112 protein-coding genes, 1 tRNA gene, 3 pseudogenes and 1 riboswitch (2 of these 117 only partly in view) are annotated in these 111,830 nt (G+C 70.5%); of the genes and pseudogenes, 52 read left to right on the top strand and 64 right to left on the bottom strand.

Annotated features, from left to right (window positions below):
- On the bottom strand, positions 1-747 hold the start of the coding sequence (locus OG331_RS27685; RefSeq protein ID WP_406200943.1) for a recombinase family protein. 861 nt of this gene lie to the left of the window's left edge; the window shows 747 of its 1,608 coding nt (coding positions 1-747); its start codon is at positions 745-747; its stop codon lies off the left edge, out of view.
- 60 nt (positions 748-807) lie between these two features.
- On the opposite strand from OG331_RS27685, the gene OG331_RS27680 reads away from it, so the two are divergent.
- Entirely contained in the window at positions 808-2,448 is a 1,641-nt protein-coding gene (locus OG331_RS27680) for a DNA repair helicase XPB (RefSeq protein WP_406200941.1), read from the top strand.
- 284 nt (positions 2,449-2,732) lie between these two features.
- On the opposite strand, the pseudogene OG331_RS27675 reads toward OG331_RS27680, so the two are convergent.
- Together OG331_RS27675 and OG331_RS27670 are read right to left on the bottom strand one after the other, a co-directional pair.
- Positions 2,733-3,455: pseudogene (locus OG331_RS27675) on the bottom strand (glycosyltransferase 87 family protein); the annotation flags it as partial.
- A 109-nt stretch (positions 3,456-3,564) separates the two neighbouring features.
- Positions 3,565-3,744, bottom strand: coding sequence for a hypothetical protein (locus OG331_RS27670; RefSeq protein ID WP_328426899.1), 180 nt, complete (start codon positions 3,742-3,744; stop codon positions 3,565-3,567).
- Positions 3,745-4,065: 321 nt separating this feature from the next.
- Between OG331_RS27670 and OG331_RS27665 the strand changes: the two genes are divergently transcribed.
- Positions 4,066-6,114 (top strand): HelD family protein, encoded by a 2,049-nt coding sequence (locus OG331_RS27665; protein WP_406200938.1) that lies wholly within the window; start codon positions 4,066-4,068, stop codon positions 6,112-6,114.
- Positions 6,115-6,298: 184 nt separating this feature from the next.
- On the opposite strand, the gene OG331_RS27660 is transcribed toward OG331_RS27665, so the two are convergent.
- Complete coding sequence (locus tag OG331_RS27660; protein WP_406200936.1) at positions 6,299-6,994, bottom strand: copper homeostasis protein CutC; 696 nt, start codon at positions 6,992-6,994, stop codon at positions 6,299-6,301.
- Between the two features lie 538 nt (positions 6,995-7,532).
- On the opposite strand from OG331_RS27660, the gene OG331_RS27655 reads away from it, so the two are divergent.
- From OG331_RS27655 to OG331_RS27640, 4 genes are all read left to right on the top strand, one after another.
- Positions 7,533-8,195 carry an HD domain-containing protein gene (locus OG331_RS27655; protein ID WP_406200934.1) on the top strand — a complete coding sequence of 221 codons (663 nt, stop codon included), beginning with the start codon at positions 7,533-7,535 and terminating at the stop codon, positions 8,193-8,195.
- 27 nt (positions 8,196-8,222) lie between these two features.
- Positions 8,223-9,341 (top strand): GNAT family N-acetyltransferase, encoded by a 1,119-nt coding sequence (locus OG331_RS27650; protein WP_406200932.1) that lies wholly within the window; start codon positions 8,223-8,225, stop codon positions 9,339-9,341.
- A 40-nt stretch (positions 9,342-9,381) separates the two neighbouring features.
- Positions 9,382-9,813: a PPOX class F420-dependent oxidoreductase gene (locus tag OG331_RS27645; protein WP_391405699.1), complete on the top strand. Its 432-nt coding sequence runs from the start codon at positions 9,382-9,384 to the stop codon at positions 9,811-9,813.
- Positions 9,814-9,906: 93 nt separating this feature from the next.
- Entirely contained in the window at positions 9,907-10,380 is a 474-nt protein-coding gene (locus OG331_RS27640; protein WP_406200929.1) for a carboxymuconolactone decarboxylase family protein, read from the top strand.
- A gap of 73 nt (positions 10,381-10,453) precedes the next feature.
- On the opposite strand, the gene OG331_RS27635 is transcribed toward OG331_RS27640, so the two are convergent.
- Positions 10,454-10,723 carry a DUF4031 domain-containing protein gene (locus OG331_RS27635; protein WP_328880862.1) on the bottom strand — a complete coding sequence of 90 codons (270 nt, stop codon included), beginning with the start codon at positions 10,721-10,723 and terminating at the stop codon, positions 10,454-10,456.
- Between the two features lie 4 nt (positions 10,724-10,727).
- A complete protein-coding gene (locus OG331_RS27630) occupies positions 10,728-11,126 on the bottom strand; it encodes a hypothetical protein (RefSeq protein ID WP_406210314.1) in 399 nt (132 codons plus the stop codon).
- A 63-nt stretch (positions 11,127-11,189) separates the two neighbouring features.
- Here OG331_RS27630 and OG331_RS27625 point away from each other — a divergent pair, with 63 nt between their 5' ends.
- From OG331_RS27625 to OG331_RS27615, 3 genes are all read left to right on the top strand, one after another.
- Positions 11,190-12,110, top strand: coding sequence for a MurR/RpiR family transcriptional regulator (locus OG331_RS27625; protein WP_406200925.1), 921 nt, complete (start codon positions 11,190-11,192; stop codon positions 12,108-12,110).
- Positions 12,111-12,210: 100 nt separating this feature from the next.
- Positions 12,211-13,158 carry an N-acetylmuramic acid 6-phosphate etherase gene (gene murQ, locus OG331_RS27620; protein WP_406200922.1) on the top strand — a complete coding sequence of 316 codons (948 nt, stop codon included), beginning with the start codon at positions 12,211-12,213 and terminating at the stop codon, positions 13,156-13,158.
- 43 nt (positions 13,159-13,201) lie between these two features.
- Positions 13,202-14,044 carry an aldo/keto reductase gene (locus OG331_RS27615; RefSeq protein WP_406200920.1) on the top strand — a complete coding sequence of 281 codons (843 nt, stop codon included), beginning with the start codon at positions 13,202-13,204 and terminating at the stop codon, positions 14,042-14,044.
- Here OG331_RS27615 and OG331_RS27610 read toward each other — a convergent pair.
- Positions 14,041-14,304 (bottom strand): hypothetical protein, encoded by a 264-nt coding sequence (locus OG331_RS27610; protein ID WP_406200918.1) that lies wholly within the window; start codon positions 14,302-14,304, stop codon positions 14,041-14,043. The two genes, OG331_RS27615 and OG331_RS27610, sit on opposite strands and share 4 nt — an antisense overlap.
- A gap of 115 nt (positions 14,305-14,419) precedes the next feature.
- On the opposite strand from OG331_RS27610, the gene OG331_RS27605 reads away from it, so the two are divergent.
- From OG331_RS27605 to OG331_RS27590, 4 genes are read left to right on the top strand one after another with little or no spacing between them, the layout of a single operon-like run.
- Entirely contained in the window at positions 14,420-15,259 is an 840-nt protein-coding gene (locus tag OG331_RS27605) for a Scr1 family TA system antitoxin-like transcriptional regulator (protein WP_406200915.1), read from the top strand.
- Positions 15,243-15,446, top strand: a complete 204-nt coding sequence (locus OG331_RS27600; protein WP_406200913.1) for a DUF397 domain-containing protein — start codon at positions 15,243-15,245, stop codon at positions 15,444-15,446. Before OG331_RS27605 ends, OG331_RS27600 begins: the two co-directional genes overlap by 17 nt.
- Before the next feature lie 26 nt (positions 15,447-15,472).
- Positions 15,473-16,024 carry a DinB family protein gene (locus tag OG331_RS27595; protein ID WP_406200910.1) on the top strand — a complete coding sequence of 184 codons (552 nt, stop codon included), beginning with the start codon at positions 15,473-15,475 and terminating at the stop codon, positions 16,022-16,024.
- A gap of 49 nt (positions 16,025-16,073) precedes the next feature.
- Complete coding sequence (locus OG331_RS27590; protein WP_406200908.1) at positions 16,074-16,646, top strand: hypothetical protein; 573 nt, start codon at positions 16,074-16,076, stop codon at positions 16,644-16,646.
- Here OG331_RS27590 and OG331_RS27585 read toward each other — a convergent pair whose 3' ends face one another.
- From OG331_RS27585 to OG331_RS27575, 3 genes are all read right to left on the bottom strand, one after another.
- Positions 16,647-18,128 (bottom strand): MFS transporter, encoded by a 1,482-nt coding sequence (locus tag OG331_RS27585; protein WP_406200906.1) that lies wholly within the window; start codon positions 18,126-18,128, stop codon positions 16,647-16,649.
- Between the two features lie 149 nt (positions 18,129-18,277).
- Positions 18,278-19,138 (bottom strand): metallophosphoesterase family protein, encoded by an 861-nt coding sequence (locus OG331_RS27580; protein WP_406200904.1) that lies wholly within the window; start codon positions 19,136-19,138, stop codon positions 18,278-18,280.
- Between the two features lie 28 nt (positions 19,139-19,166).
- On the bottom strand, positions 19,167-20,294 hold the full coding sequence (locus OG331_RS27575; protein ID WP_406200901.1) for an NADH:flavin oxidoreductase: 1,128 nt from the start codon (positions 20,292-20,294) through the stop codon (positions 19,167-19,169).
- Positions 20,295-20,527: 233 nt separating this feature from the next.
- On the opposite strand from OG331_RS27575, the gene OG331_RS27570 reads away from it, so the two are divergent.
- Positions 20,528-20,941 (top strand): cupin domain-containing protein, encoded by a 414-nt coding sequence (locus tag OG331_RS27570; protein WP_406200899.1) that lies wholly within the window; start codon positions 20,528-20,530, stop codon positions 20,939-20,941.
- Between the two features lie 106 nt (positions 20,942-21,047).
- On the opposite strand, the gene groL is transcribed toward OG331_RS27570, so the two are convergent.
- From groL to thrC, 4 genes are all read right to left on the bottom strand, one after another.
- The gene (groL, locus tag OG331_RS27565; protein WP_406200897.1) at positions 21,048-22,670 is read right to left on the bottom strand and encodes a chaperonin GroEL; all 1,623 of its coding nucleotides are present in this window, start codon (positions 22,668-22,670) and stop codon (positions 21,048-21,050) included.
- Positions 22,671-23,041: 371 nt separating this feature from the next.
- A complete protein-coding gene (locus OG331_RS27560; RefSeq protein ID WP_007493268.1) occupies positions 23,042-23,248 on the bottom strand; it encodes a cold-shock protein in 207 nt (68 codons plus the stop codon).
- A gap of 450 nt (positions 23,249-23,698) precedes the next feature.
- Complete coding sequence (locus OG331_RS27555; protein ID WP_148000006.1) at positions 23,699-23,974, bottom strand: MoaD/ThiS family protein; 276 nt, start codon at positions 23,972-23,974, stop codon at positions 23,699-23,701.
- A gap of 47 nt (positions 23,975-24,021) precedes the next feature.
- Positions 24,022-25,308: a threonine synthase gene (gene thrC / locus OG331_RS27550; RefSeq protein ID WP_406200894.1), complete on the bottom strand. Its 1,287-nt coding sequence runs from the start codon at positions 25,306-25,308 to the stop codon at positions 24,022-24,024.
- 18 nt (positions 25,309-25,326) lie between these two features.
- A riboswitch (SAM riboswitch) is annotated at positions 25,327-25,484 on the bottom strand.
- 159 nt (positions 25,485-25,643) lie between these two features.
- On the opposite strand from thrC, the gene OG331_RS27545 reads away from it, so the two are divergent.
- Both OG331_RS27545 and OG331_RS27540 read left to right on the top strand, forming a co-directional pair.
- Positions 25,644-26,588, top strand: a complete 945-nt coding sequence (locus OG331_RS27545; RefSeq protein WP_406200892.1) for a glucosyl-3-phosphoglycerate synthase — start codon at positions 25,644-25,646, stop codon at positions 26,586-26,588.
- 108 nt (positions 26,589-26,696) lie between these two features.
- On the top strand, positions 26,697-28,190 hold the full coding sequence (locus OG331_RS27540; RefSeq protein WP_406200890.1) for a trehalose-6-phosphate synthase: 1,494 nt from the start codon (positions 26,697-26,699) through the stop codon (positions 28,188-28,190).
- 374 nt (positions 28,191-28,564) lie between these two features.
- On the opposite strand, the gene otsB is transcribed toward OG331_RS27540, so the two are convergent.
- The 3 genes from otsB to OG331_RS27525 all read right to left on the bottom strand — a co-directional run bounded on the left by otsB (position 28,565) and on the right by OG331_RS27525 (position 31,196).
- On the bottom strand, positions 28,565-29,404 hold the full coding sequence (gene otsB / locus OG331_RS27535) for a trehalose-phosphatase (RefSeq protein ID WP_406200887.1): 840 nt from the start codon (positions 29,402-29,404) through the stop codon (positions 28,565-28,567).
- A 194-nt stretch (positions 29,405-29,598) separates the two neighbouring features.
- Entirely contained in the window at positions 29,599-29,859 is a 261-nt protein-coding gene (locus tag OG331_RS27530) for a DUF3263 domain-containing protein (RefSeq protein WP_406200884.1), read from the bottom strand.
- Between the two features lie 44 nt (positions 29,860-29,903).
- Positions 29,904-31,196, bottom strand: a complete 1,293-nt coding sequence (locus tag OG331_RS27525; protein ID WP_406200881.1) for an ABC transporter substrate-binding protein — start codon at positions 31,194-31,196, stop codon at positions 29,904-29,906.
- Positions 31,197-31,294: 98 nt separating this feature from the next.
- Here OG331_RS27525 and OG331_RS27520 point away from each other — a divergent pair, with 98 nt between their 5' ends.
- The 4 genes from OG331_RS27520 to OG331_RS27505 all read left to right on the top strand — a co-directional run bounded on the left by OG331_RS27520 (position 31,295) and on the right by OG331_RS27505 (position 35,041).
- Positions 31,295-32,239 carry an ROK family protein gene (locus OG331_RS27520; protein ID WP_406200879.1) on the top strand — a complete coding sequence of 315 codons (945 nt, stop codon included), beginning with the start codon at positions 31,295-31,297 and terminating at the stop codon, positions 32,237-32,239.
- 128 nt (positions 32,240-32,367) lie between these two features.
- Complete coding sequence (gene nagA, locus OG331_RS27515) at positions 32,368-33,474, top strand: N-acetylglucosamine-6-phosphate deacetylase (protein ID WP_406210312.1); 1,107 nt, start codon at positions 32,368-32,370, stop codon at positions 33,472-33,474.
- A 144-nt stretch (positions 33,475-33,618) separates the two neighbouring features.
- Complete coding sequence (locus OG331_RS27510; RefSeq protein WP_406200877.1) at positions 33,619-34,548, top strand: 1-phosphofructokinase family hexose kinase; 930 nt, start codon at positions 33,619-33,621, stop codon at positions 34,546-34,548.
- Positions 34,549-34,642: 94 nt separating this feature from the next.
- The gene (locus OG331_RS27505; RefSeq protein ID WP_362388301.1) at positions 34,643-35,041 is read left to right on the top strand and encodes a hypothetical protein; all 399 of its coding nucleotides are present in this window, start codon (positions 34,643-34,645) and stop codon (positions 35,039-35,041) included.
- A gap of 74 nt (positions 35,042-35,115) precedes the next feature.
- Here the strand turns inward: OG331_RS27505 and OG331_RS27500 are convergent, their stop codons facing one another.
- A complete protein-coding gene (locus tag OG331_RS27500; RefSeq protein WP_406200875.1) occupies positions 35,116-36,069 on the bottom strand; it encodes a CBM35 domain-containing protein in 954 nt (317 codons plus the stop codon).
- A 120-nt stretch (positions 36,070-36,189) separates the two neighbouring features.
- Positions 36,190-37,848 carry a diguanylate cyclase CdgB gene (cdgB, locus tag OG331_RS27495; RefSeq protein WP_406200873.1) on the bottom strand — a complete coding sequence of 553 codons (1,659 nt, stop codon included), beginning with the start codon at positions 37,846-37,848 and terminating at the stop codon, positions 36,190-36,192.
- 351 nt (positions 37,849-38,199) lie between these two features.
- On the opposite strand from cdgB, the gene OG331_RS27490 reads away from it, so the two are divergent.
- Positions 38,200-38,799 carry a flavin reductase family protein gene (locus OG331_RS27490; protein WP_406200871.1) on the top strand — a complete coding sequence of 200 codons (600 nt, stop codon included), beginning with the start codon at positions 38,200-38,202 and terminating at the stop codon, positions 38,797-38,799.
- Positions 38,800-38,863: 64 nt separating this feature from the next.
- A complete protein-coding gene (locus OG331_RS27485) occupies positions 38,864-39,370 on the top strand; it encodes a GNAT family N-acetyltransferase (protein WP_406200869.1) in 507 nt (168 codons plus the stop codon).
- Here OG331_RS27485 and OG331_RS27480 read toward each other — a convergent pair.
- The 3 genes and pseudogenes from OG331_RS27480 to arfB all read right to left on the bottom strand — a co-directional run.
- Positions 39,369-40,265, bottom strand: a pseudogene (locus tag OG331_RS27480) (sigma-70 family RNA polymerase sigma factor); the annotation flags it as partial. The gene OG331_RS27485 and the pseudogene OG331_RS27480 sit on opposite strands and share 2 nt — an antisense overlap.
- Before the next feature lie 55 nt (positions 40,266-40,320).
- Positions 40,321-40,524, bottom strand: coding sequence for a hypothetical protein (locus OG331_RS27475; protein ID WP_406200867.1), 204 nt, complete (start codon positions 40,522-40,524; stop codon positions 40,321-40,323).
- Between the two features lie 80 nt (positions 40,525-40,604).
- Positions 40,605-41,042, bottom strand: coding sequence for an alternative ribosome rescue aminoacyl-tRNA hydrolase ArfB (gene arfB / locus OG331_RS27470; RefSeq protein WP_328426811.1), 438 nt, complete (start codon positions 41,040-41,042; stop codon positions 40,605-40,607).
- Positions 41,043-41,201: 159 nt separating this feature from the next.
- Between arfB and OG331_RS27465 the strand changes: the two genes are divergently transcribed.
- The 3 genes from OG331_RS27465 (at position 41,202) to OG331_RS27455 (ending at position 43,428) form a co-directional block, all read left to right on the top strand.
- Positions 41,202-41,777: a TerD family protein gene (locus OG331_RS27465; RefSeq protein ID WP_107906089.1), complete on the top strand. Its 576-nt coding sequence runs from the start codon at positions 41,202-41,204 to the stop codon at positions 41,775-41,777.
- A gap of 192 nt (positions 41,778-41,969) precedes the next feature.
- Positions 41,970-42,947 (top strand): GNAT family N-acetyltransferase, encoded by a 978-nt coding sequence (locus OG331_RS27460; protein ID WP_406200864.1) that lies wholly within the window; start codon positions 41,970-41,972, stop codon positions 42,945-42,947.
- Between the two features lie 139 nt (positions 42,948-43,086).
- Positions 43,087-43,428 (top strand): hypothetical protein, encoded by a 342-nt coding sequence (locus tag OG331_RS27455; protein ID WP_406200862.1) that lies wholly within the window; start codon positions 43,087-43,089, stop codon positions 43,426-43,428.
- Positions 43,429-43,467: 39 nt separating this feature from the next.
- Here OG331_RS27455 and OG331_RS27450 read toward each other — a convergent pair whose 3' ends face one another.
- Entirely contained in the window at positions 43,468-44,874 is a 1,407-nt protein-coding gene (locus OG331_RS27450; RefSeq protein WP_406200859.1) for a M1 family metallopeptidase, read from the bottom strand.
- A 178-nt stretch (positions 44,875-45,052) separates the two neighbouring features.
- Here OG331_RS27450 and OG331_RS27445 point away from each other — a divergent pair, with 178 nt between their 5' ends.
- Positions 45,053-45,553: a hypothetical protein gene (locus OG331_RS27445; RefSeq protein WP_406200857.1), complete on the top strand. Its 501-nt coding sequence runs from the start codon at positions 45,053-45,055 to the stop codon at positions 45,551-45,553.
- A gap of 259 nt (positions 45,554-45,812) precedes the next feature.
- On the opposite strand, the gene OG331_RS27440 is transcribed toward OG331_RS27445, so the two are convergent.
- Positions 45,813-46,466: a pentapeptide repeat-containing protein gene (locus OG331_RS27440; protein WP_406210310.1), complete on the bottom strand. Its 654-nt coding sequence runs from the start codon at positions 46,464-46,466 to the stop codon at positions 45,813-45,815.
- Between the two features lie 244 nt (positions 46,467-46,710).
- Here OG331_RS27440 and OG331_RS27435 point away from each other — a divergent pair, with 244 nt between their 5' ends.
- The 3 genes and pseudogenes from OG331_RS27435 to OG331_RS27425 all read left to right on the top strand — a co-directional run bounded on the left by OG331_RS27435 (position 46,711) and on the right by OG331_RS27425 (position 50,519).
- On the top strand, positions 46,711-47,880 hold the full coding sequence (locus OG331_RS27435) for an NAD(P)-binding protein (protein ID WP_406200854.1): 1,170 nt from the start codon (positions 46,711-46,713) through the stop codon (positions 47,878-47,880).
- 73 nt (positions 47,881-47,953) lie between these two features.
- On the top strand, positions 47,954-48,934 hold the full coding sequence (locus tag OG331_RS27430) for a zinc-binding dehydrogenase (protein ID WP_406200852.1): 981 nt from the start codon (positions 47,954-47,956) through the stop codon (positions 48,932-48,934).
- 119 nt (positions 48,935-49,053) lie between these two features.
- Positions 49,054-50,519: pseudogene (locus OG331_RS27425) on the top strand (MFS transporter).
- A gap of 92 nt (positions 50,520-50,611) precedes the next feature.
- Here the strand turns inward: OG331_RS27425 and OG331_RS27420 are convergent.
- Positions 50,612-52,018 (bottom strand): NAD(P)/FAD-dependent oxidoreductase, encoded by a 1,407-nt coding sequence (locus OG331_RS27420; protein WP_406200850.1) that lies wholly within the window; start codon positions 52,016-52,018, stop codon positions 50,612-50,614.
- 18 nt (positions 52,019-52,036) lie between these two features.
- On the opposite strand from OG331_RS27420, the gene OG331_RS27415 reads away from it, so the two are divergent.
- Positions 52,037-52,960 carry an aminoglycoside phosphotransferase family protein gene (locus tag OG331_RS27415; protein ID WP_406200848.1) on the top strand — a complete coding sequence of 308 codons (924 nt, stop codon included), beginning with the start codon at positions 52,037-52,039 and terminating at the stop codon, positions 52,958-52,960.
- A 13-nt stretch (positions 52,961-52,973) separates the two neighbouring features.
- On the opposite strand, the gene OG331_RS27410 is transcribed toward OG331_RS27415, so the two are convergent.
- From OG331_RS27410 to OG331_RS27385, 6 genes are all read right to left on the bottom strand, one after another.
- On the bottom strand, positions 52,974-54,218 hold the full coding sequence (locus OG331_RS27410) for a wax ester/triacylglycerol synthase domain-containing protein (protein ID WP_406200845.1): 1,245 nt from the start codon (positions 54,216-54,218) through the stop codon (positions 52,974-52,976).
- Between the two features lie 27 nt (positions 54,219-54,245).
- A complete protein-coding gene (locus OG331_RS27405) occupies positions 54,246-55,454 on the bottom strand; it encodes a beta-ketoacyl-[acyl-carrier-protein] synthase family protein (RefSeq protein WP_406200842.1) in 1,209 nt (402 codons plus the stop codon).
- A complete protein-coding gene (locus OG331_RS27400) occupies positions 55,451-55,744 on the bottom strand; it encodes an acyl carrier protein (RefSeq protein WP_362388271.1) in 294 nt (97 codons plus the stop codon). The genes OG331_RS27405 and OG331_RS27400 overlap by 4 nt, the downstream gene beginning before the upstream one ends.
- A gap of 26 nt (positions 55,745-55,770) precedes the next feature.
- Complete coding sequence (locus OG331_RS27395) at positions 55,771-57,051, bottom strand: WS/DGAT domain-containing protein (protein ID WP_406200840.1); 1,281 nt, start codon at positions 57,049-57,051, stop codon at positions 55,771-55,773.
- 74 nt (positions 57,052-57,125) lie between these two features.
- On the bottom strand, positions 57,126-57,407 hold the full coding sequence (locus OG331_RS27390; RefSeq protein ID WP_406200838.1) for a hypothetical protein: 282 nt from the start codon (positions 57,405-57,407) through the stop codon (positions 57,126-57,128).
- Between the two features lie 74 nt (positions 57,408-57,481).
- A complete protein-coding gene (locus OG331_RS27385) occupies positions 57,482-58,270 on the bottom strand; it encodes a hypothetical protein (RefSeq protein ID WP_365058413.1) in 789 nt (262 codons plus the stop codon).
- A 435-nt stretch (positions 58,271-58,705) separates the two neighbouring features.
- On the opposite strand from OG331_RS27385, the gene OG331_RS27380 reads away from it, so the two are divergent.
- The 3 genes from OG331_RS27380 to OG331_RS27370 all read left to right on the top strand — a co-directional run bounded on the left by OG331_RS27380 (position 58,706) and on the right by OG331_RS27370 (position 60,287).
- The gene (locus OG331_RS27380; RefSeq protein ID WP_406200835.1) at positions 58,706-59,191 is read left to right on the top strand and encodes a hypothetical protein; all 486 of its coding nucleotides are present in this window, start codon (positions 58,706-58,708) and stop codon (positions 59,189-59,191) included.
- A 211-nt stretch (positions 59,192-59,402) separates the two neighbouring features.
- Positions 59,403-59,687, top strand: a complete 285-nt coding sequence (locus OG331_RS27375; RefSeq protein ID WP_328426779.1) for a hypothetical protein — start codon at positions 59,403-59,405, stop codon at positions 59,685-59,687.
- A gap of 294 nt (positions 59,688-59,981) precedes the next feature.
- Entirely contained in the window at positions 59,982-60,287 is a 306-nt protein-coding gene (locus tag OG331_RS27370) for a hypothetical protein (RefSeq protein ID WP_328880821.1), read from the top strand.
- Positions 60,288-60,433: 146 nt separating this feature from the next.
- Here OG331_RS27370 and OG331_RS27365 read toward each other — a convergent pair whose 3' ends face one another.
- The 5 genes from OG331_RS27365 to OG331_RS27345 all read right to left on the bottom strand — a co-directional run bounded on the left by OG331_RS27365 (position 60,434) and on the right by OG331_RS27345 (position 62,848).
- Positions 60,434-60,784, bottom strand: coding sequence for a hypothetical protein (locus OG331_RS27365; RefSeq protein WP_406200832.1), 351 nt, complete (start codon positions 60,782-60,784; stop codon positions 60,434-60,436).
- Between the two features lie 336 nt (positions 60,785-61,120).
- Entirely contained in the window at positions 61,121-61,432 is a 312-nt protein-coding gene (locus OG331_RS27360) for a hypothetical protein (protein WP_406200829.1), read from the bottom strand.
- A 173-nt stretch (positions 61,433-61,605) separates the two neighbouring features.
- Positions 61,606-61,968: a hypothetical protein gene (locus tag OG331_RS27355; protein ID WP_406200827.1), complete on the bottom strand. Its 363-nt coding sequence runs from the start codon at positions 61,966-61,968 to the stop codon at positions 61,606-61,608.
- A gap of 335 nt (positions 61,969-62,303) precedes the next feature.
- Positions 62,304-62,540 (bottom strand): hypothetical protein, encoded by a 237-nt coding sequence (locus OG331_RS27350; RefSeq protein WP_328426772.1) that lies wholly within the window; start codon positions 62,538-62,540, stop codon positions 62,304-62,306.
- Between the two features lie 233 nt (positions 62,541-62,773).
- Positions 62,774-62,848: transfer RNA gene (locus OG331_RS27345), tRNA-Thr, on the bottom strand.
- Between the two features lie 216 nt (positions 62,849-63,064).
- On the opposite strand from OG331_RS27345, the gene OG331_RS27340 reads away from it, so the two are divergent.
- The 3 genes from OG331_RS27340 (at position 63,065) to OG331_RS27330 (ending at position 65,682) form a co-directional block, all read left to right on the top strand.
- The gene (locus OG331_RS27340) at positions 63,065-64,156 is read left to right on the top strand and encodes a sn-glycerol-3-phosphate ABC transporter ATP-binding protein UgpC (RefSeq protein ID WP_328880817.1); all 1,092 of its coding nucleotides are present in this window, start codon (positions 63,065-63,067) and stop codon (positions 64,154-64,156) included.
- A gap of 234 nt (positions 64,157-64,390) precedes the next feature.
- Complete coding sequence (locus tag OG331_RS27335; RefSeq protein WP_406200824.1) at positions 64,391-64,849, top strand: hypothetical protein; 459 nt, start codon at positions 64,391-64,393, stop codon at positions 64,847-64,849.
- A 101-nt stretch (positions 64,850-64,950) separates the two neighbouring features.
- Entirely contained in the window at positions 64,951-65,682 is a 732-nt protein-coding gene (locus tag OG331_RS27330) for an NDP-sugar synthase (protein WP_406200822.1), read from the top strand.
- A 322-nt stretch (positions 65,683-66,004) separates the two neighbouring features.
- Here OG331_RS27330 and OG331_RS27325 read toward each other — a convergent pair whose 3' ends face one another.
- From OG331_RS27325 to OG331_RS27300, 6 genes are all read right to left on the bottom strand, one after another.
- A complete protein-coding gene (locus OG331_RS27325) occupies positions 66,005-67,666 on the bottom strand; it encodes a DoxX family membrane protein (RefSeq protein WP_406210307.1) in 1,662 nt (553 codons plus the stop codon).
- Positions 67,667-67,800: 134 nt separating this feature from the next.
- The gene (gene rlmB, locus OG331_RS27320) at positions 67,801-68,742 is read right to left on the bottom strand and encodes a 23S rRNA (guanosine(2251)-2'-O)-methyltransferase RlmB (protein ID WP_406200820.1); all 942 of its coding nucleotides are present in this window, start codon (positions 68,740-68,742) and stop codon (positions 67,801-67,803) included.
- A 99-nt stretch (positions 68,743-68,841) separates the two neighbouring features.
- A complete protein-coding gene (gene cysS, locus OG331_RS27315) occupies positions 68,842-70,242 on the bottom strand; it encodes a cysteine--tRNA ligase (RefSeq protein ID WP_328880813.1) in 1,401 nt (466 codons plus the stop codon).
- A 121-nt stretch (positions 70,243-70,363) separates the two neighbouring features.
- A complete protein-coding gene (gene ispF, locus OG331_RS27310) occupies positions 70,364-70,861 on the bottom strand; it encodes a 2-C-methyl-D-erythritol 2,4-cyclodiphosphate synthase (RefSeq protein WP_328880812.1) in 498 nt (165 codons plus the stop codon).
- Positions 70,851-71,627, bottom strand: coding sequence for a 2-C-methyl-D-erythritol 4-phosphate cytidylyltransferase (gene ispD / locus OG331_RS27305; protein ID WP_406200817.1), 777 nt, complete (start codon positions 71,625-71,627; stop codon positions 70,851-70,853). The genes ispF and ispD overlap by 11 nt, the downstream gene beginning before the upstream one ends.
- Before the next feature lie 286 nt (positions 71,628-71,913).
- Positions 71,914-72,396 carry a CarD family transcriptional regulator gene (locus tag OG331_RS27300; protein ID WP_003953493.1) on the bottom strand — a complete coding sequence of 161 codons (483 nt, stop codon included), beginning with the start codon at positions 72,394-72,396 and terminating at the stop codon, positions 71,914-71,916.
- Between the two features lie 622 nt (positions 72,397-73,018).
- Here OG331_RS27300 and OG331_RS27295 point away from each other — a divergent pair.
- A complete protein-coding gene (locus OG331_RS27295) occupies positions 73,019-73,714 on the top strand; it encodes a DUF461 domain-containing protein (protein WP_406200815.1) in 696 nt (231 codons plus the stop codon).
- Positions 73,715-73,859: 145 nt separating this feature from the next.
- On the opposite strand, the gene OG331_RS27290 is transcribed toward OG331_RS27295, so the two are convergent.
- Together OG331_RS27290 and OG331_RS27285 are read right to left on the bottom strand one after the other, a co-directional pair.
- Positions 73,860-74,540 (bottom strand): response regulator transcription factor, encoded by a 681-nt coding sequence (locus tag OG331_RS27290; protein WP_015659563.1) that lies wholly within the window; start codon positions 74,538-74,540, stop codon positions 73,860-73,862.
- The gene (locus OG331_RS27285) at positions 74,537-75,880 is read right to left on the bottom strand and encodes a sensor histidine kinase (RefSeq protein ID WP_406200813.1); all 1,344 of its coding nucleotides are present in this window, start codon (positions 75,878-75,880) and stop codon (positions 74,537-74,539) included. Before OG331_RS27285 ends, OG331_RS27290 begins: the two co-directional genes overlap by 4 nt.
- A 356-nt stretch (positions 75,881-76,236) precedes the next feature.
- On the opposite strand from OG331_RS27285, the gene phoU reads away from it, so the two are divergent.
- The 3 genes from phoU to OG331_RS27270 all read left to right on the top strand — a co-directional run bounded on the left by phoU (position 76,237) and on the right by OG331_RS27270 (position 79,291).
- Positions 76,237-76,938 carry a phosphate signaling complex protein PhoU gene (gene phoU / locus OG331_RS27280; protein WP_362388672.1) on the top strand — a complete coding sequence of 234 codons (702 nt, stop codon included), beginning with the start codon at positions 76,237-76,239 and terminating at the stop codon, positions 76,936-76,938.
- 613 nt (positions 76,939-77,551) lie between these two features.
- Complete coding sequence (locus OG331_RS27275) at positions 77,552-78,526, top strand: alpha/beta hydrolase (RefSeq protein WP_406200811.1); 975 nt, start codon at positions 77,552-77,554, stop codon at positions 78,524-78,526.
- Positions 78,527-78,580: 54 nt separating this feature from the next.
- Positions 78,581-79,291 carry a DUF899 domain-containing protein gene (locus OG331_RS27270; RefSeq protein ID WP_406200809.1) on the top strand — a complete coding sequence of 237 codons (711 nt, stop codon included), beginning with the start codon at positions 78,581-78,583 and terminating at the stop codon, positions 79,289-79,291.
- Between the two features lie 105 nt (positions 79,292-79,396).
- Here OG331_RS27270 and OG331_RS27265 read toward each other — a convergent pair whose 3' ends face one another.
- Positions 79,397-80,158 carry a phosphoglyceromutase gene (locus tag OG331_RS27265; RefSeq protein ID WP_391405525.1) on the bottom strand — a complete coding sequence of 254 codons (762 nt, stop codon included), beginning with the start codon at positions 80,156-80,158 and terminating at the stop codon, positions 79,397-79,399.
- Positions 80,159-80,332: 174 nt separating this feature from the next.
- On the opposite strand from OG331_RS27265, the gene OG331_RS27260 reads away from it, so the two are divergent.
- Positions 80,333-81,595: an MDR family MFS transporter gene (locus tag OG331_RS27260; RefSeq protein ID WP_406200806.1), complete on the top strand. Its 1,263-nt coding sequence runs from the start codon at positions 80,333-80,335 to the stop codon at positions 81,593-81,595.
- Positions 81,596-81,673: 78 nt separating this feature from the next.
- On the opposite strand, the gene OG331_RS27255 is transcribed toward OG331_RS27260, so the two are convergent.
- On the bottom strand, positions 81,674-82,117 hold the full coding sequence (locus tag OG331_RS27255) for a DUF2000 family protein (RefSeq protein WP_406200804.1): 444 nt from the start codon (positions 82,115-82,117) through the stop codon (positions 81,674-81,676).
- A gap of 49 nt (positions 82,118-82,166) precedes the next feature.
- Between OG331_RS27255 and OG331_RS27250 the strand changes: the two genes are divergently transcribed.
- Entirely contained in the window at positions 82,167-82,973 is an 807-nt protein-coding gene (locus OG331_RS27250; RefSeq protein WP_383238039.1) for an AraC family transcriptional regulator, read from the top strand.
- On the opposite strand, the gene OG331_RS27245 is transcribed toward OG331_RS27250, so the two are convergent.
- The 3 genes from OG331_RS27245 to mshA form a co-directional block, all read right to left on the bottom strand.
- Positions 82,952-84,535, bottom strand: coding sequence for a glycosyl hydrolase family 28-related protein (locus OG331_RS27245; RefSeq protein WP_406210304.1), 1,584 nt, complete (start codon positions 84,533-84,535; stop codon positions 82,952-82,954). The genes OG331_RS27250 and OG331_RS27245 overlap by 22 nt on opposite strands.
- A 297-nt stretch (positions 84,536-84,832) precedes the next feature.
- Positions 84,833-85,333, bottom strand: a complete 501-nt coding sequence (locus OG331_RS27240) for a YbjN domain-containing protein (protein WP_406200802.1) — start codon at positions 85,331-85,333, stop codon at positions 84,833-84,835.
- Positions 85,326-86,663, bottom strand: a complete 1,338-nt coding sequence (gene mshA / locus OG331_RS27235) for a D-inositol-3-phosphate glycosyltransferase (protein WP_406210302.1) — start codon at positions 86,661-86,663, stop codon at positions 85,326-85,328. The genes OG331_RS27240 and mshA overlap by 8 nt, the downstream gene beginning before the upstream one ends.
- Positions 86,664-87,089: 426 nt before the next feature.
- On the opposite strand from mshA, the gene OG331_RS27230 reads away from it, so the two are divergent.
- The 3 genes from OG331_RS27230 (at position 87,090) to OG331_RS27220 (ending at position 91,471) form a co-directional block, all read left to right on the top strand.
- Positions 87,090-87,926 (top strand): class I SAM-dependent methyltransferase, encoded by an 837-nt coding sequence (locus tag OG331_RS27230; protein ID WP_406200800.1) that lies wholly within the window; start codon positions 87,090-87,092, stop codon positions 87,924-87,926.
- A gap of 805 nt (positions 87,927-88,731) precedes the next feature.
- Positions 88,732-89,814 carry an NlpC/P60 family protein gene (locus OG331_RS27225; protein ID WP_406200797.1) on the top strand — a complete coding sequence of 361 codons (1,083 nt, stop codon included), beginning with the start codon at positions 88,732-88,734 and terminating at the stop codon, positions 89,812-89,814.
- Between the two features lie 355 nt (positions 89,815-90,169).
- Positions 90,170-91,471 (top strand): PP2C family protein-serine/threonine phosphatase, encoded by a 1,302-nt coding sequence (locus OG331_RS27220; protein WP_406200795.1) that lies wholly within the window; start codon positions 90,170-90,172, stop codon positions 91,469-91,471.
- A gap of 158 nt (positions 91,472-91,629) precedes the next feature.
- Here the strand turns inward: OG331_RS27220 and OG331_RS27215 are convergent, their stop codons facing one another.
- The 4 genes from OG331_RS27215 to OG331_RS27200 all read right to left on the bottom strand — a co-directional run bounded on the left by OG331_RS27215 (position 91,630) and on the right by OG331_RS27200 (position 94,172).
- The gene (locus tag OG331_RS27215; RefSeq protein ID WP_383238020.1) at positions 91,630-91,965 is read right to left on the bottom strand and encodes a DUF2516 family protein; all 336 of its coding nucleotides are present in this window, start codon (positions 91,963-91,965) and stop codon (positions 91,630-91,632) included.
- A 141-nt stretch (positions 91,966-92,106) separates the two neighbouring features.
- Positions 92,107-92,799, bottom strand: a complete 693-nt coding sequence (locus tag OG331_RS27210) for a hypothetical protein (RefSeq protein ID WP_406200793.1) — start codon at positions 92,797-92,799, stop codon at positions 92,107-92,109.
- 73 nt (positions 92,800-92,872) lie between these two features.
- On the bottom strand, positions 92,873-93,577 hold the full coding sequence (locus tag OG331_RS27205; RefSeq protein WP_406200790.1) for a helix-turn-helix domain-containing protein: 705 nt from the start codon (positions 93,575-93,577) through the stop codon (positions 92,873-92,875).
- A gap of 220 nt (positions 93,578-93,797) precedes the next feature.
- Positions 93,798-94,172 carry a VOC family protein gene (locus OG331_RS27200; RefSeq protein ID WP_406200788.1) on the bottom strand — a complete coding sequence of 125 codons (375 nt, stop codon included), beginning with the start codon at positions 94,170-94,172 and terminating at the stop codon, positions 93,798-93,800.
- Between the two features lie 129 nt (positions 94,173-94,301).
- Between OG331_RS27200 and OG331_RS27195 the strand changes: the two genes are divergently transcribed.
- Entirely contained in the window at positions 94,302-95,162 is an 861-nt protein-coding gene (locus tag OG331_RS27195; protein ID WP_406200786.1) for a GNAT family N-acetyltransferase, read from the top strand.
- On the opposite strand, the gene OG331_RS27190 is transcribed toward OG331_RS27195, so the two are convergent.
- A complete protein-coding gene (locus tag OG331_RS27190) occupies positions 95,157-96,374 on the bottom strand; it encodes an MFS transporter (protein ID WP_406200783.1) in 1,218 nt (405 codons plus the stop codon). The genes OG331_RS27195 and OG331_RS27190 overlap by 6 nt on opposite strands.
- Positions 96,375-96,526: 152 nt before the next feature.
- Between OG331_RS27190 and OG331_RS27185 the strand changes: the two genes are divergently transcribed.
- Both OG331_RS27185 and OG331_RS27180 read left to right on the top strand, forming a co-directional pair.
- Positions 96,527-97,462 carry an NAD-dependent epimerase/dehydratase family protein gene (locus OG331_RS27185; protein ID WP_406200781.1) on the top strand — a complete coding sequence of 312 codons (936 nt, stop codon included), beginning with the start codon at positions 96,527-96,529 and terminating at the stop codon, positions 97,460-97,462.
- Between the two features lie 125 nt (positions 97,463-97,587).
- Positions 97,588-98,478, top strand: coding sequence for an NAD(P)-dependent oxidoreductase (locus tag OG331_RS27180; protein ID WP_406200778.1), 891 nt, complete (start codon positions 97,588-97,590; stop codon positions 98,476-98,478).
- On the opposite strand, the gene OG331_RS27175 is transcribed toward OG331_RS27180, so the two are convergent.
- Positions 98,432-99,007, bottom strand: coding sequence for an HAD domain-containing protein (locus tag OG331_RS27175; RefSeq protein WP_406200776.1), 576 nt, complete (start codon positions 99,005-99,007; stop codon positions 98,432-98,434). The genes OG331_RS27180 and OG331_RS27175 overlap by 47 nt on opposite strands.
- Before the next feature lie 204 nt (positions 99,008-99,211).
- Between OG331_RS27175 and OG331_RS27170 the strand changes: the two genes are divergently transcribed.
- The gene (locus OG331_RS27170; RefSeq protein ID WP_406200774.1) at positions 99,212-100,051 is read left to right on the top strand and encodes a nitroreductase/quinone reductase family protein; all 840 of its coding nucleotides are present in this window, start codon (positions 99,212-99,214) and stop codon (positions 100,049-100,051) included.
- A 70-nt stretch (positions 100,052-100,121) separates the two neighbouring features.
- Here OG331_RS27170 and OG331_RS27165 read toward each other — a convergent pair whose 3' ends face one another.
- The 5 genes from OG331_RS27165 to OG331_RS27145 form a co-directional block, all read right to left on the bottom strand.
- Positions 100,122-102,125, bottom strand: a complete 2,004-nt coding sequence (locus OG331_RS27165) for a HelD family protein (RefSeq protein ID WP_406200771.1) — start codon at positions 102,123-102,125, stop codon at positions 100,122-100,124.
- A gap of 51 nt (positions 102,126-102,176) precedes the next feature.
- Positions 102,177-102,800, bottom strand: a complete 624-nt coding sequence (locus OG331_RS27160; RefSeq protein ID WP_406200769.1) for a TetR/AcrR family transcriptional regulator — start codon at positions 102,798-102,800, stop codon at positions 102,177-102,179.
- 44 nt (positions 102,801-102,844) lie between these two features.
- Complete coding sequence (locus OG331_RS27155) at positions 102,845-103,732, bottom strand: hypothetical protein (RefSeq protein WP_406200766.1); 888 nt, start codon at positions 103,730-103,732, stop codon at positions 102,845-102,847.
- A gap of 85 nt (positions 103,733-103,817) precedes the next feature.
- Positions 103,818-105,974, bottom strand: coding sequence for a phosphotransferase (locus OG331_RS27150; protein WP_406200764.1), 2,157 nt, complete (start codon positions 105,972-105,974; stop codon positions 103,818-103,820).
- Positions 105,975-106,299: 325 nt separating this feature from the next.
- Positions 106,300-107,172 carry a GntR family transcriptional regulator gene (locus OG331_RS27145; protein ID WP_406200762.1) on the bottom strand — a complete coding sequence of 291 codons (873 nt, stop codon included), beginning with the start codon at positions 107,170-107,172 and terminating at the stop codon, positions 106,300-106,302.
- A gap of 173 nt (positions 107,173-107,345) precedes the next feature.
- On the opposite strand from OG331_RS27145, the gene OG331_RS27140 reads away from it, so the two are divergent.
- Positions 107,346-107,528, top strand: coding sequence for a hypothetical protein (locus tag OG331_RS27140; RefSeq protein ID WP_406200760.1), 183 nt, complete (start codon positions 107,346-107,348; stop codon positions 107,526-107,528).
- Here the strand turns inward: OG331_RS27140 and OG331_RS27135 are convergent.
- Positions 107,519-108,238: an HAD family hydrolase gene (locus tag OG331_RS27135; RefSeq protein ID WP_406200758.1), complete on the bottom strand. Its 720-nt coding sequence runs from the start codon at positions 108,236-108,238 to the stop codon at positions 107,519-107,521. The two genes, OG331_RS27140 and OG331_RS27135, sit on opposite strands and share 10 nt — an antisense overlap.
- Before the next feature lie 29 nt (positions 108,239-108,267).
- On the bottom strand, positions 108,268-109,146 hold the full coding sequence (locus OG331_RS27130; protein WP_406200755.1) for a winged helix-turn-helix domain-containing protein: 879 nt from the start codon (positions 109,144-109,146) through the stop codon (positions 108,268-108,270).
- Positions 109,147-109,299: 153 nt separating this feature from the next.
- Between OG331_RS27130 and OG331_RS27125 the strand changes: the two genes are divergently transcribed.
- Positions 109,300-109,488, top strand: coding sequence for a hypothetical protein (locus tag OG331_RS27125; RefSeq protein WP_328426642.1), 189 nt, complete (start codon positions 109,300-109,302; stop codon positions 109,486-109,488).
- A gap of 38 nt (positions 109,489-109,526) precedes the next feature.
- Here the strand turns inward: OG331_RS27125 and OG331_RS27120 are convergent, their stop codons facing one another.
- Entirely contained in the window at positions 109,527-110,441 is a 915-nt protein-coding gene (locus OG331_RS27120) for a winged helix-turn-helix domain-containing protein (protein ID WP_406200753.1), read from the bottom strand.
- Positions 110,442-110,616: 175 nt separating this feature from the next.
- Between OG331_RS27120 and OG331_RS27115 the strand changes: the two genes are divergently transcribed.
- Positions 110,617-110,796, top strand: a complete 180-nt coding sequence (locus OG331_RS27115) for a hypothetical protein (protein WP_406200751.1) — start codon at positions 110,617-110,619, stop codon at positions 110,794-110,796.
- 181 nt (positions 110,797-110,977) lie between these two features.
- On the opposite strand, the gene OG331_RS27110 is transcribed toward OG331_RS27115, so the two are convergent.
- Positions 110,978-111,830 carry the 3' portion of a GNAT family N-acetyltransferase gene (locus OG331_RS27110; protein WP_406200749.1) on the bottom strand. 413 nt of this gene lie beyond the right edge of the window, so the window shows 853 of its 1,266 coding nt (coding positions 414-1,266); its start codon lies off the right edge, out of view — the gene reads right to left on this strand; it ends in the stop codon at positions 110,978-110,980.

The following is a 111,830-nucleotide window of genomic DNA, read 5'->3' as shown; positions in this document are numbered from 1 at the left end:
ACTCCGCAGCGTCGTCGTGTACCACTGCTTGGAGGCGCTGCGGTTGCCCGTGGTCTGGCGTGAGGAGTGGCCGGGCGACGGGACGCCCGCCTTGTTGAGGTCGTTGATGATCTGCATAAGCGAGTCCTTGGTCAGGACCCGCTCCACGATCCGCTTGATCGTCTTGGCCTCGTCCTCGTTGACCGCAAGGACTTTGCCTGCCCCGTTGGGGTTGGGGACGACCATGTACCCGTACGGAACCCGCCCACCGGTGTAGCGGCCCTCACGGCGCAGGTGCTCGTGCGCGCTGGACACCCGCATCCCGATGGTGTCGGACTCCAGCTCAGCGAAGACCGCGATCACCTTCGCCATGGCCCGACCCATGGACGACGTGAGGTCGAGCGGCTCCGTCGCCGACGCGAGCGCAACGCTCTGGTGCTCGGCGAGTCGCATGATCTCCGCGAAGTCGACCGTCGAGCGCGCAAGCCGGTCGATCTTGAAGAACACGATCACGTCCAGCTCGGCGAGCCTGGTCAGGATGCGTTGCAGTCCCGGTCGGTCGAGCCCGCGCGAGAAGCCCGAGACATCGATGTCTTCCTCGGCGGCTACGACCTCCCAGCCGCGTGCCTCGCACAGCGCTTCACAAGCCGCGCGCTGGCGGTCCGGCGAAGTCGTCTCGTCGGTCTCGCGCGATAGGCGAACATAGATAGCGGCGCGCATCCCCGGCGCGCTGGCCGGGACGCCCTTCCGGCGTCGGGCACGGGGCATAGCCCGTGCTGTGACAGGCGTTGTTTCTGTCATGAGACGACCTTATCTCCGGAGGTATGTGTGTCCTGCCTAATCGTCCAGTCGGACAAGACCCTGCTCCTGGAAGTCGATCACGAGCGGGCCGATGAGTGCCGTCGGGCGATCGCCGCGTTCGCGGAGCTGGAGCGGGCACCCGAGCACATCCACACCTACCGGGTGACACCGCTCGGCCTGTGGAACGCCCGCGCGGCCGGACACGACGCCGAGCAGGTCGTGGACGCGCTGGTCACGTACAGCCGCTACCCCGTGCCGCACGCGCTGCTCGTCGACATCGCCGACACGATGGACCGCTACGGCCGTCTGACGCTCTCCAAGCACCCGACGCACGGCCTCGTCCTCACCACCACCGACCGCCCGGTCCTGGAGGAGGTGCTGCGCTCGAAGCGGGTCGCGCCGCTCGTCGGCACCCGCATCGACCCGGACACCGTCGCCGTGCACCCTTCCGAGCGCGGCCAGATCAAGCAGACGCTGCTGAAGCTGGGCTGGCCGGCCGAGGACCTCGCCGGGTACGTCGACGGCGAGGCACACCCGATCGAGCTGAACGAGGACGGGTGGGCGCTCAGGCCCTACCAGAAGCAGGCCGTGGAGAACTTCTGGCACGGCGGCAGCGGGGTCGTGGTGCTGCCGTGCGGTGCCGGCAAGACCCTCGTCGGCGCCGGTTCCATGGCCCAGGCGAAGTCGACGACCCTCATCCTCGTCACGAACACCGTCTCGGCCCGGCAGTGGAAGCACGAGCTGGTGAAGCGGACGTCGCTCACCGAGGAGGAGATCGGCGAGTACAGCGGTACGAAGAAGGAGATCCGCCCGGTCACCATCGCCACGTACCAGGTGCTGACGACGAAGCGGAAGGGTGTCTATCCGCACCTGGAGCTCTTCGACTCCCGGGACTGGGGCCTGATCCTCTACGACGAGGTGCACCTGCTGCCGGCGCCGGTCTTCAAGTTCACCGCGGACCTCCAGGCCCGCCGCCGCCTGGGCCTGACCGCGACCCTGGTGCGTGAGGACGGCCGCGAGTCGGACGTCTTCTCCCTGATCGGCCCGAAGCGGTTCGACGCGCCCTGGAAGGAGATCGAGGCGCAGGGCTACATCGCGCCCGCCGACTGCGTCGAGGTCCGCGTCAATCTCACCGACGCCGAGCGGCTCGCGTACGCCACCGCCGAGCAGGAGGAGAAGTACCGCTTCTGCGCGACGACCGACACCAAGCGGAAGGTCACGGAGGCCATCGTCCGCCGGTTCGCCGGGCAGCAGATCCTGGTCATCGGCCAGTACATCGACCAGCTCGACGAACTGGGCGAGCATCTGAACGCCCCGGTCATCAAGGGCGAGACCTCCAACGCCCAGCGCGAGAAGCTCTTCGACGCCTTCCGGGAGGGCGAGATCAGCGTCCTCGTCGTCTCCAAGGTCGCGAACTTCTCCATCGACCTGCCGGAGGCCACGGTCGCCATCCAGGTCTCGGGCACCTTCGGTTCCCGCCAGGAGGAGGCCCAGCGCCTCGGCCGCGTCCTGCGCCCGAAGGCCGACGGCCACAAGGCCCACTTCTACTCAGTCGTCGCCCGCGACACGATCGACCAGGACTTCGCCGCCCACCGCCAGCGCTTCCTGGCGGAGCAGGGGTACGCGTACCGGATCGTGGACGCGGACGAGATCCTGGCGGAGGGGTAGCCGAGCAGGAGGGCGAGGCCGAGCAGCGCGCAGAGCGCGTACGGCGACGCCCATGGCTGCTGCCACCAGGGCAGTCGGAGGTCCCGGGCGCCCTCGTGGGGGAGCAGCCATATCGTGCGGGTCGTGAACAGGAGGGCCGTTGCCGCCGCGAGGCGGGGGCGGCCCTCCGTCAGCAGTACGGCGGCCAGCGGGACGCACCACACCCAGTGGTGGGACCAGCTGATCGGCGAGACGAGCAGGGCGGTGAAGGCCGTCAGGAGGATCGCGTGGCTCTCCTCGGCGGCCCGCGCCGCCAGCCACAGGCCGGTGACCGTGACCGCGGCGGCCGGGAGAGCCCAGACGAGGCCCGGCGCCGGGTCGCCCAGGGCCCGGGCGACCATCCCGTGCAGGGACTGGTTGTCGACGATCCAGACCTTGCCCACGCGGTCCGTCTCGTAGAGGCGGCGGGTCCAGTAGTCGAGGCTCGCGGAGGGAAGGGCGAGGGCGCCCAGCGCGACCGTCCCCGCGAGGGCCGCTGCGGCCGTGCCTGCCTCCCGGCGCCGCCCGCGCAGCAGCAGATACGCGATGAAGATCGCCGGAGTCAGTTTGATGCCGGCGGCGATGCCGACCGCGGCGCCCTTCCAGCGGGCGCCCGTCGGACGGGTGAGATCCCACAGCACCAGGCAGACCAGGGCGAGGTTGATCTGGCCGAAGAGGATCGTCTGGAGGACCGGCTCCAGCCAGAGGGCCGCTGCGGTGCCGGCGCACAGGGCGGGCAGGCGGAGCTTCGCGGGGCCGCCCGCCAGCCGGGCGGAGAGGTGGACCAGCACGGCGAGCATGAGCGCGTTGCCCGCCAGGAAGGTCGCCTTGAGGGCGGCGAGGGGGATCAGCGCCGCCGGGACGAAGAGGAGCGCCGCGAAGGGCGGATAAGTGGCGGGGAGCTGCCACTGCGTGACGGTGAAGCCATAGAGATCCTCGCCGCGGAGGACGGCTTCGCCTTCCGCCCGGTAGACCAGCGCGTCGGCCATCGGGAGGGGCTGGTGGGTGCAGAGTGCCGTGAGAGCGAGGAGGGAAACCGCCAGAAGGCAGTAGGCAGTTGCGGAATGTGATCGGCGGGTCACTCGGTGACCCTAGGCGTCACTTGCGGCGGACGCCCGCCTCCTCGCCGTACTCACCGAGGACGATCACGTCGAAGGCCGCACCTGCGAACACCTTGACGGCACGCAGGGCTTCACCGAGGCGATGATGGTGGTGCCCCTGAAGCGCTGTGGCTCCGCGGGGGCCCACGGGTGCTGGTTGGATGGTTGCTGCGCTCATGTCTCCATGATGGATCCGCAGACATAAAGACGGCATCGGCCTGCGGACCGAAGCGGCGTGCTGACGCCGTACACCTCCGGGCGGATGCCCTCCCCCCAGGGAAGAGGCCGCGTCCCCTAGGGGGCGGACGGGGGCCGGGGCGGGGGAGGAACGAGTGCCGGATGGGGCCGGATGGGGGCCGGAATATTCGTTGGCGATTGCCTTTCCCCTTCGCCTAAAATCTCCGCTCTTGCCCGCCTCCCCCGCGGAGTGCCGCCGCCCGGACGGAAACCGGTCGGCTCTCTCGATCACCTACCTGTAGGTCCCTCCGGAGGCACCCCCTTGTCCACGCGCGCCGACGACCCGCTCGACCCGCTCTCGCGAGAGCGCTCCCACCTGGCCGTGTCCCGTTCCGCCCTGCGTGCCATGCGCGAGGACGTCGAGTCCCTCGACATCAGCGACGTCACCGCGAACTGGGTCAACGCCGAGGTTCTCGCCCGCCAGATCGACGACCGCATCAAGGCGCTGGCCGACCTCAGCGACACCCCGCTGTTCTTCGGCCGGCTCGACTACCTGCACGCCCCCGGCGCCGCGGAGGCCGAGGGCGCGGAGGGCGAGCGCTTCTACATCGGGCGCCGGCATGTGCACGACGCCGAGGGCGACCCGATGGTCATCGACTGGCGGGCGCCGGTGTCCCAGCCGTTCTACCGGGCGTCGAAGAAGGACCCGATGGACATCGCGCTGCGCCGCCGCTTCGGCTACACGGGCGGTGACCTCACCGCGTACGAGGACGAGCACCTCTCCGACCCGGCGGAGGCCGCCCGCACCAGCAAGCTGCTCCAGCAGGAGATCGAGCGCCCGCGCGTGGGCCCGATGCGGGACATCGTGGCGACGATCCAGCCGGAGCAGGACGAGATCGTACGGTCCGGGCTCGGCGGCACGGTGTGCGTGCAGGGCGGTCCGGGCACGGGGAAGACGGCGGTGGGCCTGCACCGGGTGGCCTATCTGCTCTACGCCCACCGCGAGCGGCTCGCCCGCACCGGCACGCTCGTCATCGGGCCGAACAGGTCCTTCCTGCACTACATCGAGCAAGTCCTCCCGGCGCTGGGCGAGTTGAGCGTCCGGCAGGCGACGGTGGACGACCTCGTGGCGCACGTCGAGGTGCGCGGGACGGACGACGCGGCGGCGGCCGTCATCAAGGGCGACGCGAGGATGGCGGAGGTGCTGCGGCGCGCTGTGTACGCGCACGTCACCATGCCGACGGAGCCGGTGGTCGTCGTACGCGGATCCCGTCGCTGGCGCGTCCCGGCGTACGAACTCGAAGAGACCGTCCGTGAGTTGCTCGCCCGCGACATCCGCTACGGCGCCGCCCGCGAGGCCCTCCCGCAGCGCATCGCGCACGCCGTGCTGGTGCAGATGGAGCGCTCGGGGGAGGCGCCGGACGACCGGGTGCAGGACGCGGTGGCCCGCAACAGCGCGGTGAAGGCCGCCGTCAAGGCGATCTGGCCGCCGGTCGATCCGGCGAAGCTGGTGCTGCGGCTGCTCGCCGACGCGGACTTCCTGGCCGAGCATGCGGCCGGGGTCCTCGACGCGGACGAGCAGAAGACGATCCTGTGGGCGAAGCCGGCGCGGTCGGTGAAGGCCGCCAAGTGGTCCGCGGCGGATGCGGTGCTGATCGACGAGGCGAACGACATCGTGGCGCGTACGTCGTCCCTCGGGCATGTCGTGCTCGACGAGGCGCAGGATCTCTCGCCGATGCAGTACCGGGCGGTGGGCCGGCGTTGCACGACGGGTTCGGCGACGGTGCTGGGGGATCTGGCGCAGGGTACGACCCCCTGGGCGACGCGGAGCTGGGACGAGGCGTTGGCCCACCTCGGCAAGTCGGAGGGGGTCATCGAGGAGCTGACGGCCGGTTTCCGCGTCCCGACGGACGTCATCGCCTACGCCTCCCGCCTCCTCCCCCACATCGCGCCCGGCCTGACGCCGGTGGCGTCGATCCGTGAGAACGCGGGGTTCTTCGAGGTCCGTGAGGTGTCGGAGGCGTCGGAAGTCATCGCCGCGTGCGGGGAGTTGCTGCGCCGGGAGGGGTCGATCGGGCTGATCGCCGCGGATGCGCGGGTTGCGGTGCTGGCGGAGGGGCTCGCTGCGGCGGGGATCACGTATCTGGCACCCGGCGAGGAGACGACCCAGCAGACCCGGTTGACGCTGGTGCCTGCGTCGCTCGCGAAGGGTCTGGAGTACGACTACGTCGTTCTGGACGAGCCCCAGGCGGTGGTGGACGGGGAGCCGGATGAGCGGACGGGGTTGCGGCGGCTGTATGTCGCCCTGACGCGGGCGGTGTCGGGGTTGGTGGTGGTGCACGGGGGGTCGCTGCCGGGGCAGTTGGGGTGACGGGTCCCTCCGGGGGTTGGCCGGGAACGGGGGGTCGGGGGTGGTGGCGGTCTGTGTCGGGATGCGGGTGCGTGGGGGCTGGTCGCGCAGTTCCCCGCGCCCCTGAGGGGGTGGCAGGTGCCGTCGCCGACGAGGAACCCCCGTCAGCGCCGGGCCGCGACCCACCCCCGCCAGGGCTCCCCGCCTAGGAAACCCCGTCCAGCACAGCCCGCCACTCGGCCACCGCACCCACCGACACCGGCCCCTCCCAGCCGTCCGGACGGGCGGCGCCGCCGATGTGGAAGGCGTCGATGCCGGCGGTCAGCAGGGTCGGCACGTGGTCGAGGCGCAGCCCGCCGCCCACGAGGACCCGCTGCTCGTACCCGGGCTCCCCGACCCTGGCCGCCTCGGCGAGCAGGACGGCGAGGCCGTCGTCGACGCCGGTCGGCGAGCCGGCCGTGAGGTAGGTGTCCAGGCCCGGCATGCCGTCCAGCTGCTTGCGCAGCGCGTCCCGGTCGGCGGCCCGGTCGATGGCCCGGTGGAAGGTCCACCGGCACCCGTCCAGCTCACTCACCACCCGCTCGACGGCTTCGAGGTCCACCCCGCCGTCGGCGTCGAGGAACCCGAGCACGAACTCGTCCGCCCCGGCGTCCCGCAGCTCGCGCGCCACCCGCACCAGCCGCGCCACGTCCCCGGCGGCGAACCCGTCCGCCAGCCTCAGCATCACGCGCAGGTCGATGTCGACGGCGGCACGGATCCCGGCGAAGGTCCCGACCGGCGGGGTGAGCCCGTCGGCGGCCATCTCGGTGACCAGTTCGAGCCGGTCCGCACCCCCGGCCTGGGCGGCGACCGCGTCCTCGACGCCGAGGGCGATCACCTCCAGGACTGCACGCTTGCTCATGGGACCCCATTCCTCGGCATTCGACGACGGCTACAGGTCTAGTCCAATCCAAGGGTACGGGGTGGAGGCTCGCCCGAGGATGCGCAGGGTCACCCGAAGATTTTCAGCTCCCCCGCCTCGGCCCCCGCCGGCGTACGACGCCGCCTGCGCCGGCCGCCCCGCATACAGCCGTACGAGGGTGGCGGCGCCCCCGATGTACCGCGCCGGGGGACTGGGCCGTCGGGTCGCCCGGGCGCCACCCCCTTCGGCCACGCCGGCTGCAACCCCTCAGGGGCGCGGGGAACTGCGCGACCAACCCCCACCCACCCGCACCCCGACACAAACGGTCACCACCCCCGAGCCTCCCGCGCTACACCCCGCCGCCCAGAGACTGCTCCCCTCCCCCACACCAGCTGCAACCCCTCAGGGGCGCGGGGAACTGCGCGACCAACCCCCACCCACCCGCACCCCGGCACCAACCGCCACCCCCCCCACCCCTCTTCCCTCGAAACCCCCCCACCCCCCAGGCAATCCCCGCCACCCCCGCGACAATGACCCCATGGCCGACCTCCACACCCCCGCCGCCCTCAACACCCTCCGCACCCGCTTCACCCAAGCCCTCGACGCAACCCGCTCCCCCTCCACCACCCCCGACCCCACCCCCTACGCGGACAACCTCCTCACCCGCTGGCAGGAACCGCAGCGGCACTACCACACGCTCACCCACCTCACCGCGGTCCTGGACCGCATCGACGAGTTGGCGGAGCACGCCGACGACCCCGACGTCGTGCGGCTCGCCGCCTGGTTCCACGACGCGGTGTACTTCCCCGACCGCTCGGAGAACGAGGAGCGCTCGGCCCGCCTCGCCGAACGCGCCCTCACGGAAGCCGGCGTCCCCGCGGAGCGGACCGCCGAGGTGGCCCGTCTGGTCCGGCTCACCGTCACGCACGACCCGGCACCGGACGACCCCGACGGCCAGGTCCTGTGCGACGCCGACCTCGCGATCCTCGCGGCGCCGCCGTCCGCGTACGCCGCGTACACGGCAGCCGTCCGCGAGGAGTACCACTTCGTCCCGAACGACGCCTTCCGCGAGGGCCGCGCCGCGATCCTGCGCCAACTCCTGGACCTGCCACGCCTGTTCAGCACGCCGTACGGGAAGGAGAAGTGGGAGGCAACCGCCCGCTACAACCTCGCCGCCGAGCTGGAAATGCTGTCGCTCTGACAAGGCCGCCGCCGTAGCCTGCACGGCATGCGAGACATGGGCGGGGAACGCGTACAGGAGGCCGTGGCGAGCAGCGTGGCGCTGCTGCGGACCGCGGTGGACCGGGACTGGGCCGGGGTGAAGGCCGGCCGGCTGGAGTGGAGCTGCGGCAACGCGGCGTTCCACATCGCCGAGGACCTCATCGCGTACGCCGCCAACCTGGCCGGCCGCGCCCGGGACGACTACGTCCCCTTCGAGATCACCCTCGACGAGGGCACCGGCAACGAAGGGCTGATCCACGTCATCGAGACGACCGGCGCCCTCCTCACCGCAGCCGTCCGCACCACCCCGCGCGAGGTCCGCGCCTTCCACCCGTACCCCTTCCGCAGCGCGAACCGCGAGGGCTTCGCCGCGATGGGCGTCGCCGAAGTGCTGCTGCACACGCATGACATCGCCGAAGGGCTCGGGGTGGCGTACGAACCGCCCGCCGAGCTGGCCGGGTTCGTCCTCACGACGATCTTTCCGCACGTCCGGCCCGGCCCCGACCCCTGGCGCACCCTGCTCTGGGCCACCGGCCGCGGCGACCTGCCAGGCCGCGCCCCGGTCACCGAGTGGCGCTGGCGCAACAACCTCGTCCTGCCCACCGACCGCCTCACCCTCCAGGGCGTCACCCCCGCGTCCGCCGCCGACCTGAGCGCGGGCGGCGACGGCGGGTTCACGTGGGTCGTGGGCGGCCCCTTCGAGGGGACGCGGGAGGCCGCCGGGATGATGTCGAAGGCGTACGAGGAGGGGGTGCACCGCCCCGAGTTCGGCCTGTTCGTCCTCGTACGGCGGGAGGACGACCTCGCGGTCGGCGGCATCGGCTTTCACGGCGCCCCCGACGAGGAGGGCGCGGCCGAGGTCGGCTACGACCTCGTGGAGGGCGTTCGCGGACGCGGCTACGCGAGCGAGGCGCTGAGCACGCTGTCGGAGTGGGCCCTGGCCCGGGACGACGTGCGCCTCCTGTGTGCGGCGATCCACGCCGAGAACGCCCCCTCACAACGCGTCGTCGCCCGCGCCGGATACGTACGCACGACCGTCGAGGAGGAGCGGGCGGCACAGGTGCAGCACGACATGGACGACTCCCTGCGGCTCTACGTCCGCCGCGGGCACCCCACGGCGGCCTAGCCTGGGGCGGAGCCGACCCGCACCGCCGCAGGGAGCCGCCATGTCGTTCACCGCCGAGGAGATCGCCTACCTCACCACGAACCCTCTCGCCCGTCTGGCCAGCCTCTGCGCGGACGAGCAGCCCGACGTGGTCCCGGTGGCCCTGGAGTTCGACGGCACCCACTTCTGGGTGGGCGGACCCCGCGAGGAGGTCCTCGGCACGCGCAAGTTCCGCAATGTCGCCCGTGGCCGCGAGAAGGTGGCGTTCGTCGTGGACGACATGGTCTCCGTCGAGCCGTTCATCGCCCGCGGCATCCGGGTGTACGGCGTCGCGGACGGCCCCGTGGAGCGGGTCGGCATGGTGGGGCCGGGCCACTACCTGCGCATCACGCCGACGCTCTCATGGAGCTGGAACCTGTCGGACCCGCCCCGGCCCGCCGGGGAGTCCTGGTACCCCATGCGTCGAGCCGAGCACTCCACCCCGAACCCGTAGGCCGTGACTCAGGTCACATCCACTCATGTCACATCGCTCCGAGCCGGTCCGTCATAGCTGTGTAACCACCGACGAACGGCAAGGGAGTTGGCCATGAGCGCCCGACTGAACATCTTCGCAATCCCCAGCGCCGGCAAGGTCATCAAGCACATCACCTCGGCCAGCAAGGTGGTGCACGACTCGACGCTGCCCGTCACCACCCAGCACCTGGTGACGCTCCGCGCCAGCCAGATCAACGGCTGCGGCTTCTGCACCGACATGCACAGCAAGGACGCCGTCGCCGCAGGAGAGGACTGGCTGCGTCTCAATATGGTCGCGGCCTGGCGCGAGGCCACCTGCTTCACCGAGGCCGAGCGCGCCGCCCTTGAGCTGGCGGAGGAGGGCACGCGCATCGCCGACGCGGCCGGCGGGGTCTCGGACGAGGTCTGGGAGAAGGCCGCCAAGCACTACGACGAGGAGCAGCTCGCCTCCCTGGTGTTCCTGATCGGCCTCATCAACGCCTTCAACCGGATGAACGTCCTCATCCAGCAGCCGGCCGGCGACTACCAGCCCGGCCAGTTCGCCTAGCCGGGAGCGCGTCCGGGGCCGAGGGGGCGTCAGGGAGCGGCGTCCGGAGCCGAGGGGGCTTCAGGGAGCGGCGTCAGCCCGCCTCCCGCCCCTTCGGCCTGCGCAACCCCGCCCCCTGCAACAGCCGCACCACCTCACGGCTGCTGACCTCGACGGCACCCGCCCGCACCGCATCGGCGTAGCGGTGGGACGGGACGTCGTAGTGGTCCCGCTCGAAGGCCCGCCGCGGTACGCCCAACCCGTCGGCGAACGTGTGCAGTTCGTCGTACGACACGTCGCTCACGAGGTGCGACCACATCCGCCCGTGTCCCGGCCAGGTCGGCGGGTCGATGTAGATCGTCACGGCGTCACGCGCTCTCTCCCGACGACTGCGTCCCGCCCGTGCCGGCCGCCCCCAGCGACCCCACCGCCGCGACCCTCACGCCCGCCTTGTGGCACACCCAGTACGGATCGGGGCCCAGCTCCGGCTCGACCTCCAGCGCGTGCGGGTCGCCGGCGCCGCACACCGGGCACAGCGGCCAGCGCCCGAACCGGTCCAGCAGCGCGTCCTGCACGTCCTGGGCGACCAGTCCGGCCACGAATTCCACGCCGTCCGGCCACTGCTCGACCCACCAGCGCCGCTGTACGACCGACTCCTCGACCAGCGACACGACGTCCGCCTCGGCGACCTCGCCCGCGACCAGGTCGGCGAGCACGAGGGCGCGGGCCGTGTGCAGCGCCTGTTCCAGCGGGCTGAGCGGACTGATGGGTTCCATGGTCCTATTGTGCGCACTCTTGACCACGGCACGGGGTGGAAATATTTTTCAAAGGTGACCAATAACGTGAAGGAAACTTTCGGCCGTGCGGGGCCGACCGGTCCGGCCCCGGCACCCGCCGCCCTCGCTGCCAAGGTGCGCACGCTCGCCCCGTCGATGACCCGCTCCATGCAGCGCGTCGCCGAAGCGGTCGCGAGCGACCCGGCGGGCTGCGCGGCCCTCACGGTCACCGGCCTCGCCGAACTCACCGGCACCAGCGAGGCCACCGTCGTGCGCACCGCCCGTCTCCTCGGCTACCCCGGCTACCGCGATCTGCGCCTCGCCCTCGCCGGCCTCGCCGCCCAGCAGCAGTCGGGCCGCGCACCCGCCATAACGACCGACATCGCGGTGGACGACCCGATCGCCGACGTGGTGGCGAAGCTCGCCTACGACGAGCAGCAGACCCTCGCCGACACGGCCGCCGGCCTCGACACCGCCCAGCTGGGAGCGGCCGTATCGGCTGCCGCCGTCGCCCGCCGGATCGACGTGTACGGCGTCGGGGCGTCCGGGCTGGTCGCCCAGGACCTCGTCCAGAAGCTGCTGCGGATAGGGCTCATAGCCCACGCGCACAGCGACCCGCATCTCGCCGTGACGAACGCGGTGCAGTTGCGCGCGGGTGACGTGGCGATAGCCATCACCCACTCCGGGTCGACCGGGGACGTCATCGAGCCGCTGCGGGTGGCGTTCGAGCACGGGGCGACGACCGTCGCGATCACCGGGCGTCCGGACGGGGCCGTCACCCAGTACGCCGATCACATCCTCACGACGTCCACGGCGCGGGAGAGCGAGCTGCGGCCGGCGGCGATGTCGTCCCGGACCAGTCAGCTGCTTGTCGTGGACTGTCTGTTCGTGGGGGTGGCGCAGCGGACGTACGACACGGCTGCGCCTGCGCTGGCCGCGTCGTACGAGGCGCTGGCGCATCGGCACCGCAGATAGACCGCAGGCCCGACGGCCGGTCAGGCCCGACGGTCGGCCCCCCGCCCCATTTCCTCCGGGTCGGACAGCACACCGGAAACTGGAAAGAGCCGCCTCCGCCATGACCTCTCCATCCAACCCCCGTGATCTCCGCGCCGAGTTGGAGACCCTGACGACCGAGGCGTTCCGCCCCGAGCTCGCCGAGATCGACCGTCTCGCCACCCTCGACATCGCCCGGCTCATGAACGGCGAGGACGCGGCCGTACCCACCGCCGTCGCGCAGCGCCTCCCCCAGATCGCCGCCGCCATCGACGCCATCGCGGAACGGATGGCCCGGGGCGGCCGCCTCATCTACGCGGGCGCGGGCACCGCCGGCCGCCTCGGCGTGCTCGACGCCTCCGAGTGCCCGCCCACCTTCAACACCGACCCCTCCCGGGTCGTCGGCCTCATCGCGGGCGGCCCGGAGGCGATGGTCGTCTCCGTCGAGGGCGCCGAGGACTCCAAGGACCTCGCCCGCACCGACCTCGACGGCCTCGCGCTCACCCCCACCGACACGGTGGTCGGCATCTCCGCCTCCGGGCGCACGCCGTACGCGATCGGCGCGGTCGAACACGCGCGCAAGCAGGGCGCATTGACGATCGGCCTGTCCTGCAACCCGGACAGCTCCCTGGCGGCGGCCGCCGAGCACGGCATCGAGATCGTCGTGGGCCCGGAACTCCTCACCGGCTCGACGCGCCTGAAGGCCGGCACGGCCCAGAAGCTGGTCCTCAACATGCTCTCGACGATCACGATGATCCGCCTGGGCAAGACCTACGGAAACCTGATGGTCGACGTCCGCGCTTCCAACGACAAGCTACGGGCCCGCTCCCGCCGCATCGTCGCCCTGGCCACGGGCGCCGACGACGCCGACATCGAGCGTGCCCTGACCGAGGCGGGCGGCGAGGTGAAAACGGCGATCCTGATCCTCCTGGCGGACGTGGACGGCCCTACGGCGAACGGGCTGCTCGACGCGGCGGACGGTCATCTGCGGGCGGCGATGAGTGCGGGCGGGCGCACGGACGGGCGGTGACCGGACCCGTCCGTCGTATCAACTCCCCTGTTAGCGTGGCCACATGACGGCACCGAAGACCTTCCGCATCGGCGGCGATCTGGAAGTACGACGGCTCGGGTTCGGGGCCATGCATCTGCGGCCGGAGACCGACGAGGCCCGGGCCGCCCACCTCGCGGTCGCCCGGCGGGCCGTCGAACTGGGCGTCACGCTGATCGACACGGCGCACCTGTACGGCTGGGGAGCGAACGAGGATCTCCTCGCCGAGGCCCTGCACCCGTACCCGGCCGACCTCGTGATCGCCACGAAGGTCGGTATCCGCCGGACCACCTCGGGCGAGGGCTGGCGGCACGCGGGCGAGCCCGCCGACCTGCGCGACCAGGTCGAGGAGGCCCTGCGCCGCCTCCGCCTCGACCGCATCGAGCTGCTCCAGCTCCACCGGCTCGACCCCGGCGTACCGCTCCCCGACCAGCTCGGCGCGCTGCGCGACCTGCGCGCCGAGGGCAAGGTGAGCCGGATCGGCCTGTCCGAGGTCACGGCCGCCGAGCTGGCCGAGGCGCGGACCGTCGTCGACATCGCGAGCGTCCAGAACCGCTACAACCTCCTCGACCGCGAGCACGAGCCCGTACTCAAGGCCTGCGAGGAGGCGGGCATCGCCTTCCTGCCGTGGCGGCCGGTGGCCGCCGGGCAGTCGGGTGCGCAGGCCGAAATCGCCGCGGTGGCAAAGGAACTGGACGCCACCCCGACGCAGGTCGTCCTCGCCTGGCTCCTCGCCCACTCCCCGGTGATCGTCCCCATCCCGGGGACGACGAGCCTCGCCCACCTGGAGGAGAACCTCGGCGCGGACGCCGTCCACCTCACCCAGGCCCGGTACGACCGCCTCAGCCACGCCGCCGAGTCCGCCTAACGCGGCAGCCTCCCCTCCCGGTTGACCTGCCGCACCCGCGCCAACAGCTCCGCCTTCGTCGGCGCGGGCTCCACCGGCTCACCCCGCAACACCGCCGCCAGCCGCTCCGCGGTCCGCATATTGCAACGCCCCAACTGGACGAGCGCGAACGGCTCGTCGCCGGCGCCGGTCACCGGGTCCACAGACAGGGACGGCAGTACGACACCGACGCCCCTGAGAGCCTCCCGCAGGGACAGCACGACTTCCTCGGTCGACCGCACGTTTGCCTCACCTCTCCACGCAGAGTTTGCGATTCACAACACAGCGTGTCGGTGGCGGCTCTAGCCTGGCCAGACGGGGGACACCAACAGCTGCGATGTTCGACCGGGAGCTGCCATGCCGGGACCCAAAGACCTCGACCCTTTCTCGTCGCCGCGCGCGCTGCTGGGGGCGGAATTACGTCACGCACGCGAGAAGAAGGGTCTCAGCCAGGAGGCGTTGGGCCAGAAGCTGTTCGTCAGCGGCACGTTCGTGGGCCAACTGGAGGCGGGTACGCGGCGCCTGCGGCCGGACGTGGCGCCGCTGGTGGACGAGGTGCTGGGCACGAACGGGTTCTTCGAGCGGAACTGCGAGGCGGCCAACAAGTCCAGGTATCCGGAGCACTTCGCGGAGGCGGCGGAGGCCGAGGCACAAGCGACGGCGATCAGGCAGTACGCGCCGTTGCTGATCCCGGGGCTGTTGCAGACTCCGGCGTACGCACACGCCGTGAACCGCGCGTATGACCCGACGGCGCCCGAAGAGACCATCGACGAGTGGGTGGCGGGCCGGATGGAACGGACGCGTCTGCTCGACCACCCAACAACGCCACTGTTGTGGATGGTGCTTGACGAGGCCGCCCTTCGCCGAAAGACCGGAGGGCAGGAGGTGATGGCGGAAGCCCTGCGCCATGTCGCCGGCCTGGCCCGCCGGAGCCGGGTCATCGTGCAGGTGCTGCCGTTCAGTGCGGGAGCACACAAGGCAATGGATGGCTCGCTAAAGCTGATGGATTTCCAGGACGCCCCTCCGCTGGTCTACTTCGAGGGACCCGGCACCGGACGGCTGGAGGACGACCCGGCCACGGTCGCCCAACTGAGGTTCACCTTCGAACTCCTAACGGCCTCATCGCTCTCGCCCGAGAAGTCCCTAGCCTTGATCGAGACGTTGGCGCAGGATTACACCCATGAGGAGCATCCCTGATTACGACCTGAGCGCGGCCACCTGGCACAAGTCCAGCTACAGCGGCGGTGGCGGCAACGACTGCCTCGAAGTCACCCACGACCTCCCCACCCTCGTCCCCGTCCGAGACTCCAAGCACCCCCACGGCCCGAAACTCATGTTCGGCACATCCGCCTGGGCCGCCTTTGTGAATGCGGTCAGAATCTGACCTAGTCGGCTCATAGCGTGTCTCTCATGACTGAGACCACGCACAACACCGTCCCAGGCACCGTCACCGTCACCGACGAGCGCGCCGACCTGCTGGAGACGCTGGCCAAGCACCGGGAGTTCCTGCGCTTCACCGCCCGCGACCTCTCCGACGAGCAGGCCGGGCAGCGGACCACCGCCAGCGAGCTGTGCATCGGCGGCCTGATCAAGCACGTCACGTCGGTGGAACGGAGCTGGGCCGCCTTCATCCAGCGCGGCCCGTCGGCGATGCCCGACTTCACCGCCATGACCGAGGCCGACTTCGCCAAGCGGGCCGACAACTTCCGGATGCTGCCCGGCGAGACGCTGGCCGGCGTGCTGGCCGAGTACGAGAAAGTCGCCCACCGCACCGACGACTTGGTCGCCGCCCTGCCCGACCTGGGCACTTCCCACGCGCTCCCCAAGGCCCCGTGGTTCGAGCCAGGCGTTCGCTGGTCGGCCCGCAGGACGCTGCTGCACATCATCGCGGAGACCGCCCAGCACGCCGGGCACGCCGACATCCTGCGTGAGTCCCTGGACGGGGCGAAGACCATGGGCTGACGTCGGGGTCGTTGGCGAAGAGCCGAGGACTTCGCCCACACTGGCACCCATGAACCACGCCCAGCTGACCGCCCTGGGCCGCGCCCTCCGCCTCCTCGGCGAGCACGGCGAGGCCCTCACTGCCACCACCCCGGATGCCAAGCTGCACGAGGTCAAGGCGGACCTGCGGCGCGCTCTCGACCTTCTGGACGAGAGCGTGTCCGGTGCCGCCCCGACCACCCGCTGCCCGGAGCACCCGGGCGGCCCGGTCGACGCGGCGGCACCCGACCTCTGTCTGCTCTGCGAGACCCGCCGCCGGGCGGCCCGCCGCTCCGAGTACAACGGCACCGGCCCGGCGGCCCCCCGCTCCCCCGACACCGCCCCCTCCCGCTACGGCGTCCGCGGCGACCGCCCACAGCCCCAGCAGCGCTGGCTGCCGGAGCTGTGGAACGGGCAGGAGTGGCAGCTGTGCGGCACGCCGCGCCGCGACCGCCGGGAGGCCGAGCTGTACATCGCCGCCCAGCGTCGCGGGCCGCGCCCCGCCATGGCCTACCGGCTCGTGCACGAGTTCACCGACTACGAGGTGCTGCGCGTGTGGGGCACGCCGGTGAAGGTCGACATCGAGCCGCTGGGCAACCTGTGACTACGACTTCGCCGCCGCCCCCACCTGCTCGGCGACGCCCTCCGCCACCGGCTTCCCGGCGCCGGCCGGCGCCTGCCGCGGGATGAACGACGCCACCACGAACGCCAGCAGCGCCGCCCCGGCGCCCACAGCCAGGACCACCTTGAAGCCGTTCTCGGACGGGAGGGCGTAACCGCCGAGGTCCGTCGTCATCTGGGCGAGGATCACTCCCGCGACGGCGCTCGCGGTGGACGTACCGAGGGAACGCATCAGCGTGTTGAGGCTGTTCGCGGCGGCCGTCTCCGACGCGGGCACGGCGCTCATGATGAGGGCGGGCATCGAGCCGTAGCCGAAACCGACGCCGGCGCCGATGATGCAGGCCACCAGGACGAAATGCCAGACCTCGGACATCAGGACGATGTTGAGGCCATAACCGACGGCGACGATGAGCACACCGATCATCAGCGTGACCTTCGGGCCCTTGGCCCGCGAGATGGCCGCCGACACCGGGGCCGTCGCCATCATGACCAGGCCCGACGGAGCCATGCACAGGCCCGCGACCAGCATCGACTTGCCGAGGCCGTAGCCGGTCTGCGCAGGAAGCTGGAGGAGCTGCGGGATGACGAGGCTCATGGCGAACATCGCGAAGCCCACGGCGATCGAGGCCAGGTTGGTGACCAGCACCTGACGCCGGGCGGTCGTCCGCAGATCGACCAGCGGCTGCCCGGTACGCAGCTCCCACCAGCCCCAGGCGAGCAGGACGACCACGGCCGCCACGAACAGACCGAGCGTCGTACCACTGCCCCAGCCCCAGTCGGCACCCTTGGAGACGGCCAGGAGCAGGCAGACCAGTCCCGCCGCCATCCCCGTGCCGCCCACCAGGTCGAAGCGCCCGCCCGTGCGCACCTTCGACTCGGGCACGAACAGCACCACGCACACCAGCGCCACGACCCCCATGCCGGCCGACGTCCAGAACAACATGTGCCAGTCGAAGTTGTCCGCGATGAGCGCGGCGGCGGGCAGCCCGAGCGCGCCGCCGATGCCGAGGGAGGCGCTCATCAGGGCGGTCGCGGAGCCGAGGCGTTCGGCGGGGAGTTCGTCGCGCATGATGCTGATGCCGAGCGGGATCACCCCGGAGGCCAGGCCCTGGAGCACCCGTCCGACGATCATCGGGACCAGCGCGTCACTCAGGGCACAGACCACGGAGCCGCCCACCAGCAGCACGACGCTGACCAGCAGCATCCGCCTCTTGCCGTACATGTCGCCGAGCCGCCCCATCACCGGCGTGGCGACGGCGGCGGCGAGCAGGGTCGCCGTGACCGCCCAGGCGGTGTCCGACGCCGGGGCGTCGAGCAGCCGGGGCAGCTCGGGGACGATCGGGATGACCAGGGTCTGCATCAGCGAGACGACGATCCCGGCGAAGGCCAGCACCGCCACCACGGTGTTCGACCTCGGCGGGGCGCCGCCCCCGGCCTCGGCGGCAGGGGCAGGGGCGTGGGACATGGTGGGGCCTCCGTCGGCGTACGAACGTGAAGGTACGTAATTGACCAAGGCAACCTTAAGTCAGTTGATTGACTTACTCAAGGGATGCAGGTCACGCCTCGGACCGCCCGAGATCGCCTCGGATCACCCAGGTCAGGCGGGCACCCGGCTCAGGCCCCCCGCTCCACGAACGCCCGCGTCCGCTCCTCGTCCAACTCGTACACCGTCTCGTGCGCCCGGGGATCGCGGGCATGGAAGGTGTGGAACAGCGGCCCGTCCGCCCCGCCCAGCTCCACCAGCGAGGCCGAGGCCCCGCGCACCACGCGTTCCGTGCCGGGCGCCGCCGTGAGGTCGATGCGGTTCACGACACCGGGGGTGACCCAGACCGGCACCGCGGCCAGGAAGCCGAGGAGCTGGAGGTGGTAGTGCCCGGTCAGGACGACCTGTACGTCACTGCCCCGGATCGCCGTCGCGAGCTCGCCCGGGTCGCGCAGGCCGAAGTGCGGCTGGGTCGCCGAGATGTCGAGGGCGATCGGTGGGTGGTGGAGGGCGAGGACGGTGCCCTGCTCGGCCGGGGTGCTCAACACAGCCTTCAGCCAGTCCAGTTGAGCCGTGCTCAGGCTGCCGTACACCTTCCCCGGCACCAGCGAGTCCAGCGTGATGAACCGCAGGCCGCCGACGGTGCTCACGGCCGCCCGCTCCCCCGCCTCGGACTCCAGGACCGCCTCAGGTTCCGGGTGGCCGCTGCCCAACACCTTCCCGAAGGCGCCGCGCTCGTCATGGTTGCCGGTGGTGTAGAACACGGGCGCGCCCATGCCGCGCGCGAACTCGCCCACGAGCTCCTTCACGGCCGTATACGCTTCCACCGCACCGTCGTCCGCGATGTCCCCCGTGACGACGATCGCGTCGACGCCCCGCACATGCCTCAGCTCGGCGAGCATCAGGCGGAGCGAGTCGGTGGCATTGACGCCGTATGCGTTGGGGGCGTCGGCCCGTTCGATGTGGGTGTCGGAGAGATGAAGGATCCTCATCTCTCCGACAGTAGCGGCTGGTTGGGCCTCAGCTCAGGGTCTTCAGCGACGCCGCGTCATACGGCGCCAGCTCCTCGAAGCGGCCGCCCAGCACCTTCGCCGCCCACTCCGGGTCCTGGAGCAGCGCCCGGCCGACGGCGACGAAGTCGAACTCCTCCGCCTCCAGACGGTCCAGCAGGTCGTCGATGCCCTTGACCCCGGAGCCCTGGCCGGCGAACGCGCCCAGGAACTCGCCGTCCAGGCCGACCGAGCCGACGCTGATGGTGGGCCTGCCGGTCAGCTTCTTCGTCCAGCCGGCGAGGTTGAGGTCGGAGCCGTCGAACTCCGGGACCCAGTAGCGGCGGGTGGAGGCGTGGAAGGCGTCGACGCCGGCCGCGGCGAGCGGGGCGAGGATGGCCTCCAGCTCCTCGGGGGTCTCGGCGAGCCGGGCGTCGTAGGCCTCCTGCTTCCACTGCGAGTAGCGGAAGATGACCGGGAAGTCCGCGGAGACCTTCTCGCGCACGGCGGCCACGATCTCCGCCGCGAACTTCGTACGGGCGACCGGGTCGCCGCCGTACGCGTCGGTGCGGCGGTTGGTGCCGCCCCACAGGAACTGGTCGACGAGGTAGCCGTGGGCGCCGTGGATCTCCACGCCGTCGAAGCCGATGCGCTCGGCGTCCGCGGCGGCCTGGGCGAACGCGCCGATGACGTCGTCGAGGTCGCCCTGGGTCATCGCCCTTCCGGTGGGCGCATCGGCGCCGATGCGCAGGCCGGAGGGGCCGACGGCGGGAGCCTCGGCGTAGGGCGGCTGGCCCTGCTCACGCACCATGCCGATGTGCCACAGCTGCGGCACGATCGTGCCGCCCGCCGCGTGCACGGCATCGGCGACCTTCGCCCACCCCGCCAGCTGCTCCTCACCGTGGAACCGCGGCACCCTGTTGCTCTGCCCGGCCGAGTCGTGCCCGACGTACGTGCCCTCGGTGACGATCAGACCGACGCCGGCGGCGGCGCGGCGCGAGTAGTACGACACGACGTCCTCACCGGGCACGCCGCCCGGGGAGAACATCCGCGTCATCGGCGCCATCGCGATGCGGTTCGGAACGGTCAGACCGTTGATCACGGTCGGCCGGGACAGGATCTGGGCCGCACGGGAGGCGGTGGGCTCGGTGACGGTCACGTGGGGGTCTCCTCGGTAGGCATTGACCAGCGGGTATGTGCACGCGCATTGTTGCACTCCCTTAAGCAACTGCTCGCCGGAGGCCGCCTATTCCGCACCCCGCCCCATCCGGCCGTGACCCCGGCCACACACAGCGCGGCACGGCCGGGCTCGGCCGCGTACAGGGAGCGGGCTGTCACAAACGGGGACCCAGTCCGGTCCTTCCTGCGGACACTCCCTGTTTGGAGGAATACATGAGCGCTGAGCACGCACACCTGCCCCCGGGCGTCGAGGTGATCGACACCCTGCCGGAGGCGGCGGCCCGGATTCCGGCGGGCGCCGAGGCCAGGACCATCCGGGTCACCCTGGCGCCGGGGGACCCGGGTGCGCCGCCGCACCGGCACCCGGGGCCGCTCTTCGGCTATGTGACCCAGGGCGAGATCCTCTTTGAGCTGGAGGGGCAGCCGCCCCGGGTGCTCAAGGCAGGTGACGCCCTGTTCGAGCCCGGGGGTGACGTGATCCACTACCAGGGCGCCAACAACCTTCCGGACGCGCAGTCGCAGCTGGTGGTGACCATGTTCGCGCCGCCCGGCTCCCCGGTTCTGACCGTGGTCGGCGCGGAGGAACTGGCCGAACGCCGGCACCTCCGGGCTGCCCAGCCGGGATGACGATCGCCGAGTGAGGAAACGCCCGAGGGCGGCACCCCCTGTCGTAACAGGAGGTGCCGCCCTCGGTAAGGACGTTGATCAACCGGAGTCGAAACCCCGAGGTCGATCAGAAGTCCATGTCACCGCCCGGCATGCCGCCACCGGCAGGCGCAGCGGACTTCTCCGGCTTGTCGGCGATGACGGCCTCGGTGGTGAGGAACAGCGCGGCGATCGACGCGGCGTTCTGCAGCGCGGAACGCGTCACCTTCGCCGGGTCGATGATGCCCTCGGCGATCATGTCGACGTACTCGCCGGTCGCGGCGTTCAGACCGTGGCCGACCTGAAGGTTGCGCACCTTCTCGACGACGACGCCACCCTCGAGACCACCGTTGACGGCGATCTGCTTGAGCGGGGCCTCGAGCGCGAGCTTCACGGCGTTGGCGCCGGTCGCCTCGTCACCTTCGAGCTCCAGCTTCTCGAACACCTGGGAGGCCTGCAGCAGGGCCACGCCACCACCGGCGACGATGCCCTCCTCGACGGCCGCCTTGGCGTTGCGCACGGCGTCCTCGATGCGGTGCTTGCGCTCCTTGAGCTCCACCTCGGTGGCGGCACCGGCCTTGATGACCGCGACACCGCCGGCGAGCTTCGCCAGGCGCTCCTGCAGCTTCTCGCGGTCGTAGTCCGAGTCGCTGTTCTCGATCTCGGCGCGGATCTGGTTCACCCGGCCGGCGACCTGCTCGGAGGAGCCGGCACCGTCGACGATGGTGGTCTCGTCCTTGGTGATGACGACCTTGCGGGCCTTGCCCAGGAGGTCCAGGGAGGTGTTCTCGAGCTTGAGACCGACCTCCTCGGAGATGACCTCGCCACCGGTGAGGATGGCGATGTCGTTCAGCATCGCCTTGCGGCGGTCACCGAAGCCCGGGGCCTTGACGGCGACGGACTTGAAGGTGCCGCGGATCTTGTTGACGACCAGGGTCGACAGGGCCTCGCCCTCGACGTCCTCGGCGATGATCAGCAGCGGCTTGCCCGACTGCATGACCTTCTCCAGGAGCGGGAGCAGGTCCTTGACGGAGCCGATCTTGGAGTTGGCGATCAGGATGTACGGGTCGTCGAGCGACGCCTCCATCCGCTCCATGTCGGTGGCGAAGTACGCCGAGATGTAGCCCTTGTCGAAGCGCATACCCTCGGTGAGCTCCAGCTCCAGACCGAAGGTCTGGGACTCCTCGACGGTGATGACGCCTTCCTTGCCGACCTTGTCCATCGCCTCGGCGATGAGCTCGCCGATCTGGGTGTCGGCGGCGGAGATGGAGGCCGTGGAGGCGATCTGCTCCTTGGTCTCGACATCCTTCGCCTGCTCAAGCAGGGCGGCGGAGACGGCCTCGACGGCGCGCTCGATACCGCGCTTGAGGGCCATCGGGTTGGCGCCGGCGGCTACGTTGCGAAGGCCTTCCTTGACGAGGGCCTGGGCGAGAACGGTCGCCGTGGTCGTACCGTCACCGGCGACGTCGTCCGTCTTCTTGGCGACTTCCTTGACCAGCTCGGCGCCGATCTTCTCGTACGGGTCCTCGAGCTCGATCTCCTTGGCGATGGAGACACCATCGTTGGTGATCGTGGGGGCGCCCCACTTCTTCTCGAGGACGACGTTGCGGCCCTTGGGGCCGAGCGTCACCTTGACGGCGTCCGCGAGCTGGTTCATGCCGCGCTCGAGGCCGCGCCGCGCCTCCTCGTCGAACGCGATGATCTTGGCCATGTGAAGTGGTCCCTCCAGGACTGGGGGTGATTCCTTCGGACCGCGCCCGCGCCCGCGACGGACGGCTCACATGCCTCGTGGTTCCTTGCCCCACCCGGCCTGCGGGCCTCACCGACCCGGTCCTTCTTTGTCACTCTCACCTTCAGAGTGCTAACGCCAATGATTAGCACTCGGGGTAGGCGAGTGCAAGCGCCTCTCGGGTATCGGGCGGCACGCCCTGCGGTGCGCGAGCAGGGACGGGCGGGGTCGGGGCGGACCCGGGCGGGCCCCGGACAGGAGCCGCGCGGACCCCGGACATGGCGAAGGGCTCGCACCCCAGGAGGTGCGAGCCCTTCGAAGAAGAACGTCGCTGCTTTAAGTCGACGCGTGCTTCAGCCGGTGGCCAGACGGACCATGTCCGCCTGCGGCCCCTTCTGGCCCTGCGAGATCTCGAAATCGACCCGCTGGCCTTCCTCCAGGGTGCGGTAACCGTCCATCTGGATCGCGCTGTAGTGGACGAAAACATCCGCACCACCGTCGACCGCGATGAAGCCGTACCCCTTCTCCGCGTTGAACCACTTGACGGTGCCCTGAGCCATGCCTAACTCCCCTATTACTGGCCCTTGCACAGATCCACACTTCGCGGATCCGGGTCAGACCTCACCCCCCATCGGTCGGGGGCGTGCGCCGGAACGCGTCGACCGCGGCTGAATGTATCTGCCCAACTGCCGTCTGCAACAGGTCAATCGGACGAGAATTCCGGGCACGACCGGTCGGGAATGTGGGGACAATTCCGCTGACTTCAGGTCAAGTCGGACCCGGCATAGCGAACAAAAGCCGCAAAAAACCCGCACACTTTGGCTACTTCTTGTCGGGCTTGCGGCAGAAATCAAGGGCGGCCGACCAGTGGAACGGCGGCACGTTCCCCAACTGTACCTCGCTCAACCACACAGAATTGCCCCCTCCGCTTCTCTCACGGAGGGGGCAATTCGATGAACTCTTGGTTACCGGTGTTACCGAAGGTAATGATCGGTCATTCGGTCAGCCTGTCAGCCACCGGCGACGGCCGGAATGATGGAGACGCCGGCACCGTCGGGAGTCGCGGTCTCCAGACCCTGCTCGAAACGGACGTCGTCGTCATTGACGTACACGTTGACGAACCGACGCAGCTTGCCCTGGTCGTCGAGAACTCGGGCGGCGATCCCGGTGTGGTTCTTCTCCAGGTCGGCGATGACCTCGCCGAGGTTGGCACCTTCGGCGGCGACCTCGGCCTGGCCACCCGTGTAGGTGCGCAGGATGGTGGGGATGCGGACGTTGACGCTCACGTAATGACCTCCGGTCAGGTAAACGGGCCTAAAGGGGCGGGGCTGAGCTATACGAGGCCGGCCTCGCGGAACGAATCCAGGTTGGGACGAATCGTCGCAGTCAGCCCGGTACCGGCCACCGCATCCAACGTCTTCAGCCCGTCGCCGGTGTTGAGCACCACGGTCGTGAGGCTCGGGTCCAGCACACCGCTCTCGATCAGCTTCTTCGTGACACCCACGGTCACTCCGCCGGCGGTCTCCGCGAAGATGCCCTCGGTCCGGGCGAGGATCTTGATCGCGTCGACGACCTGCTCGTCGGTCACGTCCTCCACGAAACCACCCGTGCGGCGGGCGATGTCCAGGACGTACGGACCGTCGGCCGGGTTGCCGATCGCCAGCGACTTGGCGATGGTGTTCGGCTTCTGCGGCCGGACCACGTCGTGGCCCGCCTTGAACGCCGTCGACACCGGCGAGCAGCCCTCGGCCTGCGCGCCGAAGATCTTGTACGGCTTGTCCTCGACGAGCCCGAGCTTGATCAGCTCCTGCAGACCCTTGTCGATCTTCGTGAGCTGCGAGCCGGAGGCGATCGGCACGACCAGCTGGTCCGGCAGCTGCCAGCCGAGCTGCTCGCAGATCTCGTACGCCAGGGTCTTGGAACCCTCGGCGTAGTACGGCCGCAGATTGACGTTGACGAAGCCCCAGCCCTCGCCGGCGGGGTCGCCGATCAGCTCGGAGCAGAAACGGTTCACGTCGTCGTAGTTGCCCTCGATGCCGACGAGCTCGCCGCCGTAGACCGCGGCCATGACGACCTTGCCCTGCTCCAGGTCGTGCGGGATGAACACGCAGGACCTGAAGCCCGCGCGGGCGGCGGCGGCACCCACCGCACCGGCGAGGTTGCCGGTGGAGGAGCAGGAGAGGGTGGTGAAGTTGAAGGCGCGCGCGGCCTCGATGGCCTGGGCGACGACGCGGTCCTTGAAGGAGTGCGTCGGGTTGCCGGAGTCGTCCTTGACGAACAGCTTGCCGGCGTCGACGCCGAGCTCGTTCGCGAGGTTGTCGGCCTGGACGAGCTTGGTCCAGCCGGGGTTGATGTTCGGCTTGGTGGCCACGTCCGCGGGGACGGGCAGCAGGGGGGCGTAACGCCAGATGTTCGCGGGGCCCGCTTCGATCCGCTTGCGGAGCTCCTCGGTGTCGTAGGCCGAGAAGTCGTAAGCGATCTCCAGCGGGCCGAAACACTCCTCGCACGCGAAGACCGGTCCGAGGGGTACCCGGTGACCGCACTCGCGGCAGGACAGCGCCGCGGCGGGACCAAGGTCTACGGTGGATTCGGTGGTGCTTGCAGCAGTCTGCACAGCCATGTGAGGCGAGGCCCTTTCTCCTCATCTTCCTCACGACGCATCTCGCCGTGAGACGGATTTGGCACCTTCCCTAGCCGGGAGCCTCGCGGAGACGATCGACAGTGATCGCCACGAGACCGGCTGGAGGGTTGCCGGGGCTTCATCGGGCCGTTTCCCTCTGCCCCTCTGGATGAGCTGTATTCGGTTGTCAACTATGGGCGACCCCGGACATGCGATGGTCACCCGCGTTGTTCAAGACTGTAACCGAAGGCCAGGACAGTTGAGATAGTCGTCCGAACCGCGAGATGGATCACACGATTACCTGCTGTGATCACGACAGTGAGGAGTCGCCGACTGTGCTGGAAGAAGTCGAGCGCTGGCTGAGCACCCGCTCCTGGTCCGCGACCGATCGCCCGCTCCACCACATACTCGCCGCCAAGCAGCGTTCGGGCCAGTCGGTCTCCGTCGTGCTGCCCGCGCTGAACGAGGAGGAGACGGTCGGCGACATCGTCGCGATCATCCGTCACGACCTCATGCAGCAGGTCCCGCTGGTCGACGAGATCGTCGTCGTCGACTCCGGGTCCACGGACCGCACCTCCCAGGTGGCCGCCGCGGCGGGCGCCACCGTGGTGCACCGGGACGCGATACTCCCGCGCATGCCGGCCGTGCCCGGCAAGGGCGAGGTCCTGTGGCGCTCCCTGCTCGTCACGACCGGGGACATCGTCTGCTTCATCGACGCGGACCTGAAGGAGTTCTCCTCCGACTTCGTCTCCGGAATCGTCGGCCCGCTGCTCACCGACCCCGGGGTCGACCTGGTCAAGGGCATGTACGACCGTCCCCTCGGCGGGGCCGCCGGACAGGGCGGCCGGGTGACCGAGCTGATGGCGCGCCCGCTGCTGAACATGCACTGGCCGCAGCTGGCCGGTTTCGTGCAGCCGCTCGGCGGCGAGTACGCGGCCCGCCGCTCCCTGCTGGAACAGCTCCCGTTCCCCGTCGGGTACGGCGTGGAGCTGGGCATGCTGGTCGACGCCCTGCATCTGGTGGGCCTCGACGCGCTGGCCCAGGTGGACGTGGGCGTCCGCAAGCACCGCCACCAGGACGGACAGGCCCTGGGCCGGATGTCCGCCGCGATCTACCGCACGGCCCAGCTGCGGCTGGCGCGCGGCCACCTCGTCCGGCCGGCGTTGACTCAGTTCGAGCGGGGCGAGGACGGATTCGAGCCGCGCACGTACTCCGTGGACACCGAGGAACGGCCGCCGATGGTGGAGATCGCCGAGTACGCGAAACGGAAGGTCGCATAAGGCCCCGTACCGGGTCATACGCCGGACAGGGCCGCTGATCGTATACGGACCGGCCACTGAGTGGAACCGCACGTTTGAGCGTTTCCGGGCCGGGCTAGGTTGAGGCTTATGGCTTCCACGCAGGGTGCTGCCAAGGTGCTGGTCGCGTCGAATCGCGGCCCGGTCTCGTACGCGGTGCGCGAGGACGGCTCGCTGCACTCCAAGAGGGGCGGTGGCGGACTCGTCTCCGGGCTGTCGGCGATCGGGCCGGACGCCGACGCGCTGTGGGTGTGCTCGGCGCTGTCCGACGGGGACCGGGAGGCGGTGCGGCGCGGCGTCGGCGAGGACGGCGTGCTGATGCTGGACATCCCGGCCGACGTGCACGCGGACGCGTACAACGGCATCGCCAACTCGGTCCTCTGGTTCGTCCACCACATGCTCTACCAGACCCCGCTGGAGCCGGTCTTCGACGCGGAGTTCCGCCGTCAGTGGGAGTCGTACGAGACGTACAACCGCGCCTTCGCGCAGGCGCTGGCGGACCGGGCCGCGCCCGGGGCGGCCGTGCTGGTGCAGGACTACCACCTGTGCCTGGTCCCGGGGATGCTCCGGGAGCTGCGACCCGACATCAAAATCGGGCACTTCTCGCACACGCCGTGGGCGCCGCCGGAGTACTTCTCCATGCTTCCGGACGACATCCGCTCGCGGCTCGTGTGGGGGATGCTGGGCGCCGACCGGCTGGGCTTCCTCACCTGGCGTTGGGCGGCGGCGTTCATGGCCTGCGCCGAGGCCGTGGACCGCGAACGGATCTTCCCGAAGTGGCCGAGCGGCGCCCCGGCCTCCGTCCGGCACACGGCGACCGGGCGTCCCCCGCTGCGGACCACGTGGATCGGCGTGCACGGCCTGGGCGCCGACGCGGAGTTCCTGCGCGCTCGCTCCCACGAGGCCGATGTCGAGGAGCGGCTGGCCGCGCTGCGGGCGGAGATCGGCACAGCGCCGGACGGGACCGCCCGCCGGACCGTCGTCCGCGTCGACCGGACCGAGCTGTCCAAGAACATCGTGCGCGGCCTGCTCGCATACCGGCAGCTGCTCGACGACCACCCCGAGTGGCGCGAGCGGGTGGTCCACGTGGCGTTCGCGTACCCCTCCCGCCAGGACCTGGCGGTGTACCGGGACTACACCGCCGAGGTCCAGCGACTGGCGGACGAAATCAACTCCGCTTACGGCACCCCGACCTGGACCCCGATCGTCCTCCACGTCAAGGACGACTTCGCCCGCTCCCTCGCCGCGTACCGACTGGCGGACGTCGCCCTGGTCAACCCCATCCGCGACGGCATGAACCTCGTCGCCAAGGAGGTGCCGGTCGTCTCCGACGAGGGCTGCGTCCTCGTGCTGTCCCGCGAGGCGGGCGCCTTCGCGGAACTGGGCGAGGACGCGATCCCCGTCAACCCGTACGACGTGATCGGCACGGCACGGGCCCTGCACGAGGCGCTGTCCATGGGGCCGGAGGAGCGCGCGGAACGCTCGAAACGGCTGGCGGCGGGGGGTACGGCGTTGCCGCCGGCTCAGTGGTTCTTGGAGCAGTTGGGTGCGTTGGAGGAGGGGGCCGGCGAGCGGGGCGAGTGAGCGGCGATCGCCGGGGCGGCCTTGCAGGGCGTTTGCCTGGCTCAGGTTGCCGGAGTGGCGGGCGACGACCGTGGGCATCAGCTCGCCTGACGGCGTCCGCTCGAACCAGCCCGCCTCACGGCGACTGTCTGGACCGCACTGCCCGGCGACCACCGGCGACCGCTCGCCAGACGGCGACCGCCTCAACCGCACTGCCCGGCGACCACCGGCGACCGCTCGCCAGACGGCGACCGCCTCAACCGCACTGCCCGGCGACCGCCGGCGACAGCCCGCCGGACGGCGACCGCCTCGACCATCGCGCCTCACGGCGACCGGCTGCTGCAACCCGCCTCACCCCGACCGGCTGCGGCAGCTTGCCTCGGCGGCCCTCTGGATCAGGTCGCCTGCGTGGCGATCGCGTGGAGGAGTCGTACGACGCCCTCCGGGCCGTCGACCACGACGTCCGCCCTCTCCGAGAGTTCGGTGACCTCCTCGCTGCCGCTGCAGACCAGGAGGCCGGGGGTGCCGTCGGAGCGGAGTTTGTCGACGGCTGCGTAGGCGGGGAGGTCGCCCAGGTCGTCGCCGCTGTAGAGGACGGACTCGGCGCCGAGTTCGCGGATGTACTTGCTCAGCGCGACGCCCTTGTCCATGCCGGGCGGGCGGAGTTCGAGGACCATGCGACCCGGTTCGACGATGAGGCCGTTGCGGGTGGCGAGGTCGGTGAGGGGGGCTCGGAGGGCGTCGAAGGCGCCCTGGGGGTCGGGTGCGCGGCGCGTGTGCACGGCCACGGCGTGTCCCTTGTCCTCGATCCAGGTGCCCTGCGCGGTGGATTCGAGGAGACCCGGCAGGGCGGCGCGGACTGCTGCGACGCCGGGGTGGGGGTCGGGGGCGGTGACCTCGCCGCTCACTGCGTCCCAGCGTTCGGCACCGTAGTGGCCCAGCACGACGAGGTGCTCCAGGCCGGGGGTGTCGGCGAAACCGCCGTACTTCACTGCGACCTCGGCCGGGCGGCCGGTGATCACCGCGACTGCGGCCACCTTCGGCGCGAGTGCGGCCAGGGCCGGGATGGCGTCGGGGTGGGCTCGGGCCTTTTCGGGGTCCGGGACGATGGGGGCGAGGGTGCCGTCGAAGTCCAGCGCGATGAGTGAGCGCGCGGGGTGGGTGAGGATGGCGGCCAGGCCGTCGCGGCCGGGCTGGGTGGTGGGGGTCGGGAGGGGATCCTTGTGACTGCCCATGGGGCGACCTTATCGGGGGACGGGTGCTGCACCATCCCGACGGGGTTTCCGGACGCCGGTCCGGGCAAAGCCAGCCCGTCCGGCGTTTGAGGACGGGGCCGTTCAGGCCGAAGCGGGGGTCTGGGGGCGGCAGCCCCCAGGGACGGGGCGGGTAGTTGCGGCGGGGGCGAAAACCCCCACCGCACCGCCGCGCGTCACCGCTCCCCCCGCCGCCCCTCCCGAACCCGCCGCAACCGATTCACCGTCACCGGATCATGAGCCGGCGCCCGCGGATCGTCCAACAGCGCGTTCAGCAGCTGGTAGTAGCGCACCGGCGCCAGCCCCAGCTCCTCACGTATCGCCCGCTCCTTGGCCCCGGCCCCCGAGAACCCCCGCCGCTCCAGCGCAAGGATCGCCCGCTCGCGCTCGGCGAGAACGGCGGCCTCGGGCTGGTCCCGGTCCTGCTCCTGGTCCATGAGCCGCACCGTAGCCCACCCCACTGACAGGAAGCCCCCGCGACCTACTCCGCGCTCTCCGCCCGAGCAGCCCCCGACTGCAGCTGCCCCAGGATCGCCGACGGGCTCCCCCCGGACGCCACCGTCCTGCCGATGCTCTTCTTCACGTCCGCACTCACCGCGGCCCACGACGTCCGCCCCACCGGATAGAGCTCGGAGAGCGGGAGCTGATCGAGGAAGGGCTTGAGGGCGGCGTCCTGGTCGGCCCCGGTCATCACCGTGGACGCGGAGTTCGTGACGGGGAGCAGGTTGTACTCCCGGGAGAAGTCCAGGACGTTCTGCTTGTCGTAGGCGAAGTCGAGGAACTCCCCCACCTGCTCGGCATGACCGTTCTCCTTGAAGGCCATCATCCAGTCGGCCACACCCATGGAGACCTTGGTCGGCCCCTCGAGCCCGGGCATGGGCACCATGCCGAACTTCACGCCCTTCTTCTCGGCCATCTGCATCAGCGAGGGGTGCCCGTTGAGCATGCCGACATCCCCCGCGGCGAAGGCGGAGAACGCGTCGGCCCGGTTGAGCTCCCCGGGCGGGACCGGCCCCGTGAGCCCCTTGCCGACGAGGTTGTTCTTGAGCCAGTTGAAGGTGGAGACGTTCTCGGCGGAGTCGATGCTGTACGTACCGGTCTCCGCGTCGGTGTACCCGCCCCCGCCGCTGAGCAGCCACTGCATGGTCTCGGCCTGCGCCTCCTCGGCACCGAGCGGCAGCGCGTACGGGTACTTCACGCCGTCCGCCTTGAGCGCCTCGGCGTCGGCGGCCAGTTCCTTCCAGGAGGTCGGCGGGGTGAGGCCGGCGTCCTCGAAGAGGGACTTGTTGTAGAAGAGCAGGCGCGTGGAGGAGGCGAACGGGATGCCGTACTGGACGCCGTTCACCTGCCCCGCGTCCGCGAGCTGCGAGACGAAGTCGGCCTGGACGGGGATGGAGAGCAGTTCGTCGGCCTCGTAGAGAAGGCCCTTCGCGGCGTAGTCGGCATACGCGCCGATCTGCGCGATGTCCGGCGCCTCCCCGGCGTCGACCATCTTCTTGACCTTGGAGTCGACGTCGTTCCAGGAGTACACGGTGACGTCGATCCGCACGCCGTCGTGCTGCTCCTCGAAGTCCTTGGCGAGCCTGTCCCAGTACTTCTGGGAACTGTTCGCCGCACTGTCGCCGTAGTCCGCGGCGACCAGCTTCAGCGTCACCTCGTCCGAACCACCGGTCAGCCCACAGCCGCCCAGAACCGCCGACAGGCCCAGCGCGGACACCGCCGCAATCGTTCCCGTACGCCTACGCCGCTGCACGCAAAACCGCCCCACACCCATATTCGAAACTTTCGAAACGTCATACATATTGCCCCCATAAGGTCTACACCACGTAAGTGGACTAGACCTCTCGCGGGTACGCAAGACACACTGTTCCCGTGAGACATGTCATCGCCCTCGATGTGGGCGGCACCGGGATGAAGGCCGCCCTGGCGGCAGCGAGCGGCGAGCTGCTCCATCAGGCCCGCCGCCCGACCGGGCGCGAGCGCGGGCCGGACGCGGTCGTCGAGGGCATCCTCGACTTCGCCGGCGAGCTGCGCGCGTACGGCGAAGAGCGCTTCGGCGAGCCCGCGGCCGCCGCCGGCATCGCCGTCCCCGGCATCGTCGACGAGGAGCAGGGCGTCGCCGCCTACTCGGCCAACCTGGGCTGGCGTGACGTACCCCTGCGGCGGCTGCTCGCCGAACGGCTCGGCGGCGTCCCGGTCGCCCTCGGCCACGACGTGCGCACGGGCGGTCTCGCGGAGGGCCGGATCGGCGCCGGCAAGGGCGCCGACCGTTTCCTGTTCGTGCCGCTCGGCACCGGGATAGCCGGCGCGATCGGCATCGACGGCCGGGTGGAGGCGGGCGCGCACGGCTTCGCGGGCGAGATCGGCCACATCGTCGTACGGCCCGGTGGAGCGCCGTGTCCGTGCGGGCAGCGCGGCTGCCTGGAGCGGTTCGCGTCCGCGGCGGCGGTGAGCGAGGCGTGGTCCGCCGCGTGCGGAGACCCGGAGGCGGACGCGGCGGACTGCGCGAAGGCCGTCGCGTCCGGCGATCCGAACGCCGTACGGGTCTGGCACGAGGCCGTGGACGCCCTGGCCGACGGCCTGGTCACCGCCCTCACCCTGCTGGACCCGCGCACCCTGATCATCGGTGGCGGCCTGGCGGAGGCGGGGGAAACCTTGTTCACACCGCTGAGGGAGGCCGTCCGGCGCCGGGTGACCTTCCAGAAGCTGCCGTCCGTCGTCCCCGCGGCCCTGGGCGACACCGCCGGATGTCTGGGTGCCGGCCTCCTGGCCTGGGATCTCCTCGACCACACCGACCGTACGGAGGTAACCCCCTGATGGCAGCCGACCTAGGGGCGCAGGACAGCGCCGAATTGCGGCTCCGCCGCGGGGCGCGACCAGCCGCGGCGAGCCCGCAGCCCGCAACGAGCCAGGTGCCCGTCGTCCTGTCCGGCGCCAACGTGGTCATGCCTACGGGGACCCGCAAAGAGGGCCAGGTGATCGTCGAGGGCACCCGAATCGTCGGCACGGCCCCAGCGGGCGCCCGAGTGATCGACCTCGCCGGCCACTACGTGGTCCCCGGCTTCGTGGACATCCACAACCACGGTGGCGGTGGAGCCTCGTTCACGTCGGGCACCGCGGACGACGTGATCACCGGCATCCACACCCACCGCCTGCACGGCACCACCACCCTGGTCGCCTCCACGGTCACGGGCGACATGGACTTCCTCACCCGCCGCGCGGGCCTGCTGTCCGAGCTGGCCGAGCAGGGCGACATCGCCGGCATCCACTTCGAGGGCCCCTTCATCTCCCCGTGCCGCAAGGGTGCGCACTCCGAGGAACTGCTGCGCGACCCGGACCCGGCGGACGTGCGCAAGCTGATCGACGCGGCGCGCGGCCACGCGACGATGGTCACACTCGCCACCGAGCTGCCGGGCGGCCTCGACTCGGTTCGGCTGCTCGCCGAGCACGGCGTGATCGCGGCGATCGGGCACACGGACGCGACGTACGAGCAGACGGTGGAGGCGATCGAGGCGGGCGCGACGGTCGCCACGCACCTCTTCAACGCGATGCCGCCGCTGGGCCACCGCGAGCCGGGCCCGATCGCGGCCCTGCTGGAGGACGAGCGGGTGACCGTCGAGCTGATCAACGACGGCACGCATCTGCACCCGGCGGCGCTGGAGCTGGCGTTCCGTCACGCGGGCGCCGACCGGGTCGCGTTCATCACGGACGCGATGGACGCGGCCGGCTTCGGCGACGGCCGCTACATGCTCGGCCCGCTGGAGGTGGAGGTCGCCGACGGTGTGGCACGCCTCGTCGAGGGCGGCTCGATCGCGGGCTCGACCCTCACGCTGGACCGGGCCTTCAAACGGGCGGTGACGATCGACCGGCTGCCGGTCGAGGACGCGGTGGCGGCCCTGTCCGCCAACCCGGCCAAGCTGCTCGGCCGCTACGACCGCATCGGCTCCCTGGAGCCCGGCAAGGACGCCGACCTGGTGGTACTGGACGCCGACTTCGACCTCAAGGGCGTGATGCGCCGGGGCGAATGGGTGGTGGATCCCCAACTGGGGTGATCTGTCCTGCTGTTGAGGGCGGTGGTTGTCCTGCCAGACTGGGACGGCCGCCGCCCTTTTGGCATGATCGGCAGCTGTCGGCAGGAACAACCGGCAGACGGACGGCGCACGCATGCTGAACTCTTCGGGGGAGGTCGAGTACAGGTGATCCTCACTGTCACGCTGAACACCGCTCTCGACATCACCTATCGCGTACGGTCCCTGCGGCCCCACGCCTCCCACCGTGTCTCCGAGGTGACCGAACGCCCCGGCGGCAAGGGCCTGAACGTGGCGCGGGTGCTGGCGGCCCTCGGGCATGAGGTGACGGTCACGGGCTTCGCGGGGGGCGCGACGGGCCGGGTGGTCCAGGACCTGCTCACGGCCACGCCGGCCGTGGTGGACGCGCTGGTCCCGGTGACGGGAGCGACCCGCCGGACGATCGCCGTGGTGGACGAGCTCACCGGCGACACGACCCAGCTCAACGAACCCGGCCCGACGGTCACGCCCGCCGAGTGGTCCGCCTTCCAGGAGGCCTACGAGGACCTCCTCGTCTCGGCCTCCACGGTGGCCCTGTGCGGCAGCCTGCCGCCGGGCGTACCGGTCGGGGCGTACGCCGGCCTGGTCCGGGCCGCGAGGACCGCGGGCGTCCCCGTGCTGCTGGACACCAGCGGCGAGGCCCTGCGCCGGGGCGTCGCCGCCCGCCCGGACATCATCAAGCCCAACGCCGACGAACTGGCCGAACTCACCGGCTCCCACGACCCCTTGCGCGCCACCCAGGACGCCCGCCGCCGGGGCGCCCGCACGGTGGTCGCCTCCCTCGGCAAGTCAGGCCTCCTGGCCCACACCCCCGAGGGCCGCTGGCAAGCCACCCCACCGACCCGCCTCCACGGCAACCCGACCGGCGCCGGCGACGCGGCGGTCGCGGGCCTGCTGTCGGGTTTGGTGGAGAAGCTCCCATGGCCGGACCGCCTGACCCGCGCGACGGCGCTCAGCGCGGCGAGCGTGGTCGCGCCGGTGGCGGGGGAGTTCGACCGGGGGGCTTATGAGGAGTTGCTGGGGCGGGTGGCGGTGACGGGGGAGGTCAGCGCGGCCTGACAAATCCCTCCTGGCATGCCCCTGTCGCCCATATATGATCAAGGGGGACTACGGATCCACCTGACCAGGGATCCACTCCTTATTGGGGGAAGTAATGCACAAAGCAAGGAAGTTCGCGCGGCTCGCTGCCGTCGGCGTGGCCTCGGTGGGCCTTGTCGTCACCATGAACAGCTCGGCGACAGCGGACGCCGGGCCCGCCGCCGCGGCGGACGCCCTGACCATCCGCGCGGCGGGCTGGTCTTGGGGCGGCGGCTCGAACGACGACCGGGACGTCAGCATCCGGGAGAAGCCCAGCACCACCGCACGCAAGGTCGGCACCCTGAAGAAGGGGAAGATCGTCAAGTGCTGGGTGGCCGGCTGCAGCGCGGTGGACGGCGGCAGCTACAAGTGCACCAGCACCTCGCCCACCGAGAAGCGCTGGCATGAGGTGCGGTGGAACGGCAAGAAGGCTTACGCCGCGACGAGCTGCCTCGAGTGGGGCCGCGTCGCTTGATCTGATCGCTGATCCTCTGCAGACGACGGCGGCCGTTCCCAGCACCGAGCCGGGAACGGCCGCCCTCGCATCGATCAGCTCTCGCCCTTGCTGAGATACATCTGGTCGAGGACCGCGTCACACTGGTTGCCGTCGTTGCAGGCAACCTCGATCGTGTTGGTGCCCTTGTTCAGGTTGACGTTGGCCCAGGTGGTCTTCCAGCCCTTTTCCCAGTCACCCTCGGGTGTGTTGCCGAAGTTCTCCATGTTCAGCGGCTGGGTGTTGGCCGTGCCGTTGACGAGCAGCGTCGCGTTGGCGTCCTTTCCGGGGATGCCGTAGCGCACATACAGCCGGTAGCTGCCGGCCTTCTCGAGGCCGTTGACGGACCAGATGACCTTGGCGCCGACCTGGTTGAAGTTCGTGACGTAGACGCCGCCTGCTGCCTTGGACCCCTTGAAGTCGGAGGCCGTGGCGGTGCCGCCCTCCAGGCGGAGCGCCTTGGCGTCGACCGCCGGCAGGTCCGCCGCACCCGCCCCGGCACTGCTACTCGCCGAAGGACGCGAGTCCCCGCTCTCGGACTGCGTCGGAGTCGACCCCGTGTCGCCCCCCGCCGCGTCGTCCTTCTCGCCGTCGCCGCCCAGCATCGCCACGCTGATGCCGATGACGACCGCCGCGACGACCGCGATGGCGCCGATCAGCAGGCCCTTGGTGTTGGGGCCGCCGCGGCCGCCCGAGCCGTGGCCGCCGCTGTAGGACGGCTGCTGGCTGGCCGTGGTCGCGCCGCCGGGGTGTGTCTCCGGTGCCGCGTAGTGCGCGTTCGGCTGGCCGTACGTGCCCTGCTGTTGCGGTACCTGGCCGTACGCGGCCGTGGGGGCCTGCTGGCCGTACTGCCGCTGTCCGACCGGGCGCACACGGTTCACCGAACCCGGGTAGCCGTAGCCCCCGCCACCGGACGGCGGCTGGGCGCCGTTGGCCTGCCCGTCGGCGTAGAGGTAGCCGAACGGGTCGTCGTCCTCGGGCGTGCTGGCGCCGTTGTTGCCGGACGTCATCCCTTGGTACTCCTCACCAGGTGCGGGCGGATGCGATGCGTATGGTCAGAATGGCGAGCCTACCCGCTCCTGATGGCCCAAACGGGTGACTCGGATCGCATCAGCTCGCTGACATGGCAGTTACCCGGCGCGTCTGTGTTGTTTGGGACGAGATCGTTTCTCTACGTACATCCGCTCGTCGGCGGACTTCAACACTTCGTCCGCAGTCATTCCGCAGTGTGCCCACCCGATGCCGAAGCTGGCGCCCACACGGACCGCCCGCCCTTCGGCGCGGATCGGCTGGATGATCTCGTTGCGCAGGCGTACCGCGAGGTCCTGGGCGTCCGCCTTGCCGAGCCCGTCGGCGAGGATCACGAACTCGTCGCCGCCGAGCCGGGCCACGGTGTCGCCGTCGCGGACCTGGCGGGACAGGCGCCTCGCCACCTCGATGAGAACTGCGTCACCCGCGTTGTGCCCGAACCGGTCGTTGATCGACTTGAAGCCGTCGAGGTCGCAGAAGAGCACCGCGAGCCCCTTGGCACCGTCGTCCCGCTCACCCTCGACCGGCGCGACGGTGTGGACATGGTGGTCGTAGGCGTCGAACGCCGCCACAGCCGGCCGGAAGTCGAAGCCGTGGCCGTTGGCGTCGTAGGCCGGGTGGCCGTAGGCCGCGTCGACCGACTCCAGGGCGGCGCCCGGGTGCGTGGAGCGCTGGCACAGCCGCGAGGCGAGGCGGGAGCGCAGCTCGGCGGAGTTCGGCAGCCCGGTGAGCGAGTCGTGCGAGGCGCGGTGGGCGAGCTGCAGCTCGCGGCGCTTGCGCTCCTCGATGTCCTCGACGTGGGTGAGCAGGAAGCGGGGGCCGTCGGCGGCGTCGGCGACCACGCTGTTGCGCAGCGAGACCCACACGTACGTGCCGTCGCGGCGGATCAGACGCAGCTCCGCGCGGCCCCCCTCGGCGGACGTACGCAGCAGCGTGCCGATGTCCTCGGGGTGGACGAGATCGGAGAAGGCGTAGCGGCGCATCGCGGAGGCGGGGCGGCCGAGGAGGCGGCACAGCGCGTCGTTGGTGCGCAGGATCCGGCCGTGCTGGTCGCCGCCCATCTCGGCGATGGCCATGCCGGACGGGGCGTACTCGAAGGCCTGCCTGAAGCTTTCCTCACTGGCACGCAGGGCCTGCTGCTCGCGCTCCAGCCTGACCAGTGCCCGCTGCATATTCGCGCGTAGACGTGCGTTGCTGATGGCGATCGCCGCCTGGAACGCGTACATCTGGAGCGCTTCGCGCCCCCACGCGCCCGGCAGTCGCCCGTTGCGAGGCCGGTCCACGGACAGGACCCCGATCAGCTCACCGCACGCGCTGCCCTGCACGCCGGGCGTGTACATCGGGGCGAAGAGACGGTCCGAGGGGTGCCACTCGTCCTCGAATCGGGGCGCGGGGCCGTCGGTGTACCACTGCGGGACGTCGTCGTCGTCGAGTATCCAGCCCTCGGTGTGCGGGATGAAGACCAGGTCACCCCAGCGCTCACCCATGCTCAGCCGGCGCTCCCAGGAGTCCCGGGAGCCGACACGGCCGGTGATGAGGGCCTCGGCGGCGGGGTTGCCGGAGAAGGCGGCGACGACGAGATCGCCGTCGGGGCGTACGAGGTTGACGCACGCGAGCTCAAAGCCGAGGCCGTTGACTACACCGTCGGCAACGGTCTGCAGCGTGTCCGCCAGGCTGCGGGCCGTGTTCATGTCAGCCATGACCTGGTGCAGTTGCCGCAGGGTCGCAAGACGGACATACGGCTCCGACTCGGTCTCCATGCTCGCCCTCCCCCCGAGACCTCGCAGCGAATCAAGGGTTCTACTTTGGCGTAACTTCCCTTGCTAGTTCCCCGCCACTGAATCACAGCGCGCTGCTCACTCGGTACACAGGGTCAACAATTAATGCCCCTTGTGACTCAAGTCACAGGTAAACGTGAACAATTGAGCGGTGTTTCTGCGTTTTTCCTGTGCGTTTACTGAACGCAAACTTTGTGCGTGTGTGGAGATGCCACGAAACGGTCTTGATCAGGTACGTCAGTCGTCCGTCCATGGTCCTAGGACCACGTCCCTGTCCGTTCTCGGGCGAAGGCCCGATGCCGGGTGCGCGGTACCGACATTAGCGTTTTCGGCGTGCCGAACACTTCCCCGCCCGCGCCGCCCGTGACCGCCGTCCTCCCCGCCTCGCGCAACGCCGCCGGGCATGCTGAGGGAGTGAGCAACGACGAGTTCCGTGCCGCCATGTCGCGGCTGGCCGCCGGTGTGGTCCTGGTGACCGCGCTGGAGCCGCCGCTTGACCCGGACGACCCGCACGCACCCGTCGGCGAGGACGTCGGCATGACGGCCACGGCGTTCATGTCGGTGTCCCTGGACCCGCCGTTGGTCCTGGTCAGCGTGCGCGAGGGGTCCCGCATGGACGACCTGCTCGACGAGCAGCCGCTGTGGGCGGTCTCGGTCCTCGCCGAGAGCCAGCGCCACATCGCCGGCCGCTTCGCCATGAAGGGCCGCGTCAGCGACCGCCTGCTGTTCGCCGACATCCCGTACGTCCGCGGCAAGGAGACCGGCGCCCCGCTCGTCGGCGGCGCCCTGGCCACCCTGGAGTGCCGCACCGAGCAGCGCGTGACGGCCGGCGACCACACTCTGGTGATCGGCCGCGTCCTGTCGGCCTCTCTGCCGAGTGCGAACGGGGGGCCGCTTACGTATTTCCGGGGCCGTTACCGGCAGTTGGGATGATCAGCGGACGGGACCGTTCGCAATTCCATGGCGGGGAACTGATCATCCGCCTTACGGTGCCGGGATGACGTCGACCACTTCCGCGCCGCGCCTCGAAGAAATCACACCCGCGAACTTCGAGGCCGCCACCGGCATACGCGTGCGACCTGAACAGGAATTCGCGGTCTCCCCGGTGATGCAGTCCCTGGCCGAGGCGTACGTCCACCCCGCGGGCGTCGCCTGGCCCCGCCTGATAGTCGACGGCGACCGCCCGGTGGGATTCCTGATGGCCTTCTTCGACATCGACTGGCGCGGCGACGGCAGCCTCCTGCGCTCCGGGCTGTGGCGGCTGAACATCGCCGCGGACGAACAGGGCCGGGGGTACGGCCGGTTCGCGGTCGAGTCGGTGGCCGCGGAGCTCCGCCGCCGGGGCGACGGGCAGCTCTACGTCACCTGGCACCCCGGCGAGAACGGCCCTGAGGGCTTCTATCTGGGCCTCGGCTTCCGCCCCAACGGCGAGACGAGCGAGGGCGAGACGGTGGGCGTGCTGGAGCTGGACCGCACCGGCACGGCACCGGCTGGACCGGCCTGAGGCCGAGCCGGGACACCCGCTCGGGGTCCGTCACGATGTCGATCACGGCGATCCGGTCCCGCACGTACGCAAACCGCAGGGCCCGTTCCACCCGCCCGCCGGCCAGCACGACGGCCCCCGTCGCACCGTCGACCAGCATGAGCTGCGCCACACCGGCAAGCGACCCGAACGTCGCCGCACCCCGCGCCACCGCCGCCGCACCCGTGGCCACCCCCGCCTCGGTGCGCGCGATGACGTCCGGGTCCAGGACCTCCAGCAGTCCCTCGAAGTCCCCCTCCCGCGCGGCGGCGAGGAAAGCGCCGACGACCTCGCGCTGCCTGCGCCGCCCGGCCAGCCCGGCCTCGGTCACGTCGGCGCCCTGCACCCGGCGCCGGGCCCGGCAGGCAAGCTGCCGCGCCGCGGCGGGCGTACGGTCCACGACGTCCGCGACCTCCTCGAACGGCACCCCGAACAGGTCATGCAGCACGAACGCCAGCCGCTCGGCGGGCGTCAGGGTGTCCAGTACGACCAGCAGGGCGACGCCCACCGAGTCGGCGAGGAGCGCGTCCTGCTCGGGGTCGGCGGCGGAGCCGGGCACGGAGGCACCGGGACCGGAACCCGCAGCCGGGCCGTCCAGCGGATCCTCCGCACGGGACTTGCGAGACCGAAGCATGTCCAGACAGACCCGGCCCACCACGGTCGTCAGCCATGCCCCGAGATTGTCGATACGGGCGGTATCGGACCGGCTCACCCGGAACCACGCCTCCTGCACCGCGTCCTCGGCCTCGACGACCGACCCGAGCATCCGGTGAGCCACGGCCCGGAGGTGTCCGCGGTGCGCCTCGAAACGCCGGGCGAGAAAGTCGGTGTCCTGAAAGCCGGTGTTCCCGATGCCGCTGTAGTCGCCGCCGCTCATCTGTCCCAGCCTCTCGTCGCAGTCGGTCGTCGCAGTCCGTCGTCGCAGTCGGTCGTCACTGCGTTGACGGATGGGGGGACGGGGATGTGACGGCGACAGCGGGTGAGGCGACGGCGGCTTCGGGTGCGGGCGCGAGCACGGCGACCGGGGTGGCGATTGCGGCGACGAGGGCGAGGACGGCGACGGTGCGCAGGGTCCACTTCAGCACGGTGAGGATCCAATCCGGATGTGTGACGGCATGCGCCTCGATCGTCGCCACCGATCCGGTGTCCGGGGATCATCCGAAGGTCGCGACCGTCTCCCCCGCACGGCGGAGGTGACAGGCGGCACCGACCCGGACTACGTCCAGCCCCGCCCCGTCCGCCCCCGCTTGGTCTCCGAGCGCTGCTTCTTCTCCCTCAGACGGCGTTCGTTGATGCCGCGGGGGATGCGGGTCGGCGTGCGCGGCTTGGGTGGCGGGGCCGTCGCCTCGGCAAGGAGGGCGGCGAGGCGGACGGCGGCGGTCTCGCGGTTGCGCCATTGGGAGCGGTGCTCGGAGGAGCGGACGGTGAGGACACCGTCGACGAGGCGGGACGCCAGCCGCTCCAGCGCCCGCTGCTTCCACACCTCGGGCAGCGCCGCCGTGCTCGCCAGGTCGAACCGCAGCTCGACCTGGGAGTCACTGGTGTTGACGTGCTGGCCCCCCGGGCCGCTCGACCGCGAGAAACGCCACATGAGCTCGGCCTCGGGCAGGGAGACGGAGCCACGGATGACGTATGGACCAGACATGCCGTACATGTTCCCGCTTCTGTCCGGTCCACGTCACGCGAATATCCCCTACGGGTGCTCTTTGGCAAAGAAAGTAAAGACACCTGGAACTTGAGGTACCCCTCACTGCGTTCATAGGGGTAGCTGTAGCTTCTAGCCGTACCGCAACGAGGGAAGGGACTCCCAACAATGGCTGTAAGCCTGTCCAAGGGTGGCAACGTCTCGCTCACCAAGGAGGCACCGGGCCTGACCGCCGTCACCGTGGGCCTCGGCTGGGACGTCCGCACCACCACCGGCACGGACTTCGACCTCGACGCCTCGGCGATCGCGGTCAACCCCACGGGCAAGGTCTACTCGGACGGACACTTCGTCTTCTTCAACAACAAGCAGACCCCGGACCAGACCATCGTCCACACCGGTGACAACCGCACCGGCGAGGGCGCGGGCGACGACGAGGCGATCAACGTCAACCTGGCCGGCCTCCCGGCCGACGTCGACAAGATCGTCTTCCCGGTCTCGATCTACGACGCGGAGAACCGCTCGCAGAACTTCGGCCAGGTCCGCAACGCCTACATCCGCATCGTCAACCAGGCCGGCGGGGCCGAGATCGCCCGCTACGACCTGTCCGAGGACGCGGCCACCGAGACCGCCATGGTCTTCGGCGAGCTCTACCGCAACGGCGCCGAGTGGAAGTTCCGCGCCGTCGGCCAGGGCTACGCCTCGGGCCTGGTGGGCATCGCGCAGGACTTCGGCGTGAACGTCTGACGGACGCCTCGCTGTGCAGGAACCCCTGGCTTCGGCCGGGGGTTCCGGCGTTCTGGGACTTCGGTCGTCCAGCGCCTCGATCGTCCAGGGGATCGGTCGTCCAGGGGATCGGTCGTCCAAGGCCTCGATCGTCCAAGGCCGCCTCGATCATCCCCGTCTTCGATCGTTCATGTCTTCGATAGGTTGCCCCACGTGATCCTCGACCCGCTCCCCCTCAGCCCCGACCACGACATCCCGGCCCCGCTCCTGACCGAGCTCACCGCGCTGTACGCCTCCAACCGTGAGTTCCACGCGCTCAGCGGCGAGTTCCCGGACCCGGACGACGTACGGCCCGAGCAGGTGGCGGCCGCGCTGGCCGACGAGTTGGCCAACCCCGACGTGGAGGTCCTGCTGGCCCGCAGTGCGGGGCAGCTGGTCGGGATCGTGATCACGCTCGGCCGGCACCCGGACCCGTCCGACCCCGATCCGTGGATCGGCCTGCTGATGGTGGACGCGAGCGCCCAACGCCAGGGGCACGGACGCCGCTTGGCCGCCCTGGTGGAGGACCGCCTGCGCGCCGCGGGCCGTACGGCCGTACGCCTCGCCGTCCTCGACAACAACCCCGACGCCATCGCCTTCTGGACCGCCCTCGACTACGAGGTCATCGGCTACGGCGAGGACCTCCAGCTCGGCCGCGCCTGCACGGTCCTGCGCAAGCCGCTCATCGATCCCGACAGCGCCCCGCGCACCCCGCGCCAGGCCGCCCGAGTCGCCGTAGTCGACCCGGAGGGCTCGGTCTTCATGTTCCGGTACGACAACGTCGAGGTCGGCGTCCACTGGGCCCTGCCCGGCGGCGGCCTGGAGGCGGACGAGACACCCCAGGAGGGAGCCCTGCGCGAACTGCGCGAGGAGACCGGCTGGACCGACCTCGAACCGGGCCCCCTGCTCTGCACCTGGGAGCACGATTTCACCCACTCCGGCACCCCGGTCCGCCAACACGAGCACATCTACGTCACCCGTGGCCCGCACCGGGACCCGACCGGCCCCGGCCTCCCCGCAGCCCACGCCGCCGACGGCATCCTCACCTGGCAGTGGTGGCCCCGAGCAGACCTCGCCAAGGCCCCGGAACCCCTGTGGCCCCCGGACCTGGCCCGTCTGCTGGACGAGTGGGAAGCGGGCGGGGAGGCCTGAACCGGCGTGGACTGGACGCCCCTGGCAGGCACCGCCCTCGGCGCGTTCGTCGGCGTCGGCTCGACGCTGCCTCGCGGACCGCGCCCGCCGGCGCCGGGAGCTGACCGACCGGACCCGGCAGGAACGCCGGCAGATCTATGTGACGGTCCTGACGAAGTACCGCCTGGCCTACGAGGCCATGCACGCGGCGGCGGTCACCGGCCGCGACCAGGCGGAGGCGGCACGGGAGACGGCCGTACGGGAGGCGTTCAGGTCCTCCGGCTGCGACGAGGCCCGTGAGACCGCCCTGATCTGCGCGCCGCAGGAGATGTCCGACCTGCTCGAGGCCGTCTACGCGACCCTGCGGGACCTCCAGGACGGGTTCGCAGCCGGTGATCCACCGCTCGACTCACCGCAGTTGCAGGAGCGGCGGCTCAAGCACGCGGAGGCGATATGGGCGGCCCGTGCGGTGATGCGGCGGGATCTGGAACAGGGATCCTGAGCAGCCGTCGCCACCGGACGGCGGGCCGACAGGCCGGCGTCACGGTTGCTCGGGCTTCCCGTCCCCGTACAGCCAGTCCTCCCAGACGGACGTGAAGTCCTCGTCCGGTGCCGTCTTCTCCACGTACGCGGTGAAGTCCCCGGTGTCCGCGTTCCCGTGCCGGTGTTCGGCCGTCCAGCCCTGGACGATGTCGTAGAAGGTGTCGTCGCCGACGGCCTGGCGGATCTTGTGGAGGACCATCGCGCCGCGCTGGTAGACCGGTTCGCCGGAGATGTGCGCCGCGCTCTTGGGCTTGGCGGGCGGGAAGGACCAGAGGTCCTCGTACTCGTCCTCACCGTGGTCGTACAGGGCGTCGAAGGTCTCCTGCGCGCTGTCGCCGCCATTGTCCTCCTGCCACAGCCACTCCGCGTACGTGGCGAAGCCCTCGTTCAGCCACATGTCCCGCCAGCTCTCCGGCGTCACGGAGTTCCCGAACCACTGGTGGGCCAGCTCGTGGACGAGCAGTTCGGTGCCGGGGGCGCCGGGGAAGACGGGCCGGTTCTGGGTCTCCAGGGCGTAGGCGGAGACGTTCTCGCGGGCGACGATCGCACCGGTGGAGGAGAAGGGGTAGGGACCGAAGTTGTACTCGGCCCACTCCACGATTTCGGGGAGCCGGGCCAGGACTTCACGGCTGGAGCGGGCCTGGGAGGGGGCTACGGCCGTGTAGACGGGCAGCGCGTTGCCGGCCGCGCCCGGCACGCTGGAGCGGCGGATGTCGTAGTCCCCGATGGCGAGCGTGGCCACGTGACTCGCCATCGGCTCGGCGGCGCGCCAGTGGAACGTCGTACGGCCGCCGCCGGTGGTCCGCTCGGCCAACTCACCGTTGGAGACCACCTGGAGCCCCTCCGGGACGGTCACCGCGATGTCGTACGACGCCTTGTCGGACGGGTGGTGGTTGCCGGGGAACCACGCCATGGACCCCGTCGGCTCGCCGAGCGCGAGCGCACCGTCGGCGGTGGGGAGCCAGCCCTCCTCCGAGCCGTCCGGGTCGGTGATGGTCTGCGGGGTGCCGGAGTAGCGGACGGTGAACCGGAAGGTCTCGCCCTCGCCGAGCTCGTCGCGCGGCCGGACGACGACCTCCTGGCCGCTACGGCTCCAACGGGCACGCTCGCCCTCCACCGTGACCCGCTCGACGTCCATGCCCTTCAGATCGAGGTCGAAGGCGGAGAGGTCCTTGCCGGCACGTGCGGTGATCTCGGCGGTGCCGGTGAGGTGGCGGTCGTCGGGGTCGTAGGCGAGGTCGAGGTCGTAGTGCGTGACGTCGTAGCCACCGTTGCCGGCCTTGGGGAAGTACGGGTCGCGCACACCGGAACCACCGGGGGTGCCGTGGACGCCGCCGCACGCGGTGAGCACGAGGGCGAGCACACCACAGGCGATGGCGGGAACAACAGGCACGGAACGGGACACACCAGTGATCCTATGAGCGCGGACCACGCCACCGTCACCCCGGCGCACAGCCGCGACCCACGACACCGCCCGGCCCGCGTGCCTGCACCACCCGAGCCACAACACCCCCGCCCCCGAACCCCGCAGCCGCCCCACCTCGCAACCACGCCCCGCACCGACCCGTGACACCATCACCCCCGTGCTCGACATCGGCTACGCCCTCTCCAACCGCTTCCCGGACCCCCCGCAGACGGACTACCGTCGCGCGGACGTCCGTGCCCTCCGCCACGATCTGTTCTGCGGCGACGTCTATCTCGCCGACACCAAGGCGGACCGGGAGTTGTTCACAGCCTGGGGATGGGTGCCGGTGCTCGACTTCGCCTGGGCCCTGTGCGACATCGCGGAGCTGCTGGACCAGGACCCGGCCGGCTCCCGCGCCTCCCGCCCCCAGCACGCGGAACTGGACTTCACCGAGTCCACCGACCGCATGCTGTTCGAGCGCCGCTTCGGCTGGGTCGACATCGAGGCCGACTGGATGCGGGCGGAGGAGCCCCCGCTGACCTTCTCGCACGCCGAACTGCGCCGCGAGGCCCGCGACTTCCTGCATGACCTGATCGCCGACCTGATCGACCTGCACGAGGACCTGGCCGAGAACCCGGCGATCTGGACCCTCCAGGCCCGCTTTCCCAGACCGGCGTAGCCCAGCCGCGCGACGGACACGGACAACGAAGGAGCCCCATCCCGAACAACGTGGGATGGGGCTCCTGATCCGAGCGCCGGGCAGGCCTTGCACCTGCATCTCCCCGCAGGAAGCGGGACGTCTTTCCTTGGACCACCAACGCAACACCGACCACCGCGAGTTCCGGCGACCAGCTCGAGATTGATCATACCGCAGGCGTCCAGGCACCGCACACCAGCCGGCCACCAGCCCCCCTCCCTGAGCCCCCCGGCCCCGGGCCCTACTCCTCAGCCTCCACCCGCACCCCCACCGCCGCCGCCAGCACCGGCGCCAGATCCAGCAGCTGCGAAGGGCTGATCACCGCCCCGGCGAGCCGGTCCACCCCCCGCGTGATGTCCAGCTCGCCCGCCCTGCGCAGGTCCACGTCCGTCAGGGTCACCCCGGTGAGGTCCGCCCCCTTCAGCGCGCAGTCCACGAACTCCACCCGCTCCAGCCGGGCACCCCCGAAGTCCGGCTCGACCAGGACGCAGCCCTCGAAGACGACGTCTCTGAGCTTGGCCTTGCGCAGGTTCAGGTAGTCGATCTTGCCGCCGCGGATCACGACCCGCTCCAGCACGGCCCCGTGCAGCTGCACCCCGCCCAGCCGGGCGTCCACCAGTTCCACATCGCGCAAGGTCGACTCGGCGAGGTCGGTCCCGACACCGCGCGGGCCCGTGAGGACCGAGTCGAGGATGCGGGCGTGGTGCAGTCTCGTCTCGTCCAGGGCGCAGCCCCGCAGCGCGCAGTCCATGAAGCGGGCGCCCCCGCCGTCCTGTCCGGTGAGGTCCTCCTCCCGGAACTCCAGGCCGTCGTAGTCCCCGTCCGGCTCCAACTCCCCGTCCCGGAACGGCTCCAGCCGCGGCAGCCGCACCTCGGGCCGCCGCGCGCGCTTCACGCCGCCGCCCCTGCCCGGACCGCCCGCCGCGCCGGAACCGCCGCCCGCACCCATCGCTCGCCTCGCCATGCCCCCCATGCTGCACCCCACCACTGACAATCCCTCCGACCTGCACCGACACCCCGCCGACCTCGCCCCGACCCCGCACCCCCACCACCCCCATGTCACATTCCGGGCGCCCAGGACCGTCGTACTCACAGAACAGGGAAGCAAGGCCACCCCGAGCACGAGGGAGACCCCAGCCATGCACCGCATCACCGTCGTCGGCGGCGGCTTCGCCGGACTCACCGCGGCCATCACCGCCGCCGAGGCGGGCGCCAAGGTCACCGTCCACGAAGCGCACCACACCCTCGGCGGGCGGGCGAGGACCGCCGAGGGGCCGTACCGGACGAACGAAGGACCGCACGCCCTCTACAGCGGCGGCCCGCACTGGGCCTGGCTCAAGCAGCGGGACCTCATCGGGCCGCTCGCGCCGATCCCGCCCCTGGAGGCGGCCCGGCTGCGGCTGCGGCACCGGGGCGTCCTGCGCCGGACTCCGCCGTTCGCCATGCTCAAGCTGCTGCGGCGGGGCCTGCCGCAGGCGCCCGTGGACGTCGACTTCATGACGTGGGCCACCGGCATCGCCGGCGAGGAGGGCGCCCGTGCCGCCGCGCACTACTCCGCCGTCGCGCTGTTCCACCACGACCCCGGCGCCCTGTCGGCCGCGTTCGTGCAGGAGCGGCTGCGCCGGGCCACCAAGTTGCCGCCGGAGGCGCACTACCCGCGCGGCGGCTGGGCGACCATGATCGACCGGATGGCGGCCCGGGCGTGGAACCTCGGGGTGCGGATGGAGACCCTCTCCCGCATCGACAGCCTCGACGACCTGACGACCGACGCGCCCGTCGTCGTCGCGACCTCCCTCGACGCCGCCCGCCGCCTCTTCGGGGACGACTCGCTGACGTGGACCAGCGGGCGTACGGCACTCATCGACCTCGCCGTGCGCACCCGGCGCGGGGATGCCTTCGCCGTCTCCGATCTCGACGGGACCGGGTGGCTGGAGCGGTTCACCGCGCAGGACCGGTCACTGGCGCCGGCCGGGGAACAGCTGATCCAGGGACAGATCCCGATCGCCCCGCACGAGAACAGGGCGGCCGGCATCGCGCGTGCCGAGCAGCTCCTCGACCTCGGTTTCCCCGGCTGGCGCGAGCGGGTCACCTGGCGGCGCGAGTCCGTGGCGAGCGGCCGTACCGGGGCCGTCGACCTGCCCGGCACCAGCTGGCGCGACCGCCCGGCCGTCGACCGGGGCGACGGGCTCTACCTGGCGGGTGACCAGGTCGCCGCTCCGGGCGTCCTGTCCGAGGTCTCCTTCAACAGCGCGCTCACGGCCGTCTCCCTGGCCCTCGGCCGGAACACCCTTGACCTCAAGCAAGCTTGAGGTTGAAGGCTGCTTCTCGACAGCTTCCGAGCACATGGGCCCGTCCACGTGGCCCGTCTCATGGGGGATCTTGATGCACGCCATCCGACTGCACACCTTCGGCCCGGCCGAGAACCTCGCCCACGAGCAGGTCGCCGATCCCGTGCCGGGCCCCGGCCAGGTCCGGATCGCCGTGGCGGCGTCCGGCGTCCACCTGCTCGACACGGCCCTGCGCCAGGGCATCCAGGGCCCGGCGCCCGAGCCGCCGGCGCTGCCCACGATCCCCGGCCGTGAGGTCGCCGGAGTCGTCGGGTCCCTCGGTGAGGGCGTCGCGCGGCTCTGGCTCGGCAAGCGCGTCGTCGCCCACCTCGGATTCGCCCCGGGCGGCTATGCCGAACTCGCCGTCACGGACGTCGACCGCGTCCACGAGATTCCGGAGAACCTCGACTTCGCAGAGGCCGTCGCCATGATCGGGACGGGGCGTACGGCGATGGGGATCCTGCAGTTCGCCGAGCTCGGCCCGGACGCGGTGGCCCTGGTCCCGGCGGCGGCGGGTGGCATCGGCACGCTGCTCGTGCAGTACGCGAAGAACGCCGGCGCCGTCGTCGTGGGGCTGGCCGGGGGACCGGAGAAGGCGGCCCGGGTACGGGACAACGGCGCCGATCTCGCCGTCGACTACACGGACCCGGCGTGGCCCGGGAAGGTCCGCGCCTTCCTGGACGGCCGGGGTGCCACGGTCGTCTTCGACGGCGTCGGCGGCGACGTGGCCCGCGAGTGCGTCGCCCTGCTCGCGCCGGGCGGCAGGCACCTCGTCTTCGGCTGGTCCGGCCAAGGGCTGCACGACGGTGAGCCCTACCTGGTCGACGGCGTCTCCGAGAACGTCCTCGGCCCCGCGATGATGCGCCGGGCCGGCGGCCCCAGCCCCGTGCAGACCCTCGAACTGCGCGCTCTCGCCGAGGCCGCCGCGGGCCGTCTCACCCCGGCCGTGCAGCGCTTCCCGCTCGCCGAGGCGGCAGCCGCGCACCGCGCCCTCGAAACCCGTGCGACCACTGGAAAGGTGGTGCTGGAGCCGTGACCGGCCACAAGCACTCCCCAGATGCGATACGCCCTGAATCATGGTCTTCTGGCCGGGTGACCGTCACCCGAACGGGTGAACACGCCCGGGACGTCGACCCCCGCCGCTGGTGGGGTCTGGTGATCATCGCGCTCGCGCAGCTCATGGTCGTCCTGGACGCGACCATCGTGAACATCGCGCTCCCGTCCGCGCAGGAAGACCTCGGGATATCCGACGGCAACCGCCTGGGGGTCCCCTCACGCCTTTAAGGCAGTAGGGGAGGGTGATCACCGCCTACACCCTGGCCTTCGGCGGACTGCTCCTGCTCGGCGGCCGGATCGCCGACCTGGTGGGCCGCAAACGCACCTTCGTCATCGGCCTCGTCGGCTTCGCCGCCGCCTCCGCGCTGGGCGGTGCCGCCACCACCGCCGGCATGCTCTTCGGCGCCCGCGCCCTCCAGGGCGTCTTCGCCGCCGTACTGGCCCCGTCGGCCCTGTCGTTGCTGACGACGACCTTCACCGACCCCAAGGAGCGCGGCAAGGCCTTCGGCATCTACGGCGCCCTGGCCGGCAGCGGAAGCGCGATCGGGTTCATCGTCGGCGGTCTGCTCACCGAGTACCTGGACCGGCGCTGGTGCCTGTACGTCAACGTGCCCATCGCGGTGATCGCCGTCTTCGGCGCGCTGGCCCTGCTCAACGACAGCCCCGGCCACGCGGGCGCCCGCCTCGACGTGCCCGGCGTGCTGCTCGGCTGCGGCGGCCTGGTCGCCATCGTCTACGGGTTCGCCGAGGCGGAACCGCGCGGCTGGACCGACCCGCTGGTCCTGACCCTCTTCGTGGCCGGAGTCGTCCTTCTCGCCACGTTCGTGTGGTGGCAGACCAGGGCCCCGGTGCCCCTGCTCCCGCTGCACATCATCAAGGACCGCACCCGCGCCGGCTGCTTCCTCACCATGGCGCCGGCCGTCATCGGGATGTTCGGTCTCTTCCTCTTCATGACCTACTACCTCCAGGTCATCCTCGACTACTCGCCCATGATGACCGGCCTCGCCTTCCTCCCCCTCACGGCCGCGATCATCACCGGCTCCACCCAGATCGCCGCCCGGCTCCTGGACCATGTGGCGCCGCGCCTCCTCATGACCCCGGGCGCCCTGCTCGCCACGATCGGCATGGTGCTCCTGACCCGGCTGACGGTGCACTCCTCCTACGCGAGCGACATCCTGCCCGCGCTCATCCTCATCGGCCTCGGCATGGGCCTGATCTTCATGCCGGTCTTCGCGACGGCGACGGCCGGCGTGGCCCCGCAGGACTCCGGCGTGACCTCCGCGACCCTCAACACCTCGCAGCAGGTGGGCGGTTCGATCGGTACGGCCCTGCTCAACACCATCGCCACCACCAGCAGCGCCGCCCACATCACCGCCCACCTCACCGACCCGGCCCAGCGGGCCCTGGTCACCAAGGAGGGCATCGTGCACGGCTACACGGTCGCCATCTGGTGGGCCGCCGCCATCATGCTGCTGGCCGGTGTGGTCGCGGCCCTGATGGTGACGGCGAAACCCCCGAAAGACGGCGCCGCGCAGAAGGCGCCGATCCCGGAGTCGGTGGCCTGACAGCCGCCCCCGACCGGCCTCCACAAACGGGGGGAGGGACTCCGACGGACCGCGGAGCCCCTCCCCCACCCACCGCCCCGGCGGTGCCCGTGTCAGTGCCGCCCGGCCACCCGGTCCGCCACCCGGGCCAACCGCGACGACTCCCCCGCCCCGCTCACCCGCTCCCGCCGGTCGGCGGCACGGTAGGTGGCGTACAGGCCCTGCACACCGAGCCACCGGAACGGCTCCGGCTCCCACTTGCGGACCTTGTGCCCGACCCAGGGCAGGTCGATCAGTTCGGTCTGCAGGCCCTGTCCGGAGTCCAGTTGGACGAGATCGCGGAGCGTGCGCGCGGCGAGGTTGGCGGTGGCCACGCCCGAGCCGACGTAGCCGCCCGCCCAGCCGATCCCCGTCGACCGGTCCAGGGTGACGGTCGCGCACCAGTCGCGCGGTACGCCCAGGACGCCCGACCAGGCGTGGTCGACGCGCACCCCGGCCAGCGCCGGGAAGAACCCGACGAGGACCTCCCGCAGGGCCTCGATGGTCTCGGGCTGCGTGCGGCCGTCGTTGTCGGTGCGCGAGCCGAAGCGGTACGGCACCCCGCGCCCGCCCAGCGCGATCCGCCCGTCGGCGGTGCGCTGCGCGTACATGTAGGCGTGCGCCATGTCGCCGAGCGTCTCCAGGCCCGCCCAGCCCACCGACTCCCACTGCTCCGGCGACAGCGGCTCGGTGGCGATCATCGACGAGTTCATCGGCAGCCAGGTCCGCCGCTGGCCCTTGAGGCCCGCCGTGAAGCCCTCGGTGCAGCGCAGGACGTAGGGCGCACGGACGGTGCCGTACGGGGTGACCGCGTGCTTGGGCCTGATCTCCGTGACCGGTGTCAGCTCGTGGACCGTCACGCCCAGCGCCTCGACGGCCGCCGCGAGCCCCTTGACCAGCTTGACGGGGTGCAGACGCGCGCCGTGCGGCGTCCACGTCGACCCGACGGCGTCGGCCACCCGGATCCGCTCGGCGGTCTCGCGGGCGCCGTACAGCTCGCGGTCCTTCTCGCCGTACGACAGCTCGTGCGCGTGGAACTCCTTCAGCCGCGCCAACTGGGCCGGCGTACGCGCGACTTCGAGCACCCCGCCCTTGTGGATGTCGGCGTCGATGCCCTCTTCCGCGGCGGCCCGTACGACCTCGTCGACGGTGTCGTTCATGGCGCGCTGCAGCCGTACGGCGGCCTCGTGGCCGTGCAGCTTCGCGTACCGGTCGCGGCCCGCGATGCCGTTGTACAGCCAGCCGCCGTTGCGTCCGGAGGCGCCGTAGCCGCAGAACTTCTGTTCCAGGACGGTGATCCGCAGGAAGGGGACGGCCTTCTTGAGGTAGTACGCCGTCCACAGTCCCGTGTACCCGCCGCCGACGATCACCACGTCCGCGGAGGTGTCCCCCGCGAGCGGCTCACGCACCGAGGGGAGGCCGTCGTGCGCGTACCAGAAGGAGATGGCGCCGTTCACGGCACCGTTGACCGAGCTGCTCATGGGAGGACGTTAATTCGCGTGAGCCGATTCCGGCAGCCCAGTAGGGTCCGCAAAGTGATCGACATTCCTCAGGAGCTCGCCGCATCACAGCAGGAGTACAACGGTGAGGCGGGCCGCGCCTTCATCGCCGGACTCCCGGACCTGACGGCCGGATTCCTCGACCGCTGGGACCTGACGGTCGACGGACGGCCGATGCACGGGGTCAGCGCCCTGGTCCTGCCCGTGACCCGCCGGGACGGCACCCGGGCCGTGCTGAAGCTGCAACTCCTCGACGAGGAGAGCGAGGGCGAGCCGGTCGCCCTGCGCCTGTGGGACGGCGACGGGGCGGTACGCCTCCTCGACCACGACGAGGCCACCGGCACCATGCTCCTCGAACGCCTCGACTCGTCCCGCATGCTCGCGCACCAGCCGGACATCCACGAGTCGGTCCAGGTCATCGCCCGTCTGCTGGCCCACCTCACGTCCTTCACCGCCCCGGCCGGCCTGCGCCGCCTCGGCGACATCGCGCAGGACATGCTGGAGCAGACGCCCCGGGCGCTGGAACGCATCCCGGACCCGGAGGCCCGCCGTATCGTCGCCGACTGCGCAGCCGCCGTACGCGAAGTCGTCGACGAGCCCGGCGACCGCCTGCTGCACTGGGACCTCCACGACGAGAACGTCCTCGCCTCCGCTCGCGCCCCCTGGCTCGCCATCGACCCCAAACCCCTCGCCGGCGACCCGGGCTTCGAACTGTGGCCCGCCCTCGCCAACCGCTTCGACGCCGACGACATCCGCTGGCGCTTCGACTCCATGACCGACGTCCTCGCCCTGGACCGCGCACGCGCGCGTGCATGGACGTACGGCCGACTCCTGCAGAACTCCCTCTGGGACATCGAGGACGGCCGCCCGCTGGACGAGGAACAACTGGAAATCGCCAGAAGGCTGCGCCCGCCGCGCGGCTGACCGACCGCAGCCCTCAGCTCACCCACGCGGCGGACGCCGCCACCGCCTTCAGTTCCTGGGCGACCGCGTCACCGATCATCTCGGCGTCACCGGCGCGCAGGTGGCTGACGACGGTGAGGGTGTAGGCGTCGGCGGTGTGCACGAGGCAGAGGTTCGCCGTGCCGGGTGGGGACAGCTGCGGCAGGGGAACGATGCGGGCCAGCGGGCGGCCGTGCAAGCGGCTGGGGTTGTCCCGCCACTTGAACGCGGTGCACAGGCTCGTGGTGAGCTCGGGGCGGGCCAGCCGCTCGGCCATCACCCCGGCCAGCCACGGCACGGTCCGTGCGGCGCCCTTCAGCGCGGGAAGGAACGCGCGGTGGGCGTCGCAGCGGCGGTCGAACCCCGCGACCTCGTCCTGGCACGCCTGCAGCCGCGCCACCGGGGACTCGACGTCGACGGGCAGCGGCATCCGCAGTGCGGTGACTCCGTTGCCGAGTTGGCCCGCGTTCTGGCGGGTCCGCAGGTCGACCGGCACGGTGGCGTAGAGCGGGGTCGGTGCCTTCGGCCAGGTCCGCAGGGGCCCGTAGCAGGCGTGGAGGGCACCGGCGTACGCGCTCAGCAGCAGTTCGTTGAGGGTCGCTCCGCGCCCGCCGGCCGGCTGGCGTCGGGCGGCCCGCATCACCTGCGGGTCGAGCTCGACCACGGCCACCGAGGGCCGCAGGTCGGGCACCGCGGGCAGGGGCTGGCCGGGGAACCCGATGCGCCGCAACTCCCGGTACACCGTGGCGGCTCCGACGCGCGGCCGCTGTCGTACGACCGCCGCGGGGTCCGCCCCGGCGGGGACGCCGGCCCGTGGGGAAACGGCGTCGTCCATCAGCAGCCGGAACAGCGTCTCCAGGGATCTGCCGTCCAGCAGCGCGTGATGGGCGAGCAGCACGATGCCCTGCCGCGTGACCAGCAGCCGCCACAGGGGCCGTTCGGGCGGCAGCAGGTCGCTGACACCGTCGGTGAGCAGGGACCGCAGGTCCTGGTCGGTGGCGCTGACGTGCACCCCGGGATCGAACGGCCGGGCCGTCCGCCACCGGTGGCCCGACAGCGCGGCCGGCCCGCCGGGACGCCCGAGCACCAGGCTCATCCGGTCCAGCCCGCCCCACCGGTCGCGGACCCGGGACCGCACCTGCGCCAGGTCGAACGGCTCACCGGGAAACACCGCGGCGATGCCGATCGTCCCCGGCATCCCGTTGCGCAGGTGCCCTTCCTCGACAGCGGTCAGCCGCATGCTCCACAACCTCTCGTGCTCTCGTGATCAACCGCGGGGTGAGTCGAACACGACACAGGCGTTGTGACCGCCGAAGGCGAAGCTGTTGCTGAGCACCGGCCCGTCCAGGATCTTGCGCGGCTCACCGGTGACCACGTCCAGTTCGCACCGGGGATCCAGCCGCGTCAGATGGGCGGTCGGAGGCGCGAGCCCTTCCCGCACCGACCAGGCCGTGATCACGGCCTCCAGCGCTCCCGCCAGCCCGAGCCCGTGCCCGGTCACCGCCTTGGGCGCGGTGACCGGCACCGCACGGGGACCGAACAGGGCGGCGATGGCCTGCGCCTCCGCGAGGTCGTTCAGCTCGGTGCCGGTGCCGTGCGCGTTGACGTGGGTGACGGCGTCGGCCGTCGTACCGGCGTCGGCGAGCGCCTGCTCCATGCACGCCCGCGCCCCCGCACCGTCGGGATGCGGTGCCGTGAGGTGGTGGGCGTCGGAGGTACGTCCGTATCCGGTCAGCGTGGCGTAGATCCGGGCACCCCGCGCGCGGGCGAGGTCCAGCCGCTCCAGCACCAGGAACGCCGCCCCTTCCGCGAGGACGAAACCGCGCCGCCCGATGTCGAACGGCCGTGACGCGGACGCGGGATCGTCGCACTCGGTGACCATGGCACCGGCCCGCCCGAAGGCCAGCGCGGTCGTGGGCGTCAGCGGGCTGTCATGGCCCCCCGCCACCACCACGTCGGCGCACCCCGCCCGGATCATCTGCATCGCCTCACCCACCGCATGCGTGCCCGAGGCACAGGCGGTGGAGATCGTCAGGCTGGGCCCGGTGATACGGAGGCGGGCACTGACCCAGTACGCGCCCGCGTTGTTCATCAGCCGGGGCGCGTAGAGCACGTCGGGATGCCCGATGCCGTTCTCCTGGCTGATCACCCCGCCGTACCCGGTACCGGTGACCACGGCCCGCCGCCCGGGACCGACATGCAGCCCCCCGGCGTCCTCGACGGCGTCCACGGCCGCGCACACGGCCAGCTGCACCGACCGGTCCGCCCGCCGTACCTCCTTGGGCGCGAGGTAGCCGGTGGGGTCGAAGTCGGTCATCGGACACGCGGGGTAGCGGACCGCGCCCTCGTCGTCGAACGCGTGCAGCCGCGTCGCCGAACGGCACTGCACGAGGCTCTCCCAGAGCGCCGCCGGGCTGGCTCCGGCCCCGCAGCGGACTCCCAGGCCGGTGACGGCGACCGCGGGTCGGCCGGTCATCGGGCGAGGGTGTTGCGGGCGTCAGGGGTACGCATCCGCACGATGAGGTCGGCGACATCACCCACGGTGGACACCGCGGCCTTGTCGGTCCCCCGCAGGGACACCCCGAACAACTCCTCCGACGCCGCCTCCAGTTCGGTGATGTCCAGGCTGTCGGCTCCCAGGTCGGCGACCAGCCGGGCCTGCGGGACCACCGCCTCCGGCGGCACCGACATCACCCGCGCGCACAACGGGCGCAGCGCTTCCCATACGTCGCCGTGTTCCGCTACGCCGCCGTGTTCCGCTTCCATGCAACTGCCTCCATCTCCTGGTGCCGTCAGGGCACTGACGGCGTCGCCATCCGGGCCCATGTCTCGAACTCCGTGACGACCGCCTCCGCAAGCCGTCCCGCGTCGTTCGGGCGCAGGTTGCACACCACGGTGAGCGTGAACGCGTCCCCCGCCTGGGCCAGGGTCAGGCTGACGGTGCCCGGGTACTGCAGGGGCGGCAGCCCGACCGTGCGCACCAGCCGGCGGCCCTGGAAGGTGCTCGGCCCGCCCGGCCACTTCATGGCCGTGGTCGCGGTCGCCGCGAAGCAGGAGTGCCGGCCGCGGCCGGCCAGAAACCTGGTGACCCAGGAGCCCGTCCGGCGAACCGCTTCTGCGGCGGGGAACAGCACCTTCGCGTGGACGGCGGCCCGGTCGGGGACGGTGGCCATCGCGGCCTGACACGCCCGCAGCCGCGCCACGGGACCTTCCACATCGACGGGCAGCGGCACCCGGACCACCGTGAGGGTGTTCCCGAGTTCCCCCGTGTTCGCGCGACTGCGCAGGTCACACGGTACGGCCGTGTAGACGGGCTCGTCCCGCTGCCGCCACCGCCGCACCGGACCGTACTGCGCGCGCAGCGCCCCGGCCACGGCGCCCACCAGCAGCTCGTTCAGCGTCGCGCCACGGCCGTCGGCCGGCTGCCGGCGTGCGGATCGGACCATGTGCGCGGGCAGTTCCGTCACCGCGACCGAGGAGCACGTCTGCCCCGGCGGCCGCATCGGCAGGGCCTGCCCCGCGGCCGTCATCGTCCTGAGCTCGCGGCCCGCCGCCAGCAGCCCGGTCCGCGCGAGGGGCACCGACCGGGCCGGCTCCCGCGCCGTCACGGGGCCGTCCATCAACGAGCGCAGCAGCGTCGCCAGGGAACGCCCGTCCAGCAGCGCGTGCTGGGCCACGAGCGCCAGGGCGAAGTCACCGCCGTGCGTCGCGTCCGCAACGACGAAGAGCCGCCAGGGCGGCACCCCGCCGGCGAGGGGCCGGTCCACACTCTCCGCCCACAGGTCGTCCAACTTGTGCCGCGCCACGGCGACATGCGCGACGGGATCGAACGGCCCCGGTACGACCCACCGCATACGCCCGGGCCGCCCGAACAGCTCCTGCCGTGCCGCCGCGCCGGCGCCCTCCGGACCGTCGAGCACGCAGTTCATCCGCTCCAGGTCCGCCCACCGCTCGGCGACGCGGGCCCGCACCTGATCCACGTCGGGCTGCTCACCGGAGAGGACCACCGCCAGGCCGATGACGCCCGGACACCCGTTGAACAGCAGCATCTCGTCGGCATAGGACAGTCTCATGCGGTCTCTCCGGCTCGTAGTCCAAACGCCCGCCCCGTGATGGAGCGGGCGTCGAACCGAACTCTTCGTACGGTCTACTTGAGCGCTCCGCTGTTGCAGCCCATGTCCGAGCCGAGGTGGCTGGGCTGCGCGCCCGGGGAGCCTTCGCCGTTGAGGGCGTTGCCCAGCGCGCCGTTGATGAGACCGAGGCTGCCGAGGACGTCGATGTTCATGTCGTGCGAGCGGCACTCGATGCCCTGCGTGATGTCGAGGTCGTGAGCCTGCCCCTCACCGTGGGCGAAGGCGGTGCCGACACCGAAGGAGCCGACACTGCCGAGGACGGCGCCCATGAGGGCGACCTTCTGAAGCTTGCGCATTTCTTCTCCGTTGGTCGAGCGGAAGTGGGGTGCAGCAGAACGCTGTGGAGCGGTGGAGATCTACGGAACGACTGTCAGCCGAGCCGGGGCAGACCCAGCTGGCCCACCGGAGGCGCCGCGACCTGGCCGAGGCCGAGCCCGGGCACCTGCGGAGCGCTGGCCGGCGAGATCAGCGGGTTGATGAGCGGGTTCACCTCAGGGTTCACCTGCGGGTTCACCTGCGGCGCGACCTTCGGCGCGGGCTCCGGGTTGAAGACCTGCGGAGCGGAGACCTGCGGAGCGACCTGCGGCATCACCTGCGGCGCCGTCTGCGGGGTGACCTGCGGCACGACCTGCGGAACGGACGGCTGCGCGGCGGCCGGCGCCGAGGACTGCGGCGAGCCGGAGGCCTGCGCGTAGCCGCCCGAGGTGGCCGAGGCGGAGGCGTAACCGCTCTGCTGCTGCGGGGCCGGAGCGGGCGCCGGGGCAGGCGCCGGGGGCGCGTAGTGGGGTGCCGGCTGCGGACGCGTGACCTGGGCGGTGCCCGTCGACCTGGTCACCGCAGTCGCCTGCGGAGCACTCTGCTGGGGCGGCGCGTACTGCGGAGCCGGTGCCGGGGCGTACTGGGGCGCCGCGTACTGCGGAGCCGGTGCCGGGGCGTACTGAGGTGCCTGGTACTGAGGAGCGGGCGCCGGTGCGTACTGGGGCGCCGCGTACTGGGGAGGAGGCGCCGGAGCGTACTGAGGCGCCTGATACTCAGGAGCGGGCGCCGGAGCACCGCTGTACCCGACGGGATAGTCGGCGGCCTCGCTGACGCCGGCGCCGATGGCGGTCAGACCGCCGGCCGCTGCTACTACGAGCGCGGCCTTGTGAAGCTTGCGCATGGAACCCTCGGCCCTTCATTACCTGTACAGGGAAATCCGTTGTATTCAGTGCAGTCATGCGTGCGCTCAGTCTGATATTCGTACTGCGCCCTTACAGGGGTAATGCCTGAGCTGTCATGTGGACTTCACGCCGGAGCAGGCAGCGGATCCCGTTGCCTCTCTCTGATTCCAGATCGCTGCCCTCTCCCAGCTGGCAACGACTTTTCTCCGGCCAAGTCACGGGATCGGGATTTCCGTCACTCCATTGCCATCGATCCGATAAAAGGCTCTGCGGCTTGTCGACGAATAACACCCTCTGGCAAACGGGTGACCACGCGCCGACTCACGTGACCGGCCCGGCATTTGGCTCGTTGCCCCCACAGGGTCAGAGCGGTGGTCCATCACAGCCGCATTTCCATACGTTCCATGCACAGGTCAATGAAGGGCCGGGGTTCCATGCGCAAGCTTCATCAGGTCGCGCTCGTCGTAGCAGCAGCCAGTGGTCTGTCGGCCATCGGAGTCGCGCCCAGCGTCGCCGGCGACGTGCCCCTCGGGTACGGCGGTGCTCCGGCACCCGTTGGACAGCCGGACACCCAGGCCGCCTCGTGGACGCGCTCGCAGGCGACCGCGCAGTCCTCCAACTCGCCGACCGCGCACCGGCAGGCGGCCCCGGGTCCGCAGCACGGCGCCGAAGTCAGCCCGCAGCTCAACCCCCAACTGAGCCCGAAGATCAGCCCGCAGGTCAACCAGCAGCCCGCCGCGGCGCCGGCCGGCCCGGTGGAGCAGGCCAACCTGTTCCGCCCGTACCAGGAGTGCAGCCCGCAGTCCGTGCTGAACGCGGCCGTCCCGGTCGCCGTCCTCGCGGCCGCCGAGTCCCGCGGCGTCGACTGCGACCAGGCCAACAGCCAGGCGAACTCCTTCGCCCACGCCCAGTCGCGCTAGGGCGCGCGGCTCGGGGAACTCAACGAGCCGCTGTGACCAGCACTTTCACTTCACGCCACGGTTGGCGATGCGGCTTCCGGGTGCTTCTGCCACGAGATCACGAGCCCCGGCGTGCCTCCGGGACATAACGGGATACTTCGTATTAATCTTCCGTAACTGTACGAAGTCGATCTCCTACAGATCGCACCCACCTCACTCCACCGGAGATGACATGCACAAGCTTCGCAAGGCTGCCGTCGTGGCCGTTGCCATCGGCACCGTCGGACTCCTGGGCGCCGGGACGGCCACCGCCGACGGCCACGGCGGCAAGGACGGCGGCAAGTTCAGCGTCCTGCAGAGCTCCAACTGCAAGTCGCACGACCTGAACGTCGACGTCCTCGGCCAGGTCGGCGTGCTCAACGGCCTGCTGGGCAGCGCGCTCAACGGCGAGGGCGACCCGGGCGCGCAGGACACCCACCTGGGCTCGTCGATGGGCTGCAACAACAGCGCCTTCTGATCCAGGCACTGACGGTCGCCTAGTCGACCGAAGCGGGAAACAGGTCCCGGTACCGAGCCTCAGGGCCCGGTACCGGGACTCTTTTTCGCGTCACGCATACGCACCGCAATTCTCCCCGAATTCTCCGCGACCACTTACAACAATATGAATTTACTATCCATCGGCCAAGATGGTGAGACTTTCCCTGATTCGGGCGTGCCGCTGATTTCTGCGAAATATTTCCTATTAGCCTCCGTAACTGTTCGAAGTCGATCTCCCAGAGATCGCACCCACTCCACTCCACCGGAGATGAATATGCACAAGCTCCACAAGGCCGCCGTCCTGGTCGCCGCTCTCGGGAGCGTCGGACTCCTGGGCGCCGGCGTCGCCCACGCCGACGGAGGCGGCTGGGGCCAGAAGGACAAGGGCACGGGCTCGAGCTTCAGCGTCCTGCAGAGCAGCAACTGCAAGTCGCACGACGCCAACGTGGACATCCTCGGCCAGGTCGGCATCGCGAACGGCCTGGGCGGCAACCTGCTGAACGGCGAGGGCAACCCCGGCACGCAGGAGACCGGCCTGGGCTCGTCCATGGGCTGCAGCAACACCGTCGGCGGCAAGTGACGTAGCGCCGCACGCCTCCCCCGGTGCCCCGGCCCCAGGCCGGGGCACCGGTCTTTTTCCGGCCGGACACGGCCCCGGAAAGAACGAAATGCCGGACCGGGCTCATGCCCGGTCCGGCATCGTGTGCTCGCGCCTCGTACAGCGCCTCAGAAGTCGAATTTGGGGAGCTTGACGCCCTTGGGCAGCTTCGCCCGGTTGTTGCATTCCACGACCGGCCCGCTCGTGGTGGACCCGCCCTCCAGCATGCGGTCCTCGGGAAGCGCGAAGCGCGGCCGCTCCGTCGTCGAGCAGTCGTGCTTCTGCTTGACGACATAGCCGTTGCGCTTGTCGTTGCGGACGACCTCGCTCTTCTTGACGCAGACGATGTCCCCCTGCGCGGTGAGCGTGCAGGCACCCTTGGGGTCGTCGTCGGCATACGCCGGCGCGGCACCGCTGTAGATCACGGCGAGAGCCCCGAGGATCCCCGAGACGGTTGCGATCTTCTGTCGACCGATCATGTACGGCGTTCCTTTGCAAGGAGAAGGTCGGATACGGAAACTGCTGCAGCCCGGACGCGCACCCTGATGGGTCTGCCGCGCGTCCGGGCTGCATTTGCTAAGGGTGTTGTCCAGCACACCGTCGAAAACAGCTCGATCCGGTCCAGGAGCTGGAGGTTCGGATCGCGCGATATGCATAACGGTGTTCCGACGGATTTCGATGCGCCCGTCGCGACGCTCCGAGGCGATGCCCTAAGGGGCCGACTGCGGCTCGCAGTTGGGAGCCGCCCGCCCCGCGGTGGTCACGACGACATTCGCAGTGCCCTGAAACTCGCGCACCGAACCCTCGGGACTTCCTTACTGAGCGGCGTACGGAGCGGAGTACTCGCCGTAGCCGTACTCCGGCGCGGCGGCCTTGGGAGCGGCCTCCGGCGCGACCTGCGGAGCAGCCTGCGGAGCAGCCTCGGGAGCGGCCTGCGGGGCAGCCTGCGCCTTGTCGGCCGGAGCACCCCACGTGGCAACGGCGTTGGCCGTCGAGGTGGACACCGCGGAGACGATCTGACCGTCAAAGCCGTCGCCCTCGTGAGCGAAGGCACTGCCGGCGGCACCGAAGGCGGACAGACCTGCGACCGCTGCGGCTACGACCGCAACGCGCTGAAACCTGCGCATAGTTTGACCCTTTCTTCCCGGGCACGAAGCCCTGGTTTGACTACTTAATGTGAGCATATACAAACGAACCGTAGCAATTTGGGACCTTTAACCCTTCCTTGTGTCGTGTCGGCATACGAAACGGCGGATGGCCGGACCGGGTTGACCCGGTCCGGCCATCCGCCGGTTGAAGCTCAGCCCAGGATGCGGGAAAGCAGCGGGCTGGCGTCGTTCGTGTCACTGGTGTCGGAGGCCGGCACGGGCGCCATTTCGGCGCAGGTGATGTGGGGGCCGATCCGCGTCTGCCCGTTGGACAGAAGGCCGGGATTGGGCAGGGTCAAGGGCTGGGTGGGCTGGCAGTTCACCGACCGGCGGACGACGAACCCGTCACCCTCGGGGGTCTGCCCCTGGACCTGCTGGGTGCAGATGATGTTGCCCTGGGAGTCGAGCGAGCAGACGCCCGGGCCCGCCGCGTGAGCCTGGCCGGCGCCGAGACAGGTCATGGCAAGGCCACCGAGAAGCCCGGTGACAGCCGCGATCTTCTTTCCGTTGAACATGTGTTGCGTCTCCTTTTGCGGGGGGTGCCCGAGCGCAATACACCGCGAACCGGCCGCGCCGTGCCCTCGGGAAATCGGAGATACGGGCCACCGCGTCCGGTCCATGTCCAGGACGTTCGGGGCCGTTTCGCTTACGAAGTGAAGGACCGACCAGAGGGTGACTGGTCCTCGGGGGACCAACCGCTCATCGGTGCGCCGGAGTTCAGGACAGCAGCGAACGCATACGGGCCCAGGGAGCGGCCTCGCGCTCCGGGCAGCCGCACATGAACGGGCCCCTTCGGGGGTGACCCCGAAGGGGCCCGCGGAAGGCGTCGCGCACGACTATGCCGCCGACCTCAGCCAGTGAAGGCGTTGTTGAACTGGCCGCAAGTGGTGTCGAAGGTCTCGGACAGACCGAGCACCGCAACCGGGATGGAGGCCTCGCCAACAGTCTGCGGGCTGCACTCCTGGTAGGGGCGGTAGAGGTCGGACACGCTCGGCCCGCTCTCGTAGGCGACACCGGTACCGGCACCGATGGCGGACAGGCCGCCGGCCGCCGCTGCGACGATCATGACCTGGTGAAGCTTGCGCATGGAACCCTCGGTTTTCATTACATGTACATTGAGGCTGATTGCCTACTGTGACTGAACGAACACTAGCAGTAGCGATGCTAATCCACGTTTGGGCATGTCCCGTGTCCCAGAGGGGACATGGGGGCATTCGGAGGTGTATTCGCGAACCGGCGAAGTCGCTCGGCGGGCGAATGAAATGAGGGGATGAAAAACGAACCGCGGGGCGGTGTCATCGACAACCGCCCCGCTGATTGAGCCCCCTGTCGGATTCGAACCGACGACCTGCTGTTTACAAGACAGCCGCTCTGGGCCAGCTGAGCTAAGGAGGCCTGCACGCGCCGTCACGCACGCGCCCGTGCAGTGTACCCAGGTTCCGAGTGGGCCCTGTCGAAAATTTCCGCGAAGTTCACATGCCCTCGGGTACTGACAGATCAGGCGAACGCCAGGTACCGTCCAGAGCCAGTCCGCACATGTGGACTAAACCAACCACCTTCCTACAACGGATCGTCCGGCACGTTCCTGCCGGTAGAAGGGGGCCCATCACCATGGCCACTGTCTCGTTCGACAAGGCGACCCGGATCTACCCGGGTTCCGAGAAGCCCGCTGTTGACGCGCTCGACATCGAGATCGAGGACGGGGAGTTCCTCGTTCTGGTCGGCCCGTCCGGCTGCGGCAAGTCCACCTCGCTCCGGATGCTCGCGGGGCTCGAGGACGTGAACGCCGGCGCCATCCGCATCGGTGACCGCGACGTCACGCACCTGCCGCCGAAGGACCGGGACATCGCCATGGTGTTCCAGAACTACGCGCTGTACCCGCACATGACCGTCGCCGACAACATGGGCTTCGCGCTCAAGATCGCCGGCGTGCCGAAGGCCGAGATCCGCCAGAAGGTCGAGGACGCGGCGAAGATCCTCGACCTCACCGAGTACCTCGGCCGCAAGCCGAAGGCGCTCTCCGGCGGTCAGCGCCAGCGTGTCGCGATGGGCCGCGCGATCGTGCGTGAGCCGCAGGTCTTCCTCATGGACGAGCCGCTGTCCAACCTGGACGCCAAGCTCCGTGTGTCGACCCGTACGCAGATCGCCTCGCTGCAGCGCCGTCTCGGCATCACCACCGTCTACGTCACCCACGACCAGGTCGAGGCCATGACGATGGGTGACCGCGTGGCGGTCCTCAAGGACGGTCTCCTCCAGCAGGTCGACACCCCGCGCAACATGTACGACCGCCCGGCCAACCTCTTCGTCGCCGGCTTCATCGGCTCCCCGGCCATGAACCTGGTCGAGGTCCCGATCACCGACGGCGGCGTGAAGTTCGGCAACTCGGTCGTCCCGGTCGACCGCGACGCGCTCGCCGCCGCCACCGACAAGACCGTCACCGTCGGCGTCCGTCCCGAGCACTTCGACGTCGCCGGCGCCGACTCGGACCAGGGCCTCGCGGTCACCGTGAACGTCGTCGAGGAGCTCGGCGCCGACGCGTACGTCTACGGCACCGCCAAGGTCGGCGGCGACGACACCAAGGACCTCGTCGTCCGCGTCAGCGGCCGTGACGTCCCGGAGAAGGGCAGCACGCTGCACGTCGTCCCGCGTGCGGGCGAGAGCCACGTGTTCGCGACCTCCACGGGCGCGCGGCTCTCCGACTGAGACGCGCCGACTGTCCGACGTAAAGGCAGCACAACCCCGGGTAATTCACCCAGGTTGACGAAGAGGGCCCCGCAGAGCGCTGCGGGGCCCTCTTCGTTGTCGACAAATACCCCGGCATACCCGGCCATTTCGAGTGCTGTACGTCAACAGGCTGCAAGGGAAAAGGCACCTCTTCGTCCCCCGAAACGGTGACCAAATGTCGCCATATCAGTACTGAACGCTACCCTCACTCGCGTGAAGCACTCCACCATCCAACAGACACGACGCGGCCAGCGGGGCCCCGCCCGCCAGCTCGGCCGCACTCTCGCCCTCGTCCTGCCCGTCGTCCTGGTGCTCTCCGGGACGCTCGCGGTCACCCGGGTCAACTGGTCGGGGAACCCCTCGGACTCGGTCCTGACCGCGACCGACGTCTCGAGCGCGCGTGACACCAAGAACGCCGCTCCGCGCGCCCCTCAGGACGTGCTGCGCGACCAGCTCCTGACCGAGCTGCAGGAGGAGGACCCGGGCGTCGCCCTCACCCACCTCCAGCAGGCCGTGCACGACCGTCCGTCGCTGGGGCAGCACTGCGCCTCGATCGCCCGTGCGCTGGGGCGTGCGGCGGTCCGTGTGTACGGGCCGACGCGTGCGCAGTCGTTTGCCCGGCCCGTGTGTGACACGGCGTTCGCGTCAGGGGTCGCGGCGATGCACGGCTAGCCATCCCCTTTCGGAGAACACTCCGCTTCCGGACCGTAACGGCTGATTAAGGAACGGTTGCAGGTGAATGCCGTGAGCGGGGCGCCGCGTACAGTTCGGTCATGACTGATCCGAACGCCGCGTCCCGCCCCGTTCAAGCCGTCATCCTGGCCGGCGGCCAGGGTTCCCGGCTGCGTCCGTACACCGACGACCGGCCCAAGCCGATGGTGGAGATCCCCGGTACGGGGATGCCGATCATCGGCCATCAGCTCGCCTGGCTCGCGGAGGAGGGCGTGACCGACGTGGTGGTCAGCTGTGGGCATCTCGCCGAGGTGCTGCAGGACTGGCTGAAGTCGGCCGAGCTGCCGGTGCGGGTCACGACCGTCGTGGAGACGGAGCCGCTCGGGCGGGGCGGTGGTCTGAAGTACGCGGCGGCGCATCTGCCGCATCCGGAGCGGCCCTGGTACGCGACCAACGGTGATATCTGGACCCGGTTCTCGCTGCGCGACATGGCGGACTTCCACGCGGAGCGGGACGCGGTCGCGACGTTGGCGCTTGCGCGGCCCCGGATTCCCTGGGGGGCGGTGAAGACGGACGGCTTCGGGCACATCACGGACTTCATCGAGGCGCCGCCGTCGACGTTCGAGATCAACGCGGGCGTGTACGTCTTCTCCCCCGCCTTCTCCGACCTCCTCCCCGAGCGCGGCGACCACGAGCGCACCACCTTCCCCCACCTGGCCCGCGAACGCCGCCTGGCCGGGTTCCCGATCCCGCAGGGCGCGTACTGGCGCGCCATCGACACGGCGAAGGACCTGACCGAGGCGGCGAAGGAACTGGCTGCGCTGGGGCGTTGATGCCTGCGGCGGCCTGTGGCTGTTTCGGTGGGGGTGCGCGTAGCGCCTGCGGGTGCGTGGTGGGTCGGGGCCGTGCCGGGGGGTGTCCCCTTACCGCCGTGGGCGACTACGGCGCCGCGAGGGTACGCCACCACCACGGCCACTCCGCCGGTCTCTTTCAAGCGCCGGTCCAGGCATTCCAGGCGGAGCCCCCTGGCGGGGGCGAGGAGCGCGTGGTGTGGCGATGGGCCCCGCACATGAAGTGTGTGCGGGGCCCATCGGGGTTGTGCTGGTCCGGGTCAGCCGGTGAGCTAGGGGGCGAGTAGGGGGCCCACCGGCAGGGTTACCCCAACAGGCCGCCCACCAGCCCCGGTTCGTCCGTGTCGGAGCCACCCGTGGAGCCGCCGCCGGAGGAGGGCCCCCCGGAGGTCGGGCCGGTGCTCGTGCTCGGCGCCTCGTCGGCCGGAGTCGACTGCTGCGGCGGGGCCTGCCCCCCGGTGCCCTGCGTCTGGCTGGGCGTACCCGCCCCGGCGCTGCCGGTGTCACTGGTGGCGCCCGGCGTCGTCGCGGCGCCGGACGGCGTGGCCGACCCCGACGTGGCGCCCTGCGTGGGCGAGTTGGAGGCCGACGGCGTCTTCTTGTGCCGCTGGCCGGGCTCCTGCGGCAACGGCGAGCCCGGCAGTTCGTTGCGCGGGGCCTCGCCGGGGCCGGGGACGACGACACGGTCGGCGTCTCGGACCGCGCCGCCGAGCAGCGAGCCGATGAGGAGGGTCAGGCCGGTGACGATCACCGTGACCAGGGCGCCGCGGCGCAGGACGTAACTGCGCAGCTCCCAGATGTCGGCGCGAGGGCCGAGGCGGCGCCAGGCCCTGCCCGCGAGGCGGCCGTCGATCGAGTAGACCGGGGCTCCGGCGATGATCAGCGGGGACCAGGCGGCGAGGTAGATGATGTCGGGGGTGTCGTAGGCCGGGACGCTCTTCCAGCTGACGGTGACCAGGAGCGCGGCAGACAACAGCGCGCCCGTCACCGCGGCGACCCGCTGCCAGCATCCCAGAACCGTGAGGACGCCCACGATGACCTGGAAGAAGGCGATGACCAGGCCGGAGCCGACGGGGTGTTCCAGGGCGAACTGGCGGAGGGGCTCGGCCACTTCCCACGGATGCAGGGTGTTGAGCCACTTCACCATCGAGCCGCGCTTGCCGCCGTCGAAGTAGACGGGGTCGCAGAGCTTGCCCATGCCGGCGTAGATGGAGATGAAGCCGAGGAAGACGCGCAGGGGGAGAAGGACGACGCCGAGGTTCATGCGGCGGCCGGGGTAATAGGCGTGCCGGGCCGGGTCGTCACCGCCGCCGGGCCGCTTGAGGGGCGTGTCGGTTGCGTGCGTGCCGTGCGGGTCTTCCTCGAACTCCTCGTCGTCGTAGACGAGTTCCTCGTCGTATGCGCCCTCGACCGTGCGCATGTTGGGGAGGAGCCGGGTTTCGAGGGATTCGTGCGTGCGTTGGGGGCCCACGATCGGCGTTTCGACGGTCCGTGAGAACTCGTCGTCGTAGCCGTCGTCGTAGCCGCCCCCGTCGTAGCCGTCGTAGCCGCCGACATCGACCCGCGGGATGACCTGGGTGGCTCCGCCGAGGCCGGGGGCCGGCTCTTCGCCGTGGCGGACGCTGCCGTCCCGCACGGCCTGGAGCAGGCGGTGGGCGCCGGTGTCGTCGGGCGCGGACGTGCCGTTCCAGACGGCGACTCTGCGCCGGGCGCCGGGGGCCGCGGCCGCTCTGCCGGCCGCGCCCATGGCGGGGATGCGGGCGGTGTCCTCGGTGGCGCTCAAGTGCCGTGCGATCCTGGGGGATTTGGTGCGCCCGGTCGACGCGCCCAGCAGCACGCGGAAACTCGCGTGATTGACGATGATCTGCGCCGGATCGCTCGGCACCTTCACCATGCTCAGCGCGGGAGCGTCGTCGTAACCCGACGAGCGGTCCCCCGTGGGTGTGCGGGGTGTTCTGGTGTCCACGCTCAACTAACCGAGTGATGTGTGGTTAGGACACTGCCTTGACGGGCCGGATCTGTCCGGACCCCGTCAAGGATGCGCAGGTCGCACCACTGTCACCAGAATTAACCCGCACGGGTGACGCCGCGGATGCCTGTTCAGGCGCGTCGGCGAGCCGCCTCGTAGAGGACGATCCCGGCCGCCACACCGGCGTTGAGCGACTCGGCTCCGCCCGGCATCGGGATGCGTACGCGGTAGTCGCACGTCTCGCCGACCAGGCGGGACAGGCCCTTGCCCTCGCTGCCCACGACGATGACGACCGGGCCGTCCAGGGCCTCCAGGTCACCGAGTTCGGCCTCACCGTCGGCGGCGAGGCCGACGACCGCGATGCCCGCCTTCTTGTACCCCTCCAGGGCGCGGGTCAGGTTCGTGGCGCGGGCGACCGGGGTGCGGGCCGCCGTGCCGGCGGACGTCTTCCAGGCGCCGGCCGTCATGCCGGCCGCTCGCCTCTCCGGTACGACGACGCCGTGGCCGCCGAAAGCGGAGACCGAGCGGACCACGGCACCCAGGTTGCGCGGGTCCGTCACGCCGTCGAGGGCGACGATGAGCGGGTCCTCGCCGTCGTCGTAGGCGGCGCTGGCCAGGTCCTCGGGGTGCGCGTACTCGTACGGCGGGACCTGGAGGACCAGGCCCTGGTGGTTGAGGCCGTTCGTCATGCGGTCCAGCTCGGGGCGCGGGGCCTCCATGAGGTTGATGCCGCCGCGCTCGGCGGCGAGCTGGAGGGCCTCGCGGACGCGCTCGTCGTTGTCGATGAACTGCTGGACGTAGAGGGTGGAGGCCGGGACGCCCTCGCGCAGTGCTTCGACGACCGGGTTGCGTCCTACGACCATCTCGGACGTGCCCTTGCCGCCGCGGCCGCGCGGTGCGGGACGGCGCGCGGCCTGCTTCGCCTTGGCGTTCGCGATGCGGTTCGCCTTGTGCTTCTTGCGCATCTCGGCGGGCGGGGTCGGGCCCTTGCCCTCGAGACCCTTGCGCCGCTGGCCGCCACTGCCGACCTGCGCGCCCTTCTTGCCGGACATGCGGCGGTTGTTCGCGGCCATGACCTACCTGTCTGTCGTGAAGCGTTCGTATGTACGTCTATGCAGTGTGCCGTCCGGAGGGCCGGGCGGCACAATCGATCTTCCGGAAACCGGAATCCGTCAGCGCGAGCCGAGGGTCCAGCGGGGGCCCTGCGGGCCGTCCTCGATCACCAGGCCCGACTGCTTCAGCTGGTCACGGATGGCGTCGGCGGTGGCCCAGTCCTTGCGGGAGCGGGCCGCCTCGCGCTGGTCGAGAACCATGCGGACCAGGGTGTCGACCACGCCGTGGAGGTCCTCGCCGCGGTCGGACTCGCCGGCCCAGTGCTCGTCGAGCGGGTCCAGGCCGAGGACGCCGAGCATGGCGCGGACCTCGGCGAGGCGGGCCACGGCGGCTTCCTTGTCGTCGGCGGCCAGCGCGCTGTTGCCCTGGCGGACGGTGGTGTGGACGACGGCCAGCGCCTGCGGGACGCCGAGGTCGTCGTCCATCGCCTCGGCGAACGCGAGCGGCACCTCGGGGGACGGCTCGACGACGTGCCCGGTCATCTCGACGACGCGTTGCACGAAGCCCTCGATGCGCGCGAACGCCGACTCGGCCTCGCGCAGGGCCTCCTCGCTGTACTCGATCGTCGAGCGGTAGTGCGGGGTGCCGAGGTAGTAGCGCAGGACGATCGGGCGCCACTGCTTGACCATCTCGGAGACGAGGACGGAGTTGCCGAGCGACTTCGACATCTTCTCGCCGCTCATCGTGACCCAGGCGTTGTGCACCCAGTACTGGGCGAAGTCGTCGCCGTAGGCCTTGGCCTGGGCGATCTCGTTCTCGTGGTGCGGGAAGATCAGGTCGAGTCCGCCGCCGTGGATGTCGAAGGCGGAGCCGAGGTACTTGTGCGCCATCGCCGAGCACTCCAGGTGCCAGCCGGGACGGCCGCGGCCCCACGGCGTCTCCCAGTCGGGCTCGCCGGGCTTGGCGGCCTTCCACATCGCGAAGTCGCGCGGGTCCCGCTTGCCGGTGATGCCCTCCTCGGTGGGCTGCCGCATCTCGTCGAGGTCCTGCCGGGACAGCTCCAGGTAGGAGGGCCAGGACCGGACGTCGAAGTAGACGCTGCCGTCCGCCTCGTAGGCGTGTCCGCGCTCGATGAGCCCGCGCATCATCTCGACCATCTCGGTGACATGGCCGGTGGCGCGGGGCTCGTACGTCGGCGGGAGGCAGCCGAGGGCGGTGTAGCCGTCGGTGAAGGCCCGCTCGTTCTCGTAGCCGATGGACCACCAGGGGCGGTTCTGCTGCTCCGCCTTCCAGATGATCTTGTCGTCGATGTCCGTGACGTTCCGGATGAACGTGACGTCGTAGCCGCGGTACTCGAACCAGCGGCGCATGATGTCGAAGTTGAGCCCGGAGCGAATGTGCCCGATGTGCGGTGCGGCCTGCACGGTGGCGCCACAGAGGTAGATCGAGACACAGCCCGGCTGAAGCGGGGCGAAGTCACGGATCTGCCGGGCGCTGGTGTCGTACAGGCGAATAGTCACGACACCAGGGTAGTGGGCGGATGGTAGTGCCTGGTGCGTAAGTGCGGTTTGGCCGTTCGTGGTCACTCGCGGGCCGATGGGGGCCGGTCGGGCCCGTGCTGAAACGGCCCGCCGGGCGGCCTCAGCCGACCCGGACCACCAGCGCCGTCGCCACCGCCATGAGCCCCTCGTCGCGGCCCGGGAAGCCCAAGCCGTCCGTGGTCGCGCCCGACACCGACACCGGGGCTCCGGCCGCCTCCGAGAGGATCTTCTGCGCCTCGTCGCGGCGCTTGCCGATCTTGGGGCGGGGGCCGACGACCTGGACCGCGACGTTGCCGATCCGGAAGCCCGCCTCGCGGACGATCCGGGCCGCCTCGGTGAGCAGTACGACGCCGGGGGCGCCGGACCACTCGGGGCGCCCGGTGCCGAAGTGCTGTCCCAGGTCGCCGAGGCCGGCCGCCGAGAACAGCGCGTTGCACGCGGCGTGTGCGACGACGTCCGCGTCGGAGTGGCCGGCGAGGCCCGGTCCCTCGCCCTCCCACTTCAGGCCCGCGCACCACAGCTCGCGGCCCTCCTCGAAGGCGTGGATGTCGGTGCCGATGCCGACCTGGGGAAGGATCACGGGCTGCTCAGAAGCCATCGTTCAGCCTCCGGCGCGCCAGAACCGCCTCGGCCAGGACCAGGTCCAGCGGGCGCGTGACCTTGAAGGCCTCCTCGTGGCCGGGCACGACCACGACGGTCAGGCCGAGCTGCTCGACCATGCTCGCGTCGTCGGTGACGTCGTCGGTCACCGTCTCGTGCGCACGGATCAGCGTCGCGCGGTCGAAGCCCTGCGGAGTCTGTACGGCACGCAGGCGGGCGCGCTGCGGGGTGGCCACCACCGGTTCGGGCTCGCCCGTGACGGCGGCCGGCTCGACCTCCTTGACGGTGTCCGCGAGCGGCAGCGCGGGAACCACGGCCTGCGCCCCGTCCCGTACCGCCTCGATCACCGCGTCCACCGTGTCCACCGGCACCAGCGGGCGGGCCGCGTCGTGCACCAGGACGATGTCGTGCTCCGGCGGCAGCGCGTCCAGGCCGAGCTTCACGGACTCCTGGCGGGTCTCGCCGCCGGGGACCACCAGGAAGTCGGTGCGCTCGGGCAGCGCGTGCGCGTCGAGCAGGCTCTTGACCTCGGCGGCGCCGTCGGGCGGGGCCACGACGACCACGAGGGAGACGGCCCGGGAGGCGGCCATCGCACGCACGGCGTGGATGAGCATGGGCGTGCCGTTCAGCGCGCGAAGCGCTTTGGGGGCGCCCGGACCGAGGCGTACGCCCTTTCCGGCGGCCGGGATCACGACGGCGGTACGGGCCCCGGCACGTGTGTCCGCGGGGACACCCGTGGGCGAAGGACGCGAAACGTCAGACATCGGTTCCTGTCAGGTTTGTGTGCTCTGCCTACGTGGGTATGGCCTCAAGCGTGCCGGGTGGGCCTTTCTTGACCGAACCCTTCCGTGACATCGGTCGAGTCGGCTGCCCGGACCCGGCACACCAAGTATCGGGGGCGCCCCCGAGGTAGGACGTACCGCGCCTGTGAGCGAACATGCCGCAGCGCCCGGCGACAGCAATTACGTCATCGGGCACCGCGGCACTTCTTTGAAAAAAATCAGCACACTGCCGAAACCACTGTGCTGAAACTGAGGCGGATGTACCGCGTCAGGACGCGAGGACCTCGTCGAGCAGCGCCTCGGCCTTGTCCTCGTTGGTGTTCTCCGCAAGAGCGAGCTCGCTCACCAGGATCTGGCGGGCCTTGGCGAGCATGCGCTTCTCACCGGCGGAGAGTCCGCGCTCGCGCTCACGACGCCACAGGTCACGCACGACTTCCGCGACCTTGATGACATCGCCGGAGGCGAGCTTCTCCAGATTTGCCTTGTATCGACGCGACCAGTTCGTGGGCTCCTCGGCGTACGGCGCGCGCAGCACCTCGAAGACCCGGTCCAGCCCGTCCTGACCGACCACATCACGCACGCCGACGAACTCCGCATTGTCCGCTGGCACACGTACCGTCAGGTCACCCTGGGCGACCTTCAGCACCAAGTAGGTCTTGTCCACGCCTTTGATCTGGCGAGTTTCGATGGCCTCGATCAGCGCGGCCCCGTGATGGGGATAGACCACGGTGTCGCCAACCTTGAACGTCATGTGACAGGTACCCCTTCCGTGGCTATCCAGGGTAACACGGAAACTGCGGGTTCTGAATGGCGTTTTCGCAGGTCAGGGCATATCTCGGGGCTTGACAACTCCAACAGGAACGTGCTGCGCGGGCCGAGCGGAAGAAAGTATTCGCAGGTGGGAGCGGCTCTGCGGGCGAGGTGAAACGCGTACGTTACGCACATCCAGGGGCGCCTCCGAGTGGCCGAACATCCACATATGTCCGGTTCCAAGTGTGCGACTTCCGCTACTCCGTTCGGCGTCCCGAGTCACCTCCCCGGTGAATCCGGAATTGATCACAGCCAGGTCGGCGACACATCCGGTGATCAATTCCGGGAGGGTCGCGCATTCCTTCACTGAAATTTTGCGGGGGACTTGCGAGACGTCTTATGTGAATGACGGACAGAGGTCCGGGCAAAGTGACCAGCGGGCCACTTGCGGGTGAAGGAACAGGTGGCGGAAGGGGCGCTTCGGACGTACTTCGTCGTCTCGTCGCCGCTCGGGGGAGGGTCGGGTGCGGTCGCACGGGAACGGCTCGGTAACCTAAGGCCGCTGACAGACACTTAGGGCGGCTTCAAGCGCCCCCCGTTCGAGTCAAGGAGTTGCCGCCGCCGTGAGCAGCAGCCTTCGACGCGGCGCCCTCGCTGCCGCCGCCATCACGTTCTCGATCGCCGCGCTCTCCGCGTGTGCGGCCGGCAACAACGCGCAGACCCTGGAGATCAAGCCGGACAACGCAGCCACCAGCGTCGGCGACATCAAGATCCAGAACGCCATCGTCATCACTCAGCCCGACCTGGAGTCGACCGGCCCGGCCGCGATCTCCGCGACCCTGTTCAACTCCGGCAGCTCCGCGCAGAGGCTGGACTCGATCAAGGTGGACGGCACCTCCAAGAGTGCCGAGCTCAAGCCCGCCAAGGGCGGCAGCCTGACCATCCCGGCCGGCGGTTCGCTGATCATCGGCGGCAAGGACAACGCCGCCGCCGTGCTGCCCAGCAGCCGCGAGGCCGTCCAGGACGGCAACGCGCAGCGGATCACCTTCACCTTCAGCAAGACCGGCGACGTGAGCCTGCGCGCGTTCGTCGTGCCCGCCGAGCACTACTTCGAGAGCTGGGGCCCGACCGAGGTCCCGGCGACGCCGGGCACCACGTCCTCCCCGACCGGAACCCCGGCCGAGGGCGCGGAGGCCACCCCGACCGACGGTGCGTCCGGGAACGCGACGGAGACCGGCGGGGCGGCCGGTGACGGGGCAGGGGCCGGCACCACGGTGACCCCGAGCGACAGCGCCTCGCAGACGGTCGCCGGGCACTGAGCGGCCGTACGGCACCGGATCGTCGTACGGCACCTGCACAGTCGTAGAAAAAGGGCGGGACCCCCGGAATCGGGGGTCCCGCCCTTCGACGTACGTGGCGACCGTGTCTCGTTCCCCACGGCCGCGTCCGTGCCACGGCCGCGGTTTACGGCTCGAACTTGTAGCCGAGGCCGCGGACCGTCACCAGGTACCGCGGCGCGCCCGGGTCCGGCTCGATCTTGGCGCGCAGGCGCTTGACGTGGACGTCCAGGGTCTTGGTGTCGCCGACGTAGTCGGCACCCCACACGCGGTCGATGAGCTGCATACGGGTCAGGACGCGGCCCGCGTTGCGCAGGAGCATCTCCAGGAGGTCGAACTCCTTGAGCGGGAGGTCGACCTTGGAGCCGGAGACCGTGACCACGTGGCGGTCGACGTCCATCCGGACCGGGCCCGCCTCCAGGGCGGCCGGGGTCACCTCCTCCGGCTCGCCACGGCGGCGCAGGACGGCCCGGATACGGGCGACCAGCTCGCGCGAGGAGAACGGCTTGGTGACGTAGTCATCGGCTCCTATTTCCAGGCCGACCACCTTGTCGATCTCGCTGTCCTTGGCGGTGACCATGATCACCGGGACGTTGGATCGGCCGCGCAGCTGGCGGCAGACCTCGGTGCCCGGCAGGCCGGGCAGCATCAGGTCGAGGAGGACGAGGTCGGCGCCGTTGCGCTCGAACTCGTCGAGTCCGTCGGGCCCGGTGGTCGCGACGGCGACCTCGAAGCCCTCTTTGCGGAGCATGTACGACAGGGCGTCGGAGAAGGACTCCTCGTCCTCGACGACGAGCACACGGGTCACGGAAGGACCTCCGGGGCGGAAAGCGTTTCGTACGCGGTTGAGTCAGCGAGTGAGTCTGGCGTTGTGCGGCGATGGGATGGAGCGGCGGACTGCCCGGCCTCGTCGTCGAGATCGGGGTGCTGTTGTGCGCGGTCGCGGGCCGCACCCGCCTCCGGCAGCCGCAGGGTGAACGTGGAGCCCTGTCCCTCGGAGCTCCACACCGTGACCTCCCCGCTGTGTGAGGCGGCCACGTGTTTGACGATCGCGAGACCGAGGCCGGTGCCGCCTGTGGCACGGGAACGGGCCGGATCCACGCGGTAGAAGCGCTCGAAGATGCGCTCCTTGTCCTTGTCCGAGATGCCGATGCCCTGGTCGGTCACGGCGATCTCGATATTGTCCCCGCCCGGGGCGTTGACCCGGCGCGCGGCGATGCCGACGCGGGTGCGGGCGGGCGAGTAGTTGACGGCGTTCTCGACGAGGTTGCCGAGCGCGGCGGCGAGCTGGCCGCGGTTGCCCCAGATGCTGAGTTCGGTGGTGCCGCCCGCCCGTCGCCCGCCACCACCCTGATCGGGCGATTCGGGCGCCCATACATTCGAGGCCATGGTGATCTGCTTCGTCCCGGCGGCGTGCCGGCAGCGGTCCATGGCCTCGGCGACGAGCTCGTCGACGCGGACGGGCTCGGCGTCCTCCAGCGGGTCGTCGTTCTGCACCCGGGAGAGGTCGATCAGTTCCTGCACCAGGTTGGTCAGCCGGGTCGCCTCGATCTGCATGCGCCCGGCGAAGCGCTGCACGGCCTCCGGGTCGTCGGAGGCGTCCATGACGGCCTCGGACAGCAGGGAGAGCGCGCCGACCGGCGTCTTCAGCTCATGGCTGACGTTCGCGACGAAGTCACGCCGCACGGCCTCTATCCGCCGGGCCTCGGTGAGGTCCTCGACGAGGAGGAGGACGAGACGGGAGCCGAGGGGCGCGACGCGAGCGGACACGGCGAGGGCCTCGCCGCGTCCGGTGCCACGCCTGGGCAGATCCAGTTCGACCTGCCGTATCTCGCCGTCTCGTCTGGTGTCCCGGGCCATCTGGAGCATGGGCTCGACGGAGAGCTTGCCGCCGCGCACCAGACCGAGGGCGTACGCCGCCGAGCTTGCCTTGACGACGGCGTCCCCCTCGTCGAGTACGACGGCGGAGGAGCGCAGCACCGACAGGACCGTGTCCACGCCTGGAGGCAGGACCGGGTCGGTGTGCAGAGAGGTTCGGGTGGGTCGCTTCAGGTCGCGTTCGCTCCAGCGGAACGCCAGCATGGCGATGACACCGGTAAGCACCCCGGCGATCGCTGCCGCTGCGGCGACCGCCGCGTTCACGTCCATGCACCCAGGTTAGGCATGACGCAGGCAGTGGCCACAGCCGTCGGAGTGCGACCTCGAACACTCGTCGCCCAGAGTTCACCTTGGAGCCAGTGCTGGTTCATTTGGGGTGGCGGAAACGGACGCGTACGGGCCGGATCGTGGATGCGTGCGGTTCGCACAGGCGGTTTAGCGTGGGATCACACTGGCGGTTTCACGACAGTCCGACTGACGTTTTCGCGACAGCCTTACTGTCGGAGGGCATGACGGTAAGACTTCCGGTTCAACGGGATACGACAAGATCCGACGACAGGACTGCCGGTCGGACGACAGTCTCCTGGCCCCGGAACCCCTGAGGCATACGTAAGAGAGGGACCCTGATGCGGGACGCGTACCACGAGGAACTGGACTCGATCGGCGACGGTCTGGTGGATATGGCCCGGCTGGTCGGCTCGGCGATCGGGCGTGCCACGACGGCGATCCTCGACTCCGACCTGAAGCTCGCCGAGAGCGTGATCGAGGCCGACCAGCGGGTCGACGACCTCCAGCACGACCTGGAGGCCCGGGCCATAGCCCTGCTGGCGCGCCAGCAGCCGGTGGCGACGGATCTCCGTATCGTCGTCACCTCGCTGCGGATGTCGGCGGACCTGGAGCGGTCGGGCGACCTGGCCCAGCACGTCGCGAAGCTCGCCCGGCTCCGCTTCCCGGAGCGCGCGATCCCGCACGACCTGCACGCGACCATCCTGGAGATGGGCCAGCTCGCGCAGCGCCTGATGGCGAAGGCCGCCGAGGTGATCACCACCAAGGACGTCGACCTGGCGATGCAGCTGGAGCAGGACGACGACGAGATGGACCTGCTGCACCGCACCCTCTTCCAGCACCTGCTGGACGACCGCTGGAAGCACGGCATCGAGACGGCGGTGGACGTCACCCTGCTCGGCCGCTACTACGAGCGGTACGCCGACCACGCGGTGGCGGTCGCCAAGCGCGTGGTGTTCCTGGTGACGGGCGAGCACGCGGACGAGCTGCAGCAGGACATCCAGCCGGACATCCAGCCGGTTTCGGACGCCGAGGGCGTCTGAGTCGTACGCCGGGGGTGTGCGGGGAGTGCGGGGGCCTGTCCGGGGCGTGAGTGGAGCCTCCGTGCGCCGTTGATGCGCCCAGCGGGGCGGGCATGGAATGGGCACAGGCATCAGCCCCGAGGAGGGACCATGGCCGAATCCCCCAGCACTCCCGGTACGACCCCCGACCCCACCCAGGAACGCCCGACCGAACAGCCCGCCGACATCAGGAGCCTCCCGCTCTTCGCCGCCTGCGGCTGCGGCTCCGGCTGTGGGTGCGGGTGCCAGTCGGGGAACCCTTGCCAGTGCGGGTGAGGCTGAAGGGGTAGCACGCAGAGGTGACGCGGCGTACGGCGCCGTGGATCCGGTACGACGGTTGGGGCCCCGGTGCGGATGTCGCGGCGGGGCCCTTTGCCGTGTGCGCGGGCCTCCCGTGCTGGGGCTTCTTCCGTGCGCGGTCTCCAGTCGAGGGTTGCACAGCCCGCGTCTAGGATGGGGCGTATCGCCCCATAGAGGGCTTGACCGGGGCTTCGCCCAGAGCCCCGGCCCGCGGCGGCGTCGACGCCCGCAGGGCAGTCACCACGCGTCCGCCGCTCTTTACTTCGGGCTTCTCCGCACTGCCAGGAGCATTGCCATGACTGCTCAAGCGCAATCTGCCTCGATCATCCTGGAGCGCCCGGCGCAGGAGCTGGCCGACGCGACCTCGCACCATCCGTTCCTGTACGAACTCAAGCCGGTCGAAGCACGCAAGGTCCTCGACGACCTGCAGGCCGCGCCGGTCGACAAGCTGCCGGTCGACGAGGAGTGGATCACCGTGCCGGCCGCCGTGGGCGACGTACGGGTGCGCATAGTCAAACCGCAGGGCGCCACCGGAACCCTGCCCGTCGTGCTGTACATGCACGGCGGCGGCTGGGTGCTGGGCAACGCCGCCACCCATGACCGCCTGGTACGGGAGTTGGCGGTCGGCGCCGACGCGGCGGTGGTCTTCGTGGAGTACACGGCCTCACCGGAGGCCCACTACCCCGTGGCCATCGAGCAGGGCTACGCCACCGCACAGTGGATCAAGCGTGAGGGAGCGTCCAAAGGCCTGGACGCCGGGCGCATGGCAGTGGCCGGCGACTCGGTCGGCGGGAACATGACGGCCGCGCTCGCCCTGATGGCCAAGGAACGCGGCGACGTCAGCTTCGTGCAGCAGTCGATGTACTACCCGGTGACGGACGCGGCCATGGACACCGGGTCCTACGAGCAGTTCGACACCGGCTACTACCTCAGCCGCAAGGCCATGGAGTGGTTCTGGGACGCCTACACCACCGACCCGAACCAGCGAGCGGAGATCACCGCCTCTCCCAACCGCGCCACCACCGAGCAACTCGGCGGTCTGCCGCCGGCCCTGCTGATCGTGGACGAGGCCGACGTGCTGCGCGACGAGGGCGAGGCCTACGCCGCCAAGCTGCGCGCGGCGAACGTCCCTGTCACAACGGTGCGCTACGACGGTGCGGTGCACGACTTCATGATGATCAACTCGCTCAGCCAGACCAGGGCGACCCGAGCAGCCGTGGACCAGGCCATCTCGCTGCTGCGGGATGCCCTTGGGACCGCTGCCCACTGACGGACACCGGCGGCTGCACGAGCCCGCACTCCCGGCCGGAACGCGAGGAACCCCATGACTCTGCAGCCGATCGTCCCGCCCGAAGAGTGGGAGGCAGCTCGACAGGAACTCCTGGTCCAGGAGAAAGCGCTCATGAAGGAGCGCGACGCCCTCGCCGCGAAGCGTCGGCGGATGCCGTGGATGGCGGTGGACAAGGAGTACCGGTTCGAGGGCGCGGCCGGCGGACTGAGCCTGCTCGACCTGTTCGAGGGTCGTCGACAGCTGATCGTGTACCGGGCGTTCTACGCGCCGGACGTGACGACCTATCCGTCGACGGGCGGCTCGTATCCGGAGCGGGCGTGCGACGGCTGCTCGTTCGTCGCCGACCAGGTGGCGCACCCGGCACATCTCAACGCGCGGGACACGACGTTGGCCTTCGTGTCGCGTGCGCCGCAGGCCGACATTCGAGGGTTGCAGGAGCGCATGGGATGGCAGCTCATCCCTTGGTACACCGTGACCGACGACTTCGACACCGACTTCGGCGTCGACCAGATGCACGGGACCAACGCGTTCATCCGCGACGGCGACCGGATCTTCCGCACCTACTTCGTGTCCGACCGGGGCGACGAGCAGATGGGCAACACCTGGAACTACCTCGACATCACGGCGCTCGGACGACAGGAGGAATGGGAGGACTCACCGCAGGGCTATCCGCAGACGCCGCCGTATCTCTGGTGGAACTACCACGACAGGTACGGCGCGACCCCTATTTCGGATGGGGATTAGGGGTTGCGGATGGGGACTGGAGGCCCAGGGCCCCTCAGTGGCCCAGGCCCGAAAATGCCCCTGAGCCGCGCGCCTTTGCGCAGCTCAGGGGCATGATCTTGGGGCCTACTTCTTCTTGCCCTGGTTCTTGACCGCCTCAATGGCCGCCGCAGCGGCCTCCGGGTCCAGGTACTTGCCCCCCGGCGTCACCGGGTTGAAGTCGGCGTCGAGTTCGTAGTACAGCGGGATGCCCGTCGGGATGTTCAGGCCCGCGATGTCGGCGTCGGAGATGCCGTCGAGGTGCTTGACGAGGGCGCGCAGCGAGTTGCCGTGGGCGGCGACCAGGACCGTGCGGCCGGTCAGGAGGTCGGGGACGATGCCGTCGTACCAGTACGGGAGCATGCGGACGACGACGTCCTTCAGGCACTCCGTGCGGGGGCGCAGCTCCGGGGGGATCGTCGCGTAGCGGGGGTCCGACGCCTGCGAGAACTCCGAGTCGTCGTCGAGCGGCGGAGGCGGGGTGTCGTAGGAACGGCGCCAGAGCATGAACTGCTCCTCGCCGAACTCGGCGAGGGTCTGGGCCTTGTCCTTGCCCTGGAGGGCACCGTAGTGGCGCTCGTTCAGGCGCCAGCTGCGGTGGACCGGGATCCAGTGGCGGTCGGCCGACTCCAGCGCCAGCTGGGCCGTGCGGATCGCCCGCTTCTGGAGGGACGTGTGGACCACGTCGGGGAGGAGATCGGCGTCCTTCAGGAGCTCGCCACCGCGGACTGCCTCCTTCTCGCCCTTCTCGTTGAGGTTGACGTCCACCCAGCCGGTGAACAGGTTCTTCGCGTTCCATTCGCTCTCGCCGTGGCGGAGGAGGATCAGCTTGTACGGTGCGTCGGCCATGCGTCCGAGCGTAATCCACGGCTTTCGCCGGGTGCGCCCCGCGCCCGAGGAGCGGACGGTTGACGGGATCTGTTAATTCAATGGTCCCCTCGGCAGACATGCTTGTAAGTTGCGGATACCTACTGAGCCACTTACATCCGGTTGCGCGCATCCGGGTACATCCGGGGGACCCCTATGCCACTCGCCGCCCTGAGACGTGCCACCCGGGAGACCGTCTCCGGGCTGCCCCGCGAGTTCTGGTGGCTGTGGACCAGCACATTGGTCAACCGGCTCGGGGCGTTCGTCGCCACCTTCATGGCCCTGTACCTCACCCTCGACCGCGGGTACTCCGCCACGTACGCCGGTCTCGTGGCCGCGCTGCACGGTCTCGGCGGGGTCGTCTCGTCGATCGGGGCCGGGGTCATGACCGACCGGCTCGGGCGGCGGCCCACCCTCCTCGTCGCCCAGGCGTCCACCGCCGTCTCCGTGGCCGTGCTCGGGTTCGTGCACCACCCCGTGGCCATCGCCGCCGTGGCGTTCGTCGTCGGTGCCGCCTCCAACGCCTCCCGCCCCGCGGTGCAGGCGATGATGGCCGACATCGTCCGGCCCGAGGACCGGGTGCGTGCCTTCTCCCTCAACTACTGGGCCATCAACCTCGGGTTCGCGATCTCCTCCATGGCCGCCGGCTTCATCGCCGAGGTCAGCTACCTCGCCGGGTTCCTGATCGAGGCGGGGATGACGGCCGTCTGCGCGGTCGTGGTGTTCGTCAAGCTCCCGGAGTCGCGGCCCGAGCGCACGAAGTCGGAGAAGGCGGGTGAGGACGAGGTGCGGCTCGGGACCGTACTGCGCGACCGGCGCTTCATGGGTGTCGTCGGGCTGTCCTTCCTCGTCGCCCTGATCTTCCAGCAGGGCTCGGTGGGCCTGCCGGTGGCCATGGGCGAAGCCGGGTTCTCCCCCGCCGACTACGGCTTCGCCATCGCCGTCAACGGTGTCCTGATCGTCGCGCTGCAGATCCCGGTCACCCGGTTCATCGAACGCCGGGACACCGCGCGGATCCTCATCGTCTCGTCCCTTCTCGCCGGGTACGGCTTCGGCCTCACCGCCTTCGCCGGGTCGGTCGGCGTCTTCGCGCTGACGGTGTGCGTGTGGACGCTGGGCGAGATGCTGAACGCGCCCACCCAGACCGGCCTCGTCGTGCGCCTCTCCCCCGCCCAGGGACGCGGGCGCTACCAGGGCATGTACACCCTGTCCTGGTCGGTCGCGGCCCTGGTCGCGCCCCTGATGTCCGGCCTCGTCATCGACCGCTTCGGCGCCGAGTGGCTGTGGGGCCTGTGCGCGGTCATCGGGACGGCGGCGGCGATCGGATACGGCACCCTGATGCGCCGCCTGTCCGCGGACGAACCGGCCACCGCCCGCAACCCGGCCGACGCGAAGCCGGAGGTCAGCCCGGCCGCCTGAGAAGCCGACCACGCGGAACGTCGGCGATGGAGGCGGCGGCTCGGCGATGCACGCGGCGGCCCGGGAATGCCCGCAGCCTCACGGATGCATCCGCGCCCCCTTGATCACCTTGTCCACCGCGTTCCTCGGCCCGTACACCGCCAGGCCCACCAGATCCAGCTCGCCCGTCGGCACCGCCCGTACCGCCGCCCGGTTGTCGCGGTCGTTGCCCGTCGTGAAGAGGTCGGAGGTGAAGAGCGCGCGCGGGAGGGAGCGTGAGAGGGCGCGGGTATGGGCCGCCGTCAGGGTCTCCTTGGTGCCCTCGAAGACCAGGACCGGCTGGCGGAACATCGGCAGGTAGGGCACGCCGTCCCCGTCCTCGTACGGCTCGCCGACCACCTCGGGAAGCTGCGTCCCCAGGCCGCTGACCAGGAACGCCGTGACGTTCAGCCGCTGCCAGGTCTCCAGGTCCTCGCGCAGCAGGACGGCGATCTTGGTGTCGAAGCGGACGGGTTCCGGGGTGCTCGTGCTCGTGTCGTTCATAGGGCGAGACTGGCGGCCGCCGTCCACCTGCGTCTTGTACGTTCTTTGCATGGCCGCCGCACGGGATCGCCAGGAAGTCTCCGCGTGGCGCCCCTCCGTTCCGGGCGTCACCGAGGTCTTCCACGCGCACTTCACCGAGTACGCGTACCCGATGCACGTGCACGAGGCGTGGACGCTGCTCATCGTCGACGACGGCGCCGTGCGCTACGACCTCGACCGCCATGAGCACGGCACCCCGCACGACACGGTGTCCCTCCTCCCGCCGCACGTCCCCCACAACGGCTCCCCCGCCACCCCGCACGGCTTCCGCAAGCGGGTCCTGTACCTGGACGGCACCCGGCTGGGGGACGACCTGATCGGGCCGGCCGTGGACTCCCCCGACCTGCGCGACCCCGTCCTGCGGCTGCGCGTCGGCCAGTTGCACGCCGCCCTCGCGCAGGCCGGCGACGAGCTGGAGGCGGACAGCAGGCTCACCCTCATCGGCGACCGGCTGCGCGCCCACCTGCGGCCGAGGACCCCGGCGGACATCCCGCGGCGCGACCCCGCCCTCGCCCGCCGGCTGCGTGAACTCCTCGACGAGCGTGTCGTCCAGGGCATCGCCCTCGACGAGGCCGCCGGGCTCGTCCAGGCTCATCCCGCCCATCTCGTACGGTCGTTCAGCAGCGCATACGGCATCGCCCCGCACCAGTACCTGATGTCCCGCCGCGTCGACCGAGCCCGCCGGCTGCTGCTGGAGGGGTGGTCGCCGGCCGATGTCGCCGCCGCGACCGGGTTCTACGACCAGTCCCATCTCACCCGGCACTTCCGGAAGCTGGTGGGCGTCCCGCCGGGGCGCTATCGCAGCAGCTCGCGCTGAGCGTCGTACAGGTTGCGCGGGCGTACGACGTCCGTGGTGCCGTACAGCTCCAGTCGGGAGTGCAGGTCGCCCGCGAGGTCGGGTACGTCGATCTGGTCGAACTCCCTGACCTCGTTCAGGCCGACGGTGGCGGAGTACGGCGCCAGGCCGTCGAGGCGGATCATGCCCGCGCGGCCGTTGGTCACCCGGACGTTCCAGTGCGTGAACCGCGCTCCGAACAGCGGGCCCGCGCTCGCGTCGCCGCCGTGGCGGCCGTCGTTGTGGACGGTGATGTCGGTGCGGACGTTGGCGAAGGGCAGGCCGCGGTGGCTGTCGAACGTGCCCATCCGCATGTCGCCGCGTGACCAGACGTTGTGGGAGGACAGGCCCTCCACGTTGATGCCGTGCACCTGGGTGCCGGAGGGGGCCGGGGTCGTGCGGGCCTCGATCGTGAAGTCCTCGATCAGGTTGTCGTGCGAGCCCTCGCGGCAGAAGTAGGGGTGGTGGCTGCCACGGCCCGCCACGCGCGTGTGCCGGAGCGTGCAGGCGGAGGCGGCCACCAGGCCGAAGCCGTTGTCGACGTGGCGAACGGTCACGTCGTCCGCCCAGCAGTCGTAGGCGCACTGGAAGACGACGCCGTTGTGGCCCTTGTCGAGGAGGTGGGGCTGCTGGGGGGTCTCGGTCGCCTCCAGGGTCAGTCCCTCGACGCCTGATCCCGTCAACTCCTGCACATGTGTGGTCAGTTGAGGATCCCACTCCGGGCGCACGTCGAGCGGGAGCGGGCGTTCGAGCGTGACCCTGCGGCCGTGGACGCGGGTGATGCGGACCGGCCATTCGTAGGGGACGTACGACGTCAGCTTCGTCTTGTCGTCCCAGGTGTACGCCTCGGAGCCCGGGCCGCCGCCGCACATGTGCTCCAGGAGGGTGTGGGCGGCGTCGTCGGCCAGGCGGAGGAGGACCAGGGCGCCGGGGCGGAGTGCCGACGGGTCCTTGACCGTGACGGTCAGGTCGCCCTGCCGCGCCGGCTCGACCCTCGTCAGCGGGCGCCACTCGTCGCGCCGGTTGCCCGTCCAGCCCTCGAAGGGCCAGGCCTTCGCCCTGATGGCTGCGACCAGGGAGTCCCAACGGGCCGCCGGGGCCAGCCAGATGAGGCCGCCCGCCCAGGACCAGGACGACTTGTCGCCGCCGTAGCGGGAGCCGTAGACGCCGATCAGTTCGGTGAGGTTCTTCGTCGCGAAGAGCGTCGTATGGCCGCTGCCGGCGCCGCGGAGGACCACGTTCGAGTGGCCGATGCGGATCACGTCGTCGATGCGGAACGTGCCGGGCGGGATGGTGACCGTGCCACCGCCGGCCCTTCCGGCGGCGGCGATGGCACGGTTGATCGCGGGGGCGGAGTCGGTCTCGCCGTCCGCCACGGCACCGAAGTCGCGTACGTCGGCGACGGCTCGGGGGCGGGGGAGGCGGCGCGCTCCGCCGCGGTGGCCGGCCCTGCCGATGTAGGGGATCTGGGGGTGGGTGAGGGGGGTGCGGGTGAACTCGCGCCAGAGGGGCGGGACTTCTGCGGTGGCTGCGGCTGCGGCCATCTGTACGGTGCCGGTCTTCGTGCCGACCGCCGTGCCGGTCGTCGCGCCGGTTGCCGTACCGGTCGTCGCGCCGAGTGCCACGGCCGTGGTCCCGATGAGCAGGGTCCGTCTGGTGAGATGCGCATTGCCCATGCGTCCGTACGCCCTTCCATGCGGCTCTTCATGGATGTGAACGACGTTCATAAGTGCGGTGGCCGTGAGCATGCCACGGCCCCCTCGGGGTGGGGAAGGGGTCGTGCAGGGTGAGTTGGTGTGGACCTTTGCGCCGGTCTCAGCCGGACGCAGTCGGGCGCTGCGTCAGTCCGTCGGGCGCTGGGTCAGATGTGTGAACGCGTCCAGGTTCCGCGTCGACTCGCCGCGTGCGACCCGCCACTCGAACTCCTTGCGGATCGCGGACGCGAAGCCCAGCTCGAGAAGGGTGTTGAAGGCGCCGTCCGCAGCCTCCAGGACCTGGCCGAGGAGGCGGTCGATCTCGTCGGGGGTGATGGCGGCGAGCGGCAGTTTGGCGGTGACGTAGATGTCGCCGAGCGGGTCGACGGCGTAACTCACGCCGTAGAGCTTGAGGTTGCGCTCCAGGAGCCAGCGGTGGACGCCGGGCTCGTTCTCGTCGGGGTGGCGGATGACGAAGGCGTTGAGCGACAGGGAGTGGCGGCCGACGATCAGGGAGACGGTCGTCGAGAGCTTGCGGGTGCCGGGGAGCTTGACGACGTAGGTGCCGGGGGTGGGGGTCTCCCACTCCAGGTCGGCGTCCTTCAGGGCTGCCTCGACGACCTGCGATGCCTTCTGTACGTCAGCCATGGTGGGAGCGTACGCGACGCCGGTAGGCCTGGGTCGCTGCCGTGTAGACGTCCGCCGTGGCGGCCGCCGAGGTGTCCCAGCCGAAGGACTGGGCGTGCCGGGCGGCGGCCTCGCCCATCCGCGGGGACAGGTGCGGGTCGTCGGCGAAGGCGCGCAGCACGCGCGCGTACTCGGCCGGGTCGTGGCCCTGGACCAGGAAGCCGGTGCGGCCGTCCCTGACCGCCACCGGCAGACCGCCCACCGCGGCCGCCAGCACGGGTGTGCCGGCCGCCTGTGCCTCGATGGCCACCAGGCCGAACGATTCGCTGTACGACGGCATGACCAGCAGCGATGCCGCCCGGAACCAGTCCGCGAGCTGTTCCTGGCCGACGGGGGGACGGAACCGTACGACGTCCGCGATGCCCAGGCGTGCGGCCAGCTTCTGCAGGCCCTCGGGCTTGGCCATGCCGCTGCCGCTGGGGCCGCCGACGATCGGGACGTGGATACGGGAGCGCAGCTCGGGGTGCTCGTCCAGGAGCACCGCCACGGCCCGCAGGAGGATGTCCGGGGCCTTGAGGGGCTGGATGCGGCCCGCGAACAGCGGGATCAGGGCGTCCTGCGGGAGGCCCAGGCGGGCGCGGGCTGCGGCTCGGCCGTCGGCGGGCGAGAAGCGGGTGAGGTTCACGCCGGGGTGCACGACGGCGACCTTGTCGGGGTCGGCGGCATAGTGCCGTACGAGTTCGTCGGCCTCCTCGGCCGTGTTGGCGATCAGGCGGTCGGCGGCCGTGACGATCTGGGTCTCGCCGATGACGCGGGCGGCGGGCTCGGGGCTGTCGCCGTCGGCCAGGTTGGCATTCTTGACCTTGGCCATGGTGTGCATGGCGTGCACCAGGGGGGCGCCCCAGCGCTGGGCGGCGAGCCAGCCGACGTGGCCGGAGAGCCAGTAGTGGGAGTGGACCAGGTCGTAGTAGCCGGGGCGGTGGCCGGCCCAGGCCTGCATCACGCCGTGCGTGAAGGCGCACAGCTGGGCGGGGAGGTCCTCCTTGTTGAGTCCCTCGTAGGGGCCCGCGTCGATGTGGCGGACCAGGACGCCGGGGGCGAGCTCGACGGTGGGCGGGAGGTCCGTGGCCGTCGTGCGCGTGAAGATCTCCACCTCGATGTTGATCGCGGCGAGGCGCTGCGCGAGCTCGACGATGTAGACGTTCATGCCGCCGGCGTCGCCGGTGCCGGGCTGGTGGAGCGGGGAGGTGTGCACGGAGAGCATGGCGACGCGGCGGGGGCGGCGGTGGAGCCTGAGTCGCGAGGGGGCCGCCGGGGAGCGGTGCCTGAGCCTGCTGACGTACTGGCTCACGTGGCGTTCCTCCTTGGCTACGGGCATGCCTGCTGGAGGGTGCGAGCGCCCTCCAAGGCGGTGCAACGCCGGAGGGAGGGGTTCCCATTCCTGGTGGGGTGGTTTTTGCCGAGGCATTACCGGGTGTCGCTCAACTGTTCGGGGTGTGGATGCGTGGGGGTGCGTGGCGGGGGGTCGGTGGCTGGTGCGGATGCCTGCGGCGGCCTGTGGCGGTTGGTGGGGGTTCGCGTCGCGCCTGCGAGTGCGTTGTGGGTCGGGGCCGCGCCGGGGGGTGTCCGTCCTCGGTCGGGCGGTTGCTGTCGGGCAAGAGGGGCTGTCTCTTGACGCCCGCCGCTGCGGGCGGACACCCCCCGGCACGGCCCCTGCTCGCCGTTGCGCCGGTGCGGGTGGCGTTCCGCCTGATGGCGGCCACTTACCCTCGTATGCATGACATCCCGCGCCTTCGCCCGCCCCGTGGGCACCGTTACGCGCGGGACCACGAATCCGAATCGGCTGCGCCGTATGGATCGCTGGATCGCCGTCACGCATGGCCCGGAGCTGCGGCGGGCCGGGGATGCCGTCGCGGTCGACCTCGGGTACGGCGCTGCTCCCTGGACGGCCGTGGAGTTGCTCGGCCGCCTGCGTTCCGTCGCGCCACACGCGCGTGTGGTCGGCGTGGAGATCGAGCCGGCACGGGTTGCGGCCGCGAAGCCGTATGAGCGGGAGGGGCTGGTCTTCCGGCACGGCGGGTTCGAGATCCCCGTCGTTCAGCGGCCTCTGCTCGTGCGCGCCGCCAACGTGCTGCGGCAGTACGAGGAGGATCGGGTCGCCGGGGTCTGGGAGCGGCTGTGTGCACGGCTTGCGCCGGCCGATCCGGTGACGGGGGCTCGTGGCGGACTGCTCGTGGAGGGGACCTGCGACGAGATCGGGCGCCGGCATGTGTGGGTCGCGCTCGGGCCGGAGGGGCCGCGTACGGTGACCTTCGCTACCCGGCTGGGCTCGCTGGAGCGGCCCTCGGACCTCGCCGAGCGGCTGCCGAAGGCACTGATCCATCGCAACGTCCCCGGCGAGCCGGTCCATGCCTTCCTGCGCGACTTCGACCGCGCCTGGGCGGCCGCAGCGCCTTACGCGTCGTACGGGGCACGCCAGCGGTGGATCCGCGCGGTGCGGGACCTCACGGCCGATTGGCCGGTGACGGACGGGCCGGCGCGGTGGCGGCAGGGGGAAGTGACGGTGCGGTGGGAGGCGTTGGCGCCGCGCGCGGGCGTTGGCGCCGGGGGCTGATTCGGGCCGGTGACTGACTTGACTGACTTGACTGACTATGCGGCGTCTGCGGGTCGCTGACTTACTACGCGTCTGCGCGCCGGCGGGCTTACGTGGCTTGCGGACCTACGTGGCTTGCGGGCTTACGTGGCTTGCGGGCTTACGTGGCTTGCGGACCTACGTGGCTTGCGGACTTACGCGGCTTGCGGACCTACGTGGCTGCGCGCCGGCGGCTTACGCCTCTACGCTCTGGCGGCCTGCGGGCCCACTCGCAGTCATACCGCCCGTCGTCGGCGACTGGCTCCACGGGCTTGCTCTCCGTTACGACACCTCGCCAGCCGACTCCGCGGGCGTACTCACCGTCACGCCCCTGGTGTCGAGTCCACGGGCGCGCTCACCGTCACGTCCCACCGGCTGACTGCACGCGCCTAGCCCCGCCACCCGACACTGCCGATTGACTCCCCCCGGGGCTGACCTCGCGGGCCGACCCTGCGGAACTGACTCCGGGACCTGACCCGTGGCCGGGCCCCGTGACCCGGCCCGGTCGACACGCTCCGCAGCCTGGCCCCGTCTCCTGACCCCACCGCCCCGACTCCGCACGCCCGCCCGGCCACCCCGCCCCGGCGCCGCCCGTCCCCCAACTCCCCCTGACTCACCGCCCCGGAAGGGGAACGATCTCCGGGAGTTGTTCGTCACAAAAGCGGGGAGATCGGCGTGACGAGGAGGGAACGGGGGGAAGCAGACCTCTGTCACTTTGCGCGTCGTCGTGGCACGATCCCCCGGACGTTCTATGTTACTGACGGGACATCAGTTTGGGGGAAGTGGTATGGGTTCGGGCAAGCGCGGCCTGATCGCAGTGGCTGTGACCGTCGTCTGTGCGGTCACCGTACTCGCGGCACCAGGCATGGCCTTCGCGGCACCCTCCCCCACTCCGAGCACGTCACCCTCCTCGTCGACGCCGGCCACCGTGTCGAACAAGGACCTTGAGGCCGTTCGCAAGAAGCTGGAGAAGCTCTACCACGACGCGGCCGTCGCCACCGACGAGTACAACGCCGCCGAGGAGGCGGCCGAGAAGCAGTCCGCCGAGATCGTCTCCCTGGCGAAGAAGATCGTCAAAGGTCAGGAGAGGCTCGCCGAGCTGAAGAAGCGCGCGGGCGCCGCGGCCGCCGCCCAGTACCGCTCCGGCGGGCTGCCCGACGAGGCGCACTTGATGCTCAGCGACGACCCGCAGGCGTTCCTCGACGGCACCGGCCGAGTGCTGCAGGGCCAGCGCGCGACCAAGGGGCTGCTCGCGGAAATGACCCGCACCCAGCAGGACTTGGAGCAGTACGCCAAGGACGCCTCCGCCCAGTGGCAGAAGCTGGAGGCGGGGCGCAAGGCCAAGGCCGCCGCCAAGAAGAAGATCAAGAAGCAGATCGCGGCGGCCGAAGAGCTCGAATCCCAGCTGGAGGAGGAGGAAAAGGAACGCCTCGCCGAGCTGGAGGAGCAGGCCGCGTACAAGGCCCAGACCGCCTGGCTGGACTCCGGCATCCTGAAGGACATCAAGGGCAAGGCCTCCGAAAAGGGCCGAGAGGCACTCGAGTACGCCACCGCCCAGTTGGGCAAACCGTACGAATGGGGTGCCGAGGGGCCCAAGACGTACGACTGTTCGGGCCTGACGTCACAGGCCTGGGCGAGCGCCGGGCGCGGGATTCCGCGGACCTCGCAGGAGCAGTGGAAGCAGCTCGAGCGCATCGACATCAAGGACATGCGCCCCGGCGACCTCATCATCTACAACGCCGACGCCAGCCATGTGGCCATGTACGTCGGCGACGGCGCGATCGTCCACGCCCCGCGCCCCGGGCGGACGGTGACGGTCGCGGGGGCCGGCACCATGCCGATCCTCGGGGTGGTTCGGCCCGATGCGTAGACATTGGGGCGACTTGTGATGTCTGGGGTGTACCGGTCGGCCCTGCGGGTGGATATGGGTGCTTATGGCGGGCGGTTCAGGGGACTTGTGACCGGGGACTCGTGACCCGCACCACGTGACCCACTCCACGTGGGATTGACGCCAAACCGTGCATCGACGTGACCTTCGTCATCCCCGCTCCTCGGCCACCCTGTCCAACTGCGGTACGGAACGCGGCATATGACAGTGGCCAGCTTCCATACGGCGTGCCCTACACCATTCCGCTGCGGCGCCGACAACCGCTATGGTCCCCGTCGGTGGATCGAGGTCCCTCGTTCGCACCATGCCCTCGGGGGGAGGGAAGGAACTCAAGACGATGCCCGTACCCATACCGCGGCAGAGAGCGATCCCGGCCGTGGAGAGTGGTCAGGCGCCGGCCGCGTCCCCAGGCGGCTCCTCCATGGAAGAGGCTCCGCGTAAGGAATCGAAGGTCGAGAACAACACCCACACCAATCTCACGCTGCTGCTGATCGAGGACGATCCCGGCGGCTCCACGGTCGTGCCCGAGATGCTCGACGCGGCCGGCAAGCCGATCCGTGTGCGCACCGCCCGCAACCTCACCGAGGCCGGACGGCTGCTCACCGACGACGTCCACTGCATCCTGCTGGACCTCGCGCTGCCCGCGCCCGGCCGGACCGGCGAGGAGGACGAGCTGGGTGTGCTCAAGCACGTACTGGAGCTCGCCCCCCGGCACGCCGTCCTCGCGCTCACCGCGTCCGGTGACGCCGAGCGCGGCGCTGAGGCCGTGCGCGTCGGTGCGCAGGACTACTTGTTCCGGGACGAGCTGGACGGGCGGCTGCTGAGCCGGGCGATCCGGTACGCGGTGGAGAGGAAACGTTCCGACACGGCCGAGCGACGGCTGGCCGAAGGCCGTCTGCGGGCCCAGGAGAACCGCCGTCTGGAGCGCGGTCTGCTGCCGACGCCGCTGCTGGAGGGCTCCTCGCTGCGGTTCGCCGCGCGCTACCGCCCGGGGCGGTCACGTGCCCTGCTCGGCGGTGACTTCTACGACGTCGTGCGCACCGCGGACGGCACGGTGCACGCCATGATCGGCGACGTCTGCGGCCATGGGCCCGACGAGGCCGCGCTCGGTGTGGAGCTGCGGATCGCCTGGCGGGCGCTGACGCTGGCGGGGCTGTGCGGGGACGAGCTGCTGGGCACACTGCAGCAGGTCCTTGAGCATGAGCGGGCCGACGACGAGATCTTCGCGACGCTGTGCACGGTGGATATCGCGCCGGACGGTCGGCGGGCCGGGCTGTGCCTGGCGGGTCACCCGTCGCCCCTGCTCGCCCGGCCGGGGCGGGCTGCGCGGCTGCTGCCGTACGACAACAACGGGCCCGCGCTCGGGCTGCTGTCCGGGGCCCGGTGGCCTCGGATGCAGGTGGAGCTGGGCGCGGAGTGGAGCCTGATGCTCTACACCGACGGCCTCATCGAGGGCCGGATCGGCGAGGGCCGGGAGCGGCTGGGGCAGGACGGGATGGTGGAGATGGTGCGGCGGCAGCTCGCGGAGGGGCTGCGCGGGGAGGCATTGCTGCGGGCCGCCGTCAATGAGGTCCGGAACCTCAATGGGGGCGAGCTGGCGGACGACGTGGCTGTGCTGTTGCTCGACCGGACGGTGTGAGCGCAGGCGCGTCGCAGGTGGGCGAGAGCGGGGCGCGCCGCGGGGGCTCTGTCGTCCGCCGACTGCCGGTGTGTGGTGGCTGGTCGCGCCCTCGCGGCGGAACCGCACATCGCTGCGGCCCCGCGCCCCTTACGGGGCGCTGCCGCTCGGGGTGTTGATCAGCGGCCGCCGTTCCACGGGCCGTAGGGGCCGTCGCTGCTGGAGCCGCCTTTTCTGCTGCGGCCGCCGCCGGGCAGGCTCTTGATCGCGGGGCGTACGTCCACCATGTACACGATCGTCGCGATGAGGCCGATGATCGGCAGGAACGACAGGATGTTGAAGATCAGGTTCACCACGAAGGCGAGCCCGAGGATGAGCAGCCAGAACGGCTTGGTCTTCTTGTCAGCCGCGCGGTAGGCGTCCTCACGGCGAGTGGCCGCATCGATCAGTGCGAAGCCGCTGAAAAGGATCAGGGCCATACTCAGCAGCCACATGAACCCCGCGAAGCCCTGCATCAGCACAACGTCCACCACCCGACTCGGCTCATACCTACGCGCTCACCGTACCCGCAACCGCAAGCCGGCTACCCGAACAACGGGCCGAGCACTCTGTAAGTGCCCGACCCGTGTCCTGCGGCCCCTTTTCACCCGCGCGTGTTACTTGGCGGGCGGCGTCGTCTTCTTGGCGACGGGCTTGCGCGCCGGAGCCTTCTTGGCGGCGGGCTTCTTCGCCGACGCGGCCTCGGCGGCGGGCTGGGTCTGGGCGGGCTTGGCCTCGGCCTTGTCCTCCTTGACCTCGACCGGCTCGGCCTTCGGCTCGACGACGATGGCGAGCTCCTCGATCTCCTCGGCGGCCTCGCCACGCCAGGTCTTCACGGTCTGCTCGCCGTGCTCGGCGACCTTCTCGTAGGCCTCGCGGGCCTTCACGGCGTACTCGGCGGCGACACCGATGGAGCGGAGTGCGAAGTCCTGGGCGCTCTCGCCGAACTTCCTCAGGTCGGCGTCGAGGCTGGTGCCGAGCTTCTTGACGTCCGCGTCCAGGTTGCTGCCGAACTTCTTGAAGTCGGCGTCCAGGCTGGTGACGAACTCGTTGACCTTGGTCTGGATGCTCTCCTGCGCCTCCTTGGCCTTGGCACCTGCCTCCTTGGCGCGGGCGGCGGCCTTGTCCTGGACGGCCTTGGGGTCGGTGTTGCGAACGGCCTCGAACCTGGCCGGCGCCTGGGAGCGCAGCTGCTCCACCAGGCTGGGCACCTTCCGGGCCTGCTGGAGGGCGAGGTCGGCGGTGCCGGCGGCGAAGTAGAGCGGGGTCGGGTCGCTGAGGGTCTTACGCAGGTCGTCGGTGATGGCCATGGTGGGTGGTCCTCCCGGGTTGCATTTCAGGTGAGGGTTTCGGGTCCCGCGGTCGGCCTGCCGGTGTGCGTGGTCAGCCGGCCGACTGCCGGGGGTTGTTCGGGTTCTCCGGGTCGGCGTCGCTGCCGTCGGACGTTTGAGTCGTGCGGGTCGTGCGGGTACGGCGCGCGGCGGGCTTACGGCCGCCGGCCTTGGCATTGCTGCCGTCCGTGCGGGTCTTACGGCGGCGGCGTACGGCGGCGTCACTGCCCTGAGCGTCCGCCGCGTCGTCGCTGTCGTTGTCGCCGTCGCCCTGGCCGTCGCTCTGCCGGGAGTCCACCGGACCGTGGTCCGTCGAGACGGCCTCGGCCGGCTCGACCGCTTCGACCGCCTCGATCACCTCGGCGGCCTCATGTGCCTCGTCGGTCTCGTCCGCCTCGGGGGGTATCCCGAACCCGTTCTCCTTGCGGAAGGATTCGTAGATCTGGAGCAGCACCTGCTTCTGCCGCTCGTTCAGCGTGGGATCGGCGATGATGACGGCGCGCGTCTCCACCTCGTCCCGGTCCCGCTCGGCGTCGAGGATGCCGGCCCGCACATACAGCGTCTCGGCGGAGATCCGCAGGGCCTTGGCGACCTGCTGCAGCACCTCCGCGCTCGGCTTGCGCAGCCCGCGCTCGATCTGGCTCAGATACGGATTGGACACCCCGGCGGCATCGGCGAGTTGCCGCAACGACAGCTGCGCATTGCGCCGCTGGTCGCGCAGGTACTCACCGAGATTGCCGACGTTGAGCGATGCCATGCCTCCACCTTGCCCCACCCTCGCTAACTATTGCAAGCACCTGCTTGCAAAAGTGCGCCACGCCACGTGACGGCCACTCAGATGGGCCTGTCGTCGATGCCCGTTCCCGGCTGCCCTGTCTCCGCGATGGCTGGTCGGCGTCGCACCGGAGGCCCAGGTGGATGTGCGCGAGGCCCTTGAGGCCACAGCCAGAGAGATCGAAGCTCTCCCGAGCCCCCGGTCAGCTTCTGACGATGCAGAAGGGATGCCCGGCCGGATCGGTGAGAACCCGCGCCCTGGCGGCATCGTGAGGCTGGTGATCCGGCTTGCCCGCGCCCAGTTCCAACAGCCGGGCCTCGGCCTCCTCCAGGTCCTCCTCGACCTTGAAGCAGATGTGAAGCTGCTGAGGGACGGTCTGGTCGGGCCAGCGCGGAGCCCGGTAGCCGTCGACCCGTTGGAAGCCGATGAAGAGTCCGTCCGCATGGTTGAGACCGGCGAAGTCGGCGTCCGACTTCGGGTGGGGTTCGAGGCCGGTGGCCTGCTGATAGAACGCCGCCAGAGCCAGCGGATCAGGGCAGTCGAGTGTGATCGCGCTCAACTTCATCTGCAGGGGCATGACACCTCCGGGCCGACCAGTGGGCTTCCCAATGAAGATCCCAGAATGGCATCTGCCGCACGCCGGGCCGTGAGCGCCGCCTGGCCGAAACCCACGCGGCACCCCCGCGGACATGCGGAATCATGAAGCATGCGACCGGATGGCTGGCACCTCACCGACGACGTCGACGACTTCCTCGCCCGAGCCGGAGGCTTCCTGCGCTCGCGGCCCGGCCCGCACGTCATGCAGTCGACGTGGGCCGAGAGGGTGCGGACGCGCGGGGCGGACGCCTTCGGCACCGAGGCCCCCGTCTTCGGCATGCTGGAGCAGGCGGGCGAGGTCCGCGCGACCTTCTACCACCTTCCGCCCCGTGGAATGGGCCTCTCCCCGCTCTCACCCGAGCAGGCCTACTCCCTCGCCGCCCACCTGGCCGCCCGCGGGCACCCCCTGCCCTCCGTCAACGCCGACCACGGCACCGCCACCGCTTTCGCCGAGGCCTGGCAGCGGCACACGGGGGCGACGGTGAAGCTCCGCGACACGCGGCTGCGTCTGTACCGCCTCGGCACGCTCACGCCACCGGAGCCGATGCCGACGGGCCGGGCCCGTGTCCTGGGCGAGCAGGACCTGGAACAAGTCATGTTCTGGTGCGGCGAGTTCGCCAAGGCCGTCGGGGAAGTCGTCTCCATCGACGCCGGCTCCTGGGCGGGCACGCGCTTCGCCGACAAGCGCTACACGCTCTGGGAGACCCCGGACGGCACTCCCGTCTCCATCGCGGGCCTGAACCCCTTGATCGGCGGCCAGATCCAGGTGGACATCGTCTACACCCCGGCCGACCTGCGCGGTCACGGCTACGCGGGCGCCGTGACGGCGGCGGTGAGCCGGGCCGCGCTGACCGCGGGCGCGAAGGACGTCGTCCTGTTCGCGGACCTGTCCAACCCCACGAGCAACGCCCTCTACCAGCGCCTCGGCTACCGCACGCTCACCGACTGGAGCGCGTACGACTTCTCATGACGGGGTGCGGAGCGTGCGTACCTGCGGTGACAGCAGGGCGGCCATGGTGGCCAGGACGATCAGGGCCGCGCAGCCTGCCAGAGCCGGGCCGGTGCCCACGGCCGCGGCGACGGGGCCGGCGACGAGCAGGCCGAGCGGGGCGAAGGCCAGGGAGCCGAACCAGTCGTAGGAACTGACGCGGGACAGCGCCCGTTCCGGGATCTCCCGCTGGATGGTGGTGGCCCACAGCACGCCGAAGACATCACTTGCTACCCCGGCGCCGAACATGGCCGCGGCGATCAGCCATACCGGGGCCTGGGCGCCGAGCAGGGCGATCGGCAGGGCGGCCGGAAATGTGCACAGCACGCCCACCAGAATGGGGCGTTTGACCCGCACGCGGGCCGCGAGTCCCGCGCCGGCGATGGTGCCCACGGCCTGGGCCCCCACGATCACCGACCATGCCCGAGCCCCGCCGAGATGCTGCTCGGCCGTCAGGGGGCCGAGCACCCCGACGTTGGCGTTGAGCGCGGCGACGACGACGGCGTACTGGGAGACCACGACCCACAGCCACTGCCGGGAGGCGAACTCCTGCCACCCCTCTCGCAGATCGGCCCAGCCCGACGCCCTCTTGCGCGGCCGCGCGGCCACCCGCAGCGGGGCGATCAGCGCGGCGCTGACGACGAAGGACGCCGCGTTGATCGCGAGTGCCCAGCCGGCGCCCACCAGTGCCACGGTCACCCCGGACAGCGTCAGGCCCAGCAGCAGGGAGCTGTTGGTGCCCATCCGCAGCAGCCCGTTGGCCCGCTGCAGGCGATCCGCGGGCACGATCAGCGGTACGAGGCCGTCCATCGCCGGGGCGAACAGGGCCGTCGCCGTGCCGGCCGCCACCGCGAGCAGGCACATCGCCACCAGCGGCGCGTGCCCCGTCAGCACCATGGCGGCCAGCCCCGCGTACGCCCCCGCCCCCAGTACGTCGGCCAGGACCATCAGTCCCGACCGCGACATCCGGTCCGCGATCACCCCGCCGGCCAGGATGAACACCAGCTGCGGCAACGCCTGGCAGGCCACCACCAGTGACAGCCGCCCTGCACCGGAGCCCGGCAGCGCAAGCACCGCGAACGCCAGCGCCACCCGCGCGAAACCGTTGCCCAGCACGGAAACGACCCGTGCGCAGGCGAGCCGGACGAACTGGGGGTCGCGCCACAGCGGCACCCGGGTCGAAGTCACCGTCACGGCCCGGCACCCTACGGCGGCCGACGCCGACGCCCGTCCCGAACCGGCCACGGAGGTGAACACCGGCTCCGGTCGACCTCCGTGTCACAGAACGGGCGGCCGACTCGTCCAAGGTTTCGTAGACGTATTCCGGAATCGGGACGGTGAGTGTCATGCGGGTGTTCGTGGCAGGTGGGACCGGGGTCATCGGGCGGCGGCTGGTGCCACTGCTCGTGGAGCGGGGGCATCAGGTGACGGCCACGACGACGAGCGCGGCCAAGCTGGGTCTGCTGAAGGAGATGGGCGCGGACGGGGTCGTGATGGACGGGCTCGATGGCGGGTCGGTCGGCGAGGCGGTGGCTGCGGCGCGGCCGGACGTGATCGTGCACCAGATGACGGCGATCTCCATGCCGCACTCCGGCAAGCCGGACATCAAGCACTTCGACCGATGGTTCGCCACCACCAACCGGCTGCGCACCGAGGGAACGGACCACCTGCTGGCCGCCGCCGAGGCGACCGGCGTCCCCCACTTCGTCGCGCAGAGCGCCGCCATCTGGAACGGCATCCGCGAGGGCGGCTGGGTGAAGACCGAGGAGGACCCGCTGCCGGTGGAGACGGGCAGGCTGCAGGCGCTCGCGGAGGGCATCCGCCACATCCAGGACGTCGTCCTCAAGGCCGACGGGACGGTCCTGCGCTACGGCGGGTTCTACGGCCCGGGCGCCACCGACGACCAGGTCGAACTCGTACGCAAGCGGCAGTTCCCGCTGGTCGGGGGCGGCACCGGCTACTGCTCCTGGGTGCATCTCGACGACGCGGCGAGCGCCACCGTACTGGCCGTGGAGCAGCAGGCGCGGGGCGTGTTCAACATCGTCGACGACGAACCGGCCCCGGCCAGTGAATGGCTGCCGTATCTGGCCGCCTGCGCGGGTGCGAAGCCTCCGCTGCGGGTGCCGAAGTGGCTGGCGCGGCTGCTGGCCGGCGAGGTGGCGGTGCTGATGATGACGGAGGGGCGCGGGTTCTCCAACGCCAAGGCCAGGCGGGAGCTCGGCTGGGAGCCGCGCCATCCCTCGTGGCGCCAGGGGTTCCGGGAGGAGCTGGCGCGGTCGTAGCCGCGGGCGCCGATACACACTTTTTTGTACGTACTTGGCAGCGCTCCACAGCCGTCCGACCCTGGAGGCAGGTGATCGACTTCCCCGTTCCTCTTCCTCAAGGGAGCTCCATCGTGGATACGTCCATGCCCGCATCGTCCGCCGTCACCGTGCTCGGTCTGGGGCCGATGGGACGGGCCCTGGCCGGCGCCTTCCTGGCCGGCGGTCTGCGGACCACCGTCTGGAACCGCACGCCGGGCAGGGACGGGGAGCTGCTCGGGCGTGGGGCGATCGGGGCGCTGTCGGCGGCGGAGGCGGTCGGTGCGAGTGAGCTGGTCGTCGTCTGCGTGGTGAACTACGACGCCGCCGACGCCGTCCTGCGGCAGGACGCCGTAACCGGCGCCCTCAAGGGCCGTACGGTCGTCAACCTGACCGCCGACACCCCGGCCCGCGCCCGGGACACGGCCGCGTGGGCGGACGCGCACGGCATCCGCTATCTGGACGGCGCGATCATGACGCCGGCCACGACCATCGGGACGTCCGACGCGGTGTTCCTGCACAGCGGCCCCGAGGACCTCTACCGCGAGCACCGGCCCGTCCTGGACGTGCTCGGCGGCACCCACACCCACCTGGGCGGGGACATCGGCCGGGCCGCCGCCTACGACGTCGCTCTGCTCGACATCTTCTGGACGGCCATGTCGGGCTACGCACACGCCCTGGCCGTGGCCCGGGCCGAGGGCATCACCGCGCGCGAGCTTGCCCCCTTCGCGCAGGGCATCGGCGCGATCCTGCCGCCGCTGTTCGAGGAGCTCGCGGGCGACGTCGACGACGGCACCTACTCCGGCGAGCTCAACCCGATCACGTCCGCCGTCTCCTCCATGGCCCACATCGTCCAGGCCTCCGAGTCCCACGGCATCGACGCGGGCGTCATGCGCGCGGCCGAGGGACAGGCCCGCAGGGTCATCGGGCTCGGGCACGGCACGGACGGCTTCATCCGGGTCGCCGAGCTGCTGGGGCGCCGCTCCCAGGCGGGATGACCCACCTCTCCAGTACGTCGAAGTCCCGTTCGGTGAGCCCGTAGCGGTGGTCGACGCGGTGCAGGAGGGCGGGCGCGCGATGGTGGGCGGCCACCCAGGCGCGGTCGGTGTCGGTGATCTCGTCGTCGAGCCAGAGGAACGGGCGGCCGGCGGCCCAGGACACCAGGGGCCGCGTCTTCCAGTGCAGACCGCGGGGCCGGCCGGGCTCGCGACCGGAACCGGCGTCGGAGCCGGAGCCGGGCTCGTCGGGCTCGTCGGGCTCGTCCGGCCAGTCCATCACCGGCAGCGGGGGCAGGCCCAGCCACGGGGCGATGGCGGTGTTCGCGTCGTCCAGCCAGGTCGTGGCCCACACCAGCTCGCAGCCGAAGCCGGCGAGACGCGCCAGACGGCCGCCGAGTGCCGGGTCGATTCGGGCGAGGAGGGGGTGGTCGGCGCTCTGCGGCAGGACGCGGACCGGCTCGTACAGCTGGTACGGCCGGTCCGCCCCGAAGGGGATCAGCGTTCCGTCGACGTCCAGGAAGAGAAGCATCAGAAAAAGGATCTACCCCGGCCGGGGTGCTGCGCTACTGTCGGCTGCATGACTGCCGGGTCGGCCTTGTGCCGTGATCGAGTTGGGTGTTGCCCGGCCTCTGAGTGAGGCTGCGGCGGCGGGCCAGGAGCCCGCCTCTTTCTCTTCGCCTTCCATCCGTGCGAAATCCAGCGACGGAAATCCAGCGACAGAGAAAGAGAGAGAATGCCCAACGACTTCAATCAGCAGGTCATCGAAGAGTTCCGCGCCAACAAGGGCCGCGTCGGCGGCTACTTCGAGGGCGCCCGACTGATCCTCCTCACCACCACCGGCGCCCGCACCGGCCGCCCGCACACCACCCCCGTCGGGTACCTCCCCGACGGTGCCGACCGCGTCCTGGTCATCGCCTCGGCCGGCGGCGCCCCCAGCCACCCGGCGTGGTTCCACAACCTCATCGCGAACCCTCAAGTCACCGTCGAGAGCGGCGCGTTCACCTACGAGGCGCAGGCGGTCGTACTCGACGGCGAGGAGCGTGACGAGGCCTTCGCGCGGGCCGTGGAGGCGGATCCGGGGTGGGCCGAGTACCAGGAGAAGACGCGGCGGGTGATCCCCGTGGTCGCCCTGTACGAGATCGCCCAGGACGGCCCCCCGAACATCAACGCCTCCTCCATGGGCGAGGCCATCAAGGTCGTCCATGACGCCTTCCGCCGCGAACTCGCCCTGATCCGCGAGGAGATGGCCAAGGGCGGCGCCACCCTGGGCGCCCAGCTCCGCGTGAACTGCCTGACCTTCTGCGCCGGCCTGCACAACCACCACACCGGCGAGGACGTGGGCCTGTTCCCGTTCCTGGCCGACCGGCACCCCGAGTTCGCCCCCACCCTGGCCCGCCTCGGTGAGGAGCACGAGCGCATCGCCGCCCTCGTCGAGGATCTGCGCCACGCCGTGACGGCCGACCACCCGGACCCGGCCACCGCCCGCGGCGAGGTGGAGCGCCTGACGGCCGAGCTGGAGGCGCATCTGACGTACGAGGAGGAGCAGTTGCTCCCGATCCTGGACGCCGCGTAGGGCTGCACGGGAGGCCGTCCGCACGTCGGCGCCCGCAGAGACCGCAGAGCTCTCAGGGCTCCCAGGGCGCTCAGAACGGCAACGGCCTCCCGTGCACCACCTCCAGCCCCGCCACCGCCCGCGTCACCACCACATACAGCCGCTGCAGCCCCCGCTCCTCCGCCGCCACGATCGCCGCCGGCTCCACCGCGACGACATGGTCGTACTCCAGCCCCTTCACCACACTCGCCGGTACGACGGTCACCCGCGCGCCCAGCTCGTCCGCACCCCCCGCCTCGATTCCGGCCGCCGCCAGCGCCTCCCGCACCCGGTCGGCGTCCGCGTCGGCCGCGACGACCCCGACGGACCCCTCCCGGCCCAGCGCATCCCGTACGGCCCCCACGACCGCCCCCAGCAGATCGCCGCCGGCCTCGCGGAACCGCAGCTCCCCGTCCCCCCGCAGCGAGCGGGCCGCCGGTACCTCCACGTCCAGCCGCTCCAGCAGCCGGTTGGCCAGCGCCAGCACCGCCCCGGGCACCCGGAACCCGGTCGTGAGCGGTACGACCACCGCGTCCGGCTTCCCCAGCTGCCCCAGCACGCTCTCCCACGACCGCGCCGCCCACGGCGTCGTCCCCTGTGCCAGATCCCCGAGCACGGTCACCGACCCGAAGACCGCCCGTCGCGCGATCGCCCGGCACTCCATCGGCGACAGATCCTGGGCCTCGTCCACGACGACATGGCCGTACCCCTTCGGATGCTCGACGAGCCCCGCCACCTCGTCCAGGAGCACCAGATCGGCGGCCGACCAGCGTGCCGACTTCCACGACCGCGGCGGCTTCGCCCACAGCAGCGCCTTCTGCTCGTCGGCGTCCAGCAGCCCGTCGGCGGCGTCTGTCAACTCGCGTGTCTCACCCAGCAGTTGAGCCACGACCTCCTCAGGCCGCACCCGCGGCCATACGGCATCGACGTACGCCCCGACCGCCCGCGCCCGCGAGATCCGCTGCACCCAGGCGTTGCTCCGCGGCCCGGCCCGCCGCTCGGCCTGCTCCTGGATGCGCCGCACCACCCGCGTACGCACCCGCTCCCGCCCGACGCCGTACGGCGGCTCCTCGGCCCGCACCCCCGCGACGATCCGCAGCAACTCGTCCTCCGGAACCCGCCACCGATACGAACCGTCGGTCAGCACGAGAGGCTCGACGCGGGTCGGTCCGCCCACGCGCGCGTACAGGGCCCGCCGCAGCACCTCCGCCATCCGGACGTCGTGCTTGAGCCCGGCGGTCCTCTCGTCGTCCACCCCGGTGACGGGATGCCGGGCGATCTCGTCCCGCAGCGTGGACTGCCGTACGCCGGTCTCACCGAGGGCGGGCAGCACCTCGGCGATGTACGACAGGAAGGTCGGGTTGGGCCCGAGGATCAGCAGGCCGCCGCGCCGGATGCGCTGCGGGTGGGTGTAGAGCAGGTACGCGGCGCGGTGCAGGCCGACAGCGGTCTTGCCGGTGCCGGGAGCGCCCTGCACACACAGGGAGACGGCGAGGTCGCCTCGTACGAGATCGTCCTGCTCGGGCTGGATGGTGGCCGCGATGTCCCGCATGGGGCCGACGCGGGGCCGTTCGATCTCCCGGGCGACGATGTCGCTGACGCGCGACTCGCCCCGGTCGAGGTGCTCGTCCTCCAGGCCGGTGAGGTCGGCGGAGTCGCCGCGGCTCCCGGGTGCCCAGCCGAACCGTCGCCGTACGCTGACGCCCTGCGGGTCGCGCGCGCCGGCCTGGTAGAAGGCGCGGGAGACGGGAGCGCGCCAGTCGACGACGAGGGGCGGAGCGGCGACGTCCTCACTGATCCGCATCCGCCCGATGTGCAGCGCCTGCCGGTCGGCGTCCAACCGCCCGAAGAACAGGGGCCCTTCGGGCAGCTCCCGCATCGCCTTCGCCCGGCTGCGCAGCCGGTACCCGAGCACCTCGGCGTCGGCACCGGAGGCGGAGACGTCCTCGGCGGTGACGACGTGCTCCTGGGCGCCGTCGACCATGGCGGCGAGGGCGGTTCGGCAGCGGTCGTGGTGGGCGCGTTCGCGGGCGAGCTCGTGATGCAGTGACGTCATTCCGAGAAGCGTACCGAAATAATGTGACCGAGTTAAATTTTTTACCGAGCCTCAGTTGTGGCCGCGGCGAACCGCGGCAGGCAACCCCGCCTCCAACAGCCCGAACGCCCGCTCGGCCGCCGCCACCGCATCCCCCCGTACATCGGCCGCCCGCTCCCCCGCCGCGATCCGCCGCCAGTTCTCCTGCGCGAGGATCCGCTGCACGGCCACGATCTGCCCGGCGGCCAGCCGTCCGTCCAGCCCGCCACCGAGCGCCTCGGCGAGCACGGCCTCCGAACGCTCCAGATATCCGTACAGGCCGGCGGCCAGCGCGGGTGTCCCGTACAGCAGCGACTGATACGCGAGCACCTCGGGATGATCGTTGAGCCCGGTGATGGGATCGCACCGCTCCAGCCCGTCGAGAAAGTGCCGCCGCAACGCCTCGACGGGCGAGGCGCTCCCCTGCCGCACAATCCGCGCGGCCTCGCCCTCATGATCGGCGAACCGGTACAGGACGAGGTCCTCCTTCGCCGGGAAGTACCGGAACAACGTCGGCTTGGAGATCTCCGCAGCGGCGGCTACCTCGGCCACGGAGACTGCGTCGAAGCCCTTCTCCAGGAAGAGGCGGATGGCGGTGTCGGAGACGGTTTGATACATCCGCTGCTTCTTGCGCTCGCGCAGGCCGGTCTCGCTCATGCGGCGAGCCTACGCGCGGCCGAAGCGGCGGTGCGGCGGTGCCCTCAGGCAGCCGCCCGCTGCGGCCAGTCCGGCCTCTTCGCCAGGGACCAGAGGTCGTCGAAATGCTTGATCCACGTGGCAACGGCGGCCTCGGCGGCAGCCGTGCCCTCCCGTGACCACACGTTGAGGTCGGTCCTGTAGCCCTTGGGATCGTAGAACTCCGGCCCCATCTCGTGCAGACGCATCCGCGCCGACACGTCGTACAGGCCGTGCAGCACCTGGCTCCGGTTGAAGATGCAGATCTTGTCGCGCGGTATGCCGGGATAGCAGCGGTACTCGCATCGAACGGTCAGCCTGCCCGTGGCGGTGAGCCGTCCGGCGAGGTCCGTCAGGATGTCGTCGTACTCCTGGCAGCGTCGGCTCATGCGCAGCCGGAAGGCCGGGTCGTCCACCGGACAGGCGTCCTCACCGACCTTCGAGGGCACGGTCATCGGCTGTCCGAAGTCCGGTACCAGCATGCGCACCGACACGATCCGGGTGGGCCCCGGATTGTCGAAGAGGCCCTCCAAGCGGTGGTACAGCTCGTTGTAGAGGGTTTCGCCGGTGTAGCCCAGGAAGCTGATCTCGACCCGTCGAGCCTGGAAGGCCTCGCTGACGAAGCTTCCCAGCTGGCTCGAGTTCACCAGCGCCCGCGACGGCACCCGTATCGATGAGGACAGCTCCCGGACCGCGTCGTACAGCACGTAGCCGACCAGGCTGAGCAGGGCGCCGCCGAGGTACGCCTTGCCCTGAAGAGCGTCACCGAGCGGCTTGACGAACTGTGCGGTCAGTCCGGTGACGAAGATGCCGATCAGCAGAATGCGGGTCACCGCCGGCTCGAAGCGCTCCTGAAACCGCTTCAGCCGCTGCCCCACTCCGTCGTCGGCCGATCCGTTCCCCCGCTCGGGCATCCCTGATTCACCTCCACAGCAGCGATGCCCGACGGGACGTCATATGCCCGTGGACGAACCGCCTTTGGGTGAAGTCATGGTGCCCCTACGCCAGGGCACGGGCAAGATACGGGTTCGCCGTCGGGCGGACGGGCAGGCCGAGAAAGGCGGTGGCCGCGGCCAGGGTCATCGGATACGAGTCCACGGCACGACGTACGTTGGGTGCGTCCAGGCTGGCGCCGGTGACGAGGCGGTCGAGGTCCACATAGGCGGAACGAACGGTCTCGATGCCCCGGTAGACCGGCCAGTCGCGCCGCCAGTTCGTGGTGCATTCCCCCGGCAGCCCGCGCTCCCAGCGCCGGAACATACGCTCCCGGATCTCCGCCCTGGTCGGAGTCAGGTGCATGTGCCGGACCAAGTCGTAGAGGGGGTCGCCGACCACCGCCATCTCCCAGTCGATGATGGTCACCGCGAGGCGGTCGTCGCGGCGCACGAGATTCCACGGGTTCAGATCACCGTGCAGCAGGGCCGGCTCCCGGTGGCCCACCTCGTAGCGGGCCAGGTTCACCCGCAGCCGGTCGGCATCGGGAAGCCCGAGGAGCCGAGCCAGCTGCTGCGACTCCTTCGGCAACTCCCGCACCCACAGCACGAGTTGGTCCCTGAGCCACTGGAAGAAGCCCCCTCCGCCGGCAGCCGGGTCGACCTGCTTGTAGTCCACCAGTGTCAGGGCGCAGAGCTGGTCGACCAGCCCGTCCGCCTCGTGCGGGAGCAGCCCGTGCACGGGGTGGCTGGGAGGAAGGTCGCGCGACCCCACATAGGTGTGGATGGCGAAGGGATCGCTCGGGTAGCTCTCGCCCAGCGCGAGGGCCTTCGGTGCCGCCACGTCCACGGCCGCCTCTTCGATCGCGCGAAGCACGGCGTGCTCGCTGAGGTAGCTGGGCTCCCGGCGGCAGACGCCGGGCAGCCTGCGCCGCACGACCACGGGGAAGTCGATCCCGGGCACGGAGACGACCGAGTTGAGGTGTGCAGTCCCCTTGAACACCCGGCCCGCCGGGGCGGCCCCCTCCACCAACAGGGCCTTGCGCACGGCTGAGGCCGGAAAATCGGGCCGCTCCCCGAGCCGCCGGTCGGGCTTCCAGGTGAAGGCCTTCCTCACCCAGGCCCGGCCGTTGATTCCGCCGTGGCTGCGCGATGCCAGCCACCGGAAGAGGGCGCGTTCGATCTCGGGCCCGCTCGGCACGTTCCCCAGCCGGAGCGGTTCCGCCGCCGCCTCCACCGCTCGGAGCACTTCCGCCGTGGCCTCATCAAGTCGCTTCTGGGTGAAGGGTTCCTCCAGCGACCGCGCGGCGCGCATGACGTCGGGGTAGACGGACTGTGCCCGCTCGAAGGCCACGTAGCGAGGCAGATCCTTGCCCAGCCCGTTGACGGCCGCGGGACGGATCTCCAGCATTGCCTCGGCCCAGGCGTCGATCACCTCGGCCCACTGCTGGGACGGATACCGCATGCGCACCAGGTGGGTCGCCAGGTCGTGCAACGGGTCGCCGTAGGTCGCCAGCTCCCAGTCCACGCAGATGAGGGGCGGAGCACCGTCGTAGGACACGATCAGGTTGTCCCGGTGCAGGTCCGCGTGCAGCAGACTGTACGGCCGCCGGGCCATGGCGGGCACTCGCTCGGCGAACCGGATCAGCGCGTCCTCAGGGATGCCGAGGGCAGCGAACAGCCCACCGAAGGCCAGCCAGTTGGGCTGTCGGATCTGCCGGTCGGCAAGGCGCGCCAGCGTCTGAAGGAACCCCTGGCTGTCGGTGTCGTTGCGCGGCCAGGCCGTCGGCAGCGGGGGCAGTGCACCCCGGCGCACCTGGGCCATCTGGGCAAGCAGGCCGGCCAGCGCCCTGACGAGCAGGGTGTCGACGGGTTTGCCGTCCCCGCAGACACTGGAGAGCGGTACACCGTCCACATAGCTGTGGATGGAGAAGCCGTCACGTTTGATGAGGCACTGCGGCGCGTGAGGCAGGACTCCCCTGATGGCGTCGAGGATCTGCGCCTCGTCGTTCCAGGTTCGGATCACGACGGGCAGCGCATCGGCGCGCCGGACCCGCACGGTCACCGAGGTACCGGCATCGAGACCCACCAGCCACGCCACGGAACCCGTGAGTGGGAGCACGAAATTCCGATTGTGATGTCCGCTGCTCGCCTGGCCCAGCTTCTCGGCTTGCCCCACGAAGTCTCTGATGAGGTCGTCGGGCGTGGCGCGCCCCCCGTGCACAGCAGGACGGGGAGGGACTGGTGCGCGCACTGGCCGCTCCGGTTGGTGACGAGGACGATATGCCAAACGAAAGCACGTGGCGTTCTGCCTCGCACGACATACTCAGGCCCCGGAGGCCACCAGGAGGGGTTCGCCACTCTCTTGCACGAAGTCTTTGCGAGGCCGCTCGAGGTTTGGCTGTTCGCCATCACATACGCACGAACGGGCACCGTTGCTCAATCGGTGCGGGCATGCTACAGCACCCCGCTGGAGCGATTTTCGGGGGCCCATGGGCAACCCGAGTGGCCCATCCGCCCCACTCTGAATTACTCGGAACTACTCGGTACTACTCGGACAGGAGGTTCCAGACCGAGTCGAACCACTTCTGCATGCTCTCCACGAAGACGCTCCCCGAGGAGTTCGGTTCGTCGTCCTTCACGTGGTGTGTGAGCGTGGCACCGAGGCCGAGCACGTCGAGCGCGGTGATCTCCTCGCCGGGTTCCAGTTCGATCTTCCGCTCGATCACCTCGTACGGTCCGTGCAGGGCCTCGGCGCCGTTGAAGAGGTAGAGCTTGAAGGCCGGAGTCAGTGGTGCCCGCCGGATCTCCACGTCGACCGACGGTACCCAGCCCTCGGTCTTGAGGGCTCCCAGCGACTCCCGCAGCGACTCCGTGTGCCGCTCCGTGATGTCATGAAGCCGCTCCCGCAACCGCTGGTCCCCCTGGTCGTCCTTGACGCGGGGATAGGGCAGAGACTGCGTCTCGGCAGGCAGGAGCATGCGCAGGGTGATGCGTCCAGGGCTGATGGAGCGGCCGCGGATGCGGTCGGCCTGCTGCTGGATGCGCCAGTAGAGGGACTCGGACGTCAACGTATAGACGTCCAGGGTCACTTCGGGCTGCTCGAAGGCCTCGCTGATGAGGGATTCGAGGGTGATGCCGCGGCGCGAGCGGGTGGCTTTGGGGGTCGGCGAGTGTATTCGCTGGGTCTTGATCACCCGGGACCCGCTGCCCTGCCGTGATTCGATCCAGCCCTCGTCGACCAGTTCCCGCAGGGCCCGTTGGACGGTGTCCCGGGAGACGCCGAACTCCTCCGCGAGGTCACGCTGGGAAGGCAGATAGGAGCCCGGCGCGTACGGCCCGTCGGTCATACGGGCGCGCAACTCGTCGGCGACCCGCTGGAACTCCCGGCCGCCGCTGTCACTGGTCTGCTGCGCATCCACACCTCGACCGTACCGCTTGCAGTCCACCCTCAAACCCGAATCCAGTCAACCCGCCTGCCACACCGGCCAGTTGGTTAAGGGATCAGTCAGACCGGGCAGACCGTCCGCAAGCCAACCAGTCCAATTGGACGGATAGTTGGAGTGTTGCGGGAAAGTGGAAGGGAGGTGGGGGAATGCTTCTGCTTCAAGTCTTCAGGGGACTCTTCGAGCTGGTCCTGGGCATGCAGGCGCAGACGAAGCTCGGCGGCGTCGGTGTACTGCTCCTGCTGGCGGTGGGGGTGGGCATACGGGCGCGACGCGTGGGCCTGGCCGTCGGGGCGGCCATGGTGTTCACGCTGCTGATGATTCAGGCCTGAGCCCGGACCAGTGGCAGGACCGACTTCAGCTCGGCCACAACCGTCTTGGCCCCGGCCTCCCGCAGCAGCTTCTCCTTGTGCGGATTACGCGCGTAGCCGAGGAACGCCACGCCGGCGCTGTTCGCGGCGGCGAGGTCCGAGGGCGTGTCGCCGATCATCAGGGAGGACGAGCGTGCCGCCCCCATGGCGCTCAGGGCCCGGTTGAGGCAGTGCGGGTCCGGCTTGAGGTGATGGAGGTCCTGGGTGCGGCCGTAGATGTGCGGGCTGAAGCAGGAGAGCAGGCCACGGCCGTTGAGGTAGGTGCGCACCACTCGGGGGGAGTTGTTGGTGGTGATGGCCAACCGGGATCCGACGGCCGTCCAGGTGCGTATCAGCGGGTCCGCGTACGCCGTGGGCATCGCGGAGGAGGTCGCCCGCAGTTCCTCCTGGGTGAGACGTTCCTCCAGCTCCGCCACCAGGTCGCTGCCGGGGTGCCGGCGGTCGACGGCGCGCAGGACGACGTGGGGGTCCAGCAACTCCCGCTCGGCGTCGGTCAGCAGCCCGTGCAACCCCCGCCCCTCAAGCCACTCCACCAGCTCGGCCGCCACCCGCTCCGCCGAATGTCCCGCGAACAGCCGGCAGATCGGGCCGTCGAAGTCCCACAGCACGACGCGGGCGCGCTGGATCAGTTCGCGGAGTCGTTCCGTGTCGTTCTCGGTCTCTGCTGTCACCTGTTCAGTCTGCTTCGTATCAGAAGTCACTAGGAGAGTGTCAGGTCAGTGGTGATGGTTTCCCAGAGGGCGTCGAACCACTTCTGGGATTCCTCCACGAACGCGGCGTCGCGCTGACCGGCCTGCTTGACGAAGGAGAAGAGGAGGGACTGGGAGCCGAGGGCGTCGTACATGTCCAGGGTGCGGCTCTCGTACTCCTCCTGGCGTTCGGTGAGGACGTAGTAGCCGATCAGGGCTTCGTCGCTGTTCAGGAGGTAGAGCTTCACCGGGGGTGTGAACGGCAGGGCGCGGAAGGTGACATGGACGTCGATGCCGTGGGTGGAGCGGATGGCCTGGAGGTTGTGGCGGAGCACCTGGGCCTGGGCGTTGCGCATGGCCAGCCAGCGCTTGTGGACCGGATCGTCGTCCCCCCGCCCCTCCACCAGGACCGGAAAGGCGAGGTGGATGTCCCGGGACGGCAGCAGGACCCGGACGTCGATCGACTCGGGGCGGATCGAGCCCTCGTGGATCAGTCGGAGGGGTTCGCCGAGGGCGAGCATCAGGGTTTCCGAGGTGTGGCATACGACGTCCACGCGGACGTGCGGTGCGGCGAAGGCCTCCGTCAGACGGGGGGCCAGGCTGACCATCGTCGGCTGGGGGACGCCCCGGGTGGGGGCCGGCAGGGCGATGCGCGGCGGGCTGCCCTTGCTGACGTTGGTGAGGAGGCCGTCCTCCTGCAGTGCGCGCAGGGCCTGGCGTACGGTGCCTCGCTCCACGCCGAACTCCTCGGCCAGCTCGGCCTGGGTGGGCAGGCGGTCGCCCGCCTTGAGCTCTCCGACGCGGATCCGTTCCCGCAGGATGTCGGCGATCTCCTGCGGCGAGAGTCTCCTGCTGCCGTTCACTGCCACGTTCTCCTGAGTCACGACCAAACGCTACAACTCTCACCCATCTATGGGCAGTTGTTTGTAGCTTGTTTCAAAGTAGGGGCCAAGTGGGGACAACTTAGTTGGAGTTGGCGCCAAGTTGGTTGAGTTGGTGGAAGTAATCCTTCCATCCCCAGAAGCCCGAAGGGGGAAACACCGATGCCCGTCCTCGCACTCCTCTCCGCCGTGTTCGTCGTCGGCGTCGAGCAGACCCTCCAGTGGAAGTACGGTGCCACCGGCATCATCGGCCTGCTGCTGCTCACCATAGGCATCAAGGCCAAGAGCCCCACCGTCAGTTCGATAGGGGCCGTCGTCCTCGCGATCCTGCTCTCGGGTCCCGCCCTATGACCACGGCAAACACTCAGGTCAAACACTGTGGGGGATGATCAGCTCGTGAGCAGCAGCTCCGAACTGATCGTCTCCCACAGTGCGTTGAACCAGACATGCGACTGCTCCACGAACGTCGTGTCCCGCAGCGCGGACCCCTGCTCGAAGGCGAACAGCGTCGACTGGATGCCGGGGGCGTCGTACATCTCCAGGTGCTGCTGGCCGATCTCCACCTCGCTGCGCGCCAGCGTGTAGTAGGCGAAGAGCGCCTCCGTGCCGTTGAGGAGGTAGAGCTTCACCGGCGGCGTGAACGGCAGCGCCCGGAAGGTGACCCGCACATCGATGCCGTGCGTGGCGCGCAGCGCCAGCAGATTGTGCCGGAGCACCTGACCCTGGGCGTTGCGCTGGGCGAGCCAGCGCCGGCGCAGCCGTATGTCGTCGTCGGCCGAGCCGTCGACCGGTGTCGGGAACGCGAGCGAGATGTCGCGGCTCGGCAGCATGACGCGGACGTCGACCTTGGCCGGTTTCAGCTGTCCCGCGTGGATCTGGCGGAGCGGTTCGCCCATGGCGAGCGTGAGGGAGACCGAGGTGAGGCACAGCGCGTCGATCTCGACGTGCGGGGCGGCGAAGGCGGCCGCTATCCGCGGGGCGAGAGCCCCCATGGTCGGCTGCGGTGCGGCTCCGGGGCCGGTCAGCGCCCTGCCGAGGTCGGGGGCGACGGTCGCCGGGGCCCCTTTGGACACGTTGGTCAGCAGATGCTCCGACTGCAGGATGCGCAGCGCCTGCCGTACGGCTCCGCGCTCGACGCCGAATTCGTCCGCCAGCTTGGCCTGGGTGGGCATGCGCTGGCCGGGCTGCAGTGCGCCCGAGGTGATGCGGGCGCGCAGCTCATCGGCCACGTCCCGATGTGACTTCTGTGGCCGCTGTGAACTCTTCCGCCCATTGACGGAGGCGTGTTTCGGCTCCACGACCAAACACTACAACTTCCCGCCATCTTTAGGCAGTTCCGGGGAAGGTGGTTATGAGACGCTCCCAAGCGGTCATAAGTACAGTGAAGTTGGTCGCCAACTTAAGCAACATGGTCAAACTTCAAGAGGGTTGGCCACCAGAGTCGGTTCTGTCGACCATCGTCCCCGAAAGGAGACCGGCATGCCGCTCATCTACCTCGCCGTAGCCGCGCTCGTCATTGGATTCGAGCAACTCATCCAGTGGAAGTACGGGCCGATGGGCATCATTGCCTTTCTCGCCCTGACCGTCGGTATCAAGGCCAAGAACACCATGATCGGCGGCATCGGCGCGGTGATCCTCGTCATGTTGCTCGCCCACTAGGCCTTCGCACGAAGGCCCGGCGACCAGGTTCGGCCGTCCGGGCTCCCTTCCGGAGGGGAGCCGGGAGCCCGGTCGGTCAGCACAGCCACAACTTCACATCGACAACCGAATACCGACAGCACAGCCACAACTGAACAGCTCGCTACGGATGAGCAGACCTGTCACCGGCCGAGAGGAGGCCTCAGAAGACGTCCGGACACCAAGGTCGCCCGGACGTACGCAGCAGGGCGTCGGCCACCAGGGCGGCGCCCGCTCGTTCTTCCCGGACCCGCCCCAGTGCGGTAAGCCGTACGGCGGACTCGTCACCGAGCCAGAGGCTGCCCAAGTCGGCCACGTCGAGGGTGAGTTCGGGCGCGGCCGTGGTCGGCGTACAGGAGGATCCGTCGGCCGACGCCTCCAGCAGGAAGCGTCCGCCGGTCAGCCCGGCCCCGTCCACGACCTCCAGCACCAGCGACCCCTGCCCCTGGTACGTCCGCGCCTCCAGCGCCCGTACGACATCCAGGATCCGCACCCACAACCAGTCCGCCAGCGTCGTGATCCGGGCGGCCCGCGGATCGGGGAAGTAGAGGGGCAGCAGGTCGTCGGGGGCCCGCCAGCCACTCTTGACCGTCGTGATCCAGTCGATCGAGCACAGGTAGCGCCACAGGGCGCGCTCGGCGTCCGGGGTGGCCGCGACGAGCCAGTTCACGGTCGCCGTGTTGAGCGGCTGCTTGCCGTCGCCCCAGTGGTCGTCCGCCTGGTACGACGCCAGTCCCTGGACCTCGCCGCCCGCCGAGCGGTACACGGCGAAGAAGGGCTCGGTCCACGGGGACCTGTCCAGGCGCACCGCCCCGGTGCTGACCTGCCACCAGCGCTCGTCCCGGTCGACGGCGCCCGGCTGGGCGCGGCGCACCCGCTCGTACAGCTCCGGGCCGATCTTGCGTACGTCCGCGCCGTCCACGAGGTCGATACGGCCGCCGTCGTCCGGGCCGGACCACCTCGGGTCGAGGCCGGTGCGGGGGACGTCGATGGTCCACTGGGCCGTGGACGTGGCG

Source organism: Streptomyces sp. NBC_01017 (assembly GCF_045162795.1).
In the GTDB taxonomy this organism is placed as follows: domain Bacteria; phylum Actinomycetota; class Actinomycetes; order Streptomycetales; family Streptomycetaceae; genus Streptomyces; species Streptomyces machairae.
This window is presented reverse-complemented; position numbering and strand designations above follow the sequence as displayed.

Coding starts and splice junctions, on each gene's coding strand:
- OG331_RS27670 (WP_328426899.1), bottom strand. CDS start 3,744: ATGAGCGCAGCAACCATCCAACCAGCACCCGTGGGCCCCCGCGGAGCC.
- OG331_RS27660 (WP_406200936.1), bottom strand. CDS start 6,994: ATGAGCAAGCGTGCAGTCCTGGAGGTGATCGCCCTCGGCGTCGAGGAC.
- OG331_RS27655 (WP_406200934.1), top strand. CDS start 7,533: ATGGCCGACCTCCACACCCCCGCCGCCCTCAACACCCTCCGCACCCGC.
- OG331_RS27650 (WP_406200932.1), top strand. CDS start 8,223: ATGCGAGACATGGGCGGGGAACGCGTACAGGAGGCCGTGGCGAGCAGC.
- OG331_RS27645 (WP_391405699.1), top strand. CDS start 9,382: ATGTCGTTCACCGCCGAGGAGATCGCCTACCTCACCACGAACCCTCTC.
- OG331_RS27640 (WP_406200929.1), top strand. CDS start 9,907: ATGAGCGCCCGACTGAACATCTTCGCAATCCCCAGCGCCGGCAAGGTC.
- murQ (WP_406200922.1), top strand. CDS start 12,211: ATGACCTCTCCATCCAACCCCCGTGATCTCCGCGCCGAGTTGGAGACC.
- OG331_RS27615 (WP_406200920.1), top strand. CDS start 13,202: ATGACGGCACCGAAGACCTTCCGCATCGGCGGCGATCTGGAAGTACGA.
- OG331_RS27605 (WP_406200915.1), top strand. CDS start 14,420: ATGCCGGGACCCAAAGACCTCGACCCTTTCTCGTCGCCGCGCGCGCTG.
- OG331_RS27600 (WP_406200913.1), top strand. CDS start 15,243: ATGAGGAGCATCCCTGATTACGACCTGAGCGCGGCCACCTGGCACAAG.
- OG331_RS27595 (WP_406200910.1), top strand. CDS start 15,473: ATGACTGAGACCACGCACAACACCGTCCCAGGCACCGTCACCGTCACC.
- OG331_RS27590 (WP_406200908.1), top strand. CDS start 16,074: ATGAACCACGCCCAGCTGACCGCCCTGGGCCGCGCCCTCCGCCTCCTC.
- OG331_RS27585 (WP_406200906.1), bottom strand. CDS start 18,128: ATGTCCCACGCCCCTGCCCCTGCCGCCGAGGCCGGGGGCGGCGCCCCG.
- OG331_RS27580 (WP_406200904.1), bottom strand. CDS start 19,138: ATGAGGATCCTTCATCTCTCCGACACCCACATCGAACGGGCCGACGCC.
- OG331_RS27570 (WP_406200899.1), top strand. CDS start 20,528: ATGAGCGCTGAGCACGCACACCTGCCCCCGGGCGTCGAGGTGATCGAC.
- groL (WP_406200897.1), bottom strand. CDS start 22,670: ATGGCCAAGATCATCGCGTTCGACGAGGAGGCGCGGCGCGGCCTCGAG.
- OG331_RS27560 (WP_007493268.1), bottom strand. CDS start 23,248: ATGGCTCAGGGCACCGTCAAGTGGTTCAACGCGGAGAAGGGGTACGGC.
- thrC (WP_406200894.1), bottom strand. CDS start 25,308: ATGGCTGTGCAGACTGCTGCAAGCACCACCGAATCCACCGTAGACCTT.
- OG331_RS27540 (WP_406200890.1), top strand. CDS start 26,697: ATGGCTTCCACGCAGGGTGCTGCCAAGGTGCTGGTCGCGTCGAATCGC.
- otsB (WP_406200887.1), bottom strand. CDS start 29,404: ATGGGCAGTCACAAGGATCCCCTCCCGACCCCCACCACCCAGCCCGGC.
- OG331_RS27530 (WP_406200884.1), bottom strand. CDS start 29,859: ATGGACCAGGAGCAGGACCGGGACCAGCCCGAGGCCGCCGTTCTCGCC.
- OG331_RS27525 (WP_406200881.1), bottom strand. CDS start 31,196: ATGGGTGTGGGGCGGTTTTGCGTGCAGCGGCGTAGGCGTACGGGAACG.
- nagA (WP_406210312.1), top strand. CDS start 32,368: ATGCCTACGGGGACCCGCAAAGAGGGCCAGGTGATCGTCGAGGGCACC.
- OG331_RS27505 (WP_362388301.1), top strand. CDS start 34,643: ATGCACAAAGCAAGGAAGTTCGCGCGGCTCGCTGCCGTCGGCGTGGCC.
- OG331_RS27500 (WP_406200875.1), bottom strand. CDS start 36,069: ATGACGTCCGGCAACAACGGCGCCAGCACGCCCGAGGACGACGACCCG.
- cdgB (WP_406200873.1), bottom strand. CDS start 37,848: ATGGAGACCGAGTCGGAGCCGTATGTCCGTCTTGCGACCCTGCGGCAA.
- OG331_RS27485 (WP_406200869.1), top strand. CDS start 38,864: ATGACGTCGACCACTTCCGCGCCGCGCCTCGAAGAAATCACACCCGCG.
- arfB (WP_328426811.1), bottom strand. CDS start 41,042: ATGTACGGCATGTCTGGTCCATACGTCATCCGTGGCTCCGTCTCCCTG.
- OG331_RS27465 (WP_107906089.1), top strand. CDS start 41,202: ATGGCTGTAAGCCTGTCCAAGGGTGGCAACGTCTCGCTCACCAAGGAG.
- OG331_RS27435 (WP_406200854.1), top strand. CDS start 46,711: ATGCACCGCATCACCGTCGTCGGCGGCGGCTTCGCCGGACTCACCGCG.
- OG331_RS27430 (WP_406200852.1), top strand. CDS start 47,954: ATGCACGCCATCCGACTGCACACCTTCGGCCCGGCCGAGAACCTCGCC.
- OG331_RS27420 (WP_406200850.1), bottom strand. CDS start 52,018: ATGAGCAGCTCGGTCAACGGTGCCGTGAACGGCGCCATCTCCTTCTGG.
- OG331_RS27410 (WP_406200845.1), bottom strand. CDS start 54,218: ATGCGGCTGACCGCTGTCGAGGAAGGGCACCTGCGCAACGGGATGCCG.
- OG331_RS27405 (WP_406200842.1), bottom strand. CDS start 55,454: ATGACCGGCCGACCCGCGGTCGCCGTCACCGGCCTGGGAGTCCGCTGC.
- OG331_RS27400 (WP_362388271.1), bottom strand. CDS start 55,744: ATGGAAGCGGAACACGGCGGCGTAGCGGAACACGGCGACGTATGGGAA.
- OG331_RS27395 (WP_406200840.1), bottom strand. CDS start 57,051: ATGAGACTGTCCTATGCCGACGAGATGCTGCTGTTCAACGGGTGTCCG.
- OG331_RS27390 (WP_406200838.1), bottom strand. CDS start 57,407: ATGCGCAAGCTTCAGAAGGTCGCCCTCATGGGCGCCGTCCTCGGCAGT.
- OG331_RS27385 (WP_365058413.1), bottom strand. CDS start 58,270: ATGCGCAAGCTTCACAAGGCCGCGCTCGTAGTAGCAGCGGCCGGCGGT.
- OG331_RS27380 (WP_406200835.1), top strand. CDS start 58,706: ATGCGCAAGCTTCATCAGGTCGCGCTCGTCGTAGCAGCAGCCAGTGGT.
- OG331_RS27375 (WP_328426779.1), top strand. CDS start 59,403: ATGCACAAGCTTCGCAAGGCTGCCGTCGTGGCCGTTGCCATCGGCACC.
- OG331_RS27370 (WP_328880821.1), top strand. CDS start 59,982: ATGCACAAGCTCCACAAGGCCGCCGTCCTGGTCGCCGCTCTCGGGAGC.
- OG331_RS27365 (WP_406200832.1), bottom strand. CDS start 60,784: ATGATCGGTCGACAGAAGATCGCAACCGTCTCGGGGATCCTCGGGGCT.
- OG331_RS27360 (WP_406200829.1), bottom strand. CDS start 61,432: ATGCGCAGGTTTCAGCGCGTTGCGGTCGTAGCCGCAGCGGTCGCAGGT.
- OG331_RS27355 (WP_406200827.1), bottom strand. CDS start 61,968: ATGTTCAACGGAAAGAAGATCGCGGCTGTCACCGGGCTTCTCGGTGGC.
- OG331_RS27350 (WP_328426772.1), bottom strand. CDS start 62,540: ATGCGCAAGCTTCACCAGGTCATGATCGTCGCAGCGGCGGCCGGCGGC.
- OG331_RS27340 (WP_328880817.1), top strand. CDS start 63,065: ATGGCCACTGTCTCGTTCGACAAGGCGACCCGGATCTACCCGGGTTCC.
- OG331_RS27330 (WP_406200822.1), top strand. CDS start 64,951: ATGACTGATCCGAACGCCGCGTCCCGCCCCGTTCAAGCCGTCATCCTG.
- rlmB (WP_406200820.1), bottom strand. CDS start 68,742: ATGGCCGCGAACAACCGCCGCATGTCCGGCAAGAAGGGCGCGCAGGTC.
- ispF (WP_328880812.1), bottom strand. CDS start 70,861: ATGGCTTCTGAGCAGCCCGTGATCCTTCCCCAGGTCGGCATCGGCACC.
- ispD (WP_406200817.1), bottom strand. CDS start 71,627: ATGTCTGACGTTTCGCGTCCTTCGCCCACGGGTGTCCCCGCGGACACA.
- OG331_RS27300 (WP_003953493.1), bottom strand. CDS start 72,396: ATGACGTTCAAGGTTGGCGACACCGTGGTCTATCCCCATCACGGGGCC.
- OG331_RS27285 (WP_406200813.1), bottom strand. CDS start 75,880: ATGGACGTGAACGCGGCGGTCGCCGCAGCGGCAGCGATCGCCGGGGTG.
- phoU (WP_362388672.1), top strand. CDS start 76,237: ATGCGGGACGCGTACCACGAGGAACTGGACTCGATCGGCGACGGTCTG.
- OG331_RS27275 (WP_406200811.1), top strand. CDS start 77,552: ATGACTGCTCAAGCGCAATCTGCCTCGATCATCCTGGAGCGCCCGGCG.
- OG331_RS27270 (WP_406200809.1), top strand. CDS start 78,581: ATGACTCTGCAGCCGATCGTCCCGCCCGAAGAGTGGGAGGCAGCTCGA.
- OG331_RS27265 (WP_391405525.1), bottom strand. CDS start 80,158: ATGGCCGACGCACCGTACAAGCTGATCCTCCTCCGCCACGGCGAGAGC.
- OG331_RS27260 (WP_406200806.1), top strand. CDS start 80,333: ATGCCACTCGCCGCCCTGAGACGTGCCACCCGGGAGACCGTCTCCGGG.
- OG331_RS27255 (WP_406200804.1), bottom strand. CDS start 82,117: ATGAACGACACGAGCACGAGCACCCCGGAACCCGTCCGCTTCGACACC.
- OG331_RS27250 (WP_383238039.1), top strand. CDS start 82,167: ATGGCCGCCGCACGGGATCGCCAGGAAGTCTCCGCGTGGCGCCCCTCC.
- OG331_RS27245 (WP_406210304.1), bottom strand. CDS start 84,535: ATGGCCGCAGCCGCAGCCACCGCAGAAGTCCCGCCCCTCTGGCGCGAG.
- OG331_RS27240 (WP_406200802.1), bottom strand. CDS start 85,333: ATGGCTGACGTACAGAAGGCATCGCAGGTCGTCGAGGCAGCCCTGAAG.
- OG331_RS27230 (WP_406200800.1), top strand. CDS start 87,090: ATGACATCCCGCGCCTTCGCCCGCCCCGTGGGCACCGTTACGCGCGGG.
- OG331_RS27225 (WP_406200797.1), top strand. CDS start 88,732: ATGGGTTCGGGCAAGCGCGGCCTGATCGCAGTGGCTGTGACCGTCGTC.
- OG331_RS27220 (WP_406200795.1), top strand. CDS start 90,170: ATGCCCGTACCCATACCGCGGCAGAGAGCGATCCCGGCCGTGGAGAGT.
- OG331_RS27215 (WP_383238020.1), bottom strand. CDS start 91,965: ATGCAGGGCTTCGCGGGGTTCATGTGGCTGCTGAGTATGGCCCTGATC.
- OG331_RS27210 (WP_406200793.1), bottom strand. CDS start 92,799: ATGGCCATCACCGACGACCTGCGTAAGACCCTCAGCGACCCGACCCCG.
- OG331_RS27205 (WP_406200790.1), bottom strand. CDS start 93,577: ATGGCATCGCTCAACGTCGGCAATCTCGGTGAGTACCTGCGCGACCAG.
- OG331_RS27200 (WP_406200788.1), bottom strand. CDS start 94,172: ATGCCCCTGCAGATGAAGTTGAGCGCGATCACACTCGACTGCCCTGAT.
- OG331_RS27195 (WP_406200786.1), top strand. CDS start 94,302: ATGCGACCGGATGGCTGGCACCTCACCGACGACGTCGACGACTTCCTC.
- OG331_RS27185 (WP_406200781.1), top strand. CDS start 96,527: ATGCGGGTGTTCGTGGCAGGTGGGACCGGGGTCATCGGGCGGCGGCTG.
- OG331_RS27180 (WP_406200778.1), top strand. CDS start 97,588: ATGCCCGCATCGTCCGCCGTCACCGTGCTCGGTCTGGGGCCGATGGGA.
- OG331_RS27175 (WP_406200776.1), bottom strand. CDS start 99,007: ATGCTTCTCTTCCTGGACGTCGACGGAACGCTGATCCCCTTCGGGGCG.
- OG331_RS27170 (WP_406200774.1), top strand. CDS start 99,212: ATGCCCAACGACTTCAATCAGCAGGTCATCGAAGAGTTCCGCGCCAAC.
- OG331_RS27165 (WP_406200771.1), bottom strand. CDS start 102,125: ATGACGTCACTGCATCACGAGCTCGCCCGCGAACGCGCCCACCACGAC.
- OG331_RS27160 (WP_406200769.1), bottom strand. CDS start 102,800: ATGAGCGAGACCGGCCTGCGCGAGCGCAAGAAGCAGCGGATGTATCAA.
- OG331_RS27155 (WP_406200766.1), bottom strand. CDS start 103,732: ATGCCCGAGCGGGGGAACGGATCGGCCGACGACGGAGTGGGGCAGCGG.
- OG331_RS27140 (WP_406200760.1), top strand. CDS start 107,346: ATGCTTCTGCTTCAAGTCTTCAGGGGACTCTTCGAGCTGGTCCTGGGC.
- OG331_RS27125 (WP_328426642.1), top strand. CDS start 109,300: ATGCCCGTCCTCGCACTCCTCTCCGCCGTGTTCGTCGTCGGCGTCGAG.
- OG331_RS27115 (WP_406200751.1), top strand. CDS start 110,617: ATGCCGCTCATCTACCTCGCCGTAGCCGCGCTCGTCATTGGATTCGAG.